Source organism: Flavobacterium sp. J372 (genome assembly GCF_024699965.1).
GTDB lineage: Bacteria > Bacteroidota > Bacteroidia > Flavobacteriales > Flavobacteriaceae > Flavobacterium.
Window position 1 is genome coordinate 3,221,372 of the sequence record NZ_JAJOMZ010000004.1, and the last position, 102,228, is coordinate 3,323,599.

Consider the following 102,228-nt stretch of genomic DNA (forward strand, 5'->3'; position numbering starts at 1 on the left):
TTTGTATCATTTATTTAAAATTTAAAACAGAAATGGGCTTATCAATCCCCCGTTTCTCAAAATGTAATTATTATGAAATCATTATCAAAAATAGTGATGGTAATCGCCGTATTACTATCATCAATAAACGGCTTCGCACAAATCAAGAATGCGAAAACAGAAACCGTAAAGATTTATGGCAATTGTGGTATGTGCAAAACCACCATCGAAAAAGCAGGTAACGTAAAAAAGGTAGCCAGTGTGGACTGGAACAAAGATACCAAGATGGCTACGCTCACCTATGACGGCGACAAAACAAATCAGGATGAAATCCTGAAACGTATCGCTTTGGCTGGTTATGACAGTGAGAAGTTCCGTGCGCCGGATGACGCATATGCTAAACTGGCTGGTTGCTGCCAGTATGATAGACCAGTGAAGACGGTTGCCAAAAACAAGGAGGCGGGAATGGACATGAATGCCGGACATGGCAATCACGACCATAGCCAAATGGCAGCTAACAAAGATGCAGCCCAAAACCAATCACAGCTAAAGGCTGTATTTGACAACTACTTTTCAGTGAAAGATGCTTTGATAAAAACCGATGCAGCGACCGCATCTGCCAAAGCCGCTGAATTGGCTACATCCCTTAAAGCAGTCGATATGAATAAGCTATCGGCAGAGGAACATACGGCTTGGATGAAAGTAATGCAGGACTTAACGGCCAATGCGGAAAGCATTTCAAAATCAAAAGACGTTGCAAAACAAAGAAGTGCTTTTGCGGCACTTTCGGGAAGCATCTACACACTGGCTAAAGTGTCTAAACAGGACACCCCCGTTTATTACCAGCACTGTCCTATGTACAATGGAGGTAAGGGAGCCAATTGGCTAAGTAAAGAGAATGCCGTTAAAAATCCATATTACGGCTCACAGATGCTTACCTGCGGCAGTACGGTCGAAACCATTAAATAACAGGTCTGAAAGCTATGGTACAGTACAATGACATGGTGCAGGCACTTAAAGACCTAAGACAGCGTGGGTACAGTATGGACTTTAGTCTGTTGCCGGACTGCCTTTACTGTGCGTCAAAGAGCCTGAAACTAAAACCGGAGGATTTTACGGTTACGGAAACTCATAGGTTTGAAAGCCTCGACAGTAGTCCTGATAACAATGCCGTGATTTATGCCATATCGTCCAATGACGGTAAGAGCAAAGGGGTACTTGTTGATGCCTATGGTACTTATGCTGAAGAAATGTCCCATGAGATGGTAAAAAAATTAAATGCAACATAACTTTTAAAATCCCTTGTTATGAAAAAATACACGTGTCCTATGCACCCGCAGGTGCTAAAAGACGAACCAGGCAAATGCCCTCTTTGTGGCATGGCATTGGTTCACGTTGGCGGTACGTCAGCTTCTCATGAACACACATCAGAACATGGGCATTCCGGGCATTCTCAACATGGCCATGCTGATGAAAACTTTAATAAACATGAGGGACATCATACAGGCGATTTCCTCACACGTTTTTGGATAAGCCTTGTCATTACAATCCCTATCCTGCTCCTGTCGCACATGATACAGCAATGGTTAGGTTTCTCCCTTGTTTTCAATGGCGATAAATATGTGCTGCTGGCATTGGGTACGGTGATTTATAGCTATGGAGGCTTGCCATTCCTAAAAGGAATGATTGGCGAGATAAAAGCCAAGGCCATAGGCATGATGACCCTTGTCGCCATTGCCATATCCGTAGCCTATGTCTATTCCGTAGCCGTTGTATTTGGCTTGCAGGGTATGGACTTCTTTTGGGAACTGGCAACCCTTATTGACATCATGCTGTTAGGGCATTGGCTGGAAATGCGTTCCCAAATGGCTGCTTCACGGGCATTGCAGTCATTGGTGGCTTTGCTGCCCAACGATGTTACCGTGGAACGTGGCGGAGAAGCCGTAAAGATAAAGCTCGAAGACCTGCAAAGCGGTGAAACGGCTATCATAAAACCGGGTGAAAAAATTCCAGCCGATGGATTGGTACTGGAGGGGCTTTCGTATATCAACGAGAGTATGCTTACCGGAGAAAGTGTTCCCGTAAAAAAGGAAAAAGACGGAAAGGTCATCGCAGGCTCTATCAATGGCGATGGTGCGCTGAAAGTCAAGGTAACAGCCGTGGGAAAAGACAGCTACCTGAACAGGGTTATCAATCTTGTGCAGGAAGCGCAGGCTACCAAGTCTAATACACAGAACCTTGCGGACAAAGTTGCCAAATGGCTCACCTTTATTGCCATTGCCGTTGGCATAGGCACATTTGCCTATTGGTATGCAAGCAGTGGAGATATTGCCTTTGCGCTTGAAAGAATGGTGACGGTGATGGTAACGGCCTGCCCGCACGCATTGGGCGTGGCTATCCCGTTGGTGGTCGCCATTTCCACAACGCTTTCGGCGACCAATGGCCTGCTCATCCGCAACCGTACGGCATTTGAAACCACCCGCAAACTTTCCACCGTCATTTTTGATAAGACTGGTACACTCACCAAAGGTTCCCATGCAGTAGAAAAGGTTATACCGTTAACGGATGAATATAATGCCGATGAGGTTATCCAGTATGCTGCCGCAGTACAGCAAAATTCGGAACACCATATTGCTAAAGGCATTATGGCTACATTGAAAGAAAAGAGCCTTGCCTTATGGAAATCTGAAAACTTTAGCTATATGCAGGGCATAGGTGTAAAAGGTGTCGTGAACGGCAAAAATATCGTAGCTGGCGGCCCGAATTATTTCACCGAAAACCACCTTTCCCTGCCGGAAATACCAAGCGAAATCAATCAGGAAGCCGAAACGGTCAACTTTGTCCTCATTGATGACAGGGTAATCGGCATCATTACTTTGGCAGACAGCATCCGTGAGGGTTCGGCACAGGCGATTGAGGAACTCAAAAAAATGGGCATCAAGTCCTTTCTGCTCACCGGGGACAACGACAGGATTGCTGCTGCCGTAGCCGGAAAATTGGGTATGGACGGGTATTTGGCCAATGTGCTTCCGCATAACAAGCAGGAGAAAGTAAAGGAGTTTCAGGCAAAAGGCGAAATCGTAGCAATGACTGGTGATGGTGTAAATGATGCACCTGCACTGGCACAGGCAGATGTTGGAATTGCCGTGGGTTCCGGTACGGACGTGGCTGCCGAAACAGCCGATATCATATTGGTGGACAGCGACCCGAGGGATGTGGTCAAACTGATTGACTTTGGCAGACTTACCTACAAGAAAATGATACAGAACCTGATATGGGCGGTTGGCTACAACGTGGTGGCAATACCACTTGCAGCAGGTATATTCTATCCAAATTTTGTTTTAAGCCCAGCAATGGGTGCGGTATTGATGAGCGTAAGTACGATAGTAGTAGCGATTAATTCCCAACTTTTAAAAAGGAGACTGTCATGATAGAGAAAATTATTTCATGGTCAACGCACAACCGCTTTTTCGTGTGGATAGGCATACTGCTGATTGTGGTTGGGGGCGTATGGTCGGTAATGACCACACCGGTTGATGCCATCCCCGACCTTTCCGAAAATCAGGTCATCGTTTACACCGAATGGATGGGACGTAACCCCCAAATCATGGAAGACCAGATTACCTACCCTTTGGTTTCCAACTTGCAGGGTATTCCCAACGTTAAGGCCATTCGTGCAGCATCTATGTTTGGCATGAGTTTCATCTTTGTTGTATTTAATGACGATGCAGAAATCTATTGGGCAAGAACCCGTGTTTTGGAGCGGTTGAACTTCGCTCAAAAAGCATTACCACAAGGGGTAACTCCCACTCTCGGTCCCGATGGAACAGGCGTGGGTCATGTTTTTTGGTACACGCTTCAGGGCGATGGTTACGATTTGGGCGAACTCCGTGCAGTGCAGGACTGGTATGTAAAATTTGCAATGCAGAATGTAGAAGGTGTGAGCGAGGTGGCCTCTTTCGGAGGTTTCCAAAAACAATATCAGGTGAGCGTCAATCCCAACAAACTTATTTACTACAACATTTCAGCAATGGATGTGGCAAATGCCCTTAAAGCCAACAATCGTGACGTTGGAGGAAGTATCTATGAAATGAACCGTATGGGTTATATGATTAGAGGATTAGGTTATATCAAAGACATCCGGGATATAGAAGAAATTTCCGTTGGCTCAAATAAATCCATTCCCATCAAGCTGAAAGATGTTGCCGATGTACAAATGAGCAGCGACATCCGATTGGGAATTGTAGAAGAAAACGGCGAAGGCGAAGTAGTGGGCGGTGTGGTGGTTGCCAGATATGGCGAAAATGCAAAAGAAGTGATTGACCGTGTAAAAGAAAGGTTAGGCGATGTGGAAAAAGGTTTGCCTCCCGGAGTGAAGATTAAAATTGCTTACGACCGTAGCAATTTAATTGAAGCTGCCATTGCAACATTGAAAGAGGCGTTGTGGGAAGAAATTATTGTGGTTTCATTAGTGGTGCTGATTTTTCTTTTCCATGTGCGAAGCGCAGTAGTGGCCATTGTTACCATTCCCTTGTCGGTGCTGATTGGCTTTATGTTCGTGAAAATGTTTGGCATTTCACTCAACATTATGTCATTGGGCGGTATTGCCTTAGCCATTGGCGATTTGGTGGATGCGGGAATTGTGATGACTGAAAACGCTTATAAAGGTTTAGTAAAAGCAGTTTTAAAATCAGAAGAATAATGGAAAAGCAAAGAATAGGAAATACAAAAGAATTGAGTGAGGAAGAACGTATCAAAATCATTGAACGCTCATCACGCACTGTTGGAAGAGCCGTTTTCTTTTCCATATTGGTAACGCTCATTTCATTCTCTCCCATATTGTTTCTCGAAGGGCAGGAAAAGAAAATGTTTTCGCCTTTGGTATGGACAAAAACCTTTACTATGATTGGCTCCGCCATTATAGCATTATTTGTTGTCCCAATGCTGTTGCGTTCTTTAATGAAAGGCAAGCTCATTCCTGAAAGCAGAAACCCCGTTGCAAATTTCTTTATAAAAATATACAGCCCTGTTTTGCGCCTTTGCCAGCATTGGAAAAAAACGGTAATTGCTATTGCTGCTTTAATCGTGGTGGGTAGCATTCCTTTTGTAGTGCGTTTGGGTTCGGAATTTATGCCACCGTTAGACGAAGGTTCTCTTTTGTTTATGCCCGTTACACTTCCTGATGTTTCCAACAACGAAGCCAAACGTATTTTGCAGGTGCAGGACAAGCTCATTATGTCCGTTCCCGAAGTGGAAAATGTTCTGGGCAAAGCAGGTCGTGCCTATACTGCAACCGACAATGCTCCGGTAAGTATGATTGAAAGCATTGTTGTATTAAAACCCCAATCGGAGTGGCGTAAAGGCATGACCACCGAAAAGCTGATTTCGGAACTGAACGAAAAAGTGCAGATACCTGGTGTTACAAGTGGTTGGACACAGCCTATAATCAATCGTATCAATATGCTTTCGACAGGTGTCCGGACAGATATTGGTGTGAAAATTTATGGGCAAAACTTAGATACTATCTACAACCTTTCAAGGCAAATTGAAAAATCATTGAAAGGTATTGATGGGCTTGCAGATTTATATGTAGAGCAACTCACAGGGGGGAAATATTTGGATATAAGAATTAATCGGGAAGAAATTGCCCGATATAATCTTTCTATTGAAGAAGTGAATATGCTTATTGAAATGGCATTAGGAGGAATGCCTTTGACCAATACCATTGAAGGCAGGCAGCGTTTCAGCGTTTCCATACGCTTAGCGCAGGATTTTAGAAGCGATATAGAAGAAATAAAACGAACGCCTTTGCAGACATCGGGTTACGGTGTTATTCCATTGTCAGCAGTGGCGGATGTTGAAATTTCGGAAGGCCCGCCAATGATAAATTCTGAAAATGCCATGCTGCGGGGAACGGTTCTGTTCAATGTGCGTGGCAGGGATATGGGAAGCGTAGTTGGCGATGCTAAAAAACGTATTGATGCAGATTTTCAAAAGCTGCCCAAAGGCTATTTTATTGAATGGAGTGGGCAATATGAAAATAAGGTTCGAGCAGAGAACCGTTTAAAAATCATCATTCCCATTACGCTTTTGATAATTGCTTTTGTCCTCTATTTCACTTTCCATTCGGTTAAGGAAATGGTGATTGTCCTTTCAAGTATTCCCATTGCATTAATCGGGGGGTATATTCAATGTATTTTTTCGATGTGAATTTTTCGGTAGCTGTTGCGGTAGGTTTTATTGCCTTATTCGGCATTGCGGTAGAGACTGGTGTATTGATGCTCGTCTATATGAATGAAGCCATAAGAGATACAGTAGAAAAAAGAAAAGTGCTGAACTCTCAAACGAAGATGTCGAGAAAGCCGTGTTTTCCGGTGCCGTAATGCGTGTACGACCTAAACTGATGACGGTAATGGCCGATATGATTGGTTTAATGCCTATTCTTTTGGCAACAGGTGTAGGTAGTGATGTCATGAAGCCTATTACAATACCTTTTGTTTTTGGCCTAATAACTTCTACTCTTTTCGTATTAATCGTTTTGCCAGTTATATATCAAATCGTCAAGGAAAGAGAAATAAAAAAATATGGTAAAGTAGAATTTTTAGAAAACATAGATTAATGAAAACAGTAAACCCACATACAATTCCTGTAACAGAACTTATCACTGAACTTGGCAGTGATATAAAACAAGGATTGAACTCCCTTGACGCTGCAAAGCGTATTGAAAAATACGGGAGTAATAGTATTCAATCCGATAAAGGAAAACACCCTTTAAAAATAGTCCTGTCGCAGTTTAATAACCTCTTGGTGTATTTGTTGTTGTTTGCAGCCGCCATGTCGTTTTGGTTTCAGGAATATTTGGATGCAACGGCAATTCTGCTTGTAATACTTGTTAATGCAACCATTGGCTTTTGGATGGAAATGCAGGCGGAACGCTCCATGAATGCGCTGAAAAAAATGGTCAGTGTCCCTTCCAAAGTTTTCAGAAATGGTAAGCTGACCGAAATAGCATCCGAAGAATTAGTTCCGGGCGATTTGCTGTTTGTTGAAGCAGGTGAGATGATTACCGCAGATGCAAGAATTATTTCCGCTACACAACTTTCCATAAATGAAGCATCGCTTACGGGCGAAGCCATGCCTGTTGAAAAAACAGCAAGCGAACTTTCGGGAGATATTCCACTTGCTGACCGCACCAATATGTTGCACAAAGGCACTTTCGTTACCAACGGAAACACCACTGCCCTTGTGGTTGCAACAGGTATGCAAACCGAATTAGGCAAAATCGCACACCTCGTGCAGGGAGCAGAGCAATCAGCCACTCCACTTGAAAAAAAGTTACAGGTATTCAGTCGTAAACTCATTTACATAACAGTTGCTTTAGTGGTGCTGATTTTCATTGTCGGTATGTTCACGCATGGCGATTATGTGGAATTGCTTGAAACGGCCATTGCCCTTGCAGTAGCAGCCATACCCGAAGGACTTCCCATTGTGGCAACCCTTGCATTGGCTCAAGGGATGATGAAAATGGCAAGGCATAATGTCATCGTAAAAAAACTTTCGGCAGTAGAAACCTTAGGAGGCACAACCGTTATTTGCACCGATAAAACAGGAACACTTACTCAAAATAAAATAGAAGTAACAGATTTAATCCCTGCTGATGAAACTTCTGAAAAGAATAAACAACTCCTTCAGCATATAGCTGTTTTATGCAACACCGCATCCATTCAGATTTTAGAAAACGACATTAAAGAAATTGGCGACCCGCTGGAAACGGGCTTACTGAAATATGCACACAACAAAGGAGAGAATGTTGAGCGGTTGCGTCAACAGTTTCCTAAAATAGATGAAGTCCCGTTTTCATCGGAAACAAAAATGATGGCAACGCTACACGGCAATCAAAACGATTTTATAGTTTGTGCTAAAGGCGCAGCAGAAGAAATACTCAAACAGTGCAGTCATATTCTTAACGGTTCTGAAATTAAAGAGATGAATGAAGAAACAAGAAACCAATGGAAAGACAAATCTGAACAATTGGCATCATCCGGTTTAAGAGTTATTGCTGGTGCTTTTAAAGAAACTGCTTCAAAAGATGTTGCACTCACAGACAGTTTGGTTTTTGCCGGACTATACGGAATGATGGATCCGCCAGCCGAAGATGTGTTTGATGCAATCAATGAATGTAAAGATGCAGGTATTAAAGTAGTGATGATTACAGGCGACCATCCTGCCACTGCAAATTATATAGCCAACCAACTTCATATATCCGAAAACACGCAACCTGTCATCGGCAAGAACATGAAGCCCTTTGAACAGTTAAGCGAACAGGAAAAAAATCTTTGGGCTGACACTTCTGTTTTCGCAAGGGTTACACCCGCTCATAAATTGGATTTGGTAAGAGTGTTGCAGGAAAAAGGAAACATCGTTGGCATGACAGGTGATGGTGTAAATGATGCTCCTGCTTTGAAGAAATCAGACATCGGCATCGCAATGGGAGTGAGAGGAACACAAGTGGCACAGGAAGTGTCAGACATGGTATTGAAAGACGATAAATTTTCGTCCATAGTTCATGCAATAAAGCAAGGTCGTGTTATTTTTACTAATGTTCAGGAATTTGTGATTTACCTGCTTTCCTGCAACATGAGCGAATTGTTTGTGGTGTCATTAGCTGCGTTGTCCAATCTGCATTTTCAATTAATTCCGCTGCAAATACTTTTTATCAATCTAATAACAGATGTGTTGCCCGCCCTTGCTTTGGGCGTAAGCGAAGGCAGTCCGTATGTTATGAAACACAAGCCCCGAAATCCGGCTGAACCGCTGTTAAAAACAAAACAGTGGTATGCTGTTTGGATTTATGCGGCAATCATTTCCGTTTGCACATTGGGAGCAGTATTCTTTAGCCATTTTGTTTTGCATACAGGCGAACACTTTGACCCGAAACTCTGCAACAACATTTTATTCTTTACTCTTATTGTTTGCCAGTTGTTCCATGTGTTCAACATGGCATCGGTCAAAACTTCTTTTATAAAATCTGAAGTATTCCAAAATAAATATGTTTGGTATGCACTGCTTACAAGCGGGTTAGTCGTGGTTTCCGTATTTTTTATTCCTCCAGCTCGTGAAGCATTGAATGTTCAGTCGCTGAAAGCGGAAGACTGGTTGATTGTTTTCGTATCTGCTTCGATTTCACTATTGGTTATTCAAATTTTAAAACGAACAAATCTAATTCACGATGAAGATTAACGCTGAAAATATAAACATCATTAAGGCATCAGGCGAAAAAGCTCCGTTCAACAAAGGAAAGCTAAAACAATCGTTGCTGCGTTCTGGTGCAACTAACGAACAGGCAGATGAAATTACCAATGAAGTAATCGAAATGCTGGTTGAAGGAATGTCCACCCGGAAGATTTACAAAACTGCATTTCGATTGCTGAGAAATTATTCCCGTCCGGCAGCAGCACGTTATAAACTCAAACAAGCCATTATGGAATTGGGACCTTCCGGTTTTCCGTTTGAGCAATTTGTTGGCGAACTTTTAAAACATAGAGGTTACAAAACGCAAGTGGGCGTAATTGTAAAAGGACATTGTGTAAACCATGAAATTGATGTGATTGCCGAAAAAGACGAACACCATTTTATGATTGAGTGCAAATTTCATAACCGTCAGGGTTACTCGTCCGATGTTAAAATCCCGCTATACATTCAGTCAAGATTTTTAGATGTGGAAAGACAATGGAAACAGTTAGATGGTCATTCTGAAAAATTTCATCAGGGTTGGGTAGTAACCAATACTCGCTTTTCAGAAGATGCTGCTCAATACGGAAGGTGCATGAATATGAACCTTGTGAGTTGGGATTACCCCAAACATAATGGGTTAAAAGACTGGATTGATGGTTCGGGATTACACCCCGTAACCTGCCTTACAACGCTTACCCAAAAAGAGAAACAACAATTATTAGACAGAAAAATAGTGCTGTGTAAAACCATGCATCACAATCAAAGTGTGTTGCAAAACATAGGCATCCATTCACCACGGTTGGAAAAAGTAATGGAAGAATGTTCGGCATTGTGTGAAGAATTCTCAGCAAAGAAATTTCAAAGTATAAAACAATAATTATGAACGACAATAAAATCAAAATCCAATTCTTAGGTGCTGCCGGAACAGTTACCGGCTCAAAGTATCTTGTTACTGCTTTTGGTAAAAAAATACTGATAGACTGCGGTTTGTTTCAGGGGCTAAAAGAACTCCGGCAACTAAATTGGCAACCATTAGCCGTTTCAGCAAAAACTATTGATATAGTATTACTAACACATGCACACTTAGACCACACAGGCTACCTCCCCTTACTGGTGAAGCATGGTTTTAGCGGAACAATCAACGGCACTTCACCAACCTTACAGATTGCCGAAATCATTTTAAAAGACAGTGCAAAAATTCAGGAAGAAGATGCAGAGAGAGCGAACAAATTCCGCTACTCAAAACACAAGCCCGCTTTGCCGCTTTATGGCTTGCCTGATGTGGAAAATACTTTGCCGCTTTTTCAACCGCAACCCCTCAATCAATGGTTACAAATTAACGAGCATATCCGATACCGTTTCCGATACAACGGACATATTATTGGTGCTACATTTATTGAATTGCAGATTGGCGAAAAAACATTAGTCTTTTCCGGTGATATTGGCAGGGAGATAGACCCACTTTTGTTTCCACCGGAAAAGCCTGAAAAAGCGGATGTTTTATTTATTGAAGCCACTTATGGCAACCGCCTTCATCCTGTCGAACCAGCCATCAACAATTTGGAAAAACTTATTAATCGTTGCATGGCAAGAAACGGCACTATCATCATACCGAGTTTTTCGGTAGAGCGGACACAGTTACTCATGTATCTGTTTTGGCAGTTAAAAAAGACCAATAAAATTCCCGATATACCTATTTATATGGATAGTCCTATGGGAAGAAATGTTTTGGAAGTTTTTCATAGAAATACAGATTGGCATAAACTCTCCACCGATGAATGTTCTGAAATGTGCAACACCATAAAGCGTATTAAAAGTGTTGATGAAACTTTTGCACTTGCAGAAGACAATACACCTAAAATAATTATTGCCGGAAGCGGAATGGCGGCAGGAGGCAGAGTGCTTACTTACTTTGAAAAATACTTAGGCGATGAAAGCGCAACTATTCTGTTGGTTGGCTTTCAGGCGGAAGGAACAAGAGGAAGAGCTTTACTTGAAGGTGCATCTGAAATCAAGATGAGAGGTAAATTCTATGCAGTAAAAGCTCATATTGAAAATATTGAAGGATTATCCGGTCATGCCGACCAAAATGGATTGATTGACTGGATGAGAAAACTGCAATCCAAACCGGATAAAATTTTTATTGTCCACAGCGAAGCGGATGGCGCAAAGGGATTGCAGGAAAAAATAAAAGAAGTTTATAAATGGGATAGTGAAATTCCTGTCCTTAATCAGCGAAACGAATTTGAATTAAAAATCAAAAGGCCATGAAACACAAAGAAATTATCACAAACTGGAATGTAATTACAGGGGGGCCCTGCACGGGGAAAACCACGGTAGTAAACCTGCTTGCCGAAAGAGGTTACAAAACCACTATTGAACATGCACGTCATTACATTGATACGCAAAAAATAAAAGGGCGCACGGTTGAAGAAATTCGTGAAAACAAAAAAGAATTTCAGTTAGGAGTGCTGAATATGCAGATTGAAGAAGAAGCAACCTTAGATGTAAATGAAATGGTGTTTTTAGACCGCGCCTTACCCGATGCAATGGCATACTATCAGTTCTTGGGTTTAGAATATGACGACAGGTTAATAGAACAGTGTAATAAATATTGCTACAAGCAAGTTTTCATATTAGACCGTTTGCCGCTTACCAACGACTATGCAAGATTAGAAGACGAAGCAGAGCAAATCCGTATTCATAACCTGATAATTAAGGTGTATGAAACATTCCCTTGCCCTATTGTTCATGTGCCGGTTCTGCCACCGGAAGAACGGGTTGATTTTATTCTAAAACACATTTAGAGCATGAAAAAGATAGTTTCAACAATAGTATTATTGGTTTGTCTGCTCCAGCTTCACGCTCAAGACACAACTTATATTTCGCTGGAAAAGCTGTTGCAGCAGGTGGAAACTAATTACCCGTCCATTATTCAGTACCAATACAGCATACAGTCTATTCAGGCAAAAGCAGACGGTGCAAAAGCATGGATGCCGCCCACTTTTTCAACAGGCATCATGCGTTTCCCTTACGACTTCTCCATGCTCAAAGAAAAAAACGACCCAATGAACCAGGCGGGTATTGCTTTTTCCGTTGAACAGATGATACCCAATCCAAGCAAACTGAACGCCAAGAAAAGTTACATCAGTTCACTGGCTGAAATCGAAAAATCAAAAAGTGAATGGACAAAAAACGAGTTGAGGCGTGAAGCGAAAATTCTGTACTACAACCGTTATGTAACCGAGAAGAAACAACGCATTCTAAAAGAAAGTGAAGAAATACTTCAATTGCTCATCACGACATCCGAAGAGAAATTTACCAATAACCAGTCGCAACTGCAAACGATATATAAAGCAAAAGCCCGCTTAGCCGAATTAAAAAATATGCTGGTGATGCTCAACAGCGTGATTGCAGAAAGCAATATCGGATTAAACACGCTGATGTTGCGTGATGCAAACACGCCATTTCAGATTGATACACTCATTTCGCCAAGCAACTACCTATTCAGCATTGCAGATACTGTAAGCATTTCTAACCGTAGTGATATTACGGCGCTTGACAAATACATTCAATCCATGAAGTTGGAGCAAAAAGTAATGAGAACAAGCGCAAGACCTGACTTTGGTATCCGTGCCGAACATGCCCAAATGTTTGGTATGCCAAGCCAATGGTCAGTTATGGGAATGGTAACAATTCCCATTGTTCCCTGGTCGTCTAAAATGTATTCCTCTGAAGTAAAGTCAATCGGTTTTCAAATTCAGTCTATGGAACGGGAAAAGGAAACAATGCAACTCATGGCTTCAAAAATGTTAGCCGAAAAAACTGCGATGCTTAATTACGAAAACGAACAATATCAGAGCTACACAAAAAATATTGTTCCCGCCTATGAGAACAACCTGCAAGCCAACCTGCTTGCCTACAAGCAAAACACAGGCGATTTTTTTGTGCTGCTGGATGCCTGGGAAATGTTGCTGATGAAAAAAATGGAAGCGTATGACAAACTGTTCAATATTTTAAAATTGGAAGCCGAATATGAATACGAAAGAGAAATTAAATAGCATCTGCATTATGGTGTGTTTGCTTTTGGTAGCTGCGTTATCATCCTGCAAAAATGAACAAGGTGAACAAGGGTATGAAAATCATGAGAAGGTTGAGGGCGAGTACATCTGCCCCATGGGTTGCGAAGGTGATAAAACCTATCCGCACCCCGGCGATTGTCCTGTATGTAATATGAAATTGCAGTTGGTGGAAAAAGAATTGGAGCAGGCAGTTTCACCAAACAAACTGGTCTTGTCAAATCAGGCAACCTTTAGACTGCAATCAGGCAACAGTGGAAAAACCGAGAAAGCGCAAGGCTTTATTACCCTCGCTCAAAACAGAAATCAATCCGTTGCAGCCCGTTTCGGAGGAAGGATTGAGAAGCTATACGTTAAATTCAGCAACCAATACGTAAAGCAAGGCGATAAAATCATGGACATATACAGCCCCGGCTTACGCACCTTTCAGGAAGAACATCTTTTTCTTTTCAAATCAGGTGCAGATAATTATTTAATAGAAAAGTCGAGAGAAAAGCTACGTCTGCTCGGTATTACCGAAAATCAGATTGCGCAGTTGGAAAAAAAGGGAGCAGTTGCCCTAACAGTTTCTGTTTTCAGTCCTTCAAACGGATATGTTTTTTTCAATGCTTTAACATCGCAGCAAAACACTACTGCAAAAAGCACATCGGCAATGAACGACATGGGTACGCAGCAGAATGCCATCAATACAAGCTCTTATGCTGTTTCCGCTTCGCAAATTCGTGAAGGCACATATGTAAACGAAGCACAAACCCTTTTCAATATAAATGATTTACAGGAAGTTTGGGTATTGGTTTCAGTTCCCAACCGAAACGTAAGTCAAATTCACGAAAACCAATCTGCACAAATAGTTTCTGAAAGCGACCCTTCAAAACTTCTCAACGGAAAAGTTGCTTTGATTGAAAAGACATTTGAAGAAACTGACCAGCGTTTTGCAAGAGTTAGGATTGTGTTGCCCAATCCCAATAATTCGCTGAAAATAAATTCGCTTGTTACCGCAGGCTTTGCTTTGAGCGGTAATGAAAATTTACAGGTTCCATCAACGGCAGTTTACACTACGGGATTGAATGCTTACGTATGGGTCAAAACAGATACTACCCGCAATGGAGCGGGAGTTTTTCAGGTGCGGAAAGTAATTGCTGGAGCAAGCAACAACGGAATGACAATCATTAAAAGCGGTCTTTCACCTACTGAAGAAATTGCAAAACAAGCGGGTTTGATGACTGACAGTGAAACTTTTTTAAATGCAAATTGACATGAAGCAGTTTATTATCTCAACTATATTGCTTTCAATACTCATTCTTACGGGTTGTAAGAACGGGCAAGAAAGCCATCAGGAAACATCCGGCAGTTATTATACTTGCCCCATGCACCCAAGTGTAGCAAGCGAAACACCTGGTTCTTGTCCCGTTTGTAATATGTCTTTAATCAAAGTAGAGAAGAAAGAAACCGACCATGCAGGAATGCAAGGCAACATTATCACCATTGACAAGCATAAGCAGGCATTGGCAGGTATTGAAACAGATACCGTCAGAAAAAGAAACATTTTATCATCTTCCGTTATTTTAGGAACAGTTGCCATTAATGAAGAACAGGTAAAGACCATTAGCAGCCGTGCAAAAGGAAGGATTGACGAACTGTTTGTAAGAAACACAGGTGTATATCTTCAAAAAGGAAGACCCCTTTACAGTATTTACAGTGAACAACTGCAAACAGATGAAAAGGAATATCTGTCCGTGCTGGAAAAAGCAAAAACAACAATCCCTATATCTAAGCTGACAAGCGATTTATTAAGTGCTGGAAAAAACAAATTGACATTGTGGGGTTTAACCGAAAAGCAAATTTCCGAACTGGAAACATCGGGCAAAACAAATTCCCTCATTACATTTTATTCGCCCGAAGCGGGATATGTAAGCGAAGTAAACATCAACGAGGGCATGTATGTGGCAGAAGGCAGTCCACTTGTAAAAATCACCTCGCTCAATGAGGTTTGGGTCGAAGCGCAATTGTATCCCAATGAAATTTCAGGACTTGAAGAAATCAAGACCTTTCAGGTGTTTGCCGACAGTAATCCCGGAGAAGTTTACAAAGGTACGTTGGTTTACTCCAACCCGGTAATAGAAGAAGGCAAAAGAATTTACCTGCTTAAAATCAGGGTAAACAATTCAGCCGGTAAACTTATACCCGGCACATTGGTTTCGGTCGTTCCCGAAAAATCGTTTACCAATGTGCTGGCAGTTCCTAAATCGGCAGTACTGCTGGAAAAGATGAAAACCGTTTGGGTATTGGCCCATGATAACACATTTGAGCAACGCATGGTAGAAACAGGTGTGCAAAACAAGCAGTGGATTGAAATTACATCAGGATTAAAACCAGGTGACATCGTTGTTACCGAAGGTGCATATTTAATCAGCAGTGAGTTTATACTTAAAAGCGGAGCAGGACAAAGACATGACCATTAAATCTGATAGGCAGTTGGACGCTGCTCCAATGTAATTAAAGTCCCGCCATGAGTGTAAGCATCATAGTAGTAGCGATTAACACAAATATTTTCTAATATCTAAAAATGAGTAAAAATGAAAAACAGAGCAACTTTGGTGGCAATAGCTACTACCATTTCCTTAACCGTTCTATCTTCTTGTAGTAAAGATGATATGGGCGATATGCCAATGGGTAAAAACATTGATTATCCGGCAGCTTACGTAGTCAATGGCGAAAGCGCAACCGTTTCTGTCATAAAACTAAGTGACAATACCGTGAGTGAAACCTTTGACATCATGAACTCCGGCGGCAACATGGTCATGTGGCCGCATCACATTTACAGCCATCAAAACCATTTAGCTATCGGCGTACCGGGCATGGATTTGAGCGCAGGCCATTCCGGTGGCATGGCAGGCATGAAAGGGCGTATCCTGATAATGGATGCCGTAAAAGGAACCGTTTTAAAAGACATTGAAACTCCGGCAATGAACCACAATGCCGTTTATTCCCCTGATGGTACAGAAATATGGACAACGCAAATGGCAATGGATGGAAAAGTTTTGGTTTACGATGCCAATACCTATGCTGTCAAAAATACGATTGCCGTAGGTGAAGACCCCGCAGAAGTAACCTTTAGCATGGATGGCACAAAAGCATACGTGTGCAACGGCGGCAGCGGTACGGTTTCGGTTATCAACCCATCGACCAAGAGTGTGGTTGCAACCCTGACCGTGGGTGACGACCCGGTAGGAGCCTGGCCAGCCACTAACGGCAAAATGTATGTGGATAATGAGGCTTCACAGACCATTTCGGTTATTGATGTAGCTACCAATGCGGTAACTGAAACCATTAGCTTAGGCTTTATGCCCGGATATGCAGCCCACAATGCTTCAAAAAATGAACTGTGGGTTACCGACCCAATGAACGGAAAGGTGCATTACTGGAATTGGGACAACGGCATGAGTATGTGGATGCACGCCGGTGTTTTTGATGCAGGTGCAGGAGCGCACGCCATTGTATTTACACAGGACGGCAATATCGCTTATGTAACCAATCAGGAAAGCAACACGGTTTCGGTAGTCAATGTATCATCCCATGCCGTAACAAAAACCCTTAACGTTGGCAAAAAGCCCAACGGCATACTTATAAAAATGTAAAAAGGAGCGGTACAGATAATATCATCTGTACCGCTTAACAAAACTGTTATCGGTTGTCCGTAAGGGATTTCACAACGGCAACCACTACAAAAAGTACTTGTTTAATTAAAAAAATAATAAAATGAAAAATCTAACATTATCAATCATTGCTGTTATCATGGCATTTGTAACAGTATCATGCAATCAGGCATCCAACAAAAACGAGCAGTCTTCAAATGATACTGCTGTGGTATCACAAGAACAGCCAGCTTCCCAACCAAAAGAGGATGATACGGTAGCTGCGCCCGCTGTGAGCGAAACACCGAGCGGTCAGGAAGCAATAGCAACAGGAAAAGAAGAAACAAAAAACTTTTCTATTGCGCCCATAGTTACCGATTATCTGTCCTTAAAGAACGCCCTTGTTTCGGACGATGACAAAGCTGCCGCCAGTTCAGGGAAAAAGCTGTTAGCTACCCTGAATAAAGTGGACATGAAAGCCGTTCCTGCCGATAAGCACAAAAAGTACATGGACATAGCGGACGATGCTAAAGAACACGCAGAACATATCGGGGAAAATGTCGGCAACATCCACCACCAGCGGGAACATTTGGCCTCGCTTGGCGAAGATTTGAAAGACCTGATTGATTTGTTCGGTACATCGCAAACATTGTATCAGGACCCATTGCCCGATGTTCAATGACGGTAAGGGTGCTGTTTGGTTCAGCGAAAACAAGGAAATCAAAAACCCTTACTACGGTTCTAAAATGCTGACCTGCGGTAAGGTGGAAAAAACAATTAACAGCAAATAAATTTCGGGTTATGGAAAATATGCAAAACAATCACAATGCGGGTCATGCCTCGGAGCATGGCACGCACAATCCAAAACATGCTTCGGGCATGTACAAACGCTTTGCGGTGATGGCTGTCGCCATGTTCGCAGTGATGTATTTTATCATGTACGCCATGATTGACGAGTGGCAGAACCTGATACCCAATATCAATAACCTGTACATGACCCTGCTGATGACCTCGGCAATGCTGCTTATCGAATTAGCGATAATGAAAGTGATGTACCCCAACAGGAAGATGAATTGGGCGATAGCCATCATCTCGGTTGCCGTTGGCATCTTTTCATGGTTTGGTATCAGGGAACAAATCAATGTCGGGGACAAGCAGTTTGCAAAGGGTATGATACCCCATCACGCAGCAGCCATATTGATGTCCGAAAAGGCACACCTGACCGACCCGGAACTGATAGAGCTGCAAAAAAACATACTTAAAACCCAAGCGGAAGAAATTGAACTGATGAAGCGCAAGCTAAAAGAGTTTGAAGAAAGTAAATAATAAAATTTAAAAAACAGTTTCGACATGAGCAAAATAATAATCGGCTTTATTTCCTTATCAGCCCTGCTATTCACCGCTTGCGGACAGGTAGGGTCAAATAAGGATGAAGCGACACAGCATTCGCAGGCAACTCCGGAAAGCCACGGGCATAGTAACCAAATAGGTGAATTGGTTCCATCGGATGAAGTCTGCATGGTCAACGATGCCTATATGGGCAAAAAGCAGTTTGACGTAAAATTTGGCGGTAAAACCTACTACGGATGCTGCGAAATGTGCAAGGAGCGCATTCCAAAGGATGCCAGCGTGCGGGTAGCAGTAGACCCCTATTCCCATAAGCAGGTGGACAAGGCTCTTGCGGTGATTGCCGTTACGGGAAACAACGGTGAAGTATCCTACTTTGAAAGCAGGGATAACTACACCAATTATTTAAAAAAGCAAAAACACTAATTAACTTTTAAAATTAACTAACGATGAAATATGTAATCTCAACCGTTCTTGGTATCGCCGTATTTATATTATCGGCATGTAACGGCAATTCGGAAAAGAAGAACAGTTCTGCCGAAACCCATACGGACACTACGGCACACGCCAATCATACTGCAAGCACAGAGCCGACCATACCGGGTCTGTTCGGGCAGTACGGGAAGTTGGTGTCCGCTCTTTCTTCAGATGATGACAAGGAGGCGGTATTTGCGGCGCAGGGCTTGGTAAAGACACTTTACAGCTTGGATACGACCCGTTTTAGTGCAGAGCAGCTAAAGGCTTATAAGGACATCTCCGCCAGCATCGAGGAAAATGGCGTGCATATAGCCGCCAACTTGGGCAACATCCACCACCAAAGAGAACACCTGGTCATGTTAGGCGAAGACTTTTACGATTTGGCCAAATCATTCGATTTGGGCAAGCCCGTATATAAGATAGCCTGTCCCAAATTTAACGATGGAAAAGGAGCATTTTGGTTAAGCGAAACAAAGGAAATCAAAAACCCGTACTACGGTGCTAAGATGCAGGGCTGTGGCTCCGTAACGGAAACTATTGCAAAGAACTGATATGTCTTTAAAAAAGAAAATCATATTGGGACTGGCTGTTATCCTCATCGGCATACAGTTCTTTCAGCCGTTACGGAACCAGGCGGATGAAGTGCCAGCCACCCATATCGAAAGTGTGTACGCCGTACCCCAAAATGTAAAGGCTATCCTTGTCCAGTCCTGTTACGACTGCCATAGCAACAATACGCGTTATCCGTGGTACAGCCGCATCCAGCCAGGAGCATGGTACATGGCGGAGCATATCAAAAAGGGCAAAGAGGAACTCAACTTTAGCGAATTTGGCGAATATTCTGCCCGCAGGCAGCGGAACAAGTTCAGGGCTATGGCGGGGCAGGTCAAGGACGGGGAAATGCCTTTGTCGTCATACACACTCATCCATCGCAATGCAGTATTATCACCGGAGGATAAGCAGGATTTGATAGCGTGGTTTGGCATAATGGAAGACAGCATTAAATAAAATTTTTCAACGAATGAACAGATATAAAAAAATACCCATAAGAATACTGCAAACAGTGCTGATACTGCTTTGCACCCAAACGTTGTTTGCACAGAAAGTAGTGCATTACGACCTGTATGTAAAAGATACCCTTGTCAACTTTGCAGGTAAGCAAAAAAGGGCGATTGCCGTAAACGGGCAAATCCCGATGCCCACCCTTACGTTTACCGAGGGCGACACTGCCGAGATTGTAGTACACAATCAATTGAAAGAAAGTACTTCGTTGCACTGGCATGGCGTGTTCCTGCCCAATAAGGAAGACGGTGTACCCCATCTTACGCAACAGCCCATTGAACCTGGTACAACCTATACCTACCGTTTCCCGATTATCCAGCACGGTACACACTGGTATCATTCCCATTCGGGATTGCAGGAGCAGATAGGTATGTACGGTAATTTTGTAATGAAGAAACGGGAGGATGACAAGACCTTTAGAAAAGGGATTGACGATTTGCCGACCGTACCCATTATACTAAGCGAATGGACAAATTACAACCCCGACAACATCAACCGGATGCTGCACAATGCCAACGATTGGGCGGCTATAAAAAAGAACGCTACGCAGTCATACGTTGAAGCCATTAAAGAGGGAAAATTTGGCGTGAAAGTAACCAATGAGTGGAAGCGGATGCTGGCAATGGATGTGAGCGATGTATATTATGATAAAATCCTTATCAATGGCAGCAATGCACCGGAGCTAAAAACGGTTGACGGCAAAACCTTAAAGGCGGGGGACAAAGTACGGCTTCGCATATCCAATGGCGGTGCATCTTCCTATTTCTGGCTGCGTTACGCTGGAGGTAAGATTACTGTGGTCGCCAGTGATGGCAACGATGTCGAACCTGTCGATGTGGACAGGCTGATCATCGCAGTGTCTGAAACTTACGACATAGTTGTAACTATACCGCAAGAAGGATTGTCGTATGAATTCCTGGCTACGACAGAAGACAGGACGCAATCCGCAAGCTATTATATCGGCAGCGGCGTGAAGCAGCTAATATCCCCGCTTCCCAGGCTGAAATATTTTGAAGGCATGAAAATGATGAATGATATGATGAAGATGAACGGCGACCTTGATGATATGGGCATGAATATGAGCCTCAACCAAATGGACATGAATGTGGTCATGTACCCCGAAATAACCGGAGAAGCGAATAAAAGCGACGACCATAGTGCGCATGGCGGGATGGATATGGACAAGGATCCCAACCGCTATAACGCCAATGCATTGGGCGACATCGTGACCCTGAATTATGCCATGCTCAAATCCCCGTATAAAACCTCACTTTCTGGAAGTGCTCCCGTAAGGGAATTGAAATTCACCTTAACGGGAAACATGAACCGTTATGTGTGGAGTATGGATAACAGGGTACTTTCGGAAACCGATAAAATCCAGGTCAAAAAGGGTGAGATACTACGGATCACAATTTTCAACAATTCGATGATGCGCCACCCCATGCACTTGCACGGGTTTGATTTCCGGCTGCTCAATGGCAAAGGGGACAATGCACCCCTGAAAAATATTATTGACATTATGCCAATGGAGACCGATGTCATTGAGTTTGCAGCCAATGAGGAAGGTGACTGGTTTTTCCATTGCCATATCCTCTACCATATGATGGCCGGTATGAACCGGGTTTTTGAGGTTGGAGATTACGAAAACCCCAATCTTCCCGATAAGGCTAAGGCTTACAGGGAATTACAGAGGGAAAGCAATATGCCGCATCTGATGGCTCAAAACGACTTTGCTACCAATGGCAATGATGGGGAGGCGATGCTGCAAACAGCAAGATGGAGCCTAGGTACAGAATGGCGCCTGGGCTATAATGACATGCATGGGTATGAGGTCGAAACGCATTTGGGGAGGTTTATCGGGAAGATGCAGTGGCTGATGCCCTTTATAGGTTTCGACTGGCGCTACCGAAGGATGGGGATTGACGAACAGGAAAAGAACATCTTTGGGCAAAAAAATGAAAAAGATACCCGTCGCGCCGTTAGTTTGGGGTTTGTATACACCTTACCCCTTCTGGTGAATTTTCAGGCTGAGGTATATCATGATGGCATCGTGCGCTTATCGCTGATGCGTGAGGACATCCCTGTCTCTAGCAGACTGCGCGCAGGATTTATGGTCAATACCGATAAAGAATTCATGGGTGAATTCAGGTATATCATAGATAAGAATTTCGGAGTAAGAGCCCACTATGACAGTGATATGGGATTTGGGGTTGGCCTGGCCCTTACTTATTAGCAAGTATGTTCAATCTAAATTATATAACTATGTCACACAAAAAATTTGAAGAATGCATAAGAGCCTGTCTGGCCTGTGCCATTGCGTGCAACCATTGCGCGAGCGAGTGTCTGGGTGAAGAAGAGGTAAAACATCTTGCCAAATGCATCAGGCTTGACCTTGAGTGCGCAGCAATATGCAGGGCAGCGGCTGAGCTTATGAGCCTGGGCAGCAGCTACAGTGTTGACCTTTGCCGACTTTGTGCCCAAATATGCAATGCCTGCGCCGAGGAATGCGACAGGCATGCAGCAATGGGGATGGATCACTGCAGGGAATGCGCCGATGCGTGCAGGGAATGTGCCGAGGCATGCAACACGATGATTAGCTAAAACAATTAAATTTTAAATTATTAACAACAAAAAAACAACAGATTATGAAGAAACCAATTTTATTATTTACGGCAGCAGCCTTTTCATTGATGGTATCGTGCTCGGATGATGATTCGGCCAGTGGGGTACAGTTGCAAAATCATGATGACAATGAGATGATGATGGTCATGCATTCTATGATGGATGAGATGTCGTCCATGGAGATGACGCATGACCCGGACGTGGACTTTGCAGCCATGATGATTATGCATCACCAGGGCGCCATCGCGATGGCTAACCTTGAGATTGAAAAAGGGAAAAATGCGGAAATGAAGGCAATGGCCCAAGCGATCATCACGGCACAGCAGCAGGAAATACAGGAACTTCAGGGAATTCTTGCAGCTTTGCCTGTTGACGGTATGGATATGGATTTCATGGAAGAGCAAATGATGGGGATGGATAAAATGGATGCTATGGCCGACCAGCAAATGATAACAGGAGATATTGACAATGATTTTGCCAGCCTGATGATCATCCACCACCAAGCGGCAATCGACAGCGCTTCATCTTACCTGCATCATGGCAGCAACGGTGAGCTGTCCGCTATGGCCAATGCAATTATCGAGATGCAGTCCGAAGAAATCATAACTTTTAGCAACTGGCTTGCAGAAAACAAAAGGTAATAATCCTTTTGCTGAGAGAAGCCCCTGCGATTGCAGGGGCTTTGTTGTATATGGTAAAGCCAAAAGCATTTGCACTAAAGGTTTTCAGCCGACACCATTTTATGTCTTGGCAGCCCGATTTCCTGCTCCTGCGGATAGGGAGCACGCTGGGTCATCGATACATCCTCACGCAGCTTTTGCTGCGTACGCGAGCTTTCAGCATCGCTTTCCCTGTAGCGAGGGTCAGGGATGAAAGGCATTTTTTCCATCTTTGAGATTGTGATGGTTGGAAAATGGTAATCTACTTCGACCGTGCCTAAAAGGAGATAGCAGCCACCTCCTTTGAAAGGATATCCTTTGAGGCTACCCGTGAAATGCGCCGTGTCGAAAAATTCCCCGTTGGCATCTATCCAGGTGCCAAAATACATAGCGCCCATTTTGGTGGGCACATGCTTGCGCGATACCAGATAAGCAAGCATTTTCACCTGTTTTTTGTGATGATGGACCAAATCGCGTGCCATCACATCCCCACGATAAGAAGTTTTCAAAAGGTTAAATGGCGTGACGGATACAGGAAAGCCTAACAACTCAATTTCATCAAAGGCATCTTCGAAAGATGAACGCTTCAATTCGGGCAGGCGGTATTCCCTTACGGGTTCCGGAAGTAACTGAGGCAGGCGGTTTTCCGGCTTGAAATTCATCATAATGCGCCTGGCCGTCACCAGCAGCTCATTTTTTGCCTTACCGGTAGACCGCAGGGCACCGATGTAGATCAGGAGTTGCAACCCCTCGATGCCGATAGGCACCCGATTGATAAAATCTTCAAGGGAGCTATAATTCCCATTGGCTTTCCGCTCTTCCACGATCTTTAAGGCTATTTCGCCCTGCAATCCCTGCAAATGCATAAAACCAAGATAGATTTCCTTTCCATATAGGGTTGTTTCAAACTCGCTTTTGTTGATGCATGGATTATGTATCTCGGCGCCTGACATGCGCGCTTCATGGACGTACACCTCGGTACGGTAGAAGCCGCCCTGGTTATTGATGACCGCTACCATGAATTCGATAGGGTAATGCACCTTTAGATAAAGGCTTTGGTAGCTTTCCACGGCATACGATGCCGAGTGCGCCTTACAAAAAGAATAGCCCGCAAAGGATTCGATCTGGCGGTAAATCTCTGTACTTAGCTGTTCGGGATGCCCTTTGGCAGCACATGAAGCGAAAAAATTATCCTTTACCTTTTGAAGCGCCGCTTTGGAACGTCCTTTCCCACTCATGGCCCTGCGTAGGATATCCCCATCGGCCGCAGCAAGCCCTCCATAGTGCAGTGCAATCTTAATCACATCCTCCTGATACACCATAATACCGTAGGTTTCTCCAAGCTGTTCTTCAAAGAAAGGATGGAAATACTCGAACCTGTCCGGATGATTGTGCCGGAAGATATATTCCTTCATCATACCGCTTTGCGCTACGCCAGGGCGTATGATAGACGATGCCGCCACAAGGGTTTTATAATTATTGCACTTCAGCCGTCGTAACAATCCCCGCATTGCCGGGCTCTCGATGTAGAAGCAGCCAATAGTTTTCCCTTGCCCTAGAAATTTATTACAAGCAGCTTCGTTTTTGGATAGCGAAGTATCACGTATGTTTACATCGATCCCTCTATTCTTTTTGATGAGCTTAACCGATTCGTCAATATGCCCAATCCCCCGTTGGGAAAGGATATCAAATTTGTCGAATCCGATCTCTTCGGCCACATGCATATCGAACTGTACGATTGGAAAACCCTTCGGGGGCATTTCCAATGCGGTAAAATCGGTGATGGGATCTTCCGAAATAAGGATGCCACAGGAATGCATTGAGCGCTGGTTGGGATATTTCTCCATCATCATGCCGTATCGGTGCACCATTTTTACTACCTCATTTTTGTCGTGCTGGTCCATAGGCGTTCCTGATAGCGCATCCAGTTCTTCCTTTGGAAGGCCGAATACTTTACCTACCTCCCGGAATATGGATTTGTACTTGAACTCCACATTGGTGCCGCAGAAGGCTACATGATCGGAACCATAACGTTTGAAGATATAGTCCAGTATTACATCGCGTTCTTTCCAGGACCAGTCGATATCAAAATCAGGCGGGCTTTTACGGTTGAGGTTGAGGAAACGTTCAAAATATAAATCCAGTTCCAACGGGCAGATATCAGTAATACCAAGGCAGTAGGCAATAATGCTGTTGGCCCCGCTGCCACGTCCTATATGCAGAAAGCCCATCGAGTTGCTATAGCGGATAATGTCCCATGTAATCAGGAAATAACCGCTGAACTCCAACTGATGGATAACCTTCAACTCTTTTTCAACACGTTCTTTTGCGGCACTATTCTCAGCACCATATCTTTTAGCCAGGCCCTGATGTGCGAGGTTGGTAAGCAGAGCGAGGTCAGTATCCCGCCCGGCAGTATAGTGTTTCTTATTCCGGGGCACTTTGAATTCGTACTCGAAGTGGCAAGCATTAATGAGTGCATAAGTATTTTCCACTATCATGGAGTATTGGCTGTACTTCCCGATCAATGTTTCCATTGGGGCCATGGACTCATCAGGCGCGCAATAATCATCAGGGGTCAATTTGCTCCCGAGGGTATTAAGGTCGATTGCACGTAATATGCGGTGCAGGTTATATTCTGTCTTGTTACGGAAAGTCACAGGCTGCAACATAACCATTTTGTCCAGCCTCGATTTCCATTCCGGACGGATAAGCAGGGAAAGTTCTTCCGGTTTAATGCCGATGTATTCATATGGCCTTAGTACTTCAGGGGCGGACTTTAAAGGATAAATAACTGCAGCATTTTCAAAGTCCGGCGCCATGGGCGGAATGGGAATACTGTCAAGATTATATTTAGTCAGGTGGCGGTTGATTTCCCCAAAACCCTGACGATTTTTTGCAAGGGCAATATACAGGAGCTTATGGTCTTCCCGAAATTCCATCCCTACAATAGGCTTTATGCCTGCCTCCAGGCAAAGCCTGTAAAACTCATAAGTCCCTGTTATGGTATTGATATCTGTTAGAGCAATAGCGTTAGCACCCGACGCTGTTCCCAAAGCGACAAGTTCTTCAACCGGTATGGTGCCATACCGGAGGCTATGAAAGGAGTGACAATTCAGGTACATGTTATACCGCTTTTGGTTTTATAAAACCGCCATTGCAGCGCATAACGGCATTGGCCCCGAAACGGTTCTTTATCCTGTCCATTGCCTGATAGAGCGACATCATTTCCTGAGTATCCTCGAAAAGGTTAATTTGATAGGAACCGCGGACAAGCTTGCCAAAGCGCACGCCAATCAGGCGGAGGCTCATGCGGCGCTGGTAGAGTTTCTCAAAGGCTTCCAATACGGTGCGTGTCAATGTATGGTCGGCAGCAGTATAAGCGAGAGTAACCGAGCGTGTTTCGGTATCAAAATTTGAGTACCGGATCTTAACGGTAATATTCGAGGTTAGCCATCCTTCGCTGCGCAGCTGATAGGCCAGCTTTTCCACCATGCCGCAGAGGACTGAACGCAGGAATACAATATCGGTGGTATCCTGATGGAAAGTGTCTTCAGTAGACAGGGACTTGCGTTCACGATAAGGCTCTACAGGATTATTGTCGATACCATTGGCCTTTTTCCAAAGCTCAAGCCCGTTTTGGCCGATCATTTCCTGAAGCACTTTGGTGGGCATTTCCGCAAGGGTTTGGATATTCCTGATGCCAATGCGTGATAACAGGCTAAAAGTTGCATCACCGACCATAGGTATCTTTCGTATTGATAGCGGGTTCAGGAACTGCTGTACTATAGGCTGAGGTATTTCGAGGTTGCCTTTAGGCTTGCCTTCCCCGGTAGCAATCTTTGAAACGGTTTTGTTTACTGACAAAGCGAAACTCAGGGGAAGCCCTGTCTCACGTGTCACTTTTGTTACGAGTTCATGGGTCCATTTATAGGAGCCATAAAATTTATCCATTCCCGTAATGTCGAGATAGAACTCGTCGATGGATGCCTTTTCCATGACAGGAGCGTTCTCCTCTATTATTTGCGAAACCGTATTGGAGTATTGGGAGAACAATTCCATGTCACCTTTGACAATGCGTGCCTCTGGGCACAACCTCAATGCCATTTTTATAGGCATTGCCGAATGCACCCCAAACCGGCGCGCCTCATAGGAACAAGAGACTACTACGCCGCGCTCCCCGCCGCCCACTATAAGGGGGATGCCTTCGAGGCTACTGTTCTGAAGCCTGACGCAGGAAACAAAAAAAGTATCTAAATCAATGTGTACAATCGAGCGCTGCATAATCCATTCATTTTTGTACCAAACAAAATTAGTACAGATAATACCAATTTTGTATAAATTTGCTGGTACAAATTATACCATTTCGCATATGTCTTTGTTTTCTGACAACATCAGGTACTTAAGGGTAAAAAATGGCTACTCCCAAGAGAAAGTGGCTAAGGACCTTGCTATACAGCGTGAGCGCTACAGGAAATATGATGACGGAACCTCTGAACCGCCTTATGAGCTGCTCAAAAAGATTTCCAGCTATTATGGCGTGACTGTCGATATTTTGCTGAGCGTCGATATCCGGAAACTTAAGACCGACACCTTGGTCAAGCTAGACAATAACAGACTGCTGCTTCCGATCATGGTGGACCGCAACGGCGATAACCTTGTCGAGATCGTAACGCACAAGGCAAAGGCCGGTTACCTTACCGGATATTCTGATCCGGAATTTGTCGGGAACCTTCCGCAATTCCATTTCCCGTTTTTAGGGAGTGGCAAACATAGGGTGTTTCCGGTTGAAGGCGACTCGATGCCGCCCCATGAGGACGGTTCCTACATAGTAACCCGTTACATCGAGCATCTTGGGGAAGTCGTGGATGGCAAGACGTATATTGTCATAACCCGTGATGACGGTATCGTATATAAGAGACTTAACCGTAATGGCAAAAATGAGCTCACCCTGGAATCCGACAATGAGCTATACCCGCCTTACAAGGTTAAAATCTCTGACATTCTCGAAATCTGGGAATACCAGTACCACCTCGGCAAAAATGACAAACGGCTATCGCAGACCCACAAAGGAATTGAAGAAATGTTCCATGAGCTCAAAAAGGAAATACGGCAACTAACCCTCAAAGGGTAGCACTACATACTTAAAAAACAGGTTGGCATAAAGCCAGCCTTTTTATTTAAAACTTAAATATTTTAAATCAAAAACACAAATGGCTCGATTTTATCAAATTTTGGCTCAATTTCTCCATCAATTCTCTAAAACGATTGCGCTAATTTGGCATTATAAAATACTTGCACAGTGATAGTTATAGTAGCGAAGCCGTAGAAGTGCTATACATTTAGTGGTTTGTGCGCATTGATGTGTGGGTTAAAAGTAAGAGCATGAAAGTATCATTATCTTTTAGGAAAGCTGTTGTTGATGTTGTCAGCCTGCTATACATTCTACTTTTTACATATGCAGCAGTTAGTAAACTGTTGGATTTTGAAGTATTTCGAATCCAACTTGCCCAATCGCCTTTACTAAGTTCATTTGCCAGTTGGATTGCATGGGTAGTCCCACTTCTTGAAATTGTTATTGCGGTTATGCTCTGCATACCCAAAACAAGATTACTGGCACTTTACGCCGGATTTTTCTTGATGGTGATGTTTACCGTTTATATTATCATCATTTTAAACTTTAGTCCATTTGTACCATGCTCGTGTGGCGGGATACTTGAAAAGCTCGGCTGGAAGGAACATCTTATTTTTAATTTCGGCTTCTGTGTCATTGCTCTGCCCGCTATAATATGGGAAAGTCAATCGCGTAGCTCCCACAGCCTTTTACGGCCTGTCTTCCAAATGACAGGATTGATGGCTCTCGGTACCTCAACAGTTGTGGCATTGTTTATCATTTCAGAAGACATGATGCATCATAGGAATAATTTTACCCGACGATATCCGGTACATCCAGCGGAATTTATTCGAGACCGGAAAATATCCTTCAATGCCTACATTGCGGGGACAGGAAAAGGCTCTGTTTATCTTGGTGACTTGGACGACCCATTAAAGATTGTGGAGGTTGTTGATGACCTCAATAAAATAATTACACATAGGATTTCAACGAGCGAACCCAACCGAAAATTCAGAAACCTTCGCATAAGTGTCAAGCCGCCTTACTTTTTTGTGAGCGACGGCGTGGAGGCTTTCGTGTTGATGGGGAGGATAGACGATTGGAAAGCTGACCTTTGGGTTGACAATTTAGCCTACTTTAATGTTTTTACGCCTATTGATTCCAACGCGGTAGCAATTCGCGCAGTCACCGGCGCAGCAAACGAGAGTATAATCGGTGTAATGAGGCCTACCGGCGGCGGTACGGTTGATTTTAACAAAAAACTATTAGACAAACAAATTGATGGTTTTTTTGATACTGATGGGAAGCTGTTGTTCAACGAACGAAATAAAAAAATAGTTTATGTCTATTTATACCGCAACGAATACATCATAAGCGATCCGTCGTTGCAATCAAAAACCATCGGGAAGACTATTGATACTACCTCCCGGGCCAATATTGATGTGGCATACATAGGTAAAGAGGGCACTAAGAAAATTGCATCACCGATGAGAGTTGTCAACAAAATGGCTGCGACAAATGAAGATTACCTGTATGTCAACTCAAAACTGATCGGTCAGTTTGAAGAAAGAAGTATGTGGGACGTGGCTTCTGTGGTCGATGTATATAATATCCTCAACCAAACTTATATGTTCAGTTTTTATCTATATGACAAGGATGGCAGAAAAGTTTCGGATTTTGCAGTTTCAGACGGAAAGGTATATACACTGGCCGGACGTTCACTTACCGCCTACAATCTTGATCCGGTACCTTTTGAAAAAAACAAATAAAGACATACCGCGCAGTATCAGGGGAAGATCGAAAACCTGTAACAGAGTAGATCGTCAATTTTAATTTTTAAGAAAATGAAAACGAAAATTTTTAAAGCGATTTTGCCAGTTTTTGCTTTTATGCTGGCCATTGGAGGTGCATTTGCCTTCAACCAAGCTCCTGCGGACAACGCAGAAGATTTTGCACAAGTGCTGGGGCATTACAAAGTGAACAACGTTTGTGAGCCGGGTATTATGTGCCAGGACGACACCAATACCGGTGCCTGTCAACTGGGATCGGTTACCTACTTCAGGAAGTTATCGACCACAAACTGCTCACAACCGCTGTGGCAGATTATTGAGTAATCAGTATAAGCAATGCGGATACAATATCCGCATTGCTTTGCTTTTAGTTCTATTACTCTTTTAAATACAGGTCGAACCAATCTTTTACCCTTTTGGTTACATCCCTTTTTGCTTTTTCGTCCGATAGGATATGTCCCTGGTTGGGATACAATAGGAATATATTTCGCTTATTAAGCCTTCGAAGAGCCAGATGCAGTTCAATACCTTGCTCGTAATTGACCGAGCCATCGCTTTTGCCAGACCAACTCAGAAGCGGGGTTGTGATATTAGCAGCATGGGCTATAGCAGAATTACGAATGAAGCTATCCCAATCGTGTAAAGGGGAAGTTTTCATCCTAAACTGGTGCGATTCGAATCGCCAGTTATTAGACCTGTTTGTAAAAGGATTTAAGGTCAGGTAATAACTTACGGGATCCGTAACTGCCCCGCTTGATACCGCTGCAGCGAACATCTTCGTTTGGGTAACGATAAATGCCGTTTCCGTACCTCCAAAGGAGTGTCCGATCAGCCCTATGTGATTTTCCTGTACAACATTTCGATTTATCACTGCGTTTACTGCCGAAGTTACGCAATCAAGTGCCGATGGGCCGGGAGCGTTCAGCTCATATTTAATATCAGGCATAAGTACCAGATAGCCATCGAGAAAATAGGCAGGAGCCGAGAATCCTGCACGATCTGCCAATACAGGATTGTTATAGTCATGCAAGGTTGAGGATAGTCTTTCATATATGTAGACTACCATCGGATACTTTTTGCCTTTCACGTACCCCGCGGGATATATGAGCACACCCTTCAACGAATCTCCGTGTGAATTGGTATAGGCAATCAGTTCGGATCGTCCCCAATCATATTTTACTGAATGTCTGTTCGATTGAAAAATACGTCTTGGCTTTTTGTTGGAACTGAGTATGTTTAGGCTGGGCGGACGAGCACTAGTCTCTTCGACATATAAATATTCGTTCGCTTCTGTGGCCTTTATAATCCTGGATGCTTTGAAGGAGCCATATAGCAATTTAACCAAACCTTTTTTGTCGTCATAATAGTAGTAGCCTGATGCCATGTCAGCACCTCGCGCGGAAAGAATAATGCCTTTTTGAATGTCATTTTTTTCCCAAGCGTTTGACGCTACTGTACCACGCTCGGTCTGACTGCGGTCGACCACTACCCTAAATCTTGTCTTATCCTTACGGCCATCGGTTATTTTTTTGGCAATTCTTCCATCAGGTGAAAATAACCACACATCGTATTGGTCATAGAGGATGACACTTCGGCCGTCCGAGGTCCATCCTGGGCTATAGTATCCGGGGTTCGCACCGGAGTCGTCGAACTCCGCATCCCTGAAATCAATAGGTATGGCAGCGGTAATATTTGTTGTCTTCCCGCTCTGATTGTCAAAAATATGATAATTCCCGTCTTTGAAATAGCTCACGAATTGCCCGGATGGGTCCGCTTTAATCAGTCCTGCAGAGCGGCTGCATTGTTTAACCATAAGTTGGGATCGCATGGTTTTCAGATCAATGCTGTAATAATCAGCCGGCGCCAATTCTGCTGTACGCGAAACCATAGATGATCTGGATTCGGCGAGCGCATACCTGCCGCCCGGCAATATCTTTACATTTTGAAAATCATCGCCATCTAGTTTGTGCAGCTTACTCGATACTACATCCCAAAGTGATAGGGCCGCATTCATCCCAGGCTGTTTTAATTGCTCAATCATAGGATATTCGTAAAATGTCTCGGAATCCCAAATCTCGACGAGTGTTTCTGTTGCTTCAGCGGTGCTTATCTCGTTGGCAAGAAAATAAACATGCATTTCGTCATCGGAAACCGCAAGTTTGTAAGGCTCTATCGCATGCAGCTGGCCTTGAAAAATGATCTTGGTACTTTCAAGCAATCTGGACTGTTGATTTGCACAATCATAATGCACAATAGAAATGTTGCCGTCCTTTTTTGCTTTGCTGAAGAATACAAGACTTCTGCCTGACTTACTCCAATGGATCCTACTGTATGCGGAAAGGGTATCGGTCGTTATTTTCGAAACCTTTAAATCCGTAACATCCAACAGCGAAACAGCCCCCGGTTCGATTATCGCGACTTTGCCTTGGCGGGAAACAGTGTAATCTGAAACATTATCGCGTTCGGTCAACAATTTATGCTGCCGATCAAAAAGGGAAAGGATATTATGCCCTGTACTTTGATAAAGCACGAGATACTTCCCGTCAGGCAGGAAATCAAATCGCGTTACCCCAGAATACGCTACAGCATTTTTGCTTGCCAAATCAATCAAACTGATAGTATTACCCTGTAGCCGGACCGCGATTCTTTTTGAATCCGGGCTAAAGGCAATTAGGTGCCCATTTGGGAAATAGTTCTGTTTGCCCTTGTCGAGGTTTTGAAGGAAAAGCGTATCTTTTCCCGATGTATATTCCATCCTAAAGGCAGCCCATTTGCCATTCGGTGACAGTCCTTCTCCCGACAACGTTCCCCACTTTTCAAAATCATCGGGTGTAACTTTTAGATTCCCTTCCTGAGCGTTGGCCGGAAGCCCGGCAATCACACAAAAAGCTATTATAAATCGGATCGCTTTCATTTTAATATCCGGGATTTTGTGGAAGCAGGTTTTCGTTGAGTGACAATTCAGCCTCAGGCAAAGGCAACCAAATGTCACGCATCTGCCAGTTGGGTTTTATGAGGCTCAAGACACTTTCTGCATTGCCGGTACGCTTAAGATCGAACCACCGATGGCACTGCTCGGTGAAAAGTTCATGTCGTCTCTCCTGTAATATAGCAGCGGCCAATTCTTCCTGCGTTGCAGCTGAAGTGGCGGGGAGCCCTGCGCGGGTTCGGATGACATCAATATCTGCCTGTGCGCCTGGAATGTTGCCGTTGAAGGCACGTGCTTCGGCACGGATCAGGTACTGTTCCTCAAGCCGTAGAAGTAGCGTATATTCCTGGGACTCGGGTGTAGGCGCGTTTAGCTTATACTTAAAAGGCCTGTACCAGGTTCCATTTGGATTGGAAATGACTGCAATCCAGTTTGTTTTACGTAAATCGCCGTTTTCAAACGAATCGTATAGATTTACGGATAGTGCGGGCTTGGTGGGTGGACCGCTTGTAAAATTGTAAGTTGTCGCATCCTTGGTGTTTTGGCCTTCAATACCCGGGTGGAAGGACCAAATAATTGAAGGGCTGTCTTTTAAAAATGCAGCTGCCGGATCTGTATCGATTGAATAATCGCCGCTTTCGATTACCAGGGTTGCATAGGCTTCGGCTTGTGAATAGTTCTGAGTATAAAGATGAACTCTTGCAAGCATTGCATGTACGGTAGCCCGATTCGCTCTAACGCGTGCTGAAGATGGATAACTTTCAGGCAAAATGGATTCGGCTAGTAGAAGATCCTGAATGATGTTGTTCCAGACCTCAGTAGCCGATGTTTTGCCGATCGCAGCATTAAGCTCATAATCGGTTGTTGTGATATAAGGGATATCACCGAAAAGATTGACAAGGTAAAAATAATTGAATGCCCTGAGAAAATAGGCTTCACCAAGCAACCTGTTGCGGTCATCTCCCGTAATTGCCGCCGATGATTGTACACCTTCCAAAAGCGCATTAATGGCATAAATTTCTCCATAGGTCGTATTCCAGAGTCGCAGCAAATTTGCATTGGACGGAAGCAGTGTGTGCTTGTTGAATTGCTCATTAAGAGTATTTGTGCCATAGAAATCCATGTCATCAGCGTAGTTTGCCATAAGAAACGTACCCCCGAACGAAGTGCCTGAAGCGACCCCACCCTCGCGCATGCGGGCATATATGTCCGCAAGTGCGGCATTGGCGGTGGTTACATCCTCATAGACGGCATTGCCAGTGAGTTCAGATTGGGGCATGTCAACTTCGATAAAACTTTCGCAGGAAAGCAGTGACAGAACCATCACTATAACCGACACCGTGTACAGTTTTAGCTTAGGCCGAGGATTATTTGGGATATTATTAATTGTTGTCATATGAATAAATTTTAGTTAGAAACTGATTTGAGCCCCTAAAGTGAATTGTCGTAATGGCGGCAGGAAATAGGCTGAATTGTTCTCTGGGTCGGCTCCCTCATATTTAGTGAACGTCAGCAGATTTTGTCCCTGCAGGTAAATCCGTGCGCTTGTCGTAGGTGACCAAAGTGACGGTAATGTGTAGGAAAGGCTCAAGCTTTTTAACCTTACGAACGAAGCATCCTGTACCATGGCGTCACTGAGCACAAAGTTGTTATAAGCTTGTACTGCGTCTGCATTTTCCCCGGTAGTATACAATTGGGCAACCGCTGCATTGCCGTCAACAGGAAAATGACTTTGTACCTGTGACATTTGATTCGAGAAAGCACCAGGCACCAGAAATGAATTAGTCATTGCCGCTCCTTTTTGTTTAACAAACTGGAAAAGGAAATCAAGCGACCAGTTTTTATAGGTCAATTGATTGGCTATACCTCCATAATATTTTGGCGAGAAGTCGATAAATGACGTGAGGTCTTCTGCGGCAGTGATTGCGCCATCTCCGTTGACATCTTCTACGGTATGCAAGCCGGTATCTTGGTCAATACCCGTGTAATGATAAAGTTTTTGGATAAAGATGGACTGTCCGACCATGAACCGATTTTTGTAAGTCGAGGTCTCTAAGTCTGGAAAAGCCAGAAGTTTATTACGCGGTATAGTGAGGTTGAGCGAAGTTATCCAGCTAAAATCCTTTGATTTAAAGTTCTCTGAACGCCACTCAAACTCGAAGCCCGTATTTTCCACGGTGGCATCAAGATTGGCCTGTATTGTAGGAAATCCGGTCGTTCCGGGAAGGGGCACACCGACTAGCTGGTTTGACGAACGATTGCGAAACCAGGAAGCTGAGAGGAAAATCCTGTCCTGGAAAAAGCCCAATTCCATCGCAGCTTCAAACTTCTTATTTGTTTCCCAGCCGAACTTCGGATTGAAAAGCCTGGTTGGCTGAATGCCAATAACACCGTCATAAACGTTGGGTGTTATTTGATAGGTGTCCAAGTATTGGTAATCGCCTATTTGGTCATTACCCGTTACGCCATAACTGGCACGCAGTTTACCGAAGCTCAGAACTGAGCGCGTCTGCTCAAGGAAAGGTTCAGAGGAAAAAATCCATGCCGCACCAACCGCGCCAAAGTTGGCGAAACGGTTTCCTGTACCGAAGCGGCTTGACCCATCACGTCGTCCTGTAAGGTTGATGATGTAACGGTCTTTTATAACAGCATTTATACGTCCGAAAAAAGCGTTGTAGCGGTAGTCAGACTGCTCATCCCTGAGTATCGTTAACGTTGTCGCTGCTGAAAGGCTGTTCATCAGCGCATTGCTCGGGAAGCCATAAGCGTCTATCGCCAACATTTCCTGCTCTTGGTTCTGGAATGTCGTGCCTGCAAGTACGTTCAGCTCTGCCAGGTCCCATTTTTTTTGCCAGGTCAGTTGCGGTTCAATGATCCAGGAGCGGCGCTTGCCATCGTTGACAACCATTTCAGACATTGCGCTTGTGAATCCAGAAACCGGGTTGTAGATCGTATAGGGCAAGGACCTGACTTCAGACAACTGAGAGTCGGTAAACCCCAAGCTTGTTTTGGCCTCGAACCCCGCGGGCAGTTTGAACGATAGCATCGTATTGGCAACTAAGGTATTGGTTGTGTTGATATAATTTCCGTTTAGCTGCGCCAAAGGATTTTCAAATGTTCCATTTTCCCAGTTAAGGTTTCCGGCATCATCGTAAAGTGCCGGCGCATTTGGCGCGAGCGTATAGGCTTGCCTTGTCAGGTCAATGCCCGGCAGGGTATTCTTGTCCCCCGAATAGTTGGCTGAGAACATTAGCCTGAAACGGTCATCTTCTGAGCGATGGGTAATGTTGACTGCTGCTGCACCACGATTAAAATGCGCGTCGCCGGGAAATACCGTCGTCTCCTTGCGATATGTGCCGCTGAGCAGGAACTGTGTCAGATCGGAACCTCCGGAAACAGTTAGTTGTGCGTTATAAATATTAGCTGTACCTCCGATGAGTTCCTTCTGCCAATCGGTATTCCGTGTCTGGCTCCAAGTACCATTGACGTCATAGGCATCTTCGGGATATTCGCTGATACCATCGTTCTCGAATGCTTCCCTACGCATGGCCAGATACTGTCCTGTATTGAGCAGGTCGAGTTTGTTGGTAATCTTACCGACTGTCGTATAGCTTTGTACATCAAAGCGCGTACGTCCGGCTTTACCTTTTTTGGTTGTAATCAATACCACACCATTTGCGCCACGCGAACCGTAAATGGCTGTGGCATCCGCGTCTTTTAATACCTCGATGCTCTCGATATCCGCAGGATTTATACTGCTGAGAGGATTTGACAGCCCTCCGAATAAACCACCCGACACTTCGTTGCTGCCCAGCGATTGCGATGCATAGGGTACGCCGTTAATAACATACAATGGATCATTCCCTGTACCCCGTAAAGAGTTGATTCCACGCACCTGAATGCTAAACCCACTGCCTGGTGTCCCGGCGGACTGAATAATGTTAACACCCGACATACGCCCTTGCATAGCGGCTATAGGACTGCTTACGGGCTGAAGAGCTATGTCCGCTGATTTAATTCGGGCTATGCTACCAGTCCTTTCTTTGTCCTTAACTGAATAATATCCCGCATTTATGGTGACTTCCTGAAGCTGTGTGCTGTCTTCTGCCATCACTAGATTTATTGACGCTTGTGTACCAACTGGAATCTCTTGTGTGGTGAAGCCAATAAAGGAGAACACCAGGACATCGGTCGAGCTTGCAGTAATTGCAAACTGTCCTTTTTCATTAGTCGAAGTGAAAATATTAGTTCCCTTTACATTGACCGTGACGTTAGGTAGCGGTCCCGAAGCGTCGGATACGATACCAGTAATTTGTTGCTGAGTTTGCTGCGCGTAGCTTCCAAACGTTAGGCGTGATGCAAAAACCTGATGAGATAATAAAATTGTAAAAATGAAAATACAAAGACAGGAGGGCCTGCCCTTGTTTAATGAAAGATTTTTCATAAATTTAAATAGGATTAAAATGAAACGATAGTTTTGATTTTCTCTCGCCTTCTATAGCTTAGTTCCACCATAGTAATAGAAGGCTTTTCTTGTTAATTAGTTTAGCGAAGGCGTAGTCATCCCAAATCCGGTAAGTAAGAAAAGTTATAAAGAATAAAGCTTAAGCCTTTAAGATCTAAAGGAAACAGATAAATTTCTTTTCCAAACAAAGAACCTGGCCCTTCCCCTAACTAACCCAGAAGGAATACCAGTACGGGCCAGGCATTATAAACAGAGTGTGTAGCACTATATCATAGGCAACCAATCTAAAGTTAATAACGGTTGCGACTCCCTAGATAAAGACGTGAGCTTTGAGAGTGAGTTAGAGCCCAAAAAAGAGGCGCAGTACTCAGCTTATTGCATTGGAGGTACTGGTATACCCTTACGCGCGAATAAGTGAGCCCACGCCCTATAGAGGCGTGAGCATTTACACTTATCATCCCGCGCGTATAAAAATTACCAGTTTTCCAATGCGGGTTCAAAGCGAATGCTTCAAATATTTTTAGAAGTATCGCAAATATAGATAATCATTCACAAACATAATAAAAAATCACCATACTGTCACGATAGTGACAGTAATTTTTATTGATAATTTATTTTTTTGTCTAATGGCCAAAAACAGTGGTAATAAAAAGACACCAGATCCGGCAGGTAAAATTTTTTTACTTGACAAATTTGTATGCGCCTACATTAGAGATAATTGGATTGATTGGACTAAACCTATAGAGCCACAAAGCAAAGAATTAGGAGTTCATAGGCATATATTGACAAAATTACAAAGTGAAGACGGATATAGAATTCCTTTATCCACTCTTGCAATTATGTGTTTCTACAAAAACATTTCACTTTCTGATTTCTTTCAAATAATCGAAGACAAGCACGGTTCAAAGATTAATGATGACTTCGTATCAAAGTCCGTAAAAGGAAATTAGATCAGTTCGGAGTTAATATTCAAAGGTTCCGTCAATCGTTATATATTTCTGAACTTGTAAGAGAGTGTGCTCACTAAAATCGGCGGTTTACTAATAATTTTTGATTTGCTCTGTTTTTTGCGGGCCTGGATTAAGTAGGTTTCGTATTTTGCTTTCGCGACAGGGATCGCAGCGGCATCCTTTTGCCAAAAGATTTAGCGTAGAGCGCGGCAGTCGCCATACAAAACAATAAACCGTTTAATAACAATTCATGGACAAATACGAAGCATTTGAAAAGCTTAAAGAATTTTCACAAGATCTATCAGATGTATCTTATGATGAAATAGTCGATCTATTAAAAAATGGAATAAAATTCATTCCGGTCCCTTTGGCAAAAGTTCAGAAAAATGCACATATCGACAGAGTCCGACCTAATAAGGGTTCCGTACTATACGAGCACATTGATAATTTAGGATATATTAAAGAGCAGGAAGTCATTGACAAGCATCTCTTATCATTTGGAAGAGCAAACTGTCCGCATCAGGTAATGTTTTACGGTGCGTTGGAAAGCACATTAATTGACAAGCAAAGACTTACTGCAATTGCTGAAACCTCTGATTTGTTCCGGGAAAATAAAGATTGTCCTGACGGAAAATATTATACTGTTAGTAGATGGAAAACCAATGATGAGTTTCTGGTTGTTGAAGTTGTTTTCTCTGAATATGCGTTGGAGAATAATCCGGATATCAGAGCATCCTTTGAGAAACAAAAGAGATTTCTTCTGGATAAAGGACTGGAAGAAAAGGAAATACGTTTTCATTTGGATTTTTTAAAGTTTATAAGTGAAGAGTTTTCAAAAAAAGTGACTAATGCGGACGATTACAAAATTAGCGCCGCATACACTAATATAATTTTACTGCACCCAGAAACAAGTGGCATAACATATCCGAGTGTCCAAACTCAATATTTTGGAGTAAATATAGTTCTGACTCCTGAAGCAGTTGACAAATATTTGATGCCCCTTGTCTGTAGTACACAAATCGTTTATAAAAATGGCGAAAAAACCGTAATTGCTAATGGCGGGCATTTTTGCGATAATATTGATATTACAAACAAAATTGAGTGGAAAGAACAGGACGAATCGCTTTTGACAAATAAAGATGAAATTTTAAAGCATCTCTATTCATAGTTACGGAGTTAATGGACTTTAACCTTATAAAACGAACATGCAGCGAAATTTAGAAAACGTAATAAGTCTTAGCGCTCGATTTTTGTTATTAAAACAACAAGATACTGTATATGACAAAGCGAGGGCCAAAGTCCTTAAAGAGTTACCGCTTCATATTTACCTGATCTGCCGGTCCCCAAAGATAATGCTCGATGTTGGTAAATCAACAATCACCCCGACCCAAATTACCCTGACATTCTTTACTAATGTCCAAGGCGTACGCAAAGACATCGTAGTAAAACCATCAATAGAAAGCACCAGCCAATAGAAAGCATTGAGTGCGATTACCCGAATAATTTTTATAAGGCTTACGGTCCAAAGAAATCTTTCCACTCTGAAGGTAAAACCAATTTACTTTTTAAATATCTCACTGCACAGAATGGAAAATATTATAACGAATCCAATCTTGAGGTACTGTATGTGGGACAAGCCTTTAGCAAGAAAGGAAAGCGGATTACTGTGGATCGTTTGGAGAAACATGAAAAAGCTCAGAAAATTTATTTCGATACTCAAAATAGATTTCCTGATTACGAAGTCTGGTTTTTGAGTTTGACATTTGAACCAAGCTTGATGACGGTTTTTGACCCAAAGACCTTTTATAATCCAAGTCAATTTGAAGATGATTTGGAACATCTGAATAAAGTCGAATCTACTCCTATTTCCTTCGACCAACAGATTACCATTCTTGAAGCAGCAATGATTAGCTATTTTGGAACCGCGGAATTTAATAAAGAATACCTGGATTTTCCATCGAGCAAACATACATCATACAGCGAACTGTACGATTTAGATTTTAATTCTGTAGGTTTTGAGCTTACGACAGTTTCAATTCATTCACAGCTCTTCAGTAAAACCGTACCGGCAAATTTTACTCATTATAAAACTTTCTTTCTTCACAATCAGACTCAGCGGAAAGAAGTACTCTATTGGCTTAAAGGGGATGAATGACACAGTTCGCTGACGTTATGCGGAACGGTAACTTTTCATTGTAACTATCTACTTTATCCTAAGAAAATTCTAATTTCGCATCAAGACCAATTAACATATTTACGGCAGAACTTGAAGCAGCCTTAAATACCTCTATAACCAATAACATTTAGACACATGGATTGCTTATTAATCGGCGGAGCTCAATCTGTCGGAAAAAGTGAAACTATTTATCGCCTTACCGAAAATTTAATAGCTGCTGGGTACCTGGTTACAGCCGGAACGTTTCCGGCGACCTTTACAGATTTCAGGGTAGTGCTACAGGGACCAAACAGGTTTGGTAAAACCGTCAATATAATTATAAATTCACCTACAGATACCGTCGACATTATCAACGATTTTAAATCATTTTTCGATGCTAACGGTACTTATGATATACTGATCTCTTCAATAAGAGATGTCAACTTCTGGCCTCGCGGTGACTTTTTCAGAATTATGGGAATCACAAGTCCCAAGGATTTTATCTTGGAAATACCTCTCGCAAAAATAACACGGCGGGATACAAATTTCCCAATTGCTTTAAACTGGTATCAAAGACAAATGGACAATTTGATGAACCATCTTTTGGTAAACACTCCATTTAATCTTTAGCTTTGCACAGCTAAACGACCGCTCTTAGCTTACCATAAAATTCCGTTTTTAATTGAGTGACTAATTAGCTCAAAATCTAATAAACTATGATTGATATAAGAGTTGAAGAAGACATCGTTAATTTTTATAAGGACGGCAGAAGTAAGCCTATCTATTTTATTGAGAGAGCAAAATTATATTTAACTCGGGAAGATAAAGGTATTTTGGTGTCTGAGTGGATTGAGCACTTAATCTTAAAATCTTGGATTGAGGCCGAAGCTTTATATGAACTGGCAAGACTTATACAAAAGGAATTTCCCGATAATAAAATCAATTGGTATGAAACATTTTTTCCAGTTGAGAAATGGCAGTACTTGCAACATGTAAAACATACTACAAAATTAATCTCTGGTACAAATTCAGAAGTAAATTTCAAAAGTTTAATGGACGGAATTCAGGCGGGAATCGATGAGCAGCGTTCGGATGTAAATGCAGAAATAAATAAAATTGTGGAGATGAATTTACGTCAGTTCAATCTACTTTAGCGACAACAAATTATGGGACTTTTTTGGAGCAATAATAATAAGAAAGTAAGGTCAGACCTGAAGAACTTATTTACAGATAAACGCTATAAAAGGAATGGGAGTAAACTTCGAGGCAATAACCAAATATCAAAACTCTTTGCCGATTTATGGAATGCTTACATTAAGAAATGATATTGAGGCGGTGTAAAGAATACTAACTTTAGGTATTGGCCTGTTGGTCCTTCTTAAGTTCTTCGATAAAGTCTCTTGGAGATATTCCAGTTTGGGTTTCAAAAGCATTTACAAATCTCCGTGTGCTGCTAAAGCCGGCTTCCTCTCCCAAAGCTTTATCGGTGTAATTCTGTAACATCCTCTCGTTCCTGATTTTTTCGGCAATGTAATCCACTTTCAAACCATTGAGATAATTATTGAAACTTTTTTGCCTATACTTCAAAATTATTTCAGAAAGATATTTGGGATTCGTATTAAAGAATCCTGCCAATTTTGTCAGGTTTAAATCCCTCTCACGAATTTTCTTACTGTCTTCAAATTTTTCGACTTGTGAAAGAACCATAGCCTCCGCATCTTTACTCATAGACAATCCATTGTTTTCGCTTGTAGCAGATTTTACTTTTTTAGAGGCTTCGAGCTTCTGGACCAGCTCTTCATATTTCCTTCTAATTTCTTTTTTACTTTTCAGATATCTTGTGATAATTGCAATTACAAACACGCAAAGGGCAACTATTACAGATATGAATATCCTATCGTTGTATTTGCGCCTGTTCAGCGATTTCTCTATATCATTTTTCTGCTGTTTCAGTTTTTTAGTATCATATTCCTTATGTATTTTACCTTGTAGATAGGCGTATGTTTTATGCAACATCCGGTCTGCCCGTAGAAGTTTTTTAATGTAATACAGTTGAACATCTTGCAACCCAATGCTCTCATAATACGAAATCATTAGTTCGTAACCTTCCCTCATATCTGGCCTTAAATAGTCTTTCCGCTCATAGATTTGATCTACTTTTTTAAAATAAGTTATTGCGAGCTCTTTATTCCCCAATGCCCAATAGGATTTTCCAAGATAGAAGTGCCCTATTGACTCATTAGCGAAGTCACCAGCTTTGCTTATTGCCGGCAGGGCGGACTTAATTTTTTCAATGGCAAGAGCATAATTATGGATTAGGCATTGATTGACACCTTCTGAGTGTACAAAATATGGCTCCATGTCAGTATTTTCCAATCTGCGACCTTCCTCAATACCTCTTTTATTGATTTCTGAACACAGACCATGGTTTCCTACCATGTTATAACAAACTCCCAGCATATGCAGCGAATTTAAGTAGCCCCGTGTGTCGTCTCTTTTAAAGAAGCCAATACATTCCTCAAACAAAGCTATTGCCTCACCGTAAAATCCGAGATAAAATTTAATAAGCCCGATATTATATTTAGCCTTATAAATCTGATATTCATTGGCGGTCTTGATAATATAACTATCTGCAATAAGATAAAAATCAAGCGCTTCGGCAAGTCTTTTTTGCCTGTAATAGGCTATACCCTTTGAAAGATAAGCTGCACCTATCATCTCATTGTCTTTTGATCGCTTAGCTGCCCCGACCATGCTATCAGCGTAAATCAGCTTTAGGGTGTCTGGCGCATAGTGAACATAGTTCTTATAGGCATTGGAAAGCTCTTCCCAATTTTTTCGGATTTGGCTTTAATTAAGAATGATTGAAGGTAGGTTGATCTTTGGCTATCGTTGATCTTCTCATCTTCTATCCGGTTAAAAATATAGTCGTAATCCTTTTTGCGGATCGAGTCAGGAATTTTAGAAATAATTCCTTGGGCATCCATGTACATACAATTGCACAGGGACAATATCAAGATATATTTTCCCATCATCGGTTAAGTTTTAGTCGTTTCCCTTTCTGCAATAAGCATGCTGGTCAGTCATCGCAGGCCAAGCTATAAGTAGGGGATTTCTCTTAACAGTAAGGTTATCAAATATACTTAAAAATCAAGGGACATCCTACAAAAGTAGTGCAAAAATCAGGGTAGCGATTTTCGGAAAATTGATAGTCGAAATGCGGCAAACCGCCAGATACAGGCTTGCTTCGGGCCCTAGCTGCCTATAGCTTTGCCTGTGAATTCAAAAGCAACCGCTTGGCAATTGTCAGGCAAAAGTTCTGCTTTCCCCGGGTGAAAAATGAACTGACGAAAAAAAGTAATCAGTCACATTTAACACAACGACATCATGAAAAGTTTAAAAGTATGGCTAGTAACACTGCCATTGTTCACCATTGCATGTACAAATGATTTTAACGACATAGAAGATGATAAAATGCCCACAGCTGTGAACGCTAAAAAATCGCTAATCACTCCCGGCAATATCTTAAATCCGTACGATTATACGGGAAGGATACATAATGACATCCTCGAAACACTTGACAGCTTAAATATTGATTCTACATCAGTCGAAGAAATTGGTTTCATAATAGATTCCATAGCCGCTACTTATCCGGAAGCCCCTGCTACAATCGATTCTCTCGCGGGATTAACCAGTGAAATTATCTGGATTGCCAGCGACAACACGGCAATTGATGACGTTCTTGCCGATTCATCCCTGAGCGGCACTGCGCAACTCAGCTTGTCAGGCTTCATCACATCACTGCTTTTGGCCAGTGAGGATCCCTACGATGACCTTTACGATTTGATAGTACTGTACGAATCCTCGGTTCTTTCCAGCCTAGCTTTTACCTCGGCAGAAAAGCGTACCATTCTTACAACAACTTCAATTGCGAGATACTCCCTGTATCGCAAAAAAGAAAGGATAAGGACTGGGAGACATCAGTTGGAAGTTATGCCGCGACCGTATATGGTGCCGAAGCAAATGGATTCCTAGGGCTTAGGATGGCTGCCGCTGTCGGAGTTTACCAAAATTTCTCTCTAAACCAGTGATATTGTTTCAGCATTTTTTAATGCGTAATGAGGGCAGGATTGTAAAGCTTGCTTGCATTGTCCTCATTGCGCTTAACCTAATAAGCGTGTTCTTCATTTTAGACCTCTTAGCTTGTGATGAAATTGTGAAGTATCTGGATGATGGCGGTATTAAAAGCTCCAGTCCCAGACATTACTCATTCGCATTACTGTTAACCAGTATGCTCAATATAGTTTTCGTGCTGACCGCACTGCTGGCAAGGTATCTTCCGAAATAGCTTATATACAATTTTCTTAAAATTAAATATGATGGAAATACAAAATTCTGCATCCTGGATACGGGAACTGGATGTCCATTGCCTTAAAGAAATAAAGTCGGTCCATCGTTTGAATTTGCTTTTAAAAACAACCAGGTTTTCAATGCTTCTCGTTGATTCCGGTACGATAGAATTTGTGGTAGAACAAAAACACGTTAGCGTGTCCACCGGTCAATTTTATGTTATTCCTTACACGGCAAGAGCAGAATCAATTACAGGTAAATTACGAATTTGCGTTGTAACCTGTTCCACGGCATTTGCATATAATAGCGCAATTTCAAAGTTCGGAAGCGGGTACATAGACTTCGTCCTTATACATCGCGGTACTTTGCTAAATTTGGAAGCAGCGCAGCAAAAGCAAATGCTCTTAATTATTGAATTGCTGAAGCAAAAAGTTAGTTTTCAAAATCGCACGGCTATGCATGATGAAATTGTCGTGCTCTGCTTCAATCTTCTGTTATATGAATTTGGATTGTTACAGTACCAACTTGAAGGGGGCTACCCAATTCATCGCAGCAGGAAAGAAATACTTGTCATAAATTTCATTGGTGTACTAAGGCAGCATTGTAGTTTGCAACATAGTGTAAAGTTCTATGCCGATCTGTTGTTTGTAAGCGCAGGTTACCTGAGTAAAGCGATCAGGGAGGTAACCGGTATGTCTGCTAAGCACTTTATTGAAATCGCGATTTTATCAGAAGCATATCTGCTTCTGGCCAATGATAACCTAACCATTTCTGAAATCAGCACCGCGCTCAACTTCAACGATTCTTCAACTTTCAGTAACTTTTTCAAAAGATACGGCAAAATGTCCCCAACGCACTACCGGCTAACGTTACGGAACTTTGTGCAACTGCATCCAGGAAAATAGGATCTTCCCCAAATCTGCGACAATTTTATTGTAAGCCGGACACAAATTTAAAACCTATCTAAAATTTCCGCTATGAAATATTCTATAAACACAATCGTCTCAGAAATCAGAAGGAAGGAGGACAAACTGTCACTTGAAACAGAACAGCTCCTTGAAGAAGCGTACCAGATGATACAATATCTGAAAGAACTTTTGCATTCGACCAGGGAACATATTATAAAAGAAGGCTTCACTGATAAAACGGAGGAAATTGATTTCTTCCGAAATATCAAGCCATACATTTTAGGCAAGCTGATTTACTACAATAAGATTTTCAGGATAGAAACTATTTGCCCTGTTCGTCGGGGAAAGATGTATCATAAGTTCTTTCTGGGCCAGTTACAGGACCTTAAACAGGAATTTAAGGAACACATTTGTGGCTCATACTTCTACAGGTATTATCGTTCGGGGCGCTGCGATCGTGATGAAGAATATTTCACAAGAGGAAATATAAATTATCGCGATGGCCTTAATAGCTATGTATTTGAGATTGACCATCAGTTCTCCACCTATTACGATTCCAAGGCGTCGCGTATTGTTGCCAATGAATTATTATACACGTATCTGGTGACAAAAATAAATCCTGATGATACACCTGCAAACTTGTTCCAAAATCCTGACTCAACTAAAGATATCTTTTGGACAGACTCAAAAAATGCGCTTATCGAATTGATTTATGCGCTGCACGCTTCAGGGGTAATTTCGCACGGTAAAATTGGCATTCGGAAAATAACCTTTGTATTTCAAGTACTTTTTCGCGTACAGTTGGGTGATATACATCACGCCTTCCATCGTATGAAAGAGCGCACAGGCACTAAAACATCGTTTCTCGACCAATTGAAATACTCTTTGGAACATTACATGAAAAAAGGAATATAGCATGTGCTATTCTGTTTCAGGCAGTCCAGTATGGGCTGCTTTTTTTTTACCAATGCATGCCCATTGGCAAATGGTAGTTTCAGAAAACTATTGGATGCGAATTTTTAGTTTAAGTCCTTATTTCTTAATAGTTCCATGATGTACAGTTGATAATGTTAAATGTGCAATGTCAATGGGCAAACCTTGGCTTTGATACCGCTTAAGGCTTAGCAACTTTGTGATGTTAAACTGATAAACGAGTTAGCTATGAATATAGATAGGACAGAATTTCTTGCATGGATGCAAAAAATCATGGAACGCTTTGACATCGTGATGGAGCTCGTAGGAAACAAAAAGCAATTATCTACAGCTATTGATGGTGAAGAGCTATTGGATAATCAGGATGTACTGCAAATACTAAAAATCAGTTCTCGCTCATTACAGCGTTACCGCTCATCGGGGAGACTGCCTTATTACACTATAAGTGGCAAGCTATATTATAAGCTGTCAGATGTAGAGCAGTTCATCAGGGAAAGTTTTAATAATAAATGGCAAAAACAGTAAGCCAGCGAATGAAAACCGACGATGTAGAATGCCAATTTGGATTGAACAGGTGTCCAATACAATACTTTCGGCCGTATAAAACACTGAAGCTATGAATGAGGTAATAAGTGAGCAGATAAAAGTACAGGAGCAGCAACCAGAGATTTTGCTCGTACACGACAAAACTCAAAAGAAAGTAAATGCAGTAAAAGGCATCGGTAAAGACGGAACTCTGGAAACCATTGATCCGGACAGGAAGAATCAGAATCAGTTCATGCGTGTAGACAAACATGGTGACATATTCTCAAACTTCTTCTCCAACTTCCAGAGCCAACTTAAAAACCCTACGCAATTTTCTTTCTTCAAAATTCCGGTTGAAAAGGTTGAGGAATTGGCCAGGAAGATAGAAGAATACCTACGTAACCTGACAGAGGAAGGTAAAGCTTTTTTGGAAAAGTTTATGGTAAATGGCCAGCAAGAAGATAAACAAGAAAATCAGAATATTATGGAAACTACGCAGACAAAGACCGAAACCGGGGATTATAAATTCTCTCCGGAACAGATTAATTGGGAATTTATGTCAAATTTAGGATTAAGCAAAGAGAAGCTTGAGGCGAAGAACCTTTTGGAACCATTATTAAAAGGTTATAAAACGAACGAGTTGGTGCCTGTAAATATAAATCTTGGCTCAGCCAAAGCCTATATAGAAGCCCGTTTAGCCTTGCAAAGCAATAAGGAAGGCGAGGTTGTACTAAATATGTACCCCGTTCACAAAGAGCCGAAGGTACAATTTCCTTTCTGGGGGCATGAATTTACAAAAGAGGACAAGGAAAATTTACTTTCTAAGGGAAATATGGGACGAGTAGTTGATTTGACGTACCCTAATAATCCTGACTTAAAAATCCCTTCGGTAATTAGTGTTGACAGATTAACCAACGAACTTGTCGCCTTTCGCACTGAGTGGATGAAAATTCCCGAAGAAATTAAAGGCGTTAAGCTTAATGATGAACAGAAGCAAACCTTAGCTGAAGGGAAGCCACTTTTTATTGAAGGCATGACTTCAAAGAAAGGCGAGTCGTTCGACGCTTCAGTCCAATTCAATGCAGATAAAGGCCATATAGAATTTCTCTTTGACAGGAATAATGATCTTAGCCAAAAGCAAAGTAATCAGGAAGGGCAACAGGAAGCTCCTCGTGAATTCAGAGACAAAGTGCTTGACGACAAGCAATATGAAAAGTTCAAAGAAGGGCAGACCGTTTATATCGACGGGCTGGTTGATAAAAAAGGGCAAAGCTACCAAGGCTATATCACCTTTGACAAGGAGACCGGCAAGACAGATTTTTCATTTAACAATCCTGATAAACTGAGGGAAAAAGTCCAGCCAAAAGAGGAAAACAAAACGCAGGTGGCCGTCAATTCGGAAGGTAAAACCAACGAAGCCACCAAGCATAGCAATGAACCATTGAAATCAGGCCAACAGGATCCTGACAGCAAAATTCAGCAAGAGCAAGCCCAGCAACAGGAGGATAAACCCTCCAAATCAAAAGGAAGGAAGATATAACTATATACACATAAAGGATTATGATAGTAGTGATTGCAGAAAAACCAAGTGTTGCACGCGAAATTGCCCTAGTGCTTGGTGCCATGGAAAAAAAAGACGGCTACTCGCAGGGAAATGGCTATCAGATAACCTGGGCTTTGGGGCATTTGGTTGCCCTTGGCATGCCGGAAGATTACGGCATTAAAGGATTTCTGGCGGAATCCCTGCCAATACTGCCAAATCCCTTCTTATTAACAGGGCGGAAAATACGCAAGGATAAGTCTTATGTTGCCGATCCGGGTGCTGCAAAACAATTGAAGGTAATCGATCATTTATTCAAGGCTTGCGAAAGTATTATTGTTGCAACAGATGCGGGACGTGAGGGAGAATTGATTTTCCGGTATATATACGATTACCTTAAATGCCAAAAACCATTTAAGCGCTTGTGGATAAGTTCACTAACTGAAAAAGCGATACGGCAAGGGTTCGCCAACCTGAAGGGAGGTAGTGAGTTCGACGGGCTTTACTCCGCTGCCCAAGGCAGAAGCAAGGGTGATTGGCTGGTAGGCATCAATTCTTCCCAAGCGCTCAGCATAACCGCAGGCAGCGGTGTATATTCCTTGGGAAGAGTACAGACACCCACTCTCGCCATAATCTGCAAAAGGTTTTTGGAAAACAGCACTTTTAAGGCAGAAACATATTGTCAGGTCCAATTGGGACATCAAAAGAACGGCACGGACTTTAAAAGCCTATCATTAATCAACTGGGACGGTAAAAAGGCAGCGGAAGATGTATTGAGAATGGTGCAACGCATCGGCATAGCAACTGTACTGTCAGCGGATAATAAAACCATTTCTGAACAGCCGCCGCTATTGTTTGACTTAACAGGCCTTCAAAAGGAAGCAAACAAGCAGCTTGGCCTTTCCGCAGAAGAAACGCTGAATATTGCCCAAGGCCTATATGAAAAAAATTCATCACCTATCCCCGCACTGGCAGCAAGTACATCCAGGAGGACATGTGGAGTGAAGTACCGAAACTTATAAAAGCTTTGGAAACCAGGCCATCTATTGGATCGGTGATTGGCAAGCTTAAGCTTGGGAGGCTGAATAAGCGCATAGTCAATGATATAAAAGTGACCGACCATCATGGGCTATTGGTAACCGAGAAAATTCCGATATCCTTATCAGCAATGGAAAATTTGATCTATGATATGATTGCCCACAGGCTACTTGAAGCAGTTTCTGAAGCGTGCACTAAAAAGGTAACAGAGGTTATCCTTGAGGTGTCAGGTACTACTTTCGTCAGCAAGGGAATAGAAGTGCTGATGCCAGGCTGGCGTGCAGTAAAAGGTAGATATGACGATGAAGAAAGTGCCTCATTACAGGTCTTGCCGGAAATTGCAGTTGGTGATGAAATCAAGATAAAAAGCACTGAAGTGCTGGAAAAGAAGACAAGTCCTCCAGCACTATATACTGATGCAAGTTTATTGGCTGCCATGGAACATGCCGGAAGAGCAATAGAGAATGAACACGAGCGAAAGGCAATCCAGCTCATTGGAATCGGCACTCCGGCTACCCGTGCGGCCATCATCGAAACGCTTTTATCAAGATCGTACATTCAGAGGACTAAGAAATCGCTTATTCCCACGGAAAAGGGACTTAAAGTTTATGACCTCGTTAAAGATAAAAGTATTTCAGATGTGGCTATGACAGCGCAATGGGAGCTTGCTTTAGAGAAAGTTGAAAATGGCCAGCTCAGCCTGGATGTTTTTCAGCGGGAGATGGAGCAGTACGCTACGACTATAACCGGTGAATTGCTATCGAGCACAATACATAAAGAAAAACATCCTGATCTCACCTGCCCAAAATGTAAAAAGCACAAACTTCAGTTCAGGGATAAGTTAGTCAAATGCCCTTCAGCTGACTGCAATTGGGTACAGTATCTAAAGGTCTGTGGTGTCCATTTAAACTATGCAGAAATAGAACAGTTGGTACAGGCAGGGAGAACCCACCTTATAAAAGGAATGGTTAGCAAATCCCAAAAAAATTCAATGCCTTTATCGTTCTCGGCGAGAATGCCACGACCTATTTTGAATTTGAAAAACCAGCCGGAAGAAAGGCATAAAAAAATCTAATATGAAAACAGATCAACGAGACCTCTCTTATTTCAAACTGAGGTTAGAGGAATTGCTCAGGGCCAGTTTTCCGGAACTCGCCTGGAATACGACATTTATAAATCAGCGCGCCCAACGCGCTGCAAGCGCATACGAAGGTGCTTTTGGTTCAGGGAACTCCTATATGCAATGTGACGAGATCGCCAATTACATCTTATTTGAAGGACTGCATTTTTCCCGCTTCGGTAGTGTTTTCAAGGTAGTATGTAATGAATTTGACACCATTATGGCAGACGAGGAACTCTATCCGTTTGCCATGCAGATGCTGCCAGTTTGCGATCCTGTATTCATGCGGTATGAGCTGACCGATGATTTTGAAGGTAAAACTGAATGTGACCTTCTCTACACAGAATTGACAGGAACGATACAACTCTGGATTGAAGAGAATGGCCTTTAATAAAAGGGATCATCTAAAACAGAATATTGAGGCGTTACGTTTAGTTTTCTTTTTAGAGCACGAGAAACGCCAGGCTACCGAAACCGAGCGGCTACAGCTTTTGCAGTTTAGGGGTTTTGGTGGCCTAAAATTCGTTCTGAATCCCTTTGACGACCCCAATGCACTTTCACAATGGGCAAAATCCGAACAGAATCTTTTCTCGCTTACCCAGGAATTACATCAGCTTCTGAGGGAAAATTCCATTGATGATAAGCAATACCGCCGACTCACAGAGAGCATGCGGAGTTCGGTACTTACAGCCTTTTACACTCCACCGGCTGTGATTAAAGCATTAGCGGAATCTTTCGCTGAAAAAAACATCGGCTTTAATACTATTTTAGAGCCATCAGCAGGCATTGGTTCCTTTATCGAATCTTTTGCCAAATCCGGTAATAATTCGCAAAACTTCACGGCTTACGAGAAAGATCTTCTTACCGGAAAAGTCCTTGCACAGCTTTATCCCCAAAACAATATCCGGATTGCCGGTTTTGAAGAAATTCCCGACAAGGAAAGAGGCACTTATGACTTGGTGACTAGTAATATTCCCTTCGGTGATACGTCGGTATTTGACCTTGGATTTTCACGCAGCAATGATGTCGCGCGTAAACAAGGAGCCCGAAGCATCCACAATTATTTTTTTCTTAAGGGCGGTGATATGCTACGTGACGGAGGTGTTTTAGCCTACATTACCTCACAAGGTGTGCTTGACAGCCCCAAAAATAAACCTATCAGGGAAGCTTTGATGCGGGATCATAATCTGGTATCTGCTATCCGCCTGCCTAACAATTTATTTAGCGAATATGCGGGAACTGAGGTAGGGAGCGACCTTATCATACTACAGAAAAATAGTAACAAACAGGAACTTTCAGATAAAGAAATCCAGTTTTTAGGGACTTACCAAGCCAATGACGGAAGCCACTATAATAAGCTTTTCGCCACTATGGAATCCATTATCCATACTTCGGCCTATAAAGATACCGACATGTATGGTAAACCTGCCTGGATATACGAGCATGAAGGCGGTGTAGAAGGTATCGCCGGAGATCTTAGAAAGTTGCTTTCCATTGATTTCACAAATAATCTTACTGTCAAAAGACCAGAAATTATAGACCCCCAGATAATAAGACCGGACCCCTGAAAAACAACTCCCTGAAGAGCCCAGGCAAAAAGTTACGGAAACGGAAAATACTTCCAACTCACAAAACCCCCTCTTTTCAGATACTCCTTCTTACGAACAGCAGTTAAGCCTGTTCGATCTTTTCGAGAGCACGCCGCAAAAACCTCCGTCTGTACAGGCTAAAACCTTACCGAAAAGGAATAATAAGAGAAGCAAGACTAAGCATCCAGGGCTCTTTGACCATTTTGCTTCCCAGCCGGATAAAGCCGCACCTGATTTCAAAATGCAAAACAGTGAGTTGCAGTATGGAAACTTATTCTCTCAGGATAGCCCGAGTGACAACACCCCGTCAGCAAATTTTCCAATTATAAAAAATACCTTTCCTGATCCCGGTCCCTTTACCGGCGAACTACACAACTTTCATCGAGAGGACTGCCTGGTAGCTGAGAAGGGTTTTGTAGGATATCTAAAAAATGTAGATATCTATAGTAAATCTGCAATCTTTCAACCTCTGAATTTGCCGCCGACACAAAGGTTGCGTGCTATAGCTTACGTAGAGCTCCGCGATTCGTACCACCTGCTTTACCATCGGGAAGCAGAACTAATGGTAGAGCATACTGTTGAGCGCGCTTCGTTGAACAAGCAATACGATGCTTATATCACAAGGTATGGTACACTAAACAGTGCAGAGAATATTAAACTTATAAAAACGGATACCGCAGGTAAAGAAATACCATATCTCGAACGAATGGTTGGAAACGTTGTACATAAAGCTGATATTTTTCATCAGCCTGTCAGCTTTTCTATTACAAAATTAGCTACTAACAATCCTGACGAGGCGTTGGCAGCCTCCTTAAATAAGTACGGTACTGTCCGGCTGGAATACATGTCTTCTGTTAGCACTATGGATGAAACCGATCTGAAAGCAGCGCTGCATGGCCGTATTAATTATAATCCGCTTGACACAGGATACGAGATTTCTGAGAGGTGGATCTCGGGAAATGTTGTCGATAAAGCTGCGCAAGTCAGGCAATACCTAGAGACCAACCCTCGCGATAAGGAGGCCCGCGAGAGCTTAAAGGTGCTTGAGGAAGCGCGTCCGAATCGGATTGAATTTGACGAGCTTGATTTTAATTTGGGGGAGCGCTGGATTCCTTTAGGGATATACAATCATTTCGCTTCCAATCTATTTGATACAGATGTTAGAATATATTATACAGAGAATACGGATGATTTTTCAATAGCGTGCGACAAAAAGAATGTACTTATCTGGGATAAATATGCTCTCAAAACCCAAAGCCGTACATATGACGGGATAGCATTGCTGAAACATGCCCTTGTCAACACCACACCGGATATCACTAAAAAAGTAATGATTGCCGGAAATGAAGTGAAGGTTCGGGATATGGAAGCCATCCAGATGGCCAACACCAAGATTGACGAAATACGCAAGGCATTTACAGATTGGCTATATACGCAAAATGATGAATTTAAGGAGCGCCTGACCGATAAATATAATGACACATTCAATTGCTTTGTGCGCCCGCAATATAATGGAAGCCACCAGGATTTTCCGGGACTGGATCGTAAAGCGTTAGGCATAGATGATCTGTATCCCAGCCAGAAAGATGCTGTGTGGATGATAAAGCTCAATGGCGGAGCCATTTGCGACCATGAGGTCGGGGCGGGAAAGACGCTAATAATGTGTGTAGCTTCTCAAGAGATGAAACGGTTGGGATTAGTCCATAAACCAATGATTATAGGGTTGAAAGCTAATGTCCACGAAATTGCGGAAACGTATCGCAAGGCATATCCGCATGCAAAAATCCTCTATCCCGGTAAGGAAGATTTTACCCCTCAAAAGCGTCTGCGCATTTTTGGAGATATTAAAAATAACGAATGGGATTGTGTTATCCTCACCCATGACCAGTTTGGCATGATTCCACAGTCACCTGAACTCCAAAAAGAAATACTGCAGGCTGAGCTCGACAGCGTAGAGGAAAACCTGGAAGTCCTTAAATCACAGGGCGGCGAAGTGTCGCGTGCTATGCTCAAAGGTGTAATCATACGCAAACAAAATCTGGAAGTTAAGCTTAAGACGTTGGAACACGACATTGATAACCGCAAAGACGATGTTGTCGATTTTAAAATGATGGGCATTGATCACATTTTTGTTGATGAAAGCCACCAATTCAAAAACCTGATGTTTAATACCCGCCATGAGCGCGTAGCCGGCCTTGGGAATATGCAGGGAAGCCAGAAAGCGCTGAACCTTCTTTTTGCCATAAGGACAATACAGGAGAGAAATGGCAAGGATTTGGGGGCAACTTTCTTATCAGGCACTACCATAAGCAATTCACTGACGGAACTGTACCTGTTATTTAAATATTTGCGCCCCCAAGCTCTGGAAAAGCAGGGCATAACCTGCTTTGATGCGTGGGCTGCAATTTATGCCCGTAAAACCGTTGATTATGAATTCTCGGTAGCCAACAACATCGTATCAAAAGAACGATTCCGTTTCTTTATAAAAGTTCCGGAGCTGGCGCAGTTCTATTCAGAAATAACTGATTATCGTACGGCTAAAGATATTGGCATCGACCGTCCCGAAAAGACAGAGATTCTTCATCATATTCCTCCTACACCTGAGCAGGAGGTATTCATAAAGAAATTAATGCAGTTTGCCAAATCAGGTGATGCTACGCTATTGGGAAGGCCAAAGCTATCCCAAAGTGAGGAGAAGGCTAAAATGCTGATTGCAACTGATTATGCCCGTAAGATGTCTCTTGATATGAGAATGATAAGCCCAACATACAGTGACCATCCTGATAATAAGGCCTCCCATTGCGCTGCACAAATTGCCATGTATTACCAAAAATTTTATGCACAGAAAGGGACGCAGTTTGTCTTTTCCGACTTAGGTACGTATAAGCCCGATGAATGGAACCCCTATTCTGAAATCAAGCGGAAACTGGTTGAAGAACATGGCATTCCCTCGCACGAGATACGGTTTATACAGGAGGCAAAAAACGACAAAATGCGAAAAGAGTTTATAGGTGCGATGAACGACGGAAAAATTCGCGTGCTATTCGGTTCTACAAGTATGCTTGGAACAGGCATTAATGCGCAGAAACGGGCGGTTGCTGTTCACCATCTTGATACACCCTGGCGCCCAAGTGACCTGGCTCAAAGAGATGGCAGGGCGATACGTAAAGGCAACGAGATTGCTAAATTCTTTTCCGGAAATAATGTGGATGTGATAATCTATGCGGTCGAAAAGTCCTTAGATAGCTATAAGTTTAACCTTCTGTACAATAAACAGGTTTTCATTGACCAGCTTAAGAATAATAGCTTGGGGAAACGGACCCATCGACGAAGGTGGTCTGGATGAAAAATCAGGGATGAATTTCTCAGAGTATGTCGCTATACTTTCGGGTAATACGGACTTGCTGGAAAAAGCCAAACTTGAAAAACAGATCGCAGGCCTTGAAAGCGAAAGGCAATCTTTCATTCGTTCCAAATACTCTTCCAGATATAAGCTTGATGATATTAAAGCAACGCTTGATGCTGCAGGCTCGCGTTTGGAGCGTATGGAAACTGATTGGGTTAATCTGCAAAAACGTGTACAAAAAGCGCAGGACGGGACTATCCTTAATCTGATACAGCTTACAGGCCTGCCTGCAAACGCAGACATAAAGCAGATAGGAACCAAACTCAATCAGCTTTCGGAAAAACCCAGGACGGCGGGCCAGTACGAAGAAATTGGAACTTTATATGGTTTTACCTTATTGGTAAAAACAGAACTGTCCGAAAAAGACACTTTTGAAAAAGACAACAGGTTTTTTATTCAAGGGGAAGGAAATATTAAATATACTTACAATAATGGGATCATGGCAAGAGATGCAAAGCTTGCTTCTATGAATTTCCTGAATGCCCTTGAGAAAATTCCCGGGCTTATTGAGCAGGAAGAAAAGAAAATATCAGGGCTAAAGAAGGATTTGCCAATTCTTGAAGAAGTTGTTAATGGTGTATGGTCAAAGGAAAGTGTATTGGCAGAATTAAAAGCGTCGCTATCTTCATTAGAAAGAAAAATCCAGGTATCAATCGTTCCCGATAAAGATGGTGTCGCAGAATATCCTAATGATGTTAGCACTGATAAAAACAACAAAAGTTCTGTGCTGCGTGTTGGATAATAGCTTTGCTTTAAGACGTGCTTTTGCATTGACTAAAATTAGCGTGTTTACGTTTGCTAATATTAACGCATTTACGTTTACTAATTTTAGCGCATTTACGTTTACTAATTTTAGCGCATTTATGTTTGCTAATTTTAGTACATTTGTATTTGCTAAGATTAGTACATTCTAAATTACAAAGAAATGGCAACACCAAAAGAAAGATTTGTCGAAGCGCTTACCGTCCTGAAAGAGTTGCAGGATAGCGGAAAAGTTGGTATATACACAGATGATATTCCCAATCCAAGACACAGGCAATTGCTTGTTAAGAATGGCTTTATAAAAGAAGTTGCTAAAGGTTGGTATATAGCATCCAACCCGTCCGAAAAAGACGGAGAAACTACTGCATGGTATAGTTCTTACTGGGATTTTGTTACCCAATTCATAACAAAAAAGTATGGAGATAATTGGTGCCTTTCCGCAGACCAGTCACTATTGCTTCATGCGGGCAACTGGTCGGTGCCGCAACAGCTTATTGTCAGGTCACCGGACGCGAATAATAAACCGACACCATTACCGCACAATACTTCCCTCTTTAACCTGAAAACGGAACTGCCGGAAAAAGAATATGCAGAAATTCGCAGTAATGGCCTTCGGGTTTATAACTTACAGACCGCCCTTATTTATTGTACTGCTGCTGTTTATACCCACAATGCAATTGATGCCCGCACAATCCTGTCAATGATTCGCGACGCATCTGAGGTGTTGCCTGTCCTGCTTGAAAATGGACATACCAAGCTCGCCGGCAGGTTAGCCGGTGCCTTTAGGAATATCGGCAGGGACAGGATTGCCGACCAGATCATCGAAACTTTCAAGCAGGCGGATTATGTTATAAGGGAAGAGGATCCTTTTGAAGAAAAAATTGCCATTAAGTTACCTGCCAGGGAACGTTCACCCTATGCTAATCGTATAAGGTTAATGTGGATGCAGATGCGTGAAATAGTAGTAAAGCACTTTCCTCCCGCACCGGGAATTCCTGAAGATCATGAAGCATTCATGAAAAATGTAGACGATATTTACATTACTGATGCTTACCACTCCCTTTCCATCGAACGTTATAGGGTAACACCCGAATTAATTGAAAAGGTAAGTTCAGGAAAATGGGACATCAAGGAGAATGAAGCTGACAGGCAGCAGCGCGATGCTATGGCCGCAAGGGGTTATTATCAGGCCTTCCAATCAGTAAAAGAAACCATAAAAGCAATTCTTGAAGGCAACACTGCAGGCACTGCCGTGGATAAAGACCACTCTAAGTGGTACAGGCAGCTGTTTGATCCCAGTGTGGTAGCAGGCCTCCTTAAACCTGCTGATTTGGCAGGCTATAGAAACCATCAGGTGTATATTGGCAATTCCAAACATGTACCATTAGGTGTTGAAGCCATGCGCGATGCAATGCCAGTTTTATTTGAGCTTCTCGAAGAAGAGCCGGAAGCCTCGGTAAGGGCAACATTAGGTCATTTTATATTTGTGTTTATACATCCCTATATGGATGGCAATGGCAGAATGGGAAGATTTCTAATGAATGCAATGCTGGCTTCCGGCGGTTATCCCTGGACGGTTATTCCGGTTGAAAAGCGCGATGACTATATGCAGGCCCTGGAACATGCCAGTGTTGGACAAAATATTGAGCCTTTCGCACGCTTCCTCGCTTTTTTAGCAAGTGAAGGATTAAAAGGGCATACGGTAGCTGAGCTGCCGCACTAGCAAGTAAGGGGTATTATAATCGATATCCCTTTATTTTTTCTGCTGAACCAGATGTTGCAGATCAGGATCATTTTGGATGCGTTGCAATTCAGTCTCAATAACATGGACTATATCCAATTTTACCTGTCGGTAATTAGCTTCAATATCCTCTTTCATTTTGTCAGAACCATTATCGTCTATGAATGAAAGGATTTCAGGAATCTTTTGATAACTCTTCGTTTCAGCTGACACCTTCTCGTTATCCACAACAATCTCGGCATGGAAAATCTTTTGTTCTATACGCTCGTCAAAGTTATCGGACACAGCCCCGACGAACATGCCCTGGGTGAGGGTAGAAATTTTAGATGCCGGTATGAGACTGTCCATTTGCGTCGAAATTGAGGTTGATTTATCATTACGGTTTATGGTCATACTCTGCCGCTTCTGTAGCACTTTACCAAAGCGTTCTGAGAGGTTTTTGGCGGTTTCTCCCACGACCTGGCCACTGAATATATTACCGACCGTATTTTGAATGACTTTACTTTCTTTGTCACCATAATCCCGTGTTAATTGAGAATAGTCCTGAAAGCCTAAGCAAACGGCTACCTTGTTGCTTCGAGCTGTGGCAATAAGATTATCCAGTCCCCTGAAATAAATGGTGGGAAGTTCGTCTATGATAACTGAACTTTTAAGCTGCCCCTTCTTGTTGATAAGCTTTACAATTCTCGAATTATAAAGTCCCAGTGCAGCCGAATATATGTTCTGGCGGTCGGGGTTATTCCCGACACATAAAATTTTGGGTTCATTCGGATTATTAATATCGAGTGAAAAATCATCTCCTGTCATCACCCAATAAAGTTGTGGCGAAATCATGCGCGAGAGTGGGATTTTTGCTGAGGCAATCTGTCCCTGAAGCTGATCCTGCGCACCTCCCTGCCAGGCATCCATAAATGGAGAAAGATAATTCTCCAGTTCAGGATACGAAGTTAATATGGTAAAGACATCAGCGTATTTTTTATTCAGCAATTCTATAGCATGGGGGAAAGTACAGTACTTCCCATTGTCATAGATTTTCAGGAACCAAATTATAGCAGCCAGCAATATAATTGGCGATTCTACAAAGAAATCACCCTGTTTCTGTATCCAGCTTCTATTCAGGTTTAGCATGATGGTATAAGCAGATTCATAGGCGTCTGATATGTCTGTCATAAAATCGGGATTTATGGGATTGCAGCGATGGCTCCTACGGGGGTCGTCAAAATTTATAACATAGAATTTGGGCTTGACCTTATATTTATCGGTGTGTTTCAAAAGATGGTTATATGCGATGGTGGACAGGTCATCAAACTTGAAGTCATAGATATACATCGAGAAACCCTTCTCAATATGCTGCTTGATGTAGTTATTAACGATGGCGTACGATTTACCGGAGCCGGGCGTTCCTAAAACTATAGTCGCCCTGAAGGGATTCACCACATTGATCCAGCCATTATTCCATTTTCCTTTGTAGTAGAATTTTGTAGGCAGGTTGACCGAATATTCATTTTGCATCAGTAGGATTTCCTGTTGGAAACTTTCGTTTTCATTATTGAAAACATCATCCATAAGATTGTTACGCAATAAGCGGCTCATCCATACACCGGCAACCATTAGGCTTATATAGCCTGCCGATGTAGTAAGAATATAAAGGTAAGTGGCTACCGTAGCCGTGAGTTTTAACAGGGGCCAATTAAATAAGAACAGTATAAATCCAATGCATAATCCGCTATATATTTTTGGCCATGTAATCTTTTCGTCTTTTACACCCTTGGTTCCCAAACAACTGAGAGCAAGCAACACAAGGGCAAACAACTTCGTGTAGAGGGTGTTTGAAAATAGTCCTGCCGTCCGGTGAAAGTTCCCCAACACTTTATTTACAATTTCGAGTGTCCAGCCACGATCCAAAAAGAATCCGTAACAAAACCAGTAAAAATGCATCAGCACTAAAATTATACTTACTGCACGCATAAACGCCATAATTTTGGCTAACCCCCTAAGATCGTCTTCCCCTTGCATACTTTGTAATTTTTAAAAGCTGAATTTAGAAACTGCCACGGCACCCATCGATGAATGGCTTTATATGTCCAGTAATGGCTTAGTTTGGCGTTATTATTAAATTATGCCCTGTTTGATCCTGGTTTTCTTTTTCTTTTTTTCATACGGTTTTCAAAAGCAAGTTCCTCGTAATCTTCGCCCTGAGATTCGGGAAGTAGGCTTGAAAATTCATTGTTCGCTTCATCATTGCGGTTATCGGTATTTGCGAAGTCAAATAGATGGTGTGGCTGTTGTTCAGGCTCATGTAGCGGTGCTTTAGTTTCCTCTTGTGAAAGACTGGCGGATGTGTTTTTTTGCTCCATTTTCCACCAATCATTAAACATATTGGCTGAAAGGTTTTTGCTTAATTGGGAACCGTTCCAGACCGAACGGCTCTCATGGTCAATAAAGGTCATGCCGTAAATCCGTCCTTCCGCGTTGCGACGAATCACTACGTTAATGCCTTGCTCGTTAAGCTGCTGTTTGAAAGCGGCCTCATTACCTGCACTATGCATGGCGATCTCGATTGTGTTTTTTAGAATAGGCCTGACTTTGCTGCCATTCATCCTTTCCTTAGAATGTTCAAAATGGCTTTGGAGCTGTGCCAGTCCTGCATTTTTCCCGAACAGTGACGCTTTGAACGGGTGGCTTGCTTTTTCTCCGTTTTCGTTCAGTACAAAATATACAAGGCCATGGCGGGGTTGTCCACCCAATTCCCCTTTTACCTCTTCAGCAGTAATATTGAAAAGTGACAGCAAAGCATTATAAGCGCCAAAGCTTTGGTAACTGTAATACTTTGGTAGGTGACGTATAACAGAAGCAATATTGGCCTTAACATTGCCGCGTGCGTATTCCACGGGTTTGAACAATCGTTCATTTTGCGATTCCTTTGTTTCAAGGGCGGGCTTAAGGCCGTACTGCTCTTCCAGCTTTCTGCAAATAGCCATGGAACGTGGATGGTCGTAACTGTCAGGGATCTTTTTTCCGTCCAATTCAACACACGTAGTCACAATATGTATATGGGTGCGCTCAATGTCAGTATGCTTATATACAATATAGGGCTGGTTACCGTAACCCATCTCCTTCATATACTGCGATGCCATATCCCTAAACTTGTCGTCAGTAACCTTGTCCTCGGGATCAGGGTTGAGCGAAATATGCCGGACAGGCTTTTCCGTTTTATTGTTAGCTAGCAGGTAGGGCTCAAAATAGCGACATATTGTAGCTACCGAATAGCGATTATCCAACGTGTCAGGTATCTTGTGAGTGAGCAATACCTTCCCATTTTCCTTATCCACTTTGTGCTGGTTGTAAGAAAGCGCACCAAGTATATTCTCGCCTTTCCCTATTTTTGCAATCATTTTTCAGGTCTTTTACCAAGATATTTGCTTTCAAATTCCTGGGTTAATTCGATTATCTGCCGGCACAATGAAGCCATCTCGACAGTCTGTTTTTCCAGCTTAAACAGATAAGCTGCGGCTTTCTTCTCAGAGAAATTACGGTAAAGTATCTTGACAATCTGGTTGTAGTTTACACCAACAGCGCGAAATTGCCCAAACAATTTTGTCAATTGTGTATGGTAATCCATCGCAGGCACATCCACTTTGACCATCCGGATCTCACGCTGGAAGAGAAGCGAAATGATAAATTTGGCCCTATTATTCATGCCCGAGGCTTCATACAGGGATAAAAACCGAACATTTTCCTGATCTGTCAGCCGAAACACATATCGGTGGCAGCTTCGGTTAAGCTTTGGCTTACGGCCGCCTTTGTTATGTTTTTTGTTGTCATCACTCATCATAAATCCATTTTCAATAATTAACAAAACCCCGACTTCGGAGGGCGTTTTCCAGCCCCCTGCAAGGGCAAGTTGTTTTGAGGCACCCTTCCTGTTTCGGGTGCCTCAAAACATAACTTGCTCTGTTCTGTAGAACAGAAAATCCACCCTTCGGGATGGATTGGAGTAAGCAGGATAAATGGCCTAAAAGCCATTAACGGTTACGGTTCAACCCTGTCGGGAGGCAAGAGTCATAGTGCTGGTATACCGCCAATACAAAGTAAAGGCGGGAAGTGGAAAGCATTGCACAATGCAACAACGCCGAGTATTGCCATCAGTGGACAAACAAAACCATTACTGAGAAAGTAAGTACCCATCTGCATTCCTTTGTCCATATATAACACCATAGCAAGATATGTACGTACCAACCTGCATATGTAAGCACAGATGTGCAAGCTGCTCTACCGCAGCACATACTTATATAATTTATCATATGCCTATGTGAATAATTAAGTGCGTATGAAGATGTGCATGCAGCTGATTAGGTAACCACATACATCTTTATTTACGGTTGCCACTGCATATGCACCTATGCAGGTTGTAGCCAACATACCTATCTACGGATGTAGTGCCGCATGTGAGTATGGTAAACTTCTAAAATCATTTATATATGGAAACAAATCATAAAACAGTATTTATCGCCTTTTCTTCACAAAAGGGAGGCGTTGGCAAAAGTACATTTACAACCCTTGCCGCAAGTGTGATGCACTACCGTCTGGGCTATAATGTCGCCGTCTTCGATGCAGATTTTCCCCAACACAGCCTTGTCAAAATGAAATCCAGGGATTTGGCAATGGTCATGGAAAACGAGGTTTTGAAAAAAATGGCATTCCGGCAATTCAGCACAATCAATAAAAAGGCCTATCCCATTATACAAAGCAGGGCGGAAGAAGTATTGGAGTCCGCGATTAATTTTATAGAAACTTCTCCGGTGGCCATCGACGCGCTTTTCTTTGATCTGCCGGGGACGGTCAATACCCCGGGTATCCTGAAGGCCCTAGCCGGCATGAACCATATTTTTACCCCAATTATGGCAGACCGCCTGGTAATGGAAAGTACGCTCATCTTTACACAGCTGCTTCAGGAAGTGATTATGAAAAAAGGTGAAACCTCGATTGAGTCCATCAACCTGTTCTGGAATCAGGTCGATGGCAGGGAAAGCACACCTTTGTATGATGTTTACAATAAGCTCATAGCGGAACTGGGATTAAGCCTTATGCGAAGCCGGATTAAAAACAGCACCCGCTTTCGAAAAGAGAGCGAAATGGATAGCAAAGCCATTTTTCGCTCAACGGTAATGCCGGCAGATGAACGTTTGATGAAATCCACCCAGTTGGACCAATTCATGGAGGAATTTTTAAGGATTATAAAGTTGTAGTGCTATGGACCAAAATAATAAAAGAAAAGCCGGTTCCGATATCGATGAAGAAGCAATGATGAACCTCATGGTCGATGGCGTAAAGAAGGAAGGCCTTACATTACCTGGGCAACCGGCAGACCTTGCCAAAGAAAATCGAATCGGTCCGCCCCGGGCACAACCTGTCAGGGAAAAAGACAGGACAAAGAACAAATCGCAAGGGAACTACGAAAGCATTTTCTTTAAAAAGGCTGAAACTAATGCCCGTGATGGCAAGACGGTGTACATCAGGCCGGATTTCCATGAAAAACTTTCAAGGATAGTGCAGGTGATCGGAGAAGACAAAATTACCATTTATGCCTATTTGGATAATCTGTTGGATTATCATTTTCAGGAATTTGGGGAACAGATAACCAAAAGCTTTAATGAAAAATATAAACCAATTTTATAGATATGGAAGCAATTATAATTCTATGCCTGCTGGCTGTAATTGGATTACTGTTACAGGATAAAATAGTTATAAGATGGAAACGCGACAAGAATGAATCATCGGAATCCACAAAAATTGAGCATGAAATAATGGGTAGCCCGAAACCATTGGAAAGACACTCTGTGACGATTGCCGCCCGTGAAGGCCAAAAAGAAAAGCAGGTGGCCCAACCTCATAATTTTGCTATGGAAACCAAGGAAGAAGGTTTTAGTGCAATTCCGCAGGAAGAGCTGGATGAAGTTTTTGACAAAGGGCCAGACCTGTATGAAGAAGAAGATGAGGAATGGAGCAGCTACGGGCCGCCAAATGACGAAGATGGTTTTGCCACAGGGGTTACCTTCGATGAACTGAGCGCTACGCAAGCGTTGCTTCAACAAGAAACGTTGGAGCCCGCCTTGGAAAGACAAGTAGTGGATATTGTTCAAAAGATTCAGGGAACCGATCTTTTCAGTCTTTTGGAACAAGCGATGCCGGACGCTTCGCAGAGAATCGCGAAGCTGCTGGAAAAAAGCCTGGGGTCGGAAATGGGATCCGGTTCTTCCGTTTTGCGGAATAATTATTTAGAGAATTTTGACATAGGCGATTTTGCCTGACAAGTGCCAAAGCAAAAAAGGATTGATTATAGTTTGTAATCAATCCTTTTATCTTTTTACCAACGTATTGATAGAAACACCCTGCTTTTAATCTAAAACAATTCATATGGAAAGCGAACTGCCGATTTATACCATTGAAGGAACTGATTTTTATGTGGACGTAAATAGCTTCCGGCTTACCGAAGTTGGTAACCCGGAGAATGTAATCGCCTGCACGGATATGGCTGACTTTTGGGATGGCTACCGTTTTGACTACAATAAGGAAAGAAAGAATATACCGGGCTTTTATCAGAGAACGGATGCAGTTATAGCGTTGCCCGGATTCACTGTCCTGGATCCGGAAGGGATGGCGAAACGTTTCTGTATAAGTATTGACCAGGTTAAGGCCACTACAGATTTTGACCTGTTGGTCGATCCTGTCTCTTTTGATTTAAGGGTAAATAAAGGGGTATTGCCGACCCTGACAATAAGTGGCCATATTTTCTATGTGGATATCCGTATGGATATGTTGCGCCCCAAAGATGATTTCCTTTCCAGGGGAATTAAATTTTCCGATTGAGAATTACTATGATGAAGATAAAAGGACATATACCATTCCATACAATCCCAAAACCCACGAGTTCCAGGAACCGGACTACCGCAATATCAAAGGCCTGCCAAAGGACATTATTACCGTAGAGTTCCCTTCGGAAAGGTTACTGGACCGTATCGGCTGGAACCGGAAGTATGGCTTCGACATGAAGCATGGGCTTCGGATAAATGGACTGGCAATGCAATTCGAGGCCAGGCATGTGCCGTGGAAAGAAACTTTTTTGGTTGATCTCATTAAAAGCAACCGTTCTATAGAGCGGAAACGGGAAGAGCAAAGAAAAGGATTGCAACAAATGAAGGAACCGCAGCAACCCGGGAACAAGGGTCGAAGGATGTGACAATAGCAAACGTATGATAAAGCATCGGAGAGTAATCCCGATGCTTTTTTTTAATAGATCCATCACAAGAGCGCCTCCCGATGCCAATCATTTCCTTACGGCGAAACTTTGCTTTCGTGCTTCTATTTCTATCACACCTTTGTCCCGAAGCTCGCGGTAAGCGGGATAAGTATAATTTCTAAATGTGATTAATCATGCTAAAAGAAAGAAAAAAAGTATTGCTGACAGGTTTGCTGTTCCTATCGGCATTCGCAGTGTTTGCTCAGGGCGACGGGTCGGCCGGTATCAATGAAGCAACACAGATGGTTACGTCCTATTTTGACCCGGCTACACAATTGATCTATGCCATAGGCGCTGTGGTTGGCCTTATAGGAGGCGTAAAGGTTTACAATAAGTTCAGTAGTGGAGATCCGGATACCAGCAAAACGGCTGCGAGCTGGTTTGGTGCCTGTATTTTCCTGATTGTTGCTGCTACGATACTGCGCTCATTCTTCCTGTAACCCGGCGTCTATGAATAATTATAATATAAACAAAGGGATTGGCAGGACAGTGGAGTTTAAGGGCCTGAAAGCCCAATACCTGTTCATATTCGCTGGTGGCTTACTTGGAATACTGGTATTGGTCATGGTGCTGTATATCGGAGGGATAAGCTCTTACATCTGTCTTGGGATCGGAGCCGGTGGGGCATCATTCATTGTGTGGCAAACGTTCGCCCTTAATAAAAAATACGGCGAGCATGGCCTGATGAAAATTGCTGCCCGAAAGAGGCACCCACGCTACATCATCTGCCGAAGGGCAATACCGCGCTATCTAAAAACAACTCCTAAAGCAGCTTCACTATGAAAAATATTTCCAAATCTGCCACATTGGAATATAAGTTTCCACTTTTAGCCGTCGAGAATAATTGCATCGTCTCTAAAGAGGCTGACGTCACTGCCTGCTTCAGGGTGCATTTGCCTGAGCTCTTTACGGTAGCATCCGCTGAATATGAAGCAATTCATTCGGCCTGGTATAAAGCGATTAAGACATTGCCCGACTACACTGTGATCCATAAACAGGACTGGTATATAAAAGAGAACTACGCTCCAAACATTGCGGAAGACGGCCTGAGTTTTTTAGGCAAATCGTATCAGCAGCATTTTAACGAACGGCCGTTCCTGAACCACTACTGTTATGTATTCATTACCAAAACTACCAAGGACCGCATGAGAATGCAGAGCAATTTTTCGACCCTTTGCAAAGGAGCTCTCGTCCCGAAGGAAATGCAGGACAAGGAGGCCATGCACCGCTTTATGGAGGCTGTGGCCCAATTCGAGCGGATTATCAATGATAGTGGTTTTGTAAAGCTTGAACGGCTGACTGAAGAGGAGATTGCCGGTACTGATGATGTCCAGGGATTGCTGGAACAGTATTTCACCCTGTCCAGAGAGGCAGGCACCCCGATGCAGGACATAGCCCTGGGCGCTGAAGAAGTGAGAATCGGGAACAACAGGCTATGCCTGCACACTTTATCCGATACCGGTGACCTTCCCGGTACAGTTGCGGCAGATACGCGCTATGAAAAGCTTTCCACTGACCGAAGTGATTGCCGCTTGTCTTTCGCGGCACCAGTGGGGTTGCTGCTCAGCTGCAACCATATTTACAACCAGTATATCTTTTTGGATAATAGTGAGGAGAACCTCAGGAAATTTGAAAAGTCAGCGCGAAACATGCATTCGCTCGCGCGTTACAGCCGAAGCAACCAGATCAACAAGGAATGGATCGAACGCTATCTCAATGAAGCGCACTCTTTCGGGCTTTCTTCTATCCGGGCACATTTTAATGTAATGTCATGGTCTGATGACCCCATTGAGTTTAAGCAGCTTAAAAACGATACAGGCAGTGCATTGGCACTTATGGAATGCAAACCCAGGCACAATACCGCAGATGTTGCGACACTGTACTGGGCGGGTATTCCGGGGAATTCGGGTGATTTCCCGAGTGAGGAAAGTTTTTATACATTCATCGAGCCCGCCTTATGCTTTTTCACAGAGGAAACTAATTACCAGAATTCTGCATCGCCGTTTGGAATAAAGATGGCTGACCGCCTCACCGGAAAGCCTATCCATCTTGACATATCGGATCTTCCTATGAAGCGTGGTATAATCACCAACAGGAATAAGTTTATCCTGGGCCCGTCAGGATCGGGAAAATCTTTCTTTACCAACCACATGGTACGTCAGTATTATGAGCAGGGCGCGCATGTGCTGCTTGTGGACACGGGGAACAGTTATCAGGGTTTGTGTGAGCTGATAAAAGGCAAGACAAAAGGAGACGACGGTGTGTATTTCACCTACACTGAGGACAATCCCATAGCTTTCAACCCCTTTTACACCGATGATGGGGTATTTGACATCGAGAAACGCGAAAGTATCAAAACGCTTATACTAACCCTATGGAAACGAGACGATGAGCCGCCGACACGTTCTGAGGAGGTGGCACTCTCCAATGCCGTGAGCGGTTATATAGAAAAGATAAAAAATGGTTCTGAGCGGCCATCCTTCAATGGTTTTTATGATTATGTGCAATCAGATTACCGTAAGGTACTGGAAGAAAAGCATGTTAGGGAAAAAGACTTCGACCTTGCCAATTTCCTTAACGTACTGGAGCCATATTATAAGGGCGGTGAATACGACTACCTGCTAAATTCTGACAAGCAGCTCGACCTGCTTTCCAAACGCTTTATCGTTTTTGAAATCGATGCCATCAAAGACCACAAGATACTTTTCCCTATCGTGACCATCATCATTATGGAAGTTTTCATCAATAAGATGCGAAGGCTAAAAGGTATCCGGAAGCTGATCCTTATTGAAGAAGCATGGAAAGCCATAGCGAAAGAAGGTATGGCTGAGTACATAAAGTACCTTTTCAAGACTGTCCGCAAATTCTTCGGTGAAGCGATTGTGGTAACCCAGGAAGTGGATGATATCATCCAGTCACCAATTGTAAAGGAAAGCATCATCAATAATTCCGACTGCAAGATCCTCCTTGACCAGCGGAAGTACATGAATAAATTCGATGACATACAAGCGATGCTTGGTTTGACCGACAAGGAAAAGGCACAGGTACTTTCCATAAACATGAACAATGATGCAACCCGTCTTTACAAGGAAGTCTGGATTGGCCTTGGCGGGACACATTCGGCGGTATATGCGACTGAGGTAAGCCTTGAAGAATACTTGGCTTACACTACCGAAGAGACTGAAAAACTGGAAATCATGCAATTGGCCGCAGAACTTGGAGGCAATGTTGAACTGGCAATAAAGCGGATCGCAGGAGAAAGAAGGGATAAATAATAAGTGTACAAATAATTTAAAAATCAAATACAATGAGAAAATTTTTGTTTATGGTGCTGGGTGCAACGCTGTTTGCCACCGCACCGATGAGGGCGCAATGGGTGGTTTCCGACCCGACGAACCTGGCTCAGGGAATTGTCAACACCGCTCAGGAGATTGTGCAGACATCCGCCACTGCTGCCAATACTTTGGACAGCTTCAAGGAAGTGCAAAAGGTCTATCAGCAGGGTAAAGAATACTACGACGCACTTAAGGCAGTGAACAATCTGGTGAAGGATGCCCGTAAAGTGCAGCTGACAGTTCTTATGGTTGGTGACATTTCTGAGATTTATGTTGTGAATTTCGGAAAAATGATGAACGATCCAAATTTTAATGCGCAGGAACTCAATGCAATTGGCTTCGGTTATTCCAAACTGCTCAACGAGAGCGCCGAGCTCCTGAAGGAACTCAAGCAGATTATCACTGCGTCGAGCTTATCCCTGAACGATAAAGAGCGTATGGATATTATCGACAAAGTTTATGGTGAAGTAAAGCAGTATCATAGCCTGGTACGCTACTATACCAATAAGAATATTTCAGTAAGCCTTATCCGTGCAAAGAAAGCAAACGATACAAAGAGGGTATTGGAATTGTACGGCAGGCCAAATGAAAAATACTGGTAATTAATAAGGTTATGGAATTCGAAAATCTTCACCAGGTACTGCGGTCACTCTATGATGAAATGGTACCGCTTTCGGCAGAGATGGCGACAATTGCCAAAGGGCTTGCCGGTTTGGGAGCGCTGTTTTATGTAGCCCTTAAGGTGTGGCAGGCCCTGAGCCGTGCTGAGCCCATAGATGTTTTCCCACTTCTTAGGCCATTCGCTCTAGGCCTTTGCATTATGTTCTTTCCTACTATGGTGCTTGGAACTATCAATGCAGTGCTAAGCCCTGTAGTGACCGGAACGCATGGGATATTGGAAGGCCAGGTGTTTGACCTTAATACACTACAGCAGCAGAAAGATCAACTGGAACGTGAAGCAATGATGCGAAATCCTGAGACCGCTTATTTGGTTTCAGACGAAGAATTTGATAAGAAGCTCGAAGAATTGGGATGGTCGCCCGGAGACCTTATGACAATGTCAGGGATGTATTTGGAGCGCGAAATGTATAATCTTGAAAAAAGCATTAAGGACGGGTTCAGGGAGTTTATTGAGATACTTTTCAAAGCTGCCGCTCTGGTTATTGATACTATCCGTACATTTTTCCTCATTGTGCTTTCGATACTGGGGCCAATAGCTTTTGCCATATCGGTTTGGGAAGGTTTTCAGTCCACGTTGACGCAATGGCTGATGCGGTACATCAGCGTGTATCTGTGGCTGCCTGTTGCAGACCTCTTCAGCGCTATGCTTGCAAAGATTCAGACACTGATCCTTCAGAAAGATATAGAGAGCCTTTCCGATCCCAACTACATTCCTGACAGCTCATCTACGGTTTATATCATATTTATGATTATCGGCATCATCGGATATTTTACCATCCCGACGGTTACAGGCTGGATCATTCAGGCTGGCGGCGCAGGAAATTATACCCGAAATGTTAACCAGGCTGCGCAAAAAACAGGGAACGTTGCGGGTGCAGTCTCAGGGGCGGGTGCCGGGAATATCAGCGGAAGGCTAATGAACAAATAATAATAGAAAAGATGGAATTTAAAATTTTAAGGAACATAGAAAACAGCTTCAGGCAAATCAGGCTGTACGCCATAATCTTTGCAGCTCTTTGCATTCTTGTAGCAGGATTTGCAGTCTGGCAATCGTATCAGTTTGCACAGGAACAAAGACAGAAAATTTATGTCCTTGATAATGGCAAGTCTCTGATGCTGGCCCTATCACAGGACGCGTCAATCAACAGGCCGGTAGAAGCTCGCGAGCACGTAAGACGTTTTCATGAGCTGTTCTTTACCCTTGCGCCGGAAAAAAATGCCATAGAAAGCAACATGAAACGGGCTTTCAACCTGGCAGATAAAAGTGCCTTTGATTATTATAAAGACCTTTCTGAGAAAGGATATTACAACAGGATCATTTCCGGGAATATACAGCAAAGGATAGAAGTTGATAGTGTTGTCTGCAATTTTGATAAGTATCCATACGCTGTAACGACCTATGCGAGGCAAAGCATTATCCGCAGCAGCAATGTGACCAACCGGAGCCTGATAACTTCATGCAGCCTTGTTAACTCGGTTCGTTCCGACAGCAACCCGCAAGGTTTCACTATTGAGAAATTCAGTGTCCTTCAGAACAACGACATTGAAACCATAGAACGCTAAGATTTTAACGATGAAAATGAGGGATTCAATCAGCCGGTGGATGGAAAAGCAGGAAGCCCGCTGGCAGGCGCTGCCTCGTGACAGGCAACGCAAATTTACTGTTTTGCTTTTTGCCGCTTATCTGGCTATCAGCGTTGGTGTTTACATTGGATACTTATACGATGTCAGCTCGCCCGGTAAGGTGATGGAGTACAGGCATATTGAAAATCCGGTGCTTAATTCTAAATCTTCACATAAAATGAAGGACACAATTTTACATACCTATAAACGATAAATTATGAAAGAGACTGAAAAAAGAAGCAGGTCGTAAGGGTTACAGAAGGGAACCCTGGAAAGGAAGCTGCACAGCTTCCGGATGGGAACATAAATAAAGCAGAACGCCTTAGGAAGCCGCTAATATTCGCGCTGATGGGCGCAGTATTCCTCGGCTGCATGTACCTGATATTTTCGCCATCGGGCGAAAATGAAAACCCTTTGGAAAAGGTGGGGATAAATGATGCTGTACCACAGGCCACCGATGCAGGATTGCAATCCGATAAGCAAAAAGCCTATGAGCAGGAACTGCTGGAAAAAAGGGATCAGGAAAAAAGAAAATCGCTTCAGACACTGTCTGATTATTGGAGCTCCGATTCTACAAAACAGGAGGTGGTGCCGGAACCCGAAGTCATGGAGCAGCCGGATCCGCAGAATGGCGGCAATGCATTAAGCAGTTATCGCAATGTACAAAGCACCCTTGGCTCGTTTTATCAAAATAATGATGAGAATGAGGCATTGCGAAAGGAGCTTGAAGCGATGAAGGCAGAACTCTCCCAAAAGAAAGCCGTTCAGGATCCGATGCAGAACCAGCTTGCCCTTATGGAAAAGTCCTATGAGATGGCAGCAAAATATTTTCCGGGCGGTACAGGCCCGGCCACAAAAAAGATTCTGCGGCGCCTACCGCAAAAGAATCGTTTGTAGCGTTCCGACAGGAAAGGAAAAATGTCGTTTCCGCATTACCGCAGGAAGCGGTTATAAATTTTTCCTCCCCGCGCAACCAAGCCGGAAACCAAACGGTATTTCGCAGTGCGGTCAAGCAGCAGCAGACACCTCAAATCAGGAACGGTATCCGTGCCTGTGTACACGAAAGCCAAACCATTGCAGGGGAGGGAAACGTAAAGCTGAGGCTGCTCGAAACCGCGCATGCTGCAAGCATGACAATCCCTCAGGGAGCCTTGTTGACGGCCTCGGCTAAATTTCAGGGAGGTCGCCTTCAATTAAAAATTTCTTCAATTGAGCATCAGGGCAACATTATACCGGTAGAAATACTGGTGTATGATATAGACGGGCAACTTGGGCTAAATGTTCCAATAACGCCTGAAGTCGGTGCAGCCAGCGAAATGGCAGCTAATATGAGCCAAACAGCAGGCACTAATATGATGCTCACACGCTCGGCAGGACAGCAGATTGCTGCCGATCTTAGCAGGGGTGTCGTCCAGGGTGTCTCCGGTTACTTTTCAAAAAAAGTAAGGGTCCAAAAAGTCGCCCTTAAGGCGGGTCACCAAGTCTTCCTTGTTTCCAAAAAATAACGTTTAAACTAAATTTTTTTAAAAGATGAAATCACTATTCAAAAAGTAGTGGCAATATTCGCTATTGCCTTAACCAGCCTTACGGCTATGCAGGGATTTGCACAAAATCCCAACCTTCTTGAAATCGGAAAAATCGAACCGTATGAAATGGAGGTCACCTTCGATAAGACCAGCCATCTGATCTTTCCTTCTGCCATCCGTTACATTGATTTGGGCAGTGATTACCTTGTCGCGGGGAAGGCAGAGGATGCTGACAATGTGCTCCGTGTAAAGGCGGCAGTTCGGGACTTCGAGGAAGAAACGAATTTCTCGGTCATTACTGAGGACGGATGTTTCTACAGCTTCAACGTGTACTACAGCCCGTATCCTTATGTACTGAGTTACGACCTTTTGAAAATGGGCAGGACATTGCAAAGAAACTCCAGTAACGACGTGCTTTTTGAAGAGCTTGGGAGTAGTTCCCCATCAGTGGCCGGGCTGCTGCTGGAGACAATATACCAAAAGGACAAACGCCTGATACGGCATATAGGGTCTAAAAGTTACGGCATTCAGTTCCTCCTTAAGGGAATATACATTCACCGTGGCAGCTTTTATTTTCATACGGAGTTGCGCAACAATACAAATGTCCCATTCCGTATTGACTTCGTGAACTTCAAAGTGGTTGACAAAAAGGTGGCGAAACGTACCGTTGCACAGGAAAGAAACCTCACGGCTCTGCGTATGTACAAGCCGCTTATGCCCATCACGTCGCAAAGCAGGGAGCAGAATGTTTTCCTTTTGGACCAGTTTACAATCGACGATGATAAAGTGCTGCTGATAGAGATTTTTGAGAAAAGCGGTGGCAGGCACCAGGTTTTGGAAGTTTACAATTCAGACCTTGTCAGCGCCAGGCGCATTGAGGACATGCAGCTGAAGATTAAGCAACGATAAAGCAAGCTGATATGAAAAAGTTAATTTTTACAGTTTTGGTTTTATGGCTGGTCACTTCAGGCTATGCACAGCGCATGCTTCCCGGCCAGATGGGATTGGAGGTGTCGGCTGGAACCTTCTCAGCAGACAGTCCTCACAAGAATTACTTTGTCGGAGTAGCCCTGGCAGCTATGACCAAGAGAGGCAATTACCAATTGTATGGAGCCGAGTATTCCCATCGCTATGCCTCCTATAAAGGCACAAATATACCCTTGGAAACGTTCTTAGGGGAAGCCGGGTATAGTTTCAGCCTTCTGGCAGACAGGAAAAAAGCTGTGGCATTCTACGCAGCTATAACCGGTGTCGGTGGTTATGAAACTATAAATCGCGGAAATGATATGTTATTTGATAGGGCTAAAATTCTGAACGATGAGGGCTTTGTCTATGGGGCCGGCGGGAGGTTGTCTTGTGAAGTTTATTTGTTCGACAGCATGGTATTGATACTGCAGGGTCGCGCCAGGATGTTATGGGGGGACTTCATTAGAACAATTTCGACCGTCCCTTGGCGCAGGATTACGATTTAATTTCTAATATTTAAGCAGATGAGAAACATTTTAAACACAGGTAAACAAATATTGGTACTCTTAATGGTAACAGCAGGATGTTTTTTAAATTCTTCCTGTGAAGAAGAGGAACTTAATATACAGGACAACTTCCCTTTTGGGGTTTCTGTTATGCCGGTTCCGGATGAGATTGCCGACGAACAGACGGTAGAGTTACGGTTTACCATCCAGCCCACAGGAAATTACAGCAATACCCGTTATTTTATTCGCTATTTCCAGTTTGAAGGACAGGGCACTTTGCAGTATTTTGACGATCCGCCCTACCTGCCGAATGACCTCTATGAATTGCCTGATTTGCAATTCAGGCTTTATTATACATCTGCATCTGTTGTGTCGCAGTCATTTGATGTATGGATATCCGATAATTTTGGAAATGAAAGGCAGGTCAGTTTTCAGTTTAATAGCAGCGATTAGGTTGAGCATATACCCCGAAATACTTTTCGGGGTATTTTGTTTAATAACCTTTTCTTTAACAGAAACATTGGATAAAATCAAAGACGTCACTATGTTTGTGTAAAATATAGAAAACTCTTAAAGTGTTTTTGCTTTAAGTCTCGACATTGAAAACTGGTAATTTTTAAAGACCGCGAGACAATAAGTAGGAACGCTCATGCCATTGGCGTGGGCGCTCGCTTATTCGTGGTCGGGCATACCAGTGCCTCAATGCCGGTAAGTGTTGTGGCCTGCGCCATACTTTTTTATGGCATCCCATCTAATTAGTCCGAAGGGACAAGGCATCCTCCAAAACCCGGCATGGCATTTTGATTCGTACAGAGTCACAAACTTTCAACACTATTGAATGCTGTTGGCCGAACTACCTGTATAATCCTGAAGTCTGTTCATCCGGCACTATTCGCCAAATATGCAAGGAAATGAAAAACGATAGCCCAATTATGATTGCCTTAATTGACGACCATGCCAAGCTTCGCAATGCTGTAGCAAATTATCTTGAAAGCTTTAATTACACGGTTATTTTACAGGCAGCAGACGGAAAAGAAGGACTTGAAGCAATAGCGCTTCTGCCTGAGAAGCCAAAGCTATGTATCGTGGACATCAATATGCCTGTAATGGATGGATTCGCCACTGCGCGGCAATTAACCCAGTCCTATCCCACGGTCAAAATATTGGCCTTCAGTGTACATGGTGATGAGGAGAATGTCGTAAAGATGGTGGCGGCAGGCGCAAAAGGATACCTTCAAAAGGGTTGTGATCCCGAGGAGATTAAGCGAGCGGCTGACCAATTAGTAGCAGGGAAATATTATTTTAGTGAAGCAGTTAAAGATGTGGCAATCAAATATTTATTTTCTGAAGGTAAGTTGTTGCAATAATCCCTTCAGTTTTAAACTATAGCCTAAAGATGTAAGTATAGTAACGCTATAAGCTCATGAAACAATTTGACGATCGTATTATCGACCGAACCAATAAATTTTACCTCGAAATGTCAAGAAAGGTTCTGACAGTTCGGGAGTATGAAATTATGCATAAGTTGTTGATCGAAAAAAGACGAGTAATGAGGTGTCTGAACTTTATGGGTTGACCAACGAGAGGATCAGGCAGATTTATCAAGATACTTTTAGAAAAGTAAAAAATGTGACCGGCGTACTTGATGATATTGACCATTACAAAAAAGTCCTTACGGAGCTGAAAAAAAGTGCAGCGAGGCTGAGGGTGGAATAATGGGGAAACATGATAATGCCACTGTCCCGGATTTGGAAAAGCTACTGAACGAGTGCAATTTTCCCTTTAGCAAAAGAATGTACAGTTTTTTCGAGCTATTGGAGGTAAATACCATAGGTGAGCTGTCGGTTATAACATTAAAAGAATTTAACTGTCTCAGGGGGTTTAAGAGCCAGCTGAAAAAAGAGCTTATCGCATTTATAGAATTTGAGAATATTGAGAACCTGTTCGACGGATTCCAGGAATGGAAGGATAATTAATAGATGACCATCAACCGTGCGACATTCTTTTGCTTCTCCTATGTTTGTATAATATAATCTAAGTGAAGAAGGGCGAGAGCAGATTTTGCTTTAAATAGCCTTATGGTATATTCAAGAAAAGAGACTGCCTCCTCTTCTTTAACCTTTTAGAATCTGAACAGAATGTAAGGAACTCAATCATAATTATGGGTTGCGTAGCCAGTATATCTAGTCAGGAGAAAAGATGAAAAAAGGTTATCACTTACCTAAACCAGATAAGATGAAGGTATTATTAAAGCAGACAGTAGGAATTGATGTTGCTCAAAAAGAATTAGTTGTATCGCTTGGTCGAATGGATGAGCAGATCAGCATAGAAGTTTATGCCTACAAAGTATTTCCCAATACTAAAAAGGTTTTTAAGCCTTGTATCATGGGTAAATAAGCAGACGTCAACTGCGACAGAAGTGCGGTACATAATGGAAGCAACTGGAGTTTATCATGAATCCTTAGCCTATTATCTATGCAGTACTCAAAAACAAATTAGTATCGTTTTACCTAACAAGATCAGTAATTATGCGAGAACACTTGACATAAAGACTATTACTGACAAGAGCGCTTCACAAGCCATAGCGAGATTTGGATTGGAAAGGCAGTTGGAAATATGGCAGCCTCCTTCAAAAATATTCAATGATTTAAGACAGCTTTGCCGGGAACGTGAGCAGCTAGTGCAGGAACGCACAATGTTGAAGAATCAACTTCATGCAGAACGTACTTCTGCAACAACAAGTGAAAAATCAGTAAAACGAACTAATAAAAGAATAGCTTTGATTAATGCACAGGAAAAGGAGATACAGAAGGAAATTACTAAGCTTATCAATGGAGATAGAGTTTTAGTAGAAAAGATGAAGATAATATCTTCTATACCGGGAATTGGAAATCTAACGGCTGTAACCATTATCGCGGAAACCAATGGATTTGAGTTAATAACGAATAAAAAACAACTGGTCAGTTATGCCGGATTAGATGTAAAAGAAAAGACATCTGGAACCTCAGTGAAATCCAAACCAAGAATATCCAAGCGGGGCAATCGGAATTTAAGGAAGGTAATGCACTTTCCTGCATTGGCTGCAATAAGAACTGATGAAAGGTTCAGATATATTTTCTTAAGATTAGTTTCAAGGCATGGTATTAAAATGAAGGCTATTGTTGCCATCCAAAGAAAATTACTGGAATTGACTTTTATCTTATGGAAGAATAATTCTTATTATAATCCAGGACACGAATATCAAATTATTCCGTTCCAGGAAGCAGCGGTATAAAAAAAGGGAAACTATAAGTCATTTCCCTTTGTAATCAATTTAAGAGGTTTAGTTTCTGGCTATGCCCTCTAACTCTTTATTTCTATTATTTAATTGATAGTAATTCTTTTTAAAGCATAAAAAAACCGTTTAAATTGCCATAAAAAATGCCTGTTTTGGTACTCAACAGCATTTTTTATTTTCTTGAATTGGCGGGCACTTTACAGAACCGAAACTACAATAGACACAACAGTCACCTTCCAGAGGTTTTAACATTGTTTTGCACTTTTCGCATTCGTAAAAATATTGACAAGCATTTGTTGGCATTGTCTCCTCTTTTTTGTGACCACAGTTTGGACAAGTTATTATTGATTGTAACTTTATTTCCATTATGATATAGTTTTACTTTTTAGTGATTTATAGCCTGTCGAATTGATAGCTTTTTCGATTTCTTCTATACTTGTTTGTTTGATGTCAAACCTTACAATAGCGTTTCCTTTCTCATAAGAAACTACAACTTCGACAATTCCTTTTAGTTTGCTAATCTCTGTTTTAACGTGATGTTCGCAGCCTGAACAAGTCATTCCTTTAATTGTAAACTCAACTTTCTGAATTTTGGAAGTTTGGGTAATAATTGCTTTACTTTCAGTCTTTGGAAAAAAGATGTGTGCATAAATTGGAAATGATAAAAGTAAAACCGCCATGACGGTAATAATTCCTAAAAATGATTTTGTCTGCATAAAATTTGGTTTTTCAGTTATTTCACAATTACAGTCAATTCTCTTTTGTGGTTTCAACTTTTGATACCATGCAAAACCAAGCACTAAAATTGTTAAACCGATAAAATATGGCCGGAAAGGTTCGAGCCAGGAAAAAGCTGAAGCAAGTCCGCTTGTTCCTGCGATGATAGCCAAAACGGGTGTAATGCAGCACAATGAAGCTGCAATTGCTGTCAAAAGTCCGGTCCCGATTAGTTTCTTATCCGTTTTCATATTGCTTCTACAATTTTGTTATCGTCGAGTATTTTAAAAAATGGGTTCAGCATATTTTCATACTCTTTTGTCAATGAGTAAAAAATGGTTTGTGCCTCTCTTTCGGTTACAATGAGCTTTCGGTCTTTAAGTTTTCGCAAGTGCTGGGAAACTGCTGAAATTGTCATACCAAGAATATCACTTAAATCACAAACACAAAGTCGTTTTTCTTCATAAAGTAGAAACAAAATTCTCAGCCTTACATTATTCCCTGCCAATTCAAGTCCATTCGATAAATAGTCAAAGGAGTCATGGAGTTCTGAAACTCGATTTTTACAGCGATTGATTTGTTTAATGTCAGCCTGTTGTCTTATACACGAAATATTATCCATAGTGCAAATATAGCTAACTTTATTATTTAAGCAAATTCTAAAATACAAATTAAAATATTTTTTTATAATTTTTTGGATTGTAACACAGAATCTTTTCTTGGCCGCAATTGGAAGAAAAGAAGTCCGCTAAAATGCAGCATGGGATAATGAATATCCCACGAAACAAGACCGCAACTTTTTTGATTAAAACCGCACGGTGGATTTGATCAAATAGGTTGCATTCATTGCATGAGCAAAAAGACTGTCCTGATCTTTCAGGGGCTGTCTTTTTGCCGCCGGATTTTGCAATCAGGCTATTTTTAAAGGGTTTGTGGTAAAATCCTTCAGGTTATGGAAAAAGCCCCTGTAGGGTGTCAACCCATTGCGGAACATGCCCCACAGCAGGGAGCAACCCATCTGTACCAAGGACGAATTGATATATAAATCCTGTTTTGCGAGTGCCTCGGCTAAACTGCAACTTGGCGTATCATCCGACTGTTCCGACGCTTTCAGCAAATCGCCAAATTCCTCTGTAACAAATGGCAGGCTTGCCACTGTCTCGTATTTCTCCGAATTGGGCTGACGTACAGCTCCTATTGTAGATAGTATTACCTGCCCTGTGTTCTGGCTGTTTCCGAAATCAAGCCAGTAAAGCGGGCGGTTTGAATAGGCATTGCCTTTGCTTGCCTTCTGAATTATTTCAGCAATAGTAAAACGGGCTTGTACGGTATCTACGCAGGAAATATAAATAGTTGCCCTTGCATGGTCAGGCAGCTTGTCAAAACTTGCTATTTCAAACTTGGATGTTTCCGCTTTCCAATTAGTACCTGCCCATCGGTTCGCACGGTTAATGATAGCTACGGATTTGTGTAATCCTACCTCACATTCTGCAAATCGTTGCCTTCCCAAATTGGCATGGGTTATCGTGTCATCATCCCATAATCTGACCAATAGACCTGCATGGCCCAATTCAATCAGGCTATGGTTCATTTCCAGCAGTGCGATAATTACTTTTGAACCTGTGCCTCCCGCACCAATGACGTTTACCGTTACTGGATTAGTCGGGTTTAAAAGGCTGTTGTCCGTAAAATGGACTTTCATTTTCTCAGTATTCATGGCAGTATATTTTTTATTGTCCTGTTGGTTTTTTTCAATACTTCATTGGGGAAGGCTTTCCCTGTGGCGATAAGTTCTTTCCATAGGCTTACACAATTCCCGATAACAGGATTGTGCTCATTTACTAAATGGCTGAAATAGCTGTTAAAAAAGTAGCTTTCCCAAGCAGATGTAAATTCATCAACTGAAGCGGAGTTTTTAATATTTATGTTTACCGTACCCATACAGACGTTGCCGCTTTCGTACACATTGAAAAAGGGTGCGTGGTATAATGCTGTTTTCCCGTTCGGTCTTCGGTTCGTCGCAAGGGCGAAAAGCGTCAGGCTGTGTTTGTTGGCATACCAAAGCAAAGCGGGTACTTCCGCAGTACCATTTGCCATATCAAGTTTATCTGCAAAAAACAACTTTGTTTTCCTTGACTTGGTAAACCACATTACCGCACCCTTATCGGTAGGATTGATATACAAAACATTGGTGGGTAATATTCCTTCGGACTTAAGGAAAGCCTTGCTTTTTTCCTTTTCGGTATTGAGCGCTTTTGCAAGTGCTTTTGCTTCCCTTTCCGTAAGCGGATGGGCATTTATTGGATTACCGTTCCTGTCCATGTCAAAATGCTCAACATAGGTAGCCCTGTTGGTTCCTTTGGTTTGGTAGATGACCAATGCGGACACGGGATGGTAAAGCGTTCCGAAATTTTGCGTTATATCTTCCATGACAAATTAATTAAAAGCTGTTCAGTATATAAATTAGTTCTTCAATAAGCGAAAACAGACGGTTCTCAAAATCAAGCGTATCGCAGGTAACAGTTGCACCATCAAACCGTTTTTCTATCACAGGCTCTTGCATCTGCCCGTATTCCTGCAATTCATTATTCACGCTGTCAAAAAGCGTTTGGAACAATAATCCCTTAGCCTCAGCACAAAAGGAAACATACTTATCCATTGAAACGATGTTTTCAAAATCGTCTTCCTCTGCAACGGTATTAGGTTGCGCATTTCGGTAAAAGGCAATATCTGGGTACTGCTCGTAAAGGGCGAAGGCTTCGGATGCGAGCATAAAGCAATCATGTTCAAAGCTGTCTTCGCTTTTGAATTTATCCAAGCGTTCTTTAAACCTGCTTAAATTTTGATGGTTGAAAATTTTACGCTCCATAGTATCGCCAATCCATTGTGCTTGCGTAATCTCTTCCAAGTAAGTCGGTGTATCCTCGTTTTCATCATCACAGGTGACCCACTCCGTTACCATTTCATACATCCAAAACAGGTAACTGTTTTCCTGTCGGTAATAAGGTACATCGGCAATGTGGTACAGATAAGCGCATACCGATTGCAGGAGTTCGGTAACCTGTTTGCGTTTTGGGTTCTTGGATAATCGGTATAGCGGTAGGATAGGTATATAGTACAGGGTTGAACCTGTATTATAACGTTCCTCGCTTACAAAATAGGTTTTAGCGCTATCCTGTATAAGATGTATCTGCTCCCAATCCCTGACACTATTGCGCAATTGCAGTTCAATATCATCCAATGCCAATGCAATATTATAAGGATAGCCGTATTGCCGTGATGGCATTGGCTCTATACCGTAGTGTTGCGCCAGTTGGGATAACGACTTATAAAAATCACATTCCATTTTTGCGGATTTCCTGTCAGCCTGTACAGCTTCTGCCTGTTGCAGTTTCGGCAGGAAGGCAGATTTTAGAAAACCATCGGTAGCATCGCTATCGGCACGGCTCTCAACCTGTCTTTTTGTATTTCGTTGGCATCCTTCGGCCTCTGCATCCAATCTGTAAACCCTCCTAATTGCTGGTGCAGTTGGATTTGCGTGGTTTGCTGACGGGCTTGGATAATGCCCGATATGATGTTGCGTTGCATAGTTCATAGGATTAAATTGAAGGTTAACCTTTCGTTCCCATTACACTTTCAAAACGGTACTGTACCGTATCATCCTTGATCTGCGGTGCAGATACCTTTGCGGTCGTCAATATCGGATAGGTAGTGGCGTAAAAATTCATTACCGCTTCTACACTCCATTTTGGTTCAGGGTCGGATAGCCTGACTTCCTGCCCTTTATCATTAAGTATAAATACTCGTTCTAATTGCGTGGCTAATAACATGATGTTGAAGTTTACGGTTATACAGTTTCTTGATCGGTTCCGAAAAGGCTCGGGCCTGAAAATTTATCTGAAAGTTCTTTTTGCGCTTACGGATGGTTTCTGCCTGTTCGGGATAGTCGGCAGGGTTAGGCACTTTTGACCATGCCTCACGAAATTTTCCTTCTTTTTCAAGCTCGTCAGCTTTCGCCATTGCTTCTCTGAATTTCTTTTCCTTTTCTTCTTTAACTTTCTTTTCCCTATCTGCTTTTTCTTTTTCCATTGCGGAGTTCTTTTTGGCTTCTTCCAGTTGCTTCATAAAGCCTTCCATATCCACCATCAAGCCCGATGCGGTTTCGATGGGTACGGTAATCTTCTCAAAGAAACCTTCGTCAAGTTCTTGGGAAGTTCCACGGAGATTAAGGGGCGGAATGCTATTCTTCGCCTTATCCCCGCAGGTATCGTTTTGAAGCATTACCGCTACAATTAAATTACCTTCTGCCCCTTTTGAAATGGTCAGGTGTAAATCGCCTGTGATTTCCATCTGTGCTATCTGATTAAAAAAATTAGTTGTTGCCATGATATTTTTATTTACTATTATTTTGGATACCTACCAGTTTCTCATATAAATCCTGCCAATAGGCTCGCCTTCGCTTATCAAAGTCAGAGTAAATGCAGTCTTCGTATCAGTATTCCTTATATTGGAAGCATTGACTTATCGCTTCAGTAAGGTCAGTCACCTCGATTGGGCAACCGTGCAAATCTGTTACTGTCATTGCGGTACCTTTCATCATTTGTGCTTATTAATCCTTCGCTCAAGCAAGGTTTCTAAAATCTCGCAATCGCTTTCATAAGTTTCGCCCTCAAAATGATACGTGTCGGTGTCCTCGTCAAATTGATACGTGTCAAAATCTTCGTTTTCCAAATAGATGTCGGTAAGTTCCCCTCCTTCGTAGGTTGCCCTGCCATAGACAAGATTGCCACTTTCTTCGTAGTCCACTACAAAATTGACTTTATAGTGGTCGGCAATCTGTTCCAATATTTCAAGGTTTGGCGACCACCTTGTTTGATACTGGAATTCGCCTGTATCGCCCTCATTCCAATAGATATCAAAGAAGTATCCCGTATCAATCGTAGTAAAGTCGGGAAGCTGTCCCATCTGTTCCTTATCCTCCTTTTCAGCCATCCTTTCAAATAGCTTTTGTATTTTTTTTGATTGTTTCAGGTTTCCCCTGAAAAGCAACCGTATTACTGCACATATTTGCCATAACTTTTGATTTAAAGGCAACCGCCCGTTACAGGCGGTCGCCTGTGGTTACCCTTAATTGAAATTGAATACGTCCGTCCCGATTTTTTGGAATGAGGTACAGAGTTCAAAAGCCTTTTGCGATTTCATCTGCGCAGTACCGCCCATCACAATGGATTGCAGTTTGGCTTCATCACTTTTGTAGCTTCTCACGTTCTGATAGTAGCCCGTCACGGCATTGTATGCCCCAAACAATGTTCCTTTGGTAGTGTCCATTTGTTGGGTGTCGCTCATCATAGCGTAGGCAAAAGCATCTTCTACCGTGTTTTTAAAGACAGTCGAAAGTTCATCTTCAGCCCCTTTTTTGAGCAGGTCAAATGTTTCCGAATTAGGGCAAAGCGCAAGCTGTATCAGTTTTTTCACTTCGCTGTCCGATACTTTTACTTTTGTCCAGTTGTTGAAAATGTCCTGCAATTGGTCGCTCAGGTTGTTCGCCAAACCCATGACTTTGTGGGCGTTCTCCAAACGTTGCTTAGCCCCTGAAGTGTGCTTGATGCGTACTACATTGCTCATACTGCGGAGCGATGCGTTCAGGGTATTTTGGCATACAATCCTAATGGGTGTAAATGCAGCTGTTATACTTCCGCTGCCATCGTGCGAGGTGGTCAGGAAGATGTATTTTTCAGTAACGTCTTCGCCTTTTCCTACTCGGATATAGTCTGGAAATTTAGCGGTTATAAAAATGCGCTCTCCATTTCCCAAAGCTCCTGCAGTCTCGTACAGAATGCCATCGCCACCGCCTACAATCGCATCAAAAAATGCGAAGGCATCACGGTTCTGGACGATGTGATAGTCTTTTCCCACTACGCCCAACACGGCGTTGTTGTCTCCTCGGATGTTAGCAAAATAGTTTGGCACTATGATTTCCTTATCCCTGATTTCCATAGTATCTTCAGTTTCGATAATACCCGTTCCTGTGGTGTACAGCGGTGCTTTAATTACTTCGTAATCCAGTCCTGCGTGCCTGATGGCTTCCTCGCTTGTCGGATATTCCTGAACGGTTTGCCCCAATCCGTGCCATGCTTTTTCCTGTACGCTAAAAAAGCTGTACTTTCCTGTCCTCTCGTTGAAATTCAAATTATGTCCCATGATATTGAAATTTTAATGTTGATGAATGTTAGAATGGTAGGTCATCGTTACCGCTTACGGTTTCGTAGGTTGCGACTTCGATATTTTCCGCTTCGCGTTCAGGCTCTGCCGTTTCGGCTTTCTTTACCCCGAGATGCAGTTTTATTCGGGCTGTATTAAAATTAAGCCCTGCGTGAGCCTCACCATTTTTGCCTATCCAAGACTTGGCGCTTACCCTGCCTGTCAGTTCCACGAGCGTGCCTTTTGTGAGTATCTTGGCAACCTTCGCACTTAGCCAATAGGCGCAGTCGAAGTAGGTGGTTTGCTCTACACGTTCGCCCTGTTTGTTGCGGTAGCTCTCGTTTGTCGCTATTGAAAAATTTACTACCTCTTTGCTGTTTGACAGTGTACGCACCTGCGCATCTGCTGTCAGTCTTCCGATGATGTTCATGATTTCTGAAATTTTGAAGTTTTACTTTTTTTAAATTTTTATTTATTCGGCAATGAGAGGAGGAGCTGTTTTGTTTCACTCTGTTGCCGGTTGTAATACTATTGATCTTCATTTCTGACATTTTTTTTATTCGTTTAAAGAGCCGGAGTATGCTATGTTTCGTTTCATGAGCATAAAAAGGTGAGTGTTTAGCAGGCGCGGGGTTTTGCCATAAAATACTACCCGAAGGGCTGGAGATTTTTTGACAAACCGAAGGCTTGACCTTGCGCATGCGTTAAGGACACGGAGTTACCTTTGCTCCTGAAATGAGACAGAAGCATACAGGCATTTAAGGCTGGGTGAAAAGGGAAGTAACGAAAGCTGTATTGAAAAGCGCAACTGTAAAAAGTACTGATCACAATTCTTCAATGTAAGGTTAACTTGATTACTGAATATATTTTTGTACCTTTGTAATCAGTTCATTAGAATTGTGTACTATAAAGAGGTCGCTATCTTGTGGATAACGATTTAGATACTATTAGGAATAGAAGGATAATACTAAATTTGTGGCGCATTCATGGCGCAGCAAGTTTAGTATACATAAAAGCTTAGCAAAAATTGCGAGTTTAAGATGGCAAGTTTCAATCCCTTCCCCTCTGCTATCTTTTCAGGGCAAAACTCTTTCAATTATAATGAAATTTTTAAAGCTTAAATTACATTATTTATTTGGTCGTATTCTTCGATGGTCTTATAACCTAAAAAAGAATGCCTCCGTTTTTTATTGTACCAATTTTCAATGTATTCATATACTTCCGCTCTTAACTGGTTTCTGGTCAATAGCGTACTTCCATTAAGTAATTCCAACTTAAAAGACCTGAAAAAACTTTCGCAGACCGCATTATCATTATGGTTTTGTTTGCGGCTCATACTCTGCCTGACAAACTTGTGAGCATTTAAAGCCTTACAGAAAATCTTATTTGCATATTGAACCCCTTTATCGGAATGAAAAATCAAATCCTTCGTGATTTTTCTGTTTTTAACCGCCATTTCCCAAGCAGGCAAAGTAGTTTCTTTAGTTGTCATTCCATTACTTAGATTCCATCCAATAATTTTTCTATCAAACAAGTCCATAATAATAGTTAGATATACGAAACCTCTTACCGTTTGGATATATGTGATGTCTGAAACCCATGCCTTGGCGGGCGCATCAACTGTAAATTGCCTGTTTAGAACATTAGGAAATGTATAATGGTTGTGATTTGAATCGGTGGTCGGCTTATACTTCCTCTTGGTTTTACAACGTAGGCCAAGCATTCTCATATAACTGGTAACCTGCGCACTCTGTATCTTAAATCCCCGCTTGTGAAGCTCTTTTGTAATTTTTCTGCATCCATAAGTTTGCTTATGTTCATTAAATATGGAGACAATCTCTTGTTTGAGTAAAATTATTCGGGATTCTGTATCCGATAATTCCTGTTTCTTCCTGCGGTAATAGGTAGTTCTCGACACGCCCAATACCGCACACATTTTTAAAATTGAAAATTTACCTTTATTTTCTTCAATGAATTGTTTGGTTGCTATTTTTCCCTGAGTAACAGATCCGGTGCCTCGCTTTAAAATTTCCAGAGCAACTTCTGAGTCTTTAATTTTATTTTCGAGTTCAGTAATTACAGATTGGTTGGGTGTTAATTTTAAATAACCTGTCCCGCAGAAACTTCCTGCCCCATATTTTTCAAAATCCTGCCGCCATCTGTTCAGGCAACTCGGTGTAATTCCGAGTTCTCGTTCAATAACGACAATTTGTCCCTTGCCTCGTTCATAACTTAATTTAACAGCATGCTCCTTAAAAGCACGGTCATATTTTTTTTATCATCTGAAAGGTGTTGATTTATACCCTATAAGTTTATTTGGAGCAATTTCTGGAGGAGGCTATCAATGCTTCTTCAATTTGTTTTTTTGTCACAGGATCGTCTGATTGTACAAGTTCAGACTTAAGGGAGGTAAAAAAGTTCCTTGGTATAGCATTATCTAAATAATTTCCCTTCCGGCTCATACTGCGCTTAATACATTTATATGAGGCTAGTTTACGGGTAAATGCTTTATTCGCATACTGTGGTCCTCTGTCTGAATGGAATAGTAATTCTTTCTCTATTGTACGACCCTGAACGGCCATTTCCCAAGCTGGCATCGACGTTTCTTTTATCGTTAGTCTGTCGCTGAGGCTCCATCCAATAATGTTCCGGTCATATAAGTCCATGATAATTGTTAGGAATAAAAGTCCTGTTACTGTTTGAATGCTCGTTATAGCCGAGACCCAAACCTGATCAGGTTTTTCAGCGTTAAATTGCCGGTTTAGAATGTTAGGAAAAATACAGGGATTGTAAGGAATAAATGGTGAACTATACTTGGATTTATTGCTGGTGCTTAGCTTACTCACAAGGCCTAATTTTTTCATGTAAAAAGGTAACCTGAGCCGGTGATAATTTAATGCCCCGGCTTTTTAATTCTTCCGAAATTCTTATATTGCCATAGCGCTGTTTGTACTCATAAAATATTGCAGTTACTTCTTGTTCCAATATAAGACTCTGTCGTTGCCTTGGAGATTTTGCCTGGCTTTTCCATTTATGATAGGTTCCTGTCAATATTCCTAATGCTTTACACATTTTCCATAATGGGTACCTGTCCAGATTGTCCTCAATAAAGTGGAAGATCATAGGTTTCCCCGCAGCGATATGCTCATTTGCGTTCTTAAAAATTTCAATTTGAAGTTTCAATTCTTCCAGTTTTTTTTTAAGGTCGAAAATTCTTTTTTGTTCGGGGTTTTTAAAATAACCACTTCCGCAAAAACTTCCCGTTCCAAATTCTTGGAGTTCCTTTTGCCAGCTGTATATATTTGAAGATGGTATACCTAACTCTTTTGAAACTTTATGGAGACCTCTTTCAACCCCTAATTTGACGGCGTTAAATTTAAAATTACGGTCGTACGTTTTACGTTTTTTCATTTATAGAGACGTGGATTGGCAGTTGAATATTAAGCCCAGATTTTTTAAATGTATTGAATTGTTTACTAAAAACTTGTCTTGCAAGACGAAATTTTATATATACCAATGGAATTTAAATATGTGGTGCATTTATGATGCTGTAACAATCGAATTTGAAAGGCTATTTAAGGTGCATTAAATAAATGCAGGTTCGAATATTTTCCCATTCTAAGCAACTCTGAATATGAAATTATTCACTTTGTTTTCTAAAAAGTTATAGATTTGGGTTTATATAAAATCTAACACAATACTTATGGATATTCGGAGGCCGTATCTACAGGAAGGTAGATTAGCTGATATAATTGCTTTGATTCAAGTTTTGGCACTAGACAAAAGGGGGCATCGAGGAGAAAATGGTTTGAGAGAAGAGCTGAATGGCAAACCAAAATCTGCTGAATCATGGACTAACATCGCAATCTCTCACCCAGAATTTTTTAGAGCAGATCAGACTGTCGAATATGGGATTTCGCTGATAGCGAGGCATGTTATTGATAGAAATGAAAAGGGAGTACGTGATGTCCCACTAGAATTAATAAAAAAACTGATTGAAATTGCAATAGAATTACATGACCGTCAAAAGGAGCGGGCTGATCGTTGGAAAATTTGGCTGCCGGTAATTGTCGTAATAGTTGCGGGCCTAATAAACGTCATAGTAACTATTTCAACATCTGACAACAGGGCCGATAAAAAAGATTCCTGTAAGATAGAAGCCTCCGAATAACTATAAAATGGATTCGAAACAGAAGTCATTGATAGTTAGAATATCAATATGCGAGCTATGGATATTGGTCTTGTAAGAAATATTATGCAATATGCAATCTACCATAGTAGTAACAGACTTCAGATCCAGATTGTACATGGCACCCCGAGCACCATCATATAGACAATTAATAGCACCTAAAATTTGTCCGATTTTTAGAGATTGTTGAATTTCTTCCGTACTTGCATTATAAAACGAATTCGCACCATCAAATGCTAGTTCGTTTATAATTCCTGCGGTACACCAGTCTCCGGCTCCTGCACTATCGGTCCAATTATCTAACTTATATGCTGGATTATACATCCATTTATTATTGTTTCTATTCTTAATTCTAAATCTCAGCCCATCTTCACCTAATGTTTCAATTTCCAAAGGAGCATTTGGTTCGGGATATAAGGTTTCGTAGTTTGAAATCCTGTCTTTGGAAAATTTTACAATGTCTGAAATCGACAGGCATTCCTTAAATTGCTTATTATCGACAATCGAAGAGGGTTCAAATACAATGACAGCGCCTAAACCTTTATAATATTTAGCTAACTCAATGGATGATCTGTTGACTCTGTCGAAGTAAAACGCATTGCATGATCTCTTTTTAGAAATTATGTCTTTCACGGACGATGCTAACACTGGCTTGTAAGACGGTAGCCATATGTTGGTTTGAGGTATTTTAAATTCAAATTTATGCTTTGGTTTTCCATCTCCATCTTTGAGAATCCTATGGATAATAATAGGTGTAACTCCATCATCAGTCATAGAAATCAACTCTGTATTGATTGAAAAATTAGCGAAATCATATAGAAGTTTTTCAGCGGCAGAGTTGTCGTTCAACCTCGCAATCGGGTTTGAAGACCAGCCTAAGAATGATAGGATTGCTAAGACATTACCGCATGAGCCACCTGCACATAATTTCGCAGGAGTAGATGGGCTACCATTAACGATGACGTCAAGGGCAACTAGACCTGCTCCTACAGCGATAGATTTGTTTTGTGTGCTTTTTCTTATACTATTCATGGTATGGCTCTCCAGTGAGCCAAATTACAAAAAGTTCGCTATTTTGTGCACTTTCCTCTAAAGAATTTAAATCTAAAATTTCATAATCCGGCGAATCCACATTGACAACACCCACACCAATTTTAGGTTCGTTGTTAATGGGATGATTTAAATCATAAGCAGCTAATAAAGCTCCAATGGATAATAGCTTACTTGAAAAAGTGCTAATTGCCGCTCTGCAGTCACCTAGTGATTGCATTGACTCCTTATATCTGGCAATGGTAGAGCATATTTTTCTGTATGTATCAAATGGATTTTGTTCCGAAACATACATTATATTTTTGAGGTTCGACCAAAAGCTCTTCGAACAGCAATTTGTGATATTCGATAATCATATTGTCACCACGACGCGGGTTCTTAGACGGGAAAGGTAATATGGGACATAATTCATCTGGGTCGATAAAGCGAAAAGCCTTGTCGATGTGTGCATTTTTATTTTCTCCTAAAATTGGCAGCCAAATGACTGGAGAATCGTGCGACAGATCCAAGCCGCCACCAAATCCTCGGCTGTAGTCTAAATCGGTTTCAACCTCTTTACCCTGAATGTTACCATCAAGCGCCGAATTCTCTGCAACGATTATTATAAAGTTTTTCTTAAGCTCATTTTCATCCCTATCGATAAGAAACATTATCTTGCCTATGAGTGAAAAGTAAATACTTCTGGGTATTGAGCTTATATCAACTATTACAGTTGGATAATCTTTTATATCTTCAAATGTGGAAATAATGTTATCTGATGCCTGTCTCGAGGCAATTTTGCGTTTATTTCTCCCTTTACCTTCCCACATCTTTATAGTTTTTGTGGTAAGCTTGTTATCTCCCAAAACACTTTTTAAAAGGTCAAGATTTGTTTCCACCAACTGTTTATAGTTGGTCGCGGACGACGTCCTGCCTTGGTCATATTCAACGAGCAAACAGTCGATTTTAGTATCAACTTGAAGTTCTTGAATTTTTTTTATAGCGAGATTCATGCGGCTATCAAAACCTTTACCCATGATGTAAAGCGCCTGGTTCGCTTTGGGCAGGTGCTGTGAAAAAAAAGAATCAAATTCATTATTTTTAATCATCACATAGGGATCCCAGCGTAGCTTTCTTTCCATTTACCTTAAATTATTATTTTTAATAAATCGTCTGGCGTTCTGGGACGCCAGCCGCCATAGGTGTAGGGTAGGTTATATTTATTACATAACCACCTATTCAAATACATTACCATCCACTTATCTCCTTTTTTACCTTGATTTACATCCGTCTCAATTTCTATTAAATTATAGGCTACGCAAGAAGATAATACATTTCTGAGCAAATCAAACCTTTGGTTTGTAATCCAGGGCTCTTCGTCTATAAGACTGGGTGTTTTATTAAGTTTAATACCAATACCTGTAACTCCGGGAGCGTAGGGCGCGTTCATCTTATATGTCTCTTTATGAGCCATCTCCCCGAAAGCTATTAAAAACTTTATGACAGATTTACTAAATGGAACAATCTTGCTAATTTCTGTCCATTTTTCATCTGTAAGTTTCTTAATGATTTCTTCTTGCCTTTGTGCTTTTATGATCAACTCTTCGCCCACAACATTTCTGGAAAGTATCTCTTCGAACAAGCCCGCAGCAAAATTTATAAATTGTTCAATATTTGCAGAAGACAACTTTACCATCTTATCAATACCATAATAATAGGGGATACTATAATCTTTAGCTACAAATAATTCAGCTGCACTATTAATGGTAGAGTTGATTTTATCCTTAATATCAGCGACTGAAAGTGGAAAATCGAATGTTAATTGTGATTTGTTAGAATCTCTAGAGATAATTATTTGAATTGCCTTTAATTTTTGAGACATTTCATATGGTGTGCCTGTAATATCATCTGCATAACTAATCCAGTCATCATAACGATTTGTTATGGAGGTGATTTTGGATAGGTATTCCCTTGAATCACTAATAGATTTTAAAAAGTTGGCTTCATATTCATTTTCGTCAAGATCTGTCTGTATGTAATCTTGGAAGGAATCGATCTGGACCTCATTAGATAATTTTGATCTTTTATCTGCAATATTTAGCAGAATGTTTTTCAAATTTTTTAGGATTGTCTCTCCAAAATTGTTCGAGGTTAATTTCTTTAAAATCTCTGCCTTGGAAAGCTCCCAGTGGCAAATTTTCGTCCGGTTCTAAAGCCTCTAGGCGCTCAGCTATCCAAACATTAGCGGAACTCCTTGCCTCGATAAGATATTCTTTAATTATTTTTCTTTGCGAAGGTGACAGTTTATGAGCATCGTCAAGCATAAAAAGAATTTTTTCGCATGCAGCTTCACCTGAATATTGCAGGTTTTCAGGACTTAAGACCAAGATAGAAAATAGTTCGCTATGCCCTTTGGGCTGGATTTCGGATAAAGGGGCAAAACTATCTAGTGCTTCATAAACTTTTTCTTCTATTTTTCTGGCCCATTCGAATAAGACATCTCCAGTGCAAGGGAGTTGCAAATCCAAAAAGTAATTTTGTTCGTTGTTATGTGTAAAACTAATGTCTTTCAGATTTTCCGGAAATTGCGCTTTTTTTAAAGCTATTATTCCCCGTAATGTGGACATAATAATTCGTGCATTCAACAACGCAAAGAACAGTCGTCTCTTTTGAGAGCTTTCAGCGTTAATGTCTTCCAAAACTGAATAGTTCCTTGCGCAGGTTAAAAACACGCCAAGTAGTGGTATTGCATCGTCAGTTACAACCTTTATTTTTTTTAATGAGTTAAATAGATCTTTGTATGTCTTATTCGACCTGTGATTTAATAAAGTTAGCAAAGTGTTAGGCTGAAATATCCTAAGCAGCGAGGTCTTACCACCTCCTGGAGAGCTGTGTATAAAGTAAATATTCTCCCAAAGTTCATTTTTTTGTTCCTTTTCAATTAGCGTATCAATGACAATGGAACTGTATAACCTCAGAAAACTTGAATCAGATTCAATTTTTTCGGAGGCGCGCATTCGAAATGGATTTCTGTAATTACTCATTGTTTATGTCTTGATACTCGTGGGAATAGTCCTCTATATTTTTTATCATCAGGTAGCCACAAGATTGGCAGTGAATTATTGGGTGCGTTATGCGAGAGCACCAAAGGTAAAGAACATTCGTTGAATCCTAAATATGGATGTTCATGTCTCCCCATTTTAAAATGCCTATCTATCACCGTATCATCAAAATATTTCTTTAAAATATTTAAAAACCCATCTTTTTCTATAATGTTCCTTTTAATGTCACCACTGATCAATTGCACTGCCTGCACAGTGATATCAACAGTTAGATTATTTTCGGTTTTCCATTGACTGGTAGCTTCTTTTAATAATTGTATTGACTCTTCGGTAGCTATATAAAAAAGTATATGAATTTCTAAACCGTTCAGGTCTAGGATTGATTTAAGATTTTTTTCTTTTTCAGTTTCATCTTCCGGATTTCCATATATAGATTTTAAAAATTTATAAATCTTTCCCTTTTTCTCATTCGCCCTAAAATAACTGATGCCACTTGCCGTAAAGTCATCAATAAGGAAGATGGAATTGAATTTATTGTTCTCTGGGCTGTCCTTATTTAACTCTCCCAACATATCTTGTGCCTTTTCGTAATTTATCTGGTAGGTGCTCGAGACCTGCTCATTATTTATATTGCAGGCCCTTCTAAATTGATCGATCTTGCTTCCATCACTTAGTCCGATATAGAGCGTTTGTTTGCTCACCTTCTTGTATTCGGGACTACCTACGATCTTCTTTATATGATAACTGTCAATATTAGCCTGCTTAGCAGCCTTTTTAATTAAAATAGGATTAATTATATCTGGAAAGGATATACTTAATAAATGAAAAACTTCTGAATTGGAGATGAAAATTAACTCTTCGAGGAAAAACTTATAAGCTATTCTTTTTTCTTCATTGCTTTCAAATTGTTTTAACCATAGTACTAAACTTTCAACGAAACGAATACCAGGTGAAAATTGTTGATACTCGTTATATTTAAAGTTCGCCAAAGATTGCAATAGCGGTCTCTCCGTGGAGACTTCATCTAAGGTCCAACCCATAATTTGTATTAGCAATTTCTCAGCGAGAGCAGTTCTCATAGTGAAAATTTTATTTTGAAGAAATTATCTTTGAACTCAATAGCATTAAAGTACTCTAAGGTTGCTTCTACGCAGTTAACTCCTTTTGACGCTAAATTCCAGCAGGTATATGGATCGGCAGATACCTCATTGACACTTAGGGAAAATTCATTAGATAGTAGTTGATAGTCGTTCCCTGGGTATTTGCCCATGTCGCCGATGCACAAGAAATTTCCGATTTCTTTTTGATCTGCGAACATATTACGGAAATGTTCAATTGCGTTGTTCTTACTTGTTTTAGCAGAGATGATATCAATAGAATGGCTCGACTCTAAAACCTGAACTTTGAACCTGAATTTGTTTTTAGTATAGTCCATCAAAATTCTCTTAATTATATTGGTATTGCCCTTATCGATAATCGAGACTGTTAGTTGTCCGCTTCGTAAATCAAGTTTACAGAATTTTTGAATAATAGGATTATTGCTCAATGCGCTGGATATTTCCTGAAATAGTTCGTCTTCATTTTCTTTAAGGGGGAGTTGTGAGTCGGTCAAAAGTCCAATTTGTGAACCGTTATAATAGCCGATAGTTACATGGTTCCAAAATTCTTCAGGGAGGACAGATTGCAGGCTTTCACGAACTGATTTTCCACGTCCAGTAATCACACCAAGGTAAATACCTCTCTCAATAAATTGAATTAATTTGTCAGTGACTTCTTTACGTGGAGCGGTAAAGCGCTCTTCTGATGAACATAAAGTACCGTCATAGTCCAATAGTAGTCCATGAAATTTCGCTTTCCGTATCTTGGTCACGAACTCTTCATATGATTGGAAGAGTAAGGTATTAATTCCATCCGTCAATGAGTGATTTATTTTACCAAACTTCCTTTGTAGCGCTAATTCGGCCTTATAACTAGTAGTTGTAGATGAATTTATCTTACCAGATTTTAAATGGTAAAGTTTGCTTCCATAGGATGGAACTCCCGGTCTTCCGGGATCAATTTTTTTCTTTGGCCAATGGCTTCAACCAGATAGAATGATTTAGCTAACAGATCAATACTCCCATCTGATAAGTTATATTCTGTACTTAAATGAAATACAGGTATGTCATTTGGAATTAAGGCTAAGGTTTTGTCTGCCAGATTTTTTTCATCAGGGGTTGTTATGCTTATAATTGCTGTTTGACTTTTCTTCTTATCGATCCAGTTATGTCTTCCATGACCAAAATTTCTATAGTCAGCGACCAGCACATTTCCTAATCCCGCTTCTGAAAATTTTGATTCAAGATCTATTGCTACCGGCTTACCCCAGCCGGCATACAAAACTAAAAGGGTAAAATCAGGATAGAGCTGGGAAACGAAATTGCCGACCTTAGCAAGAAAATCCTGGTTGGGAATTAAATTTCTAATTTCAGGCTTGATGTGGAATATCCTGGAGATTATTACAAAGTAAGCAATCAAAGAGTTCGTAGCCAGGAATCCATCCTTACCCGCTATGTTTTCAACTTCCAATATTCTGGTCACAGAAAATGCCTTACTTTTCCTTGCAAGGGGAGAGTCTATCGTGAGGCATAAGGAAAGGATTTTTCTAGGCTCGTTTGAAATTAGCGTGTCAAATGCTGCAAGAATATCTGAATTTCTGCCCCCAGCACTAATCAACACGGTCACAGTTTTACTATCAATAGCGTTCTTAATATATTGTAGTTCGAGGGGAGTAATATTCCTAGCTATGGAACCCAGATTTTGTTGATGTAAAGCAAATAATTCACAAGCCGATGACGAACCTCCACTTCCTATGACATACGTGGGATGCTCAAGCAGGTCTTGTAGCATATCATCAAGATTTGGAATAGTCGTATTTAAAGCCCACCTGTAAGTATCATTTAATTTCTCTAATTCTTTATGGAATGGTTTGCCCATATATTTATCGTGTTTCTTATGTAGTAAATATAACTCAAATAGATTTATAACTTATTTCATTTTAAAATTTAAATGGTGTAATGCACGTAACGGTTCAGGCAAAAGATAGAAGATAGACCTAAGTTAGTAAGGTGTTACTTTTTTTGTCAGAATCTTAAACTTCATGCTGCTGCTTTTCCTAAAGGCAATTACTGCTGAATCCTTGAGACAGATGATTTTATAATCATCGCTTTGCTTTATAGCAAATTTATGGTGGGAATTCGATATATTTTCGCTGTTAGCATATTACAGTCTTCTTTGAATTTTATATGGAGGATGATCCTCAACGTTCCTGCAATATAGTAAGGATGTTTTCAACGATAATTGTTAAGAGTATTATCCACATATAATATAGTTACTGGCGCAAATTTTAATTTTGTATAAGAAATTCAACTACTGTAGACGAGAAGTAACAAAGCGCAAATATTTCATCGGTAAGTTTGAGCGTCATTCGGTACACATAGAATGAAGATAGATTCTCTTAACCATTTGATGTTGTCCACACGGACTTTATAATGTCTGATATTACTACTACAAGAATTATTTTCAGGAAATGTACGGAAAAATATTAGCAACTGAAAAACTCAATTATGTGTTCAGTCGCTATATTGCTTATTAATTTATAGGTTAAAGATTGTTTAATATATGTATACTCTTCTTAAATTCTTAAATGAAGAAATTTATTTATATATTTGATTTAGTTCTTGAACTGTGTACATACTAATAGTCGTAATCTTGTGGTGGCTATTTAAGATATTTGAAGGGAAAGAATAATAGAATCGAATTTGTGGTACATTCGTGGTGCAAGCCAAATGAAAGCATGAAAAGCCCAGCGTATAATCGCTATCTAAAGATAAGTTCGAATCCCTTCCTCTCTGCAACTATATAAATAAAAAGGCTGCCTGTTGGCAGCCTTTTATCATAATCTACATTACAACTATTTTATAACGATTTTTGATGTACCGTAATTCACGTTACCGCTGTCAACGTTAAAGAAGAACATACCTGAGTTAAGGTGGCTGAAATCAAAGTTAAGCTCATTCCTTCCCTCTTCCAGGTTAACAGCTGCTGTATGTACCAGCTTGCCGGTAATGTCATGTACCGTAACTTTAGCAGTTGTTGTAACCTCGCTATAAAGCAAACAGTTGATATTACCTTGAAACGGGTTAGGGAACATTACAAACTGGTTAACCATTGAGTTTAGCAACTCCTCATAACCTTCACGGGCTGTCTGGGTAAATTTAACGTCTTCTATTGTCAGGTCAAGGTCATTAGTCCCAGCCTGTACTGGTAAGAATGTGTACGTAATCATTGTAAGGTCATCAGCAGTCAATTGCTGGTTACTTGCAATCGATTTCATGAAGCTGAATGGTATGTAATAAACTTCTTCTTTGTTACGCACATTTATCACAGCTTTGTACTGGTGTTTCCATTCTGTAATACCGGCTTTTACCAGGCCAATTTCAAGCAGGCCGCTACCTTTGGCTTTGAACGAAAGGAATTTATAATCAGTATAATTAGCGGGCAAATGGCCAGGAAGCAATGATTTGTATAGGGTAAGATAGTCTTGGTTGCTATGCGCCTGCAATTTTACATTCCTGTGTATAGCATACTCGTTCTCGTTATATACTCTGTCGAAGTCATTTGATACTGTGTAAGACTTTATTATGGTGTTAGCGCCGTCATAGTCAAGGCCCCAGTTACCGTCAGCATGATAAAATGCATCCTGGGTAATTCCTTCCACTTTTATAAGCCCATCATACTCATAACCATCTTTGATATCGATACGAAGCGTCTGCGTCATTTCAGAAGTCAGTGGGTTATATCTCATGGCATAACCATTAGTTTCGCTATATACTTCTTCAGTAACAACCTCAATGTTCTGCCCTGCTTCAGCACTTTTCAGGTTAATAACCATATCTGTCCCTTCCCTTGACACTTTAGATGCATAGGTCTTCGGCATCCTTTGTACTTCTGTTTGCTGTACCGGGATGAAATTTTGAAGGTTGTGCAGTATATCTGTAACGAGTTTCTCTGTGCTTTCAGGATTTGTAGCCCAAACCTGGAAGTTATACATATCATTCATGATTGCATAATCCTTCACAAACCAGTTAGACTGCAGTGTATACTTAGTGTCGTTATTATTTTTTGCAACAGCAAATGATATAGCATATTCAACAATACCTGTGCGTTGTTTTATTGCCTGCATCAGGAAATTATAGCCTTCAATCTGTACTGCTTTTACGGTAAGTATTTCGGCGCCGCGAAGCCTGTCACATGATGCTTTGGTATGGTTATATACCTTATCTCTCGTTCTTACCCCAAGTACAACAGCTTTAGTTTTGCCGGCTATTTCAAAGTCAACACTTATTACTTCCTGGGCTATAGTGTAGTCAAGGATATCTGTAGGTGATGTTACGTGCGATGTGTTTCCGGAAGCAAGTTCTGTCGGGAACATTGCAAGCATCGTCTGGCTGTTTACGTTGCGGCCGGCAGGGTTTGATTTTACAAGCAGCTTAGCTTTGTCATAAAGCATAGCATCGGTCTTTACTAATTCTGTAGGTACACTTTTCATTTTGCGTTGCACATATCTTTTTGATAAGGCATCACCAAGGCTTTCGCTTTCAAGTCCACCATTATTACCTGTACTTACATCATCAGACGCAATCACTACACCAACAACAGTTGATTTTTCACATCCGTTAGCAGTAGTTCCTGTAACAATTACTTCATAGTAGCCTTCTACAGTAAATGTAAAATTCACAATCGGCTGGTTGGTGTACAATCCTGTACCTGCGCCTGCCATTGACCATGAATAATTAGTAAAATCTGAAGCATTTGTGAGCGTAAACTGCTTTGTGATTGATCCGTTACCTGTTGCAGCTGTTGCCTGGTTTACAGCAGGAACAACTTCAGGGTACACAGTTAAAAATACTGTTTTTGTATTGCTGCCATAAGTATTTGTTGCGGTAAGCTTTACCATATGCACACCGGCAGTTGCAAATGTTTTAGTTGGATTCATGGCCGTGCTTGTAGTGCCATCGCCGAAATCCCAAAGGTATGAAAGCGGAGCTTCCGGTTGAACCGCATTTCCGGTATGAGATGTATTTGTAAACACAAATGCATTACCAAGGCACAGTGCGCCGTTGTTTATGCTAAAATTAGCTGTCGGGGCAACACCTACCGGCTGTGCACAACCTGTAACAGATGGTGTGAAAACTGCATAATGCACTTCGCCGCCACTGTGTATGAACGATTTTGCAATAACCTGCCCTTCGAGGTTTGACTGGTTACCGCTTTTATCAACGTTTGCAAAAGGAGCGAATACTGTACCTTCAATTGCATTACCTGATACAATGTTTAGCTGTGTGGTATTGTAAAAGTTATATAAAATGTACGGACAGTTCTGGAAGCCTATGCCGCCCTGGTTCCATACATTCCAGTTATAAGTACCTGCCGCATCTACATTAATAACCAACACTTTTGAAGCGCTTGGCGGGTTATTGAAAATGATATTTTGTACAGCATTAAGGTCTGCTCCCGTAATATTAAAATAGTTTATACCATCAGCAAGATTGATTTTGATTTGTCCCGGCATATTGGTATGAGGTATAGTCGCTCCATTCGCATTTGTAATATTTGCATTGGCAGCACATTGTGAGATTGCCGAAGACTTTGTGCGAAGCGTCTGGAAAGCTGCACTAAAATCAAGAAGCCCGCCCTGGAAAACAGGATTATTGTTTACACCTACGCCAAGCTGTGGAGAATTTGCCTGAAGCTCAATTCTGGGCGAACCGTTGTAACCTCCTGCTGTAGGAGTAACCCTTATTGGAGGTGTGGCATTATTCTGGTCATAGTACCAAACGGTAGAGCCTGTGCTATTACCAATCTTTACGTATGTATTAGACTGTACCTGAACAGCGTTTCCGGATGTGTAATTAACTTTACCATTTACTAACAGGCCGATTTTTACTCCGCCTACAGTAAAGGTACCGGAATTATGTATAGCCACCTGGTAGCTGCCTTTAATAGTAAGGTCACCGCCGCAGGCAACAGGGCCTTCAGTTTCATTTGTTATAAGAGTAAGGCCGTTTTCAGTAAAGATATTGAAACCTTTAGCTGCCTCGGTTGGGCTTTGCGCAGTAGCGAGGTTTGTAAAAACAGAGAGGCCGCCGATAAGGAGCAGATCCTCAGGAGTACTTTTCTAATCATCAATATTAAATTTTAACGTTTGGGGATGGCAAATGTAAGAAAACATTTTTTAATTGACACAACTTCTTAAATAATAAACGCGCTTATGTTCAATTATTTACGCGATATATTATTCCAAATTTATCGTTCAAGAGTTAAATATTGACTACAAATTAATTGTTAAAAATAATATTTACATAACTGTTCTCTATTACTTCTTACTTGCCACTGAAACATCAACCTTTAAAGCAGCACATACCCAGTTTCGAATCCATTGTTCTGATGAATTTTTTCGACCATGGTAAAATATTTATCATGACCATTGCATAAGCAATCAATATAAAATTCATTTTGTGCGCTTCTTTGCCCTAATCTTTTAAGGCCAATGAAGATTTTACCAGGACTTTGAATGTCAAGCCCTGCAAGATATAGTGTAATGCTTCCTTTGTGTTCCTTTTTAACCGTGGCAACCATCACATCATCAATCAGTTTTTCGCCAGGTGTATTGTCAGGATTTACATTGTATATCACCAATTCAAAATCTGTATCCCGGAAGGTATCAGGCTTTACTTTTTTGAAAAAATACATTTCGTTAAAATGAAATGAAACAGAATTTAAGTACCCGGACTTCAAACCGTCAACCAATGTTACAATTTCTGATGCATCAGCCATGTTTTCCGCAGCATAGCAGGGACCACGAAGCTTTTCGGTACGAATTTTAATTTTTGGCCGGTCACTGCCAATCACAACTTCTTCAAGATGTAGGGTATCTTTTGATATATTTATTTGTGCTAACACCTGGGTGCAAATCAAGAAAATGAGTCCTGTTATAATTTTCATAGATATATTTAAATTTCGAAAGTTACCTATTAAAAAGCATACTATTGTTTAGTTTTACATGTTATTAGTAATTTTGAAAGCTTTTATCTGAAGATAATATGTACTTTCTTACACGTGAATTATATTTTCCCAATGTTGAAGAAGCCTCACCTGAAGGCCTGGTTGCCATTGGCGGCGATTTGAGCCCTGAACGTTTATTATTAGCATATCGTAACGGAATTTTTCCCTGGTTTGAAGATGATGAACCTATATTATGGTGGAGCCCGCCGGAGAGGATGGTACTCTTCTTCAATGAGCTGAAAATATCAAAAGCATGCGCAACATACTAAACCGGGGGATGTTTACTATTACCTGTAATAAAGCGTTTCGCGAAGTTATAACAGCCTGCCGCCGTGTTGAGCGTGAAGGCCAGGATGGCACATGGATAACCGATGATATGGTTGATGCCTACTGCAGGCTACATGAATTGGGTGTAGCCCGGTCATATGAAGTCTGGTATGAAGATAAACTCGTAGGCGGCTTGTATGGGGTTGATATGGGCCATATCTTTTTGGAGAGAGCATGTTTTCACTAATGCCAAATGCCAGCAAAGTGGCCTTTATAAAATTATCACGCGATTTACAAAAGCAAGGTTACAGGTTGCTTGACTGCCAGGTACATAATTCGCACCTTGAAAGCCTGGGCGCACGTGAAATACCAAGAAAGGAATTTATACGATACCTACGTTCAATATAACAATAAAAAAGAGCCCTGATAAGAGGGCTCTTTTAGTATTGAGATGGGTATTAATGGTGTAATACCTCTTCATTTTCTTTCATTGGTACGTTTTGCGGAACAAAAATCGTCATCATGGCCAGGCTTGCTATAGTCATAAGGCCACCTGTAAACTTCAGGTATCTCGCCAGGCCAGTTACCGTGCATATGCTCAACCGGAGCTGTCCACTCAAGAGTGTTAGACCTCCAAGGGTTCATTGGTGCACGCTTACCACGGAATATGCTGTAGAAGAAGTTCCAAAGGAATACAAGCTGAAATGCTGCACCTATTATGGCAAACATCGTGATGATAACGTTTACGTCAGCAAGGTCGTCAAATAAAGGGAATGCAGTATTGGTATAATAACGCCTTGGCAATCCTGCCATACCTATAAAGTGCATTGGGAAGAATATACCGTAAGCACAAACCGCAGTTACCCAGAAGTGGATGTAACCAAGGTTTTTGTTCATCATACGGCCGAACATCCTCGGGAACCAATGGTAGATACCGGCAAACATACCGTAAAGTGCTGATATACCCATTACAAGGTGGAAGTGAGCTACCACAAAGTAAGTATCATGTACGTTAATGTCAAGCGTACTGTCACC

91 protein-coding genes and 7 pseudogenes are annotated in these 102,228 nt (G+C 41.8%); 64 read left to right on the top strand and 34 right to left on the bottom strand.

The features are described 5' to 3' along the window. The first annotated feature begins 72 nt into the window (after positions 1 to 72). From LRS05_RS15840 to LRS05_RS15950, 23 genes are all read left to right on the top strand, one after another. Entirely contained in the window at positions 73 to 948 is an 876-nt protein-coding gene (locus LRS05_RS15840) for a DUF3347 domain-containing protein (protein ID WP_223053844.1), read from the top strand. A gap of 14 nt (positions 949 to 962) precedes the next feature. Further along, positions 963 to 1,268, top strand: coding sequence for a phosphoribosylpyrophosphate synthetase (locus LRS05_RS15845; RefSeq protein ID WP_223053843.1), 306 nt, complete (start codon positions 963 to 965; stop codon positions 1,266 to 1,268). 18 nt (positions 1,269 to 1,286) lie between these two features. Beyond that, on the top strand, positions 1,287 to 3,410 hold the full coding sequence (locus LRS05_RS15850; RefSeq protein ID WP_236937634.1) for a heavy metal translocating P-type ATPase: 2,124 nt from the start codon (positions 1,287 to 1,289) through the stop codon (positions 3,408 to 3,410). Further along, complete coding sequence (locus tag LRS05_RS15855) at positions 3,407 to 4,681, top strand: efflux RND transporter permease subunit (RefSeq protein WP_223053842.1); 1,275 nt, start codon at positions 3,407 to 3,409, stop codon at positions 4,679 to 4,681. Before LRS05_RS15850 ends, LRS05_RS15855 begins: the two co-directional genes overlap by 4 nt. After that, positions 4,681 to 6,189, top strand: a complete 1,509-nt coding sequence (locus LRS05_RS15860; RefSeq protein WP_257869181.1) for an efflux RND transporter permease subunit — start codon at positions 4,681 to 4,683, stop codon at positions 6,187 to 6,189. Before LRS05_RS15855 ends, LRS05_RS15860 begins: the two co-directional genes overlap by 1 nt. Continuing rightward, positions 6,186 to 6,362, top strand: coding sequence for a hypothetical protein (locus LRS05_RS15865; protein WP_257869182.1), 177 nt, complete (start codon positions 6,186 to 6,188; stop codon positions 6,360 to 6,362). Before LRS05_RS15860 ends, LRS05_RS15865 begins: the two co-directional genes overlap by 4 nt. After that, positions 6,362 to 6,598: an efflux RND transporter permease subunit gene (locus tag LRS05_RS15870; protein WP_257869290.1), complete on the top strand. Its 237-nt coding sequence runs from the start codon at positions 6,362 to 6,364 to the stop codon at positions 6,596 to 6,598. Before LRS05_RS15865 ends, LRS05_RS15870 begins: the two co-directional genes overlap by 1 nt. Then, positions 6,598 to 9,219 (top strand): cation-translocating P-type ATPase, encoded by a 2,622-nt coding sequence (locus LRS05_RS15875; protein WP_223053840.1) that lies wholly within the window; start codon positions 6,598 to 6,600, stop codon positions 9,217 to 9,219. Before LRS05_RS15870 ends, LRS05_RS15875 begins: the two co-directional genes overlap by 1 nt. Further along, positions 9,209 to 10,090: a restriction endonuclease gene (locus tag LRS05_RS15880; protein WP_223053839.1), complete on the top strand. Its 882-nt coding sequence runs from the start codon at positions 9,209 to 9,211 to the stop codon at positions 10,088 to 10,090. Before LRS05_RS15875 ends, LRS05_RS15880 begins: the two co-directional genes overlap by 11 nt. 2 nt (positions 10,091 to 10,092) lie before the next feature. Next, on the top strand, positions 10,093 to 11,484 hold the full coding sequence (locus tag LRS05_RS15885) for an MBL fold metallo-hydrolase RNA specificity domain-containing protein (RefSeq protein ID WP_223053838.1): 1,392 nt from the start codon (positions 10,093 to 10,095) through the stop codon (positions 11,482 to 11,484). Beyond that, positions 11,481 to 12,020: an AAA family ATPase gene (locus LRS05_RS15890; protein WP_223053837.1), complete on the top strand. Its 540-nt coding sequence runs from the start codon at positions 11,481 to 11,483 to the stop codon at positions 12,018 to 12,020. Before LRS05_RS15885 ends, LRS05_RS15890 begins: the two co-directional genes overlap by 4 nt. A gap of 3 nt (positions 12,021 to 12,023) precedes the next feature. Continuing rightward, positions 12,024 to 13,274, top strand: coding sequence for a TolC family protein (locus LRS05_RS15895; RefSeq protein WP_223053836.1), 1,251 nt, complete (start codon positions 12,024 to 12,026; stop codon positions 13,272 to 13,274). Further along, on the top strand, positions 13,249 to 14,547 hold the full coding sequence (locus LRS05_RS15900) for an efflux RND transporter periplasmic adaptor subunit (RefSeq protein WP_223053835.1): 1,299 nt from the start codon (positions 13,249 to 13,251) through the stop codon (positions 14,545 to 14,547). The genes LRS05_RS15895 and LRS05_RS15900 overlap by 26 nt, the downstream gene beginning before the upstream one ends. A gap of 1 nt (position 14,548) precedes the next feature. After that, on the top strand, positions 14,549 to 15,754 hold the full coding sequence (locus LRS05_RS15905) for an efflux RND transporter periplasmic adaptor subunit (RefSeq protein ID WP_257869183.1): 1,206 nt from the start codon (positions 14,549 to 14,551) through the stop codon (positions 15,752 to 15,754). Between the two features lie 114 nt (positions 15,755 to 15,868). Further along, entirely contained in the window at positions 15,869 to 16,930 is a 1,062-nt protein-coding gene (locus LRS05_RS15910; RefSeq protein ID WP_223053833.1) for a YncE family protein, read from the top strand. A 121-nt stretch (positions 16,931 to 17,051) separates the two neighbouring features. Further along, a complete protein-coding gene (locus LRS05_RS15915) occupies positions 17,052 to 17,609 on the top strand; it encodes a DUF3347 domain-containing protein (RefSeq protein ID WP_257869184.1) in 558 nt (185 codons plus the stop codon). 119 nt (positions 17,610 to 17,728) lie between these two features. Beyond that, complete coding sequence (locus LRS05_RS15920) at positions 17,729 to 18,253, top strand: DUF305 domain-containing protein (protein ID WP_084018986.1); 525 nt, start codon at positions 17,729 to 17,731, stop codon at positions 18,251 to 18,253. Positions 18,254 to 18,277: 24 nt separating this feature from the next. Continuing rightward, positions 18,278 to 18,700 carry a hypothetical protein gene (locus tag LRS05_RS15925; protein ID WP_223053831.1) on the top strand — a complete coding sequence of 141 codons (423 nt, stop codon included), beginning with the start codon at positions 18,278 to 18,280 and terminating at the stop codon, positions 18,698 to 18,700. Positions 18,701 to 18,723: 23 nt separating this feature from the next. After that, positions 18,724 to 19,302, top strand: coding sequence for a DUF3347 domain-containing protein (locus tag LRS05_RS15930; protein WP_223053830.1), 579 nt, complete (start codon positions 18,724 to 18,726; stop codon positions 19,300 to 19,302). A 1-nt stretch (position 19,303) separates the two neighbouring features. Continuing rightward, positions 19,304 to 19,759 carry a heme-binding domain-containing protein gene (locus LRS05_RS15935; protein WP_223053829.1) on the top strand — a complete coding sequence of 152 codons (456 nt, stop codon included), beginning with the start codon at positions 19,304 to 19,306 and terminating at the stop codon, positions 19,757 to 19,759. Between the two features lie 13 nt (positions 19,760 to 19,772). Further along, entirely contained in the window at positions 19,773 to 22,046 is a 2,274-nt protein-coding gene (locus LRS05_RS15940; protein WP_223053828.1) for a multicopper oxidase family protein, read from the top strand. 29 nt (positions 22,047 to 22,075) lie between these two features. Then, on the top strand, positions 22,076 to 22,414 hold the full coding sequence (locus LRS05_RS15945; RefSeq protein ID WP_223053827.1) for a four-helix bundle copper-binding protein: 339 nt from the start codon (positions 22,076 to 22,078) through the stop codon (positions 22,412 to 22,414). Between the two features lie 44 nt (positions 22,415 to 22,458). Continuing rightward, a complete protein-coding gene (locus tag LRS05_RS15950; protein ID WP_223053826.1) occupies positions 22,459 to 23,076 on the top strand; it encodes a DUF305 domain-containing protein in 618 nt (205 codons plus the stop codon). A gap of 74 nt (positions 23,077 to 23,150) precedes the next feature. Here LRS05_RS15950 and LRS05_RS15955 read toward each other — a convergent pair whose 3' ends face one another. Both LRS05_RS15955 and dinB read right to left on the bottom strand, forming a co-directional pair. Then, positions 23,151 to 26,219 carry a DNA polymerase III subunit alpha gene (locus LRS05_RS15955; protein ID WP_223053825.1) on the bottom strand — a complete coding sequence of 1,023 codons (3,069 nt, stop codon included), beginning with the start codon at positions 26,217 to 26,219 and terminating at the stop codon, positions 23,151 to 23,153. 1 nt (position 26,220) lies between these two features. Further along, entirely contained in the window at positions 26,221 to 27,378 is a 1,158-nt protein-coding gene (gene dinB / locus LRS05_RS15960; RefSeq protein WP_223053824.1) for a DNA polymerase IV, read from the bottom strand. A gap of 88 nt (positions 27,379 to 27,466) precedes the next feature. Here dinB and LRS05_RS15965 point away from each other — a divergent pair, with 88 nt between their 5' ends. The 3 genes from LRS05_RS15965 to LRS05_RS15975 all read left to right on the top strand — a co-directional run bounded on the left by LRS05_RS15965 (position 27,467) and on the right by LRS05_RS15975 (position 30,321). Next, positions 27,467 to 28,228 carry a helix-turn-helix domain-containing protein gene (locus LRS05_RS15965; protein WP_223053823.1) on the top strand — a complete coding sequence of 254 codons (762 nt, stop codon included), beginning with the start codon at positions 27,467 to 27,469 and terminating at the stop codon, positions 28,226 to 28,228. A gap of 251 nt (positions 28,229 to 28,479) precedes the next feature. After that, complete coding sequence (locus tag LRS05_RS15970; RefSeq protein ID WP_223053822.1) at positions 28,480 to 29,976, top strand: MauE/DoxX family redox-associated membrane protein; 1,497 nt, start codon at positions 28,480 to 28,482, stop codon at positions 29,974 to 29,976. 75 nt (positions 29,977 to 30,051) lie between these two features. Further along, positions 30,052 to 30,321: a DUF6520 family protein gene (locus LRS05_RS15975; protein ID WP_223053821.1), complete on the top strand. Its 270-nt coding sequence runs from the start codon at positions 30,052 to 30,054 to the stop codon at positions 30,319 to 30,321. A gap of 52 nt (positions 30,322 to 30,373) precedes the next feature. On the opposite strand, the gene LRS05_RS15980 is transcribed toward LRS05_RS15975, so the two are convergent. From LRS05_RS15980 to LRS05_RS15990, 3 genes are read right to left on the bottom strand one after another with little or no spacing between them, the layout of a single operon-like run. Next, complete coding sequence (locus LRS05_RS15980; RefSeq protein ID WP_223053820.1) at positions 30,374 to 32,911, bottom strand: S9 family peptidase; 2,538 nt, start codon at positions 32,909 to 32,911, stop codon at positions 30,374 to 30,376. A gap of 1 nt (position 32,912) precedes the next feature. After that, positions 32,913 to 34,322: a RagB/SusD family nutrient uptake outer membrane protein gene (locus tag LRS05_RS15985; protein ID WP_223053819.1), complete on the bottom strand. Its 1,410-nt coding sequence runs from the start codon at positions 34,320 to 34,322 to the stop codon at positions 32,913 to 32,915. Positions 34,323 to 34,337: 15 nt separating this feature from the next. Continuing rightward, positions 34,338 to 37,370, bottom strand: a complete 3,033-nt coding sequence (locus LRS05_RS15990) for a SusC/RagA family TonB-linked outer membrane protein (protein ID WP_257869185.1) — start codon at positions 37,368 to 37,370, stop codon at positions 34,338 to 34,340. Between the two features lie 647 nt (positions 37,371 to 38,017). Between LRS05_RS15990 and LRS05_RS15995 the strand changes: the two genes are divergently transcribed. From LRS05_RS15995 to LRS05_RS16015, 5 genes are all read left to right on the top strand, one after another. Beyond that, positions 38,018 to 38,341: a helix-turn-helix transcriptional regulator gene (locus LRS05_RS15995; protein ID WP_257869186.1), complete on the top strand. Its 324-nt coding sequence runs from the start codon at positions 38,018 to 38,020 to the stop codon at positions 38,339 to 38,341. A 250-nt stretch (positions 38,342 to 38,591) separates the two neighbouring features. Further along, on the top strand, positions 38,592 to 39,509 hold the full coding sequence (locus LRS05_RS16000) for a hypothetical protein (RefSeq protein ID WP_257869187.1): 918 nt from the start codon (positions 38,592 to 38,594) through the stop codon (positions 39,507 to 39,509). 459 nt (positions 39,510 to 39,968) lie between these two features. Then, complete coding sequence (locus LRS05_RS16005; RefSeq protein WP_257869188.1) at positions 39,969 to 40,496, top strand: hypothetical protein; 528 nt, start codon at positions 39,969 to 39,971, stop codon at positions 40,494 to 40,496. Positions 40,497 to 40,652: 156 nt separating this feature from the next. Next, positions 40,653 to 41,126, top strand: coding sequence for a hypothetical protein (locus LRS05_RS16010; RefSeq protein WP_223053813.1), 474 nt, complete (start codon positions 40,653 to 40,655; stop codon positions 41,124 to 41,126). A gap of 86 nt (positions 41,127 to 41,212) precedes the next feature. Further along, positions 41,213 to 41,650 carry a hypothetical protein gene (locus LRS05_RS16015; protein ID WP_223053812.1) on the top strand — a complete coding sequence of 146 codons (438 nt, stop codon included), beginning with the start codon at positions 41,213 to 41,215 and terminating at the stop codon, positions 41,648 to 41,650. A gap of 199 nt (positions 41,651 to 41,849) precedes the next feature. On the opposite strand, the gene LRS05_RS16020 is transcribed toward LRS05_RS16015, so the two are convergent. Then, on the bottom strand, positions 41,850 to 43,214 hold the full coding sequence (locus tag LRS05_RS16020) for an AraC family transcriptional regulator (protein ID WP_257869189.1): 1,365 nt from the start codon (positions 43,212 to 43,214) through the stop codon (positions 41,850 to 41,852). A gap of 756 nt (positions 43,215 to 43,970) precedes the next feature. Between LRS05_RS16020 and LRS05_RS16025 the strand changes: the two genes are divergently transcribed. The 9 genes and pseudogenes from LRS05_RS16025 (at position 43,971) to LRS05_RS16065 (ending at position 58,390) form a co-directional block, all read left to right on the top strand. Continuing rightward, a complete protein-coding gene (locus LRS05_RS16025) occupies positions 43,971 to 44,531 on the top strand; it encodes a hypothetical protein (protein ID WP_257869190.1) in 561 nt (186 codons plus the stop codon). A gap of 341 nt (positions 44,532 to 44,872) precedes the next feature. Beyond that, positions 44,873 to 45,751, top strand: a complete 879-nt coding sequence (locus LRS05_RS16030) for an AraC family transcriptional regulator (RefSeq protein WP_257869191.1) — start codon at positions 44,873 to 44,875, stop codon at positions 45,749 to 45,751. Positions 45,752 to 45,823: 72 nt separating this feature from the next. Next, positions 45,824 to 46,669, top strand: coding sequence for an RteC domain-containing protein (locus tag LRS05_RS16035; RefSeq protein WP_223053808.1), 846 nt, complete (start codon positions 45,824 to 45,826; stop codon positions 46,667 to 46,669). A gap of 246 nt (positions 46,670 to 46,915) precedes the next feature. Next, positions 46,916 to 47,212 carry a helix-turn-helix domain-containing protein gene (locus LRS05_RS16040; RefSeq protein WP_223053807.1) on the top strand — a complete coding sequence of 99 codons (297 nt, stop codon included), beginning with the start codon at positions 46,916 to 46,918 and terminating at the stop codon, positions 47,210 to 47,212. A gap of 91 nt (positions 47,213 to 47,303) precedes the next feature. After that, the gene (locus LRS05_RS16045) at positions 47,304 to 48,752 is read left to right on the top strand and encodes a DUF3945 domain-containing protein (protein ID WP_223053806.1); all 1,449 of its coding nucleotides are present in this window, start codon (positions 47,304 to 47,306) and stop codon (positions 48,750 to 48,752) included. A 20-nt stretch (positions 48,753 to 48,772) separates the two neighbouring features. Beyond that, a pseudogene (locus tag LRS05_RS16050) lies at positions 48,773 to 50,855 on the top strand (DNA topoisomerase). An 11-nt stretch (positions 50,856 to 50,866) separates the two neighbouring features. Continuing rightward, positions 50,867 to 51,301: a DUF1896 domain-containing protein gene (locus LRS05_RS16055; RefSeq protein WP_223053804.1), complete on the top strand. Its 435-nt coding sequence runs from the start codon at positions 50,867 to 50,869 to the stop codon at positions 51,299 to 51,301. Then, positions 51,291 to 56,647: pseudogene (locus tag LRS05_RS16060) on the top strand (N-6 DNA methylase). The gene LRS05_RS16055 and the pseudogene LRS05_RS16060 overlap by 11 nt, the downstream one beginning before the upstream one ends. Before the next feature lie 183 nt (positions 56,648 to 56,830). Next, a complete protein-coding gene (locus tag LRS05_RS16065; RefSeq protein ID WP_223053803.1) occupies positions 56,831 to 58,390 on the top strand; it encodes a Fic family protein in 1,560 nt (519 codons plus the stop codon). Positions 58,391 to 58,420: 30 nt separating this feature from the next. On the opposite strand, the gene mobC is transcribed toward LRS05_RS16065, so the two are convergent. From mobC to mobA, 3 genes are all read right to left on the bottom strand, one after another. Beyond that, positions 58,421 to 60,424 (bottom strand): conjugal transfer protein MobC, encoded by a 2,004-nt coding sequence (gene mobC, locus LRS05_RS16070; RefSeq protein WP_257869192.1) that lies wholly within the window; start codon positions 60,422 to 60,424, stop codon positions 58,421 to 58,423. A gap of 101 nt (positions 60,425 to 60,525) precedes the next feature. Next, positions 60,526 to 61,803: a conjugal transfer protein MobB gene (gene mobB / locus LRS05_RS16075; protein WP_223053801.1), complete on the bottom strand. Its 1,278-nt coding sequence runs from the start codon at positions 61,801 to 61,803 to the stop codon at positions 60,526 to 60,528. Further along, positions 61,800 to 62,243 (bottom strand): conjugal transfer protein MobA, encoded by a 444-nt coding sequence (mobA, locus tag LRS05_RS16080; RefSeq protein WP_223053800.1) that lies wholly within the window; start codon positions 62,241 to 62,243, stop codon positions 61,800 to 61,802. Before mobA ends, mobB begins: the two co-directional genes overlap by 4 nt. 646 nt (positions 62,244 to 62,889) lie before the next feature. Here mobA and LRS05_RS16085 point away from each other — a divergent pair. From LRS05_RS16085 to LRS05_RS16180, 22 genes and pseudogenes are all read left to right on the top strand, one after another. Beyond that, positions 62,890 to 63,657: a ParA family protein gene (locus LRS05_RS16085; protein WP_223053799.1), complete on the top strand. Its 768-nt coding sequence runs from the start codon at positions 62,890 to 62,892 to the stop codon at positions 63,655 to 63,657. 4 nt (positions 63,658 to 63,661) lie between these two features. After that, positions 63,662 to 64,087 (top strand): DUF3408 domain-containing protein, encoded by a 426-nt coding sequence (locus tag LRS05_RS16090; protein WP_223053798.1) that lies wholly within the window; start codon positions 63,662 to 63,664, stop codon positions 64,085 to 64,087. Between the two features lie 2 nt (positions 64,088 to 64,089). Then, entirely contained in the window at positions 64,090 to 64,719 is a 630-nt protein-coding gene (locus LRS05_RS16095) for a conjugal transfer protein TraD (RefSeq protein WP_223053797.1), read from the top strand. Positions 64,720 to 64,825: 106 nt separating this feature from the next. Continuing rightward, complete coding sequence (locus tag LRS05_RS16100) at positions 64,826 to 65,278, top strand: hypothetical protein (RefSeq protein ID WP_223053796.1); 453 nt, start codon at positions 64,826 to 64,828, stop codon at positions 65,276 to 65,278. Continuing rightward, positions 65,241 to 65,648 (top strand): hypothetical protein, encoded by a 408-nt coding sequence (locus tag LRS05_RS16105; RefSeq protein WP_223053795.1) that lies wholly within the window; start codon positions 65,241 to 65,243, stop codon positions 65,646 to 65,648. Before LRS05_RS16100 ends, LRS05_RS16105 begins: the two co-directional genes overlap by 38 nt. 194 nt (positions 65,649 to 65,842) lie before the next feature. After that, positions 65,843 to 66,148, top strand: a complete 306-nt coding sequence (locus tag LRS05_RS16110; protein ID WP_223053794.1) for a DUF4134 domain-containing protein — start codon at positions 65,843 to 65,845, stop codon at positions 66,146 to 66,148. Between the two features lie 10 nt (positions 66,149 to 66,158). Beyond that, positions 66,159 to 66,491 carry a DUF4133 domain-containing protein gene (locus LRS05_RS16115; protein WP_223053793.1) on the top strand — a complete coding sequence of 111 codons (333 nt, stop codon included), beginning with the start codon at positions 66,159 to 66,161 and terminating at the stop codon, positions 66,489 to 66,491. After that, complete coding sequence (locus tag LRS05_RS16120) at positions 66,488 to 68,983, top strand: TraG family conjugative transposon ATPase (protein WP_223053792.1); 2,496 nt, start codon at positions 66,488 to 66,490, stop codon at positions 68,981 to 68,983. Before LRS05_RS16115 ends, LRS05_RS16120 begins: the two co-directional genes overlap by 4 nt. Positions 68,984 to 69,015: 32 nt before the next feature. Further along, positions 69,016 to 69,645, top strand: a complete 630-nt coding sequence (locus LRS05_RS16125) for a DUF4141 domain-containing protein (protein ID WP_223053791.1) — start codon at positions 69,016 to 69,018, stop codon at positions 69,643 to 69,645. Positions 69,646 to 69,656: 11 nt separating this feature from the next. Further along, on the top strand, positions 69,657 to 70,652 hold the full coding sequence (traJ, locus tag LRS05_RS16130; protein ID WP_223053790.1) for a conjugative transposon protein TraJ: 996 nt from the start codon (positions 69,657 to 69,659) through the stop codon (positions 70,650 to 70,652). 11 nt (positions 70,653 to 70,663) lie between these two features. Beyond that, complete coding sequence (gene traK, locus LRS05_RS16135; protein WP_223053789.1) at positions 70,664 to 71,287, top strand: conjugative transposon protein TraK; 624 nt, start codon at positions 70,664 to 70,666, stop codon at positions 71,285 to 71,287. Between the two features lie 16 nt (positions 71,288 to 71,303). After that, the gene (locus LRS05_RS16140) at positions 71,304 to 71,561 is read left to right on the top strand and encodes a hypothetical protein (RefSeq protein ID WP_257869193.1); all 258 of its coding nucleotides are present in this window, start codon (positions 71,304 to 71,306) and stop codon (positions 71,559 to 71,561) included. A 134-nt stretch (positions 71,562 to 71,695) separates the two neighbouring features. After that, entirely contained in the window at positions 71,696 to 72,244 is a 549-nt protein-coding gene (locus LRS05_RS17390) for a hypothetical protein (protein WP_308224955.1), read from the top strand. Further along, a complete protein-coding gene (traM, locus tag LRS05_RS17395; protein WP_308224988.1) occupies positions 72,172 to 72,852 on the top strand; it encodes a conjugative transposon protein TraM in 681 nt (226 codons plus the stop codon). The genes LRS05_RS17390 and traM overlap by 73 nt, the downstream gene beginning before the upstream one ends. Positions 72,853 to 72,900: 48 nt before the next feature. Next, a complete protein-coding gene (traN, locus tag LRS05_RS16150; RefSeq protein WP_257869194.1) occupies positions 72,901 to 73,782 on the top strand; it encodes a conjugative transposon protein TraN in 882 nt (293 codons plus the stop codon). Positions 73,783 to 73,793: 11 nt separating this feature from the next. Further along, on the top strand, positions 73,794 to 74,345 hold the full coding sequence (locus LRS05_RS16155) for a conjugal transfer protein TraO (RefSeq protein WP_257869195.1): 552 nt from the start codon (positions 73,794 to 73,796) through the stop codon (positions 74,343 to 74,345). An 18-nt stretch (positions 74,346 to 74,363) separates the two neighbouring features. Next, the gene (locus tag LRS05_RS16160) at positions 74,364 to 74,798 is read left to right on the top strand and encodes a DUF3872 domain-containing protein (protein WP_223053784.1); all 435 of its coding nucleotides are present in this window, start codon (positions 74,364 to 74,366) and stop codon (positions 74,796 to 74,798) included. Between the two features lie 458 nt (positions 74,799 to 75,256). Further along, a complete protein-coding gene (locus LRS05_RS16165; RefSeq protein ID WP_223053783.1) occupies positions 75,257 to 75,712 on the top strand; it encodes a response regulator transcription factor in 456 nt (151 codons plus the stop codon). Positions 75,713 to 75,890: 178 nt separating this feature from the next. Next, positions 75,891 to 76,061: pseudogene (locus tag LRS05_RS17715) on the top strand (hypothetical protein); the annotation flags it as partial. A gap of 77 nt (positions 76,062 to 76,138) precedes the next feature. Then, entirely contained in the window at positions 76,139 to 76,321 is a 183-nt protein-coding gene (locus LRS05_RS16170; RefSeq protein ID WP_257869196.1) for a hypothetical protein, read from the top strand. A 259-nt stretch (positions 76,322 to 76,580) separates the two neighbouring features. Beyond that, positions 76,581 to 76,742 (top strand): hypothetical protein, encoded by a 162-nt coding sequence (locus LRS05_RS16175; protein ID WP_257869197.1) that lies wholly within the window; start codon positions 76,581 to 76,583, stop codon positions 76,740 to 76,742. Then, complete coding sequence (locus LRS05_RS16180) at positions 76,681 to 77,619, top strand: IS110 family transposase (protein ID WP_257869198.1); 939 nt, start codon at positions 76,681 to 76,683, stop codon at positions 77,617 to 77,619. Before LRS05_RS16175 ends, LRS05_RS16180 begins: the two co-directional genes overlap by 62 nt. 162 nt (positions 77,620 to 77,781) lie before the next feature. Here the strand turns inward: LRS05_RS16180 and LRS05_RS16185 are convergent, their stop codons facing one another. The 14 genes and pseudogenes from LRS05_RS16185 to LRS05_RS16250 all read right to left on the bottom strand — a co-directional run bounded on the left by LRS05_RS16185 (position 77,782) and on the right by LRS05_RS16250 (position 87,951). Continuing rightward, positions 77,782 to 77,988, bottom strand: a complete 207-nt coding sequence (locus LRS05_RS16185) for a GDCCVxC domain-containing (seleno)protein (protein WP_083820984.1) — start codon at positions 77,986 to 77,988, stop codon at positions 77,782 to 77,784. Further along, complete coding sequence (gene merTP / locus LRS05_RS16190; RefSeq protein WP_006801254.1) at positions 77,988 to 78,590, bottom strand: mercuric transport protein MerTP; 603 nt, start codon at positions 78,588 to 78,590, stop codon at positions 77,988 to 77,990. The genes LRS05_RS16185 and merTP overlap by 1 nt, the downstream gene beginning before the upstream one ends. Further along, entirely contained in the window at positions 78,587 to 78,961 is a 375-nt protein-coding gene (locus LRS05_RS16195) for a metalloregulator ArsR/SmtB family transcription factor (RefSeq protein ID WP_044216709.1), read from the bottom strand. Before LRS05_RS16195 ends, merTP begins: the two co-directional genes overlap by 4 nt. A 288-nt stretch (positions 78,962 to 79,249) precedes the next feature. Further along, entirely contained in the window at positions 79,250 to 80,056 is an 807-nt protein-coding gene (locus LRS05_RS16200; protein ID WP_223053781.1) for a PRTRC system ThiF family protein, read from the bottom strand. Beyond that, positions 80,053 to 80,769 carry a prokaryotic E2 ligase family D protein gene (locus LRS05_RS16205; RefSeq protein ID WP_223053780.1) on the bottom strand — a complete coding sequence of 239 codons (717 nt, stop codon included), beginning with the start codon at positions 80,767 to 80,769 and terminating at the stop codon, positions 80,053 to 80,055. Before LRS05_RS16205 ends, LRS05_RS16200 begins: the two co-directional genes overlap by 4 nt. Before the next feature lie 10 nt (positions 80,770 to 80,779). Continuing rightward, on the bottom strand, positions 80,780 to 81,934 hold the full coding sequence (locus tag LRS05_RS16210) for a hypothetical protein (RefSeq protein ID WP_223053779.1): 1,155 nt from the start codon (positions 81,932 to 81,934) through the stop codon (positions 80,780 to 80,782). Positions 81,935 to 81,950: 16 nt separating this feature from the next. Continuing rightward, positions 81,951 to 82,169: a PRTRC system protein C gene (locus tag LRS05_RS16215; RefSeq protein WP_223053778.1), complete on the bottom strand. Its 219-nt coding sequence runs from the start codon at positions 82,167 to 82,169 to the stop codon at positions 81,951 to 81,953. A 17-nt stretch (positions 82,170 to 82,186) separates the two neighbouring features. Continuing rightward, positions 82,187 to 82,725, bottom strand: a pseudogene (locus tag LRS05_RS16220) (PRTRC system protein E). Between the two features lie 210 nt (positions 82,726 to 82,935). Then, a complete protein-coding gene (locus tag LRS05_RS16225; RefSeq protein WP_257869200.1) occupies positions 82,936 to 83,331 on the bottom strand; it encodes a hypothetical protein in 396 nt (131 codons plus the stop codon). Positions 83,332 to 83,466: 135 nt separating this feature from the next. Beyond that, positions 83,467 to 84,540, bottom strand: coding sequence for a DUF932 domain-containing protein (locus LRS05_RS16230; protein ID WP_223053775.1), 1,074 nt, complete (start codon positions 84,538 to 84,540; stop codon positions 83,467 to 83,469). Between the two features lie 28 nt (positions 84,541 to 84,568). Then, on the bottom strand, positions 84,569 to 84,970 hold the full coding sequence (locus LRS05_RS16235) for a single-stranded DNA-binding protein (RefSeq protein ID WP_223053774.1): 402 nt from the start codon (positions 84,968 to 84,970) through the stop codon (positions 84,569 to 84,571). Positions 84,971 to 85,657: 687 nt separating this feature from the next. Then, positions 85,658 to 86,815, bottom strand: a pseudogene (locus tag LRS05_RS16240) (IS3 family transposase); the annotation flags it as partial. A gap of 37 nt (positions 86,816 to 86,852) precedes the next feature. Further along, positions 86,853 to 87,404: a DDE-type integrase/transposase/recombinase gene (locus LRS05_RS16245; RefSeq protein ID WP_257869201.1), complete on the bottom strand. Its 552-nt coding sequence runs from the start codon at positions 87,402 to 87,404 to the stop codon at positions 86,853 to 86,855. Next, positions 87,379 to 87,951 carry a transposase gene (locus tag LRS05_RS16250; protein WP_257869202.1) on the bottom strand — a complete coding sequence of 191 codons (573 nt, stop codon included), beginning with the start codon at positions 87,949 to 87,951 and terminating at the stop codon, positions 87,379 to 87,381. Before LRS05_RS16250 ends, LRS05_RS16245 begins: the two co-directional genes overlap by 26 nt. Before the next feature lie 292 nt (positions 87,952 to 88,243). Between LRS05_RS16250 and LRS05_RS16255 the strand changes: the two genes are divergently transcribed. After that, the gene (locus LRS05_RS16255) at positions 88,244 to 88,711 is read left to right on the top strand and encodes a hypothetical protein (RefSeq protein WP_257869203.1); all 468 of its coding nucleotides are present in this window, start codon (positions 88,244 to 88,246) and stop codon (positions 88,709 to 88,711) included. Here LRS05_RS16255 and LRS05_RS16260 read toward each other — a convergent pair whose 3' ends face one another. The 10 genes from LRS05_RS16260 to LRS05_RS16305 form a co-directional block, all read right to left on the bottom strand. Then, on the bottom strand, positions 88,712 to 89,761 hold the full coding sequence (locus LRS05_RS16260; RefSeq protein ID WP_257869204.1) for a hypothetical protein: 1,050 nt from the start codon (positions 89,759 to 89,761) through the stop codon (positions 88,712 to 88,714). Beyond that, positions 89,754 to 90,074, bottom strand: a complete 321-nt coding sequence (locus tag LRS05_RS16265) for a hypothetical protein (protein ID WP_257869205.1) — start codon at positions 90,072 to 90,074, stop codon at positions 89,754 to 89,756. Before LRS05_RS16265 ends, LRS05_RS16260 begins: the two co-directional genes overlap by 8 nt. Next, positions 90,046 to 90,900: a hypothetical protein gene (locus LRS05_RS16270; protein WP_257869206.1), complete on the bottom strand. Its 855-nt coding sequence runs from the start codon at positions 90,898 to 90,900 to the stop codon at positions 90,046 to 90,048. Before LRS05_RS16270 ends, LRS05_RS16265 begins: the two co-directional genes overlap by 29 nt. A gap of 5 nt (positions 90,901 to 90,905) precedes the next feature. After that, positions 90,906 to 91,874 carry a hypothetical protein gene (locus tag LRS05_RS16275; RefSeq protein ID WP_257869207.1) on the bottom strand — a complete coding sequence of 323 codons (969 nt, stop codon included), beginning with the start codon at positions 91,872 to 91,874 and terminating at the stop codon, positions 90,906 to 90,908. Further along, a complete protein-coding gene (locus LRS05_RS16280) occupies positions 91,843 to 92,802 on the bottom strand; it encodes a hypothetical protein (protein WP_257869208.1) in 960 nt (319 codons plus the stop codon). Before LRS05_RS16280 ends, LRS05_RS16275 begins: the two co-directional genes overlap by 32 nt. Next, a complete protein-coding gene (locus LRS05_RS16285) occupies positions 92,799 to 93,899 on the bottom strand; it encodes a hypothetical protein (protein WP_257869209.1) in 1,101 nt (366 codons plus the stop codon). The genes LRS05_RS16280 and LRS05_RS16285 overlap by 4 nt, the downstream gene beginning before the upstream one ends. Continuing rightward, complete coding sequence (locus tag LRS05_RS16290; RefSeq protein ID WP_257869210.1) at positions 93,896 to 94,738, bottom strand: HAD family hydrolase; 843 nt, start codon at positions 94,736 to 94,738, stop codon at positions 93,896 to 93,898. Before LRS05_RS16290 ends, LRS05_RS16285 begins: the two co-directional genes overlap by 4 nt. An 86-nt stretch (positions 94,739 to 94,824) precedes the next feature. After that, a complete protein-coding gene (locus LRS05_RS16295; RefSeq protein ID WP_257869211.1) occupies positions 94,825 to 95,796 on the bottom strand; it encodes an SIS domain-containing protein in 972 nt (323 codons plus the stop codon). A 976-nt stretch (positions 95,797 to 96,772) separates the two neighbouring features. Next, entirely contained in the window at positions 96,773 to 100,021 is a 3,249-nt protein-coding gene (locus tag LRS05_RS16300) for a collagen-binding domain-containing protein (RefSeq protein ID WP_308224993.1), read from the bottom strand. 248 nt (positions 100,022 to 100,269) lie between these two features. Next, entirely contained in the window at positions 100,270 to 100,866 is a 597-nt protein-coding gene (locus tag LRS05_RS16305) for a hypothetical protein (protein WP_257869212.1), read from the bottom strand. Between the two features lie 98 nt (positions 100,867 to 100,964). On the opposite strand from LRS05_RS16305, the pseudogene aat reads away from it, so the two are divergent. Next, positions 100,965 to 101,601 (top strand): annotated as a pseudogene (aat, locus tag LRS05_RS16310) (leucyl/phenylalanyl-tRNA--protein transferase). Between the two features lie 50 nt (positions 101,602 to 101,651). Here the strand turns inward: aat and LRS05_RS16315 are convergent. Further along, positions 101,652 to 102,228 (bottom strand): annotated as a pseudogene (locus LRS05_RS16315) (cbb3-type cytochrome c oxidase subunit I); the annotation flags it as partial.

Coding starts and splice junctions, on each gene's coding strand:
- LRS05_RS15840 (WP_223053844.1), top strand. CDS start 73: ATGAAATCATTATCAAAAATAGTGATGGTAATCGCCGTATTACTATCA.
- LRS05_RS15845 (WP_223053843.1), top strand. CDS start 963: ATGGTACAGTACAATGACATGGTGCAGGCACTTAAAGACCTAAGACAG.
- LRS05_RS15850 (WP_236937634.1), top strand. CDS start 1,287: ATGAAAAAATACACGTGTCCTATGCACCCGCAGGTGCTAAAAGACGAA.
- LRS05_RS15855 (WP_223053842.1), top strand. CDS start 3,407: ATGATAGAGAAAATTATTTCATGGTCAACGCACAACCGCTTTTTCGTG.
- LRS05_RS15860 (WP_257869181.1), top strand. CDS start 4,681: ATGGAAAAGCAAAGAATAGGAAATACAAAAGAATTGAGTGAGGAAGAA.
- LRS05_RS15870 (WP_257869290.1), top strand. CDS start 6,362: ATGCGTGTACGACCTAAACTGATGACGGTAATGGCCGATATGATTGGT.
- LRS05_RS15875 (WP_223053840.1), top strand. CDS start 6,598: ATGAAAACAGTAAACCCACATACAATTCCTGTAACAGAACTTATCACT.
- LRS05_RS15880 (WP_223053839.1), top strand. CDS start 9,209: ATGAAGATTAACGCTGAAAATATAAACATCATTAAGGCATCAGGCGAA.
- LRS05_RS15885 (WP_223053838.1), top strand. CDS start 10,093: ATGAACGACAATAAAATCAAAATCCAATTCTTAGGTGCTGCCGGAACA.
- LRS05_RS15890 (WP_223053837.1), top strand. CDS start 11,481: ATGAAACACAAAGAAATTATCACAAACTGGAATGTAATTACAGGGGGG.
- LRS05_RS15895 (WP_223053836.1), top strand. CDS start 12,024: ATGAAAAAGATAGTTTCAACAATAGTATTATTGGTTTGTCTGCTCCAG.
- LRS05_RS15900 (WP_223053835.1), top strand. CDS start 13,249: ATGAATACGAAAGAGAAATTAAATAGCATCTGCATTATGGTGTGTTTG.
- LRS05_RS15905 (WP_257869183.1), top strand. CDS start 14,549: ATGAAGCAGTTTATTATCTCAACTATATTGCTTTCAATACTCATTCTT.
- LRS05_RS15910 (WP_223053833.1), top strand. CDS start 15,869: ATGAAAAACAGAGCAACTTTGGTGGCAATAGCTACTACCATTTCCTTA.
- LRS05_RS15915 (WP_257869184.1), top strand. CDS start 17,052: ATGAAAAATCTAACATTATCAATCATTGCTGTTATCATGGCATTTGTA.
- LRS05_RS15920 (WP_084018986.1), top strand. CDS start 17,729: ATGGAAAATATGCAAAACAATCACAATGCGGGTCATGCCTCGGAGCAT.
- LRS05_RS15925 (WP_223053831.1), top strand. CDS start 18,278: ATGAGCAAAATAATAATCGGCTTTATTTCCTTATCAGCCCTGCTATTC.
- LRS05_RS15930 (WP_223053830.1), top strand. CDS start 18,724: ATGAAATATGTAATCTCAACCGTTCTTGGTATCGCCGTATTTATATTA.
- LRS05_RS15935 (WP_223053829.1), top strand. CDS start 19,304: ATGTCTTTAAAAAAGAAAATCATATTGGGACTGGCTGTTATCCTCATC.
- LRS05_RS15940 (WP_223053828.1), top strand. CDS start 19,773: ATGAACAGATATAAAAAAATACCCATAAGAATACTGCAAACAGTGCTG.
- LRS05_RS15945 (WP_223053827.1), top strand. CDS start 22,076: ATGTCACACAAAAAATTTGAAGAATGCATAAGAGCCTGTCTGGCCTGT.
- LRS05_RS15950 (WP_223053826.1), top strand. CDS start 22,459: ATGAAGAAACCAATTTTATTATTTACGGCAGCAGCCTTTTCATTGATG.
- LRS05_RS15955 (WP_223053825.1), bottom strand. CDS start 26,219: ATGTACCTGAATTGTCACTCCTTTCATAGCCTCCGGTATGGCACCATA.
- dinB (WP_223053824.1), bottom strand. CDS start 27,378: ATGCAGCGCTCGATTGTACACATTGATTTAGATACTTTTTTTGTTTCC.
- LRS05_RS15965 (WP_223053823.1), top strand. CDS start 27,467: ATGTCTTTGTTTTCTGACAACATCAGGTACTTAAGGGTAAAAAATGGC.
- LRS05_RS15970 (WP_223053822.1), top strand. CDS start 28,480: ATGAAAGTATCATTATCTTTTAGGAAAGCTGTTGTTGATGTTGTCAGC.
- LRS05_RS15975 (WP_223053821.1), top strand. CDS start 30,052: ATGAAAACGAAAATTTTTAAAGCGATTTTGCCAGTTTTTGCTTTTATG.
- LRS05_RS15980 (WP_223053820.1), bottom strand. CDS start 32,911: ATGAAAGCGATCCGATTTATAATAGCTTTTTGTGTGATTGCCGGGCTT.
- LRS05_RS15985 (WP_223053819.1), bottom strand. CDS start 34,322: ATGACAACAATTAATAATATCCCAAATAATCCTCGGCCTAAGCTAAAA.
- LRS05_RS15990 (WP_257869185.1), bottom strand. CDS start 37,370: ATGAAAAATCTTTCATTAAACAAGGGCAGGCCCTCCTGTCTTTGTATT.
- LRS05_RS15995 (WP_257869186.1), top strand. CDS start 38,018: ATGGCCAAAAACAGTGGTAATAAAAAGACACCAGATCCGGCAGGTAAA.
- LRS05_RS16000 (WP_257869187.1), top strand. CDS start 38,592: ATGGACAAATACGAAGCATTTGAAAAGCTTAAAGAATTTTCACAAGAT.
- LRS05_RS16010 (WP_223053813.1), top strand. CDS start 40,653: ATGGATTGCTTATTAATCGGCGGAGCTCAATCTGTCGGAAAAAGTGAA.
- LRS05_RS16015 (WP_223053812.1), top strand. CDS start 41,213: ATGATTGATATAAGAGTTGAAGAAGACATCGTTAATTTTTATAAGGAC.
- LRS05_RS16020 (WP_257869189.1), bottom strand. CDS start 43,214: ATGATAGGTGCAGCTTATCTTTCAAAGGGTATAGCCTATTACAGGCAA.
- LRS05_RS16025 (WP_257869190.1), top strand. CDS start 43,971: ATGCCCACAGCTGTGAACGCTAAAAAATCGCTAATCACTCCCGGCAAT.
- LRS05_RS16030 (WP_257869191.1), top strand. CDS start 44,873: ATGATGGAAATACAAAATTCTGCATCCTGGATACGGGAACTGGATGTC.
- LRS05_RS16035 (WP_223053808.1), top strand. CDS start 45,824: ATGAAATATTCTATAAACACAATCGTCTCAGAAATCAGAAGGAAGGAG.
- LRS05_RS16040 (WP_223053807.1), top strand. CDS start 46,916: ATGAATATAGATAGGACAGAATTTCTTGCATGGATGCAAAAAATCATG.
- LRS05_RS16045 (WP_223053806.1), top strand. CDS start 47,304: ATGAATGAGGTAATAAGTGAGCAGATAAAAGTACAGGAGCAGCAACCA.
- LRS05_RS16055 (WP_223053804.1), top strand. CDS start 50,867: ATGAAAACAGATCAACGAGACCTCTCTTATTTCAAACTGAGGTTAGAG.
- LRS05_RS16065 (WP_223053803.1), top strand. CDS start 56,831: ATGGCAACACCAAAAGAAAGATTTGTCGAAGCGCTTACCGTCCTGAAA.
- mobC (WP_257869192.1), bottom strand. CDS start 60,424: ATGCAAGGGGAAGACGATCTTAGGGGGTTAGCCAAAATTATGGCGTTT.
- mobB (WP_223053801.1), bottom strand. CDS start 61,803: ATGATTGCAAAAATAGGGAAAGGCGAGAATATACTTGGTGCGCTTTCT.
- mobA (WP_223053800.1), bottom strand. CDS start 62,243: ATGATGAGTGATGACAACAAAAAACATAACAAAGGCGGCCGTAAGCCA.
- LRS05_RS16085 (WP_223053799.1), top strand. CDS start 62,890: ATGGAAACAAATCATAAAACAGTATTTATCGCCTTTTCTTCACAAAAG.
- LRS05_RS16090 (WP_223053798.1), top strand. CDS start 63,662: ATGGACCAAAATAATAAAAGAAAAGCCGGTTCCGATATCGATGAAGAA.
- LRS05_RS16095 (WP_223053797.1), top strand. CDS start 64,090: ATGGAAGCAATTATAATTCTATGCCTGCTGGCTGTAATTGGATTACTG.
- LRS05_RS16100 (WP_223053796.1), top strand. CDS start 64,826: ATGGAAAGCGAACTGCCGATTTATACCATTGAAGGAACTGATTTTTAT.
- LRS05_RS16105 (WP_223053795.1), top strand. CDS start 65,241: ATGATTTCCTTTCCAGGGGAATTAAATTTTCCGATTGAGAATTACTAT.
- LRS05_RS16110 (WP_223053794.1), top strand. CDS start 65,843: ATGCTAAAAGAAAGAAAAAAAGTATTGCTGACAGGTTTGCTGTTCCTA.
- LRS05_RS16115 (WP_223053793.1), top strand. CDS start 66,159: ATGAATAATTATAATATAAACAAAGGGATTGGCAGGACAGTGGAGTTT.
- LRS05_RS16120 (WP_223053792.1), top strand. CDS start 66,488: ATGAAAAATATTTCCAAATCTGCCACATTGGAATATAAGTTTCCACTT.
- LRS05_RS16125 (WP_223053791.1), top strand. CDS start 69,016: ATGAGAAAATTTTTGTTTATGGTGCTGGGTGCAACGCTGTTTGCCACC.
- traJ (WP_223053790.1), top strand. CDS start 69,657: ATGGAATTCGAAAATCTTCACCAGGTACTGCGGTCACTCTATGATGAA.
- traK (WP_223053789.1), top strand. CDS start 70,664: ATGGAATTTAAAATTTTAAGGAACATAGAAAACAGCTTCAGGCAAATC.
- LRS05_RS16140 (WP_257869193.1), top strand. CDS start 71,304: ATGAGGGATTCAATCAGCCGGTGGATGGAAAAGCAGGAAGCCCGCTGG.
- LRS05_RS17390 (WP_308224955.1), top strand. CDS start 71,696: ATGGGCGCAGTATTCCTCGGCTGCATGTACCTGATATTTTCGCCATCG.
- LRS05_RS16155 (WP_257869195.1), top strand. CDS start 73,794: ATGAAAAAGTTAATTTTTACAGTTTTGGTTTTATGGCTGGTCACTTCA.
- LRS05_RS16160 (WP_223053784.1), top strand. CDS start 74,364: ATGAGAAACATTTTAAACACAGGTAAACAAATATTGGTACTCTTAATG.
- LRS05_RS16165 (WP_223053783.1), top strand. CDS start 75,257: ATGAAAAACGATAGCCCAATTATGATTGCCTTAATTGACGACCATGCC.
- LRS05_RS16170 (WP_257869196.1), top strand. CDS start 76,139: ATGTACAGTTTTTTCGAGCTATTGGAGGTAAATACCATAGGTGAGCTG.
- LRS05_RS16175 (WP_257869197.1), top strand. CDS start 76,581: ATGAAGGTATTATTAAAGCAGACAGTAGGAATTGATGTTGCTCAAAAA.
- LRS05_RS16180 (WP_257869198.1), top strand. CDS start 76,681: ATGCCTACAAAGTATTTCCCAATACTAAAAAGGTTTTTAAGCCTTGTA.
- LRS05_RS16185 (WP_083820984.1), bottom strand. CDS start 77,988: ATGGAAATAAAGTTACAATCAATAATAACTTGTCCAAACTGTGGTCAC.
- merTP (WP_006801254.1), bottom strand. CDS start 78,590: ATGAAAACGGATAAGAAACTAATCGGGACCGGACTTTTGACAGCAATT.
- LRS05_RS16195 (WP_044216709.1), bottom strand. CDS start 78,961: ATGGATAATATTTCGTGTATAAGACAACAGGCTGACATTAAACAAATC.
- LRS05_RS16200 (WP_223053781.1), bottom strand. CDS start 80,056: ATGAATACTGAGAAAATGAAAGTCCATTTTACGGACAACAGCCTTTTA.
- LRS05_RS16205 (WP_223053780.1), bottom strand. CDS start 80,769: ATGGAAGATATAACGCAAAATTTCGGAACGCTTTACCATCCCGTGTCC.
- LRS05_RS16210 (WP_223053779.1), bottom strand. CDS start 81,934: ATGAACTATGCAACGCAACATCATATCGGGCATTATCCAAGCCCGTCA.
- LRS05_RS16215 (WP_223053778.1), bottom strand. CDS start 82,169: ATGTTATTAGCCACGCAATTAGAACGAGTATTTATACTTAATGATAAA.
- LRS05_RS16225 (WP_257869200.1), bottom strand. CDS start 83,331: ATGGCTGAAAAGGAGGATAAGGAACAGATGGGACAGCTTCCCGACTTT.
- LRS05_RS16230 (WP_223053775.1), bottom strand. CDS start 84,540: ATGGGACATAATTTGAATTTCAACGAGAGGACAGGAAAGTACAGCTTT.
- LRS05_RS16235 (WP_223053774.1), bottom strand. CDS start 84,970: ATGAACATCATCGGAAGACTGACAGCAGATGCGCAGGTGCGTACACTG.
- LRS05_RS16245 (WP_257869201.1), bottom strand. CDS start 87,404: ATGAAAAAATTAGGCCTTGTGAGTAAGCTAAGCACCAGCAATAAATCC.
- LRS05_RS16250 (WP_257869202.1), bottom strand. CDS start 87,951: ATGAAAAAACGTAAAACGTACGACCGTAATTTTAAATTTAACGCCGTC.
- LRS05_RS16255 (WP_257869203.1), top strand. CDS start 88,244: ATGGATATTCGGAGGCCGTATCTACAGGAAGGTAGATTAGCTGATATA.
- LRS05_RS16260 (WP_257869204.1), bottom strand. CDS start 89,761: ATGAATAGTATAAGAAAAAGCACACAAAACAAATCTATCGCTGTAGGA.
- LRS05_RS16265 (WP_257869205.1), bottom strand. CDS start 90,074: ATGTATGTTTCGGAACAAAATCCATTTGATACATACAGAAAAATATGC.
- LRS05_RS16270 (WP_257869206.1), bottom strand. CDS start 90,900: ATGGAAAGAAAGCTACGCTGGGATCCCTATGTGATGATTAAAAATAAT.
- LRS05_RS16280 (WP_257869208.1), bottom strand. CDS start 92,802: ATGAGTAATTACAGAAATCCATTTCGAATGCGCGCCTCCGAAAAAATT.
- LRS05_RS16285 (WP_257869209.1), bottom strand. CDS start 93,899: ATGAGAACTGCTCTCGCTGAGAAATTGCTAATACAAATTATGGGTTGG.
- LRS05_RS16295 (WP_257869211.1), bottom strand. CDS start 95,796: ATGGGCAAACCATTCCATAAAGAATTAGAGAAATTAAATGATACTTAC.
- LRS05_RS16305 (WP_257869212.1), bottom strand. CDS start 100,866: ATGAAAATTATAACAGGACTCATTTTCTTGATTTGCACCCAGGTGTTA.